A 93,594-nucleotide genomic window follows, 5' to 3' on the forward strand; every position below is an offset into this window, starting at 1 on the left:
CAGCCCGGTGTGAGCGGGGAGAAGTCACGGATCTGCCGGGCGCTGGTGTCGTACAGGCGAATAGTCACCCCTCCAGGGTAGTGGGCGTGTGGTAGTGCCCCGCGACCGATTGCGGCTCGCGGGGCGGGATTTTTCCGGCGGTACGTCAGGTGGAGCACGGACCGGAGGGGTCGGGCGGGGCGCTCGCGCGCGGCGGGCGGGGCGCTGCGCCGACGGCGTCCGGCGAGGTCCGGCACCGTCGGCCGGACGTCAGGCCCGGCGGTAGACCAGGGCCGTCGCCAGTGCGGCCAGGCCTTCGGCCCGGCCGGTGAGGCCGAGGCCGTCGGTCGTGGTGCCGGAGACGGAGACGGGGGCGCCGACGGCCGCGCTCAGCGCCTTCTGCGCCTCGTCGCGGCGCTTGCCGACCTTGGGGCGGACGCCGATGACCTGGACGGCGACGTTCCCGATCTCGTACCCCTCGGCGCGGACGATCCGGGCGGCCTCGGTGAGGAGGGTGACGCCGGAGGCACCGGACCACTCGGGGCGGGAGGTGCCGAAGTGGGCGCCGAGGTCGCCGATGCCGGCGGCGGAGAAGAGCGCGTCGCAGGCGGCGTGGGCGGCGACGTCACCGTCCGAGTGCCCGGCGAGGCCGTACCCGTCGCTGTCGGTGCCGTCCCACAGCAGACCGGCGCACCACAGCTCGCGGCCCTTCTCGAAGGCGTGGACGTCGGTGCCGATGCCGGTGCGCGGGATCGGCGGGAGGTCAGAAGCCATCGTTGGCCCTCCTGCGGGCGAGTACGGCCTCGGCCAGTACGAGGTCGAGGGGACGGGTCACCTTGAACGCCTCCTCGTGGCCGGGGACGACCACGACGGGCGCGCCGAGCCGCTCGACCATGCCGGCGTCGTCGGTGGCGCCGTCACCGGTGAGGGCGACGGTCGCGTGGGCGTTGACGAGGGTCTCGTAGTCGAAGCCCTGCGGGGTCTGGACGGCGCGCAGCCGGGCGCGCTCGGGCGTGGCGACGACGCTCTCGGGGTCGCCCTTCGTCTCCGCGGGCTCGACCTCCTTGACGGTGTCGGCGACCGGCAGGGCGGGGACGACGGCGACGGCCCCGTCCCGTACGGCCTCGATGACGGCGTCGACGGTGTCGACGGGCACGAGCGGGCGGGCCGCGTCGTGGACGAGGACGGTCGAGACGCCCTCGGGCAGCGCTTCGAGGCCGAGCCGTACGGATTCCTGGCGCGTGTCGCCGCCGGGGACGACGAGGTAGTCGGTGCGCTCGGGCAGCGCGTGGGCGTCGAGGAGGTTCTTGACCTCGGCGGCTCCGTCGGAGGGCGCGACCACGACGACGAGGGAGACGGCGCGGGAGGCCGCCATCGCCCGGACGGCGTGGATGAGCATGGGGGTGCCGTTCAGCGCGCGGAGCGCCTTGGGGGCGCCCGGGCCGAGGCGTACGCCCCGGCCCGCCGCGGGGATCACAGCGGCGGTGCGCGCGGGACGCGTTTCGTCTGTCATCGGTTGCACTCCGGCAGGTTTGTTTCCTCGGCCGACATGGGTATGGCCTGAGCGTGCTGGACGCGACGCCTTGACCGGGCCCCTTCCGTGACGACGGTCGGGGCGTTGCGAGTGGCACGAAGCGGTGGGACGCGAGGGGGGCAGGGGTACGGGAGTTTCGTGGACGGACGCGTCACGAGACGGACGTCACCCGGAGACCACCCGGACGTGAGATCACCCGGACGCGAGATCAACCGGGAGATCACCTGGAGCAGCCGGCGCGGCCGGAGCGTGTCGGGGGATCACCCGGATACGAAACATGCCGCAGCGCCCGGCGACAGCGCTGTGTGTGGGACACAGCACGTCATCGGGCACCGCGGCATCGCTTCGCTCAGGACGCGAGGACCTCGTCGAGGAGAGCCTCGGCCTTGTCCTCGTTCGTGTTCTCCGCGAGCGCCAGCTCGCTCACCAGGATCTGCCGAGCCTTGGCGAGCATGCGCTTCTCACCTGCGGAGAGACCGCGCTCGCGCTCCCGGCGCCACAGGTCGCGGACCACTTCGGCGACCTTGATGACATCGCCGGAGGCGAGCTTCTCGAGGTTCGCCTTGTAGCGTCGGGACCAGTTCGTGGGCTCCTCGGCGTACGGCGCGCGCAGCACCTCGAAGACCCGGTCAAGTCCGTCCTGACCAACTACATCGCGAACACCGACGAACTCCGCATTGTCCGCCGGCACACGAACCGTCAGGTCGCCCTGGGCGACCTTGAGCACCAAGTAGGTCTTGTCCACGCCTTTGATCTGGCGAGTTTCGATGGCCTCGATCAGCGCGGCCCCGTGATGGGGATAGACCACGGTGTCGCCAACCTTGAACGTCATGTGACAGGTACCCCTTCCGTGGCTATCCAGGGTAACACGGAAACTGCTTCTTCTGAATGGCGTTTTCGCAGGTCAGGGCATATCTCAGGGCTTGACAACAGCGACGCGAACGTGCTGCGCGGGGCTTCCGGAAGCCGGTATTCGCAGGTCGGAGCGGCTGTGCGGACGGAGAGAAACGTGCCCGCCACACCTGCCCGGAGCACCCCGGAGGAGGTGGGATGTCCCGTTTTGCCGGTTTCGAAGCCGAGATCTTCGCGTACTCCGTTCGAGGATCGGTCACTCGTGCGGATGCATCTCGGACCGAATCCCGAATTGATCACCCGACGGTGTGACGCGGGTTTTTCCGTGAGGTGCGCGAGGGAATGCGCGGACGGTCACCGAATTGATCAAGTCTGTTATGTGAACGGAGCGCCAATGCGGCGTGATCCGGCCACGGCGAAGGCGATCACGAAGGGAGTGGCGGCCGCGGCCCCGCGGCCCGGGGGCGCGAAGGGGCGGGTCGGGTGCGGGACGGAGAGGGCGGCTCGGTAACCTAAGCCCGCTGACGCACCTTTAGCTCTTCCTTAGCCGGTTGGTCCTGAGCTCGACTCCAGCCGTCTCGTCCCTGCCCGTCCGTACGTCCAAGGAGATGCCGCCGCCGTGAGCCGCAGCCTTCGACGCGGCGCCCTCGCCGCCACCGCCATCGTGATCTCGATCGCCTCGCTGACCGCCTGTGGAGCCGGCAACAACGCGCAGACGCTCGGCGTCCAGCCGGACAACGCCGCCGTCACCGTCGAGGACGTCAAGATCCAGAACGCCCTCGTGATCACCCAGCCGACCACCGGGGCCCCGGGTCCGGCCGTCGTCTCGGCCACGGTGTTCAACAACGGCAGCTCGCCGCAGACGCTCGACTCGATCACGCTCGGTGGCTCCTCCGCGCCGGTGACTCTCAAGGCCGCCACGGGCTCCGGCCCGATCACGATCCCCGCGGGCGGCTCGGTCGTCATCGGCGGCAAGGGCAACGCCTCCGCCACGATCGAGAACGGCCACGAGGCCGTGAAGGACGGCAACGAGCAGGAGATCGTCTTCAAGCTCAGCCGGACCGGGGACGTCTCCCTGGCGGCCTTCGTCGTCCCGGCGACCGGCTACTTCGCCGAGTACGGCCCGACCGAGATCCCGCAGCCCCCGGCCGCCAAGCCGACCGCCACCGCGACGCCGACCGGCGAAGCCGGCCACGGCGGCGAGGCCACCCCCTCGGGCACGGCGACCCCCTCGGGCACCGCCACGCCGACCGGCACCGCCACGCCCACGGGCGGCGCGAGCAGCTCGACCGGTCACTGACACACACGTCACACCCGTCACACCCGTACGCGGAAGGGGCGCCCCACCGGATCATTCCGGTGGGGCGCCCCTTCACGTACACGGGCCTACGGCGCCGCTCAGGACGGTCTACGGCTCGAACTTGTAGCCGAGACCACGCACCGTCACCAGGTACCGCGGCGCGCCCGGGTCGGGCTCGATCTTCGCCCGCAGACGCTTCACGTGGACGTCGAGGGTCTTGGTGTCACCGACGTAGTCGGCGCCCCAGACCCGGTCGATCAGCTGCATACGGGTCAGGACGCGGCCCGCGTTCCGCAGCAGCATCTCCAGGAGGTCGAACTCCTTCAGCGGGAGGTCGACCTTGCCGCCGGAGACCGTGACGACGTGGCGGTCCACGTCCATACGGACCGGGCCGGCCTCCAGGGCGGCGGGGGTGACCTCCTCCGGCTCACCGCGGCGGCGCAGGACCGCGCGGATGCGGGCGACCAGCTCCCGCGAGGAGAAGGGCTTCGTCACGTAGTCGTCGGCTCCTATTTCCAGCCCGACGACCTTGTCGATCTCGCTGTCCTTGGCGGTCACCATGATGACCGGGACGTTCGAGCGGCCGCGGAGCTGACGGCAGACCTCGGTGCCGGGCAGCCCCGGCAGCATGAGGTCGAGGAGGACGAGATCCGCCCCGTTGCGCTCGAACTCGTCGAGGCCGTCGGGCCCGGTCGCGGCGACCGCAACCTCGAAGCCTTCCTTGCGAAGCATGTACGACAGGGCGTCGCTGAAGGATTCCTCATCCTCGACGACAAGCACTCGGGTCACGGAAGGACCTCCGGGGCAGGGAGCGGTTCGGTCATGAGATCGGGGGTGGGGGAGGCGGGCGGGCGGCGGTCCCGTACGGCGCCCGCCTCGGGCAGCCGCAGGGTGAACGTGGAACCCTGGCCTTCGGTGCTCCAGACGGTGACCTCTCCGCCGTGCGAGGCGGCCACGTGCTTGACGATGGCCAGGCCGAGCCCCGTGCCTCCGGTGGCACGGGAGCGGGCCGGGTCGACGCGGTAGAAGCGCTCGAAGACCCGCTCGCGGTCCTTCTCGGAGATGCCGATGCCCTGGTCGGTCACCGCTATCTCGATCAGGTCGCCGCCGGGTGCCGAGACGCGGCGGGCCGCGATGCCCACCCGCGTACGGGCCGGTGAGTAGTTGACGGCGTTCTCGACGAGGTTGCCGAGGGCCGCGGCGAGCTGCCCACGGCTGCCCCATACGTGCAGGTCCGCGGTGCCACCCTCCCGTCGCCCACCACCACCCTGTTCGAGCCCTTCGGGCGGCCACACATTCGAAACCATGGTGATCTGCTTGGTGGAGGCGGCGTGCCGGGAGCGGTCGATGGCCTCGGCGACCAGCTCGTCCACCCGCACCGGCTCGGAGTCCTCCAGCGGGTCGTCGTTCTGCACCCGGGAGAGGTCGATGAGCTCCTGTACGAGATTGGTCAGACGGGTCGCCTCGATCTGCATGCGGCCGGCGAAGCGGGTGACCGCCTCGGGGTCGTCCGAGGCGTCCATGACGGCCTCGGAGAGCAGGGAGAGGGCGCCCGTCGGAGTCTTGAGTTCATGACTCACGTTGGCGACGAAGTCGCGCCGTACCGCTTCGATACGGCGGGCCTCGGTCAGGTCTTCGACCAGGAGCAGCACCAGGCGGGAGCCGAGCGGGGCGACGCGGGCGGAGACCGCGAGGGCCTCCCCGCGCCCCGTACCGCGCCGGGGCAGGTCGAGCTCGACCTGACGTATCTCCCCGTCGCGGCGGGTGTCGCGGGCCATGTTGAGCATGGGCTCGACGGCCAGCTTTCCGCCGCGGACCAGACCGAGGGCGTACGCCGCCGAGCTGGCCTTGACCACGGAGTCGCTCTCGTCGAGCACGACCGCGGAGGATCGCAGCACGGAGAGCACGGTGTCGACGCCGGGCGGGAGCACGGCGTCGGTGTGCAGGGAGGTCCGGGTGGGTCGCGCCTGGTCGCGCTCGCTCCAGCGGAACGCCAGCATGGCGATCACGCCGGTGCACACCCCGGCGATCGCTGCCAATGCGGCGACCGCCGCGTTCACGTCCATGGCATCCAGGTTATGCGGGCCGGTGGACACTCTCCCAGCCGTCCGTGTGGCTGCTCGAACAGTCGTCGCCCAGAGTTCACCGTAGGGACTGTGCTGGTTCATTTGGCCTGGCCGGAACGGCGGCGTACGTCGCTCAGAGTTCACCGAGGGGAAAGGGCTCATTCACTTGGGGTGGACGCGCCTGACTCCTACGGGGTCGAACGTGGGAGCGTGGGGGTCCGAGCACGACTGGACCCCGGACGACTGCGAGAGAGGGACATCGATGCGGGACGCGTATCACGAGGAACTTGACTCGATCGGCGAGGGCCTGGTCGAGATGGCCCGCCTGGTCGGGTCGGCGATCGGGCGCGCCACGACGGCCATGCTCGACGCCGACCTGAAGCTCGCGGAGAGCGTGATCGCCGCGGACCAGAAGGTCGACGACCTGCAGCACGACCTGGAGGCCCGGGCGATAGCGCTCCTGGCCCGCCAGCAGCCGGTGGCGACGGACCTGCGGATCGTGGTGACCTCGCTGCGCATGAGCGCGGACCTGGAGCGGTCGGGCGACCTGGCGCAGCACGTGGCGAAGCTGGCGCGGCTGCGGTTCCCGGACACGGCGGTGCCGCGCGACCTGCACGCGACGATCCTGGAGATGGGTCAGCTGGCGCAGCGCCTGATGGCGAAGGCGGCGGAGGTCATCATCACGAAGGACGTCGACCTGGCGCTCCAGCTGGAGCAGGACGACGACGAGATGGACCTGCTGCACCGGACGCTGTTCCAGCACCTGATGGACGACCGCTGGAAGCACGGCATCGAGACGGCGGTCGACGTGACGCTCCTGGGCCGCTACTACGAGCGGTTCGCGGACCACGCGGTGTCGGTGGCGAAGCGCGTGGTGTACCTGGTGACGGGCGAGCACGCGGACGAGCTCCAGCAGTCGGACGCCCCGGTCGAAGGCGCGTAGCCCCTGGGCAGGCGGGCGGGCGGCGGGCAGAGGCTCGCACTCCTGTGCGCCGTTGATGCGCCCGGTGGGGTGGGCATGCAATGGGGGGAGGCGATGTACGCCTTCGAGGAGGGACCCCCATGGCCGAATCCGCCACGACCACCGACCCCCAGCAGGAGGGGCCGCGCGACGCGGTCTTCCTGCCCGTTCTCGGCGCCTGCGGGTGCGGCGCGGGCTGCGGCTGCGGCTGCCAGTCCGGCGGGCCGTGCCAGTGCGGGGGCTGCTCGGGGTAGCCGTCGGAAGACCGAGAAGCCCCGCCCGGGATTCGCCCCCGGGCGGGGCTTCTCACCTCGCCGCCGCGCCGGCGTCACACGTCGAGTACGCCCACCGGCTGGCCCCCGGTGGTCTCGCCGGTCTCGCGGAAGCCCAGCTTGCGGTAGAAGTCGCCGGGGCCGTCCTCGTCCGCCTCCCACGACACGTACATCAGGCTGCCGCCCCGCCGCCGTATCTCCTCGCGTACCGCCTCGACGGCGAAGCGCCCGTACCCCTTGCCCTGGTGATCGGCGGAGATGTTGAGCCGCCAGAGGCCGCTGCGGTAGTCGTCGGGGTCCTTCTTCGGGGCCCACTGGATGTCGAGGAAGGCCATCAGGAAGCCGACGAGCTCGTCGCCGTCGAAGATGAGGCGGGGCCAGGCGGGCTCACCGAAGGCGTACGCCTCCGCCAGCGAGTTCGCGACGGGGGCGACGTTCTTCTCCTGGTGAGGATGCACGCGCAAGGCGATCGCGTCGTCGACGTTGTCGGGGGTGATCTTCTCGAGACGGAGCGCGGTAGACATGACGCGGAGGCTACCGACACCTCGGGGACCGTGCCCGTGAATATGCCAGGCGGAGGCCGAGAACCAGGCCGGCGAAGCGCCCTCCCCGGCCCGCACACGCCCCTGCCCCGCCGGAAGATCCGGCGGGGCAGGAGTCATACGGAGGGGGTCAGCGGTGCGCGCGGCGGCGACGGGCGGCGATCCAGGCCAGGCCGCCGAGCGCCACGAGGGCGGCGGCGACGTACAGCGGCATCGTGGAATCCGAACCGGTGTCGGCGAGCGAACCGTCGACGGCCCCGTTACGGGCCGCGGCCGGGGCCGCGGGCGAGGTGGGTGCCGAGGACGCGGAGGCGGAGGAGCTGGTGGTGGTGGGCGTGACCGTCGGGGAGGTGGAGGGCGTGACCGACGGGCTGGCGGACGGCGTGGGCGTCGCCTTCACCGGGCCGAGGACGATCTCCGTGCCGCCGGCGCCCCCGAAGGCCCAGCCGTTCTCGGCGTCCAGGCGGGGCTCGGTGTGCAGCATCATCCGCGTCAGGCGCGTCATCCCCGTGGAGTCGCCCAGCTTGACCCGCAGCGACAGGGTGCGCCGGCCGGAGTCCGCGCCGAGTCCCTTCGCGATCGCCGGGAGGTTCACGGTCCGGTCGTCACCCTTCATGACCTTCCAGCGGCCGTCGACCTTCGCCTGTACGACGAGGTCGGGGTTCTTGGCGTGGATGCCGGCGTAGCCGGCGAACACGAGACCCGGACAAGACGCGGACGGCCAGACGTTCGCGCAGGTCACAGCGTTGGACAACCCGGACAGATTTCGATGCGACCCGGACGGGTGCGTCCGGGTTAACCCCTGCGGTGTCCAGGTCCCGAGCCCTCCCAACCTCCCCGACGCGCCGCACGGCGCCCCCCGTTCACGCTCTAGCGGCCCCTGAAGGCCACTTCGCACTGTCGAATCACGCCCTCGCGATCGGCTGCCTGAGGCATGTCCGGCCTCAGGCGTCAGGCGATTTTGTCCCACGTGTAACCCGGGTTGTACACCGAGGATTGCTGAGCAGGGGCGAAGGGTGCGCGCCAGTCGCCGGTTGTCCGGTAGAGGTAGAGGGAGTCGTTGGCACCGGAGTACGGGCGGGCATTGATGCCGCCAAGGAGGTCGGGGCGGCCGTCTTTGTTGACGTCGCCGGCTCCGATGAGCCAGCCGTAGGTGTTCCAGCCGCCGCCGATCTTCGTGCGCGGGGCGAATGTGCCGTCACCCTTGCCCAGGTACTGCCAGAGCACGCCGGACTTGTCGCGGGCGACTAGGTCGCTGGCCGCGCCACCCGCGATGTTGCCGACGGCGGTCAACTCGTTGTAGATGCTCCAGCCCGTACCAATCTTCTTGCGGGCGGTGAAGGGGGTGCTGGCGTTCCCTGTGCCGGGGTAGAGCCAGAGACCGCCGGACTTGTCGGTGGCGATCAGATCCGCACGGCCGTCGTTCGTCAGATCGCTGCCCGCCGCGATCTTGTCGTAGATCTGCCAGCCGGCGCCAACCTTGATCCGGGTGGCGAAGCCGCCTCGCCCATTGCCCTGGTACAGCCAGAGCACGCCGGATCTGTCGCGGGCCAGGAGGTCGCCGACCGCCGCTCCACCGAGGTTGCCAGCCGCTTCGATCTGATCGTAGATCTCCCAGCCTCGGCCAATGAACTGGTGGGACTCCTGGTCCAGCGTGCCGCCGGCGTAAATGGTGGTGTCGGCCCGCCACAGCCCGCCGTGGTCGTCACGCCGGATGATGTCGAGCGAGCCGTTGTCGTTGAAGTCGTGTGGTGCGGTCTTGCGGACGAGCTTGAAGGAACCGGAGGCTTGGAAGTCGAGAGGGGTCCCGTTGAGGGTCTCGGCCGTGAGCGTCCACGTGTAGTCACCGTTCGGGACGTCACCGATGTTGCTGGCGTGGGCATCCCAGAAAAGGTAGAAGGTGCCAGGGCTGCCCGCGTCGCCGAGGAGGTGCTTGGTCGTGATCCCGGTCCGCGTGTGGCGTAGAACTACCGTGGCCCATCCGGCCCCTGTGAGCGTCCAGTCCATCTTGAAGTATGTCTTGGTGCTCAGATCGATGACGGACGGCACGGTGTGCCGGACAAGCGTGACGTCGTCCTCAGCGGAGGCGGGGCCCACGGCCGCCGCTATGTCCGTGCCGATGGGGGCTGCAAACGCCGGGGTGCTCACCACACTGGCGCTGAACGACACGGCAAGCACAGTGGTGATGGCGGCACAGAGCCGCCGTCGGGTCGCACGGGCATAGGACACGTTCAGTTCCCCCTCGAAGACACCAGAGGCACCACGCGCCTCACCCATGTGTGACGAGCGAGAGGGCAGAAGGTTGTACGGGACGTACCTGCCCTGTGGGAGCGGGCCAGGCATCCCGGTCTTCTTGGAATTCAATTCCGGGTAGCCTCGCCGGGATTCGAACCCGGGTTTCCGATTCCGGGCGAACCGGAGACCGGTGTCCTTGGCCACTAGACGACGAGGGATGCACGCAGCCTACGCGCTGACCCGGAGCGGGAAGCCTCCATTTCGGTGGGCGGAGATCCGGCCTTCCCCCGCGACGAGTTCAGCAGCGGCCAGGGCGCCAGGCGGGAGCGCGTCGCCCTCGGCCCTCCCCTCAGGAGCGTCTCGATGGGCGGGCCCTGAGGGGAGCTCTCCCCAAGTCCCGCCTGCAATCAGAGAGTGTGGGGTCAGCTTAGCGAAGGGGTTGCTTCTGACCGTTCCAGGCGCTCCGACTCGGCGGCCGCCATGAGGGTTCCCCGGCCGCGAAGAGCGTGCCCGATAGGAGTCGCTCAACCCGCCCTGAGGCCCGGCGACTCTCCGCGCTGAGGGCCCAGCGCTGGCCCAGGGCGCGAAAATGCCCCCGATCTGCGCCGTGTGCGCAGGCCAGGGGCATGATCACTATTCTTACTTCTTCTTGCCCTGGTTCTTCACGGCCTCGATCGCCGCGGCCGCCGCCTCCGGGTCGAGGTAGGTGCCGCCCGGGTTGAGGGGCTTGAAGTTCTCGTCCAGCTCGTAGGAGAGCGGGATGCCCGTCGGGATGTTCAGGCCCGCGATGGCCTCGTCCGAGATGCCGTCCAGGTGCTTGACCAGGGCGCGCAGGCTGTTGCCGTGGGCCGCGATCAGGACCGTCTTGCCGTCCAGGAGGTCCGGGACGATGCCGTCGTACCAGTACGGCAGCATGCGGTCGACGACGTCCTTCAGGCACTCCGTCCGCGGGCGCAGCTCCGGCGGGATCGTCGCGTAGCGCGGGTCGTCCGACTGGGAGAACTCCGTGCCGTCCTCGAGCGCCGGCGGCGGGGTGTCGTACGAGCGGCGCCAGAGCATGAACTGCTCCTCGCCGAACTCCGCGAGCGTCTGCGCCTTGTCCTTGCCCTGGAGCGCACCGTAGTGGCGCTCGTTCAGGCGCCAGGAGCGGTGGACCGGGATCCAGTGGCGGTCGGCGGACTCCAGGGCGAGCTGCGCCGTGCGGATGGCGCGCTTCTGGAGGGAGGTGTGCAGTACGTCGGGCAGCAGGCCGGCGTCCTTGAGCAGCTCACCGCCGCGGACCGCCTCCTTCTCGCCCTTCTCGGTGAGGTTGACGTCCACCCAGCCGGTGAACAGGTTCTTGGCGTTCCACTCGCTCTCGCCGTGGCGGAGGAGGATCAGCTTGTACGGTGCGTCGGCCATGCGCCCGAGCCTAATAGACGCCCGACGATTGACGTGCACCGTCAATTCGCTGGCGTCCGGCGTATGAGATGCGTAAGTTACGGGTGCCGTTAGAGGGACTTACACACACGGGGGCCGGCCACACATGTCCATCGACTCGCTCAGGCGATCAGCACGCGCGACGGTCTCCGGGCTTCCCGCCGGCTTCTGGTGGCTCTGGCTCTCCACCCTGGTGAACCGGACCGGCGCCTTCGTGCTCACCTTCCTCTCCCTCTATCTCACCCAGGAGCTCGGCCACTCCGCCTGGTTCGCCGGGCTCGTCCTCGCCCTCCACGGTCTCGGCGGCGTCGCCGGCTCCCCGCTCGGCGGCACGCTCACCGACAAGTGGGGCCGACGGCCCACGATGGTCACCATGCACCTGGTGACGGCCTCCTGTGCCGCCGCCCTCGCACTGGTCTCCACCGGCTGGGGCGTCGCCGCCGTCGTCCTGGTGATGGGCGTCTCCATGCAGGCCGTCCGGCCGTCCATCTCGGCGACCATCACCGACATGGTCCCCGAGCACGACCGCCGCCGGGCCTTCGCCCTCAACTACTGGGCCCTCAACCTCGGCTTCGCCGTCGCCGCCTTCGGCGGTGGCGCCGCGATCTTCCTCGGGTACCGCACCCTCTTCGTCATCGAGGCCGTCGCGGTCACGCTCTGCGCCCTGATCGTCTTCCTCCGCCTCCCCGAGACCCGCCCCGAGGCGCGCCGGAACCCGGCCGGAGAGATCGTCGAGAAGGACCGGGTCAGCGTCCTCGACGTCCTGCGCGACGCCCCCTTCCGTACGCTCGTCCTCCTCAACCTCCTCGTCTGCCTCGTCTTCACCGCCCCCTGGGTCGGCCTGCCCCTCTCCATGGCGGCGGCCGGACTGGAGCCGGGCGCGTACGGCGCCGTCATCGCCGTCAACGGTGTCGTGATCGTCGCCTTCCAGCTGCTGGTCAACAAGGTGACCGAGAAGCGCTCTCCGACCGTGCTGCTCACCGTCTCCTCGCTGCTCTTCGCCGTCGGCACCGGCGCCACGGCCCTGGCCGGCACCCCGCTCGTCTTCGCCGCCACCGTCGTCGTGTGGACCATCGGCGAGATGGTCCACGTCCCCACCAACGCCGCCGCCACCGCCAAGCTCGCCCCCGAGCACGCCCGCGGCCGCTACCAGGGCGTAATGGGCATGTCCTGGGCGCTGTCCGGCTTCCTCGCCCCGATCCTCGCGGGCTGGGTCGTCGACGGACCGGGGCCGGACTTCCTCTGGATGGGCACCGCCGTCCTCGGAGCCGTCGCCGCGATCGGCTACACGACCCGGCTCCGCAAGGCCCTCGCGGACGGCACCCCGGCGGACGCCCCGGCCGGCACCCCGGCAGACACCCCGGCCGACGCGTCGCCGACGCTCACCAAGCCCGTGGGGACCGCCCGCGAGCCCGAGCCTCAGGACGCGGTCTCGTAGCACTCCGGCTCTCACGTCCCCGAGCCCCCGGCGCCTCGGCGCCGGGGGCTCCGTCCGTGTCAGCGCCCGAGCGTCCGCTGGGCCTCGTACAGGTTCCGGGGGCGGACCGACCCGGGGTTGCCGTACGCCTCCACGCGCGCGTGCAGCTCCCCCGTGAAGTCGGGAACGTCGATCTGGTCGAACTCGGTGACCTCGCTGATGCCGACCGTCGCGCTGTACGGGGCGATCGTGTCGATCTTGACCAGGCCCGCCCGGCCGTTCGTGACCGTCACGTTCCAGTGCGCGAAGCGGGCGCCGTACAGCGGTCCCGCCGAGGCGTCGCCGCCGTGGCGGCCGTTGTTCTCGACCGTGATCTCCGTCCGTACGTTGGCGAACGGCATGCCCCGGTGGGTGTCGAAGGTGCCCATCTCCATCACCCCGCGCGACCAGACGTTGCAGCTGGAGAGCCCCTCGACGTTGATGCCGTGGAGCTGCGTCCCCGCCGGGGCCGGGACCGTACGGGCCGCGATGCGGAAGTCCTCGATCAGGTTGTCGTGCGCGCCCTCGCGGCAGAAGTACGGGTGGTGGGAGCCGCGCCCCTCCACCCGGGTGCGCCGCAGGGTGCAGGCGGAGGCGGCGACGAGACCGAAGCCGTTGTCCACGTGCCGTACGACGACGTCCTCGGCCCAGCAGTCGTACGCGCACTGGAACGTGACGCCGTTGTAGCCCTTGTCGAGGAGGTGCGGGGACTGGGGCGTCTCGACCGCCTCCAGCGTCAGGCCCTCCACGCCCGCGCCGGTGAGCGGCTGCGCGAGCGTCGTCAGGCGCGGGTCCCACTCCGGGCGGACGTCGAGCGGAAGGGGGCGCTCCAGCGTCACCTTCCGGCCCTGCACGGAGACCACCCGGACCGGCCACTCGTACGGCACGTACGACGTCAGCTTGGTCTTGTCGTCCCACTGGTACGACTCCGGCCCGGCGCCGCCGCCCGCCATGTGCTCCAGGAGTGTGTGGCCGGCGTCGTCGGCGAGGCGGAGCAGAACCAGTGCTCCCCGCCGTACGGCTGACGGGTCGTCCACTGTCACGGACCAGTCGCCGCGCCGCGCCGGGCGGACGGTGGTCAGGGTCTCCCACTCGTCGCGCCTGTTGCCCGTCCAGCCCTCGAAGGGCCAGGCCTTGGCGCGGATCGCCCCGACGAGAGAGGCGTGGCGGGCGCGCGGGGCGAGCCATATCAGGCCGCCGGCCCAGGACCAGGAGGACTTGTCGCCGCCGTAGCGCGAACCGTACGGGCCTATCAGCTCCGTGAGGTGCCTCGTCGCGCGGAGTGTCGTCCGGCCCGAGCCCGCGCCGCGCAGCACGACGCCGCTGTCGCCGATGTGGATGAGGTCGTCGATGCGGTACGTGCCGGGCGGGACGAGCACCGTGCCGCCGCCGCGCTCCCCCGCCGCGGCGATGGCCCGGTTGATGGCGGCGGCCGAGTCGGCGGAGCCGTCGGGGGTGGCGCCGTGGGCGAGGACGTTCGCGACGACGGGCGGCCGGCTCGGCCGGGCGGCGCCGCCGCGTGCGCCGGCGCGGCCGACGTAGGGGATCTGGGGGTGGGTGTACGGGGAGTCCGCGTACTCCTTCCAGAGAGCGGAGGACTCCGCCCGCGCCCCCGGCCGGAATCCGGTCGTGGCGGCCGCCCCTACCGCCACCGCACCGCCCACGAACTGTCTTCTGCTGATTCCCATGAGCCCACACCTTTCATGGATGTGAACGACATTCATATCTGCGACGGCGGTGAGCATGGCACGGCCACGGCGGGTACGGAAGGGGTCGTGCAGTCAACCGGCGAGAGCCGGAAGAGCGGCCGTCAGGCCGTCAGTTCGCGGGCTTCTGGGTCAGGTGGGTGAACGCGTCCAGGTTGCGCGTCGACTCGCCGCGCGAGACCCGCCACTCGTACTCACGCCGGATCGCGCTCGCGAAGCCCAGCTCCAGGAGCGTGTTGAAGGAGCCGTCCGCCGCTTCGAGGACCGAGCCGAGGAGCCGGTCCAGCTCGTCCGGGGTGACGGCGGCCAGCGGCAGCTTGCCGGTCAGATAGATGTCGCCCAGGCCGTCGACCGCGTAACTCACGCCGTACAGCTTGAGGTTGCGCTCGAGGAGCCAGCGGTGGACGCCCGGCTCGTTCTCGTCGGGGTGGCGGATGACGAACGCGTTGAGGGAGAGGGAGTGGCGGCCGACGCGCAGCGACAGGGTGGTGAAGAGCTTGCGCGTGCCGGGGAGTTTCACCACGTACGAGCCGGGCTCGGGTGACTCCCACTCCAGTTCGGCGTCCTTGAAGGTGTCCTCGACGACCCGCCGTACGTCCTCAGCTTGCTCAGCCATGGTGCGAGCGTACGCGACGGCGATGATCGTGCATCGCCGCCGTGTAGACGTCCGCCGTGCCCGAGGCCGCCGTGTCCCAGCCGAAGGACTCCGCGTGCCGGGCCGCCGCCGCGCCCATCCGGACGGAGAGCGCCGGCTCGGCCACGAACCGCCCGAGCGCGCGTGCGTAGTCGACCGGGTCGTGGCCCGGCACGAGGAAGCCGGTGGCACCGTCCCGCACCGCGACCGGAAGGCCGCCCACGGAGGCCGCGACGACCGGGGTCCCGGCCGCCTGCGCCTCGATGGCGACCAGGCCGAACGACTCGCTGTACGAGGGCATGACCAGCACCGACGCCGCCCGGAACCAGTCCGCGAGCCGGTCCTGGCCGACCGGCGGGTGGAAGCGGACGATGTCCGCGATGCCCAGCCGCGCGGCGAGCTTCTGCAGCCCCTCGGGCTTGGCGAGACCGCTCCCGCTCGGCCCGCCGACGATCGGCACGACCATGCGCGAGCGCAGCGACGGATCCCGGTCCAGGAGCACGGCCGCGGCCCGCAGCAGGATGTCGGGGGCCTTCAGCGGCTGGATACGGCCCGCGAAGACCGGGATGAAGGCGTCGGCGGGCAGCCCGAGGCGGGCGCGGGCGGCGGCGCGGCCGTCGGCCGGGCGGAAGTGGTCCAGGTTCACGCCCGGGTGGACGACGGCGACCTTCGCCCGCTCGGCCTCGTAGAAGCGGACGAGCTCGTCGGCCTCCTCGGCGGTGTTGGCGATCAGCCGGTCGGCGGCGCAGACGATCTGCGTCTCGCCGATCACGCGCGCCGCGGGCTCGGGGGTGTCGCCCTCGGCGAGCGCCGCGTTCTTGACCTTGGCCATGGTGTGCATGGCGTGGACGAGCGGGACGCCCCAGCGCTCGGCGGCGAGCCAGCCGACGTGCCCGGAGAGCCAGTAGTGGGAGTGGACCAGGTCGTAGTAGCCGGGGCGGTGGCCCGCCCAGGCCCGCATCACGCCGTGCGTGAAGGCGCAGAGCTGTGCGGGCAGCTCCTCCTTGGCCAGGCCCTCGTACGGCCCGGCGTCCACATGCCGTACGAGAACGCCCGGGGCGAGCTCGACGGCCGGGGCGAGGCCGCCGGTGGTGGCCCGGGTGAAGATCTCGACCTCGATGTCGATGGCGGCCAGGCGTTTGGCCAGCTCGACGATGTAGACGTTCATGCCGCCCGCGTCGCCGGTGCCCGGCTGGTGGAGGGGCGAGGTGTGGACGCTGAGCATGGCCACCCGGCGCGGGGTCCGGTGGCGTCCGGGGAGCCGGAGCCGGGGCGGCGTCGCCAGGGAGCCGGCGAGCCGGGACACGTACTGGCTCACGTCGACGGTCCTTCCGCTGAGGGGATGGCGGGCCTTGCGGGGCGGTGCGGTCGTGCAGGTGGTGCGGTCGTGCAGGTGGAGCGGTCGTGCAGGTGGAGCAGACCCGCGGGTGGTGCGGGCACGGCAAAAGGGACGCGCAGTGCGCCCTTCACGCCGCACAACACCGGAATGTCGCCATCCATTTCCGTTTTGCCAATTCATTGCCGTGTCCCCACGGCGTGGCGCGCCCCGTACCCTCGTTCCATGGCCCCGCGCACCACGCTCCGCACCCCGAGCCGCCCCGTCGGCACGGCCACCCGCGGGACCACCAACCCCAACCGGCTGCGCCGCATGGACCGCTGGATCGCCGCCGTCCACGGCGCGGCGCTGCGCCGCTCCGCCGAGCCGCCCGTCGCCGTCGACCTGGGGTACGGGGCCGCCCCCTGGACCGCCGTGGAGCTCCTGGCCCGGCTGCGGACCGCCGACCCCCGTACCGAGGTCGTCGGCATCGAGATCGAGCCGGCCCGGGTCGCCGCCGCCCGCCCGTACGAGACCGAGGGGCTCACCTTCCTGCACGGCGGCTTCGAGGTCCCCGTCCCGGGCGAGGTCGCGCTGATCCGGGCCGCGAACGTGCTGCGGCAGTACGACGAGGACGAGGTGGCCGCGGTCTGGGCGCGACTGTGCGCACGGCTCGCGCCGGCGGGGCTGCTCGTCGAGGGGACCTGCGACGAGATCGGGCGGCGCCACGTGTGGGTGGCGCTCGACCGCACCGGCCCGCGGACGGTGACGTTCGCGACCCGCCTCGGCTCGCTCGACCGGCCCTCGGACCTCGCGGAGCGGCTCCCGAAGGCGCTGATCCACCGCAACGTGCCGGGCGAGCCGGTGCACGCGTTCCTGCGCGACTTCGACCGGGCCTGGGCGGCGGCCGCTCCGTTCGCCTCGCTCGGCGCGCGGCAGCGCTGGATCCGGGCCGTACGCGATCTGGCGGCGGACTGGCCCCTGACGGACGGACACCGGCGGTGGCGTCAGGGCGAAGTGACGGTCCGCTGGGAAGCACTGGCCCCCCGCTGACGATCGGCCCTTCCCCTCCCCCGTGCCTGTGGCCCAGAGGGTGCCCCGTCCCCCCTCATAGGGATGACGGCCGACTGGAACGGCCTGCCGGCTGGTCCGGCCAGCCCCGTGACAGGGCGAGACGGCCGGTCCGGAGCGCGGCGCGCTGCCCGGTCACCCATAGTTCCACCCCGGCTCGGCCGGCTCGGCCGGCTCGGCCGAGGGGCGGACGCGCGGCTTCCGAAGGGCCGTCCGGACGCCAACTGCCGGTGAATTCGCGGCACGTCGGGAACGCAACACCCACCTCACTCGTCCCCTGTGGGGGAAAGTGACCCGACAGGGCCCGGTATCCCCTGTTGCTTTCGCGTTCCGCGTGGCACCATCACCAAGGTCACGACGAAGTTACTGACGGTAAATCAGATACCGGTGCGGGCCGTACGAGGGGGAGCTTGTGAACCGACGCCGCTGTGTCAACGCCGCGATCACCGTGGTCTGCGCCCTGACGGTGCTGGCCTCGCCCGCGCTGACGCTTCAGGCCTCGGCGGCCCCGGCCGCTCCGAAGGCGGCGCCCGCGGCACCCGCAGCGCCCGCGGCCCCGCTCCCGCCCACCGCGCCGAAGAAGACCCTCGAAGAGGTGCGCAAGGAGATCGACGGCCTGTACCGGAAGGCGGCCGCCGCCACCGACGCGTACAACCTCGCCGAGGAGCAGACCAAGGAGCAGTCCGCCGAGATCGTCCGGCTGGCCAAGATGATCGTCGCCGGACGCGAGAAGATCGACGCGCTCAAGGCGCAGGCGGGCGCGGCAGCCCGCGCCCAGTACCGCAACGGCGGGCTTCCCGAGGGCGCGCAGTTCGTCCTCACCGACGACCCGCAGCTCTTCCTGGACAACGCCGGGCGCCTCAAGGAGGGTCAGAAGGCCACCAAGGACCTGCTGGCCGAAATGACGAGGACCCAGGCCCAGTTGACCGTCTATGCCAAGGACGCGGGCACCAACTGGACCAAGCTGGAGGCCAACCGCGTCAAGCAGGCCGAGGCGAAGAAGGACATCGAGGAGAAGATAGCCGCCGCCAAGAAGCTCGAGTCCGAGCTGGCGGCCGAGGAGCGCGCGCGGCTGCTGCGCCTGGAGGAGCAGGAGCAGTACCGGGCGCAGACCGCCTGGCTGGACACCGGCGTGCTCAAGGGCCTGAACAACACGGCGACGCCCCAGGGCAAGCGGGCGGTGGAGTTCGCGACGGCGCAGATCGGCAAGCCGTACGTCTGGGGCGCCGAGGGCCCGGACTCGTACGACTGCTCGGGACTGACCCAGCGGGCCTGGGGCAAGGCGGGCCGGAACATCCCGCGCACCTCGCAGGAGCAGTGGCGCCTCCTGCCCAGGGTGGACATCAAGGACATGCGGCCGGGCGATCTGATCGTCTACTACAAGGACGCCAGCCATATCGGGATGTACGTCGGAAACGGGGCGATGGTCCACGCGCCGCGTCCAGGGCGGAACGTGACCCTCGCGGGTGCGGGTTCGATGGAGATCCTGGGAGTGGTCCGCCCGGAGTGACCCACGCCACCGGAGGGATCCCTTCCGGTGGCCGTCCGGCGTGATGTTCGTCATGGCTCCGCGGGCAACAACCTCCCCATGCGCGGCATATGCCAAGGGCCCATCGATGCTCGTACCGTGATCGCCATTCCGCTCCCCGGTGCGGTACCGCTATGGTCCCCGTCTGGCGGGACGTCGTTCGTCGCCCCGCCGCGCCCTCGGGGGGAGGGAAGGAAACCACGACCGATGCCCGTACCCGTACCGCGCCAGAGAATCGTCACTGCTGAGGCGCCCGGCGCTGTGCCCGCTGCGACAGGCACCGATCTCACGCTGCTCGTCGTCGAGGACGACCCGGCGGGTGCGCTCGCCGTCCCCGAGATGCTCGACGACGTCGACGGGACCCGCGTCCGCATCCGTACCGCCCGGAACCTCACCGAGGCCGAGCGGCTGCTCACCGACGACGTGCACTGCGTCCTGGTCGACCTGGCGCTCCCCGGGCCCCGCGCCGCCGGCGACGACACACTCGCGCCCCTGCGCCACATCCTGCGGCTCGCGCCGCGCCACGCCGTCCTGGCGCTCGCGGCCTCGGCCGACGCGGAGCTGGCGGCGGAGGCGGTACGGGTCGGGGCCCAGGACCACCTCTTCCGCGAGGAGCTCGACGGCCGGCTGCTGAGCCGGGCCATCCGGTACGCGGTCGAGCGCAAGCGGGCCGACGCGGTGCAGGTGAAGCTCACCGAGTCGCGGCTGCGGGCCCAGGAGAACGCCCGGCTGGAGCGCGGGCTGCTCCCCACCCCGCTCCTGGAGGGCTCCGACCTGCGGTTCGCCGCCCGCTACCGGCCCGGCCGCTCCCGCGCCCTGCTCGGCGGCGACTTCTACGACACCGTCCGCACCCCCGACGGCACGGTCCACGCCATGATCGGCGACGTCTGCGGGCACGGCCCGGACGAGGCGGCGCTCGGCGTGGAGCTGCGCATCGCGTGGCGCGCGCTCACCTTCGCGGGCCTCTGCGGCGACGAGCTGCTCTCCACGCTCCAGCGCGTCCTGGAGCACGAGCGGGAGAGCGAGGAGATCTTCGCGACGCTCTGCACGGTCGACATCGCCCCCGACGGGCGCCGGGCGGGCCTCTGCCTGGCCGGACACCCCGCACCGCTGATCGCCCGCAAGGACCGGCCCGCGCGGCTGCTCCCGTACGAGGACGGCGGCCCGGCCCTCGGCCTGCTGCCGCGCGCCCGCTGGCCCCGGCGCCAGGTGGAGCTGGGCGGGGCGTGGAGCCTGCTGATGTACACGGACGGCCTGATCGAGGGCCGCTCGGCGGGCCCGGGCTCGCCGCGGCTCGGCCAGGACGGGATGGTCGAGATGATCAACCGGCAGCTGGCGGAGGGCCTGCGGGGCGAGGAGCTCCTGGAGGCGGCGGTGGCGGAGGTGCGCTCGCTGAACGGCGGGGAGCTGACGGACGACGTGGCGGTCCTGGCACTGGAAAGGGCCCGGGGCTGACCCCGGGCCCCTTGGGTCCCACGAACGTCGTACGGGCCTTCCGGCCCTGCGGCCGTACCGGCTCTCCGTCCGCTCCTACCGGCCGCCGTTGTAGGGACCGTACGGACCGTCGCTGCTCGACCCGCCGCGCCGGCCGCCGCCCCCGCCGGAGACCTGCTTGAGGGCGGGCCGCACGTCGACCATGAAGACGATGGCGGCGATGACCCCGGCGATCTGCAGGAAGAACATGTCCAGAACCAGGTTCAGGACGAGGTTGATACCGAGGATGATCAGCCAGAACTTCTTGCTCTGCTTCTCGGCCGCGCGATACGCGTCCTCGCGTGCCATGGCGGCGAAGACGAACGAGACGACGGCGAAGCCGAGGAAGACCAGGTCCGTCACCAGGGAGAGACCGAGGTCGAATCCGTCGCGCAACATGTCTGAACCGCCTAGTCAGTGATGTGGAGCCCTCGCGGCCAAGGTACCCGGTAGAACGCACCGGACACCCTGATTGGTGCCCGGGGGTTACTTCTCCGTGGCGGAGACCGGCTTCTTGGCCGGCGCCTTGCGGGCGGTGGGCTTCCGGGCGGGCTTGGGCGCCTCGGCCGTCTTGGCGGCAGGCACCTGGGGCTTCGGCTCGGCCTTCTTCGCCTCGGGGGTGCTCGCCGACTCCGGCTCGACGACCACTGCGATCTCGGTGATCTCCTCGGCCACCTCACCGCGCCACGCCCGGACGGCCTCCTCGCCGTGGGCGGCGACCTCCTCGTACTTCTCGCGCGCCTTGACCGCGTACTCGGCGGCCACGCCGACGCTCCGCAGGGCCAGGTCCTGAGCGGTCTCGCCGAGCTTCTTCAGGTCGGTGTCGAGGGTGCCGACGACCTCGGCGAGCTTCGACTGCACGGTGGCCTGGGCCTCCTTGGCCCGGTCCGTGACCTTCTCCTGAACGGCCTTGGGGTCGGTGTTGCGGACGGCGTCGATGCGGGCCGGCGCCTCGGCGGCGATCTGCTCGATCAGGCCGGGGACCTTCTTGGCCTGCTGGACGGCGAGGTCGGCGGTGCCGGCGGCGAAGTAGAGGGGGGTACGCAGTTCTTCGATGATGGCCATGGTGGTGGTCCTCCCGGATGTGTACGTACTAGCTCGGGCTGGGTTCGGCTGTGGCGCCGGCGGCATCGGCGGTACCGGCGGTGTCGGTCACCTGGACCGCCTGGACCGCCTCGGCCGCCTCGGCGGCGTTCTCCTTGCGGAAGGAGTCGTAGATCTGGAGCAGTACCTGCTTCTGCCGCTCGTTTATGGAGGGGTCGGCCAGGATGACGGCGCGCGTCTCCAGCTCGTCCCGCTCCTTCTCGTCGAGGATTCCGGCCCGCACGTACAGCGTCTCGGCGGAGATCCGCAGGGCCTTGGCGACCTGCTGCAGCACCTCGGCGCTGGGCTTGCGCAGACCGCGCTCGATCTGGCTCAGATACGGATTGGACACCCCCGCGGCCTCCGCGAGCTGCCGCAACGACAGCTGCGCGGTGCGCCGCTGCTCACGGAGATACTCGCCAAGATTGCCGACGTTGAGTGATGCCATGCCCGTGACGATGACATCCAGCGCTAACTTTTGCAAGCAGGCGCTAGCAAGAGTGTCACGCCTCACCGCATGGCGGACTGTGGGTGCTCGCGCACCGCTGGAGGCGGGTCGCGGTCCGGACAAGGTCGGCGACGGCCCTGGACCGGCTGTGCGGTGGCCAGGCGATCACGGTGGTGACGGTCGGGGCGTCCAGCACGGGCACTGCCGCGAGGTCATCATGCAGTTGGGCTCGGCACGATTCCGGTGAGACCGCGCAGGCGCGGCCGAGTGCGACGAGCTGCAACAGCTGTGCGTGGTCGCGGACCTGCGGGCCAGGGCCGGGCGGGTAGGTGCCGTCGGGGTCGGGCCAGCGTGGCAGGGGCAGGCCCGGCAGCCCGGTGATGTCGGCCATGTGCACATGGGCCCGGCCGGTGAGCGGATGCCCGGCCGGCAGCACCACGACCTGGCCTTCCGTGCTGAGTTCTTCGGTGTCGAACCCGGACGTCGAGTCGAACGGGCGGTGCAGCAGCGCCACGTCGGCCCGGCCCTCGCGCAGGAGTCGTTCCTGCTCGGCCGGCCCGCACAGGATGACCTCGACCGGGACCGCCCCGGGTTCGGCGGCGTACGCGTCGAGCAGGTTCGCCAGCAGTTCTCTGGACGCGCTGGCCTTCGTGACCAGGACCAGGCCAGGACGGCCGGTGGTGGCAAGCGCGGCGCGGCGGGTCCGGCGTTCAGCGGCGTCGACCGCATCGAGGGCCGCGCGGCCCTCCGCCAGCAGCACCGAACCGGCCTCGGTCAGTGCGACGGTGCGGCTGGTCCGATCCAGCAGCACTACCCCGAGCCTGCGTTCGAGCTGCTGGATCGCCCGCGACAGAGGCGGCTGCGCGATGCCGAGCCGCCGCGCGGCGGCCCCGAAGTGCAACTCCTCGGCGACCGCGACGAAGTAGCGCAGTTCCCGGGTCTCCATACGGCCACGCTACCCGGATCAATACCCGCACGGTATCGCCGCCCACCCGATCGGTCTTGGACCCCAGCCGGCGTCCGAGGACAGCATGGTCCCCATGAGTGAACGAACGATTGCGCTGGTCACCGGCGCGAACAAGGGAATCGGCTACGAGATCGCCGCGGGCCTTGGCGCCCTCGGCTGGACCGTCGGAGTCGGCGCACGCGACGATCAGCGCCGCAAGGCCGCGGTGGAACGACTGCGCGCGTTCGGCGTCGACGCGTTCGGCGTACCACTGGACGTGACCGACGACGCGAGCGCGACCGCCGCAGCACGGCTGATCGAGCAACGGGCGGGGCGCCTCGACGTGCTCGTCAACAACGCCGGCATCGCCGGCGACGCACCGCAGGAGCCCACCCGGGTCGATCCCGTCACCGTCCGGACGGTCGTGGAGACCAACGTGATCGGCGTCATCCGCGTCACCAACGCGATGATGCCGCTGCTGCGCCGCTCCGCCGCACCGCGGATCGTCAACATGTCCAGCAGTGTCGGCTCCCTCACCCGGCAGTCAGGAACCGCTGCCGGGCTGACGGCGGGTCCGGTGGCCGTGGCGTACTCGCCGTCGAAGACGTTCCTGAACGCGGTCACCCTCCAGTACGCCCGAGAGCTGAGCGGCACGAACATCCTGATCAACGCCGGCTGCCCCGGCTACGTCGCGACCGACCTCAACGGCTTCCGCGGCGTGCGCACCCCCGAACAGGGCGCGGCGATCGCCATCAGGCTCGCGACCCTGCCCGACGACGGCCCGACCGGCCAGTTCTTCGAAGACGCCGGCATCGTGCCCTGGTGACGCGCGCGGAAGGACGGGGCCTGACGGCCGCCAGGGCCCGTCGTCCACCCGGGCCTGCCGTCTGCCCGGGTCTGCCGTCTGCCCGGGCCTGCCGTCTGCCCGGGCCTGAGCGCCGCCCGCCCTGTCGCGCGCCCGGGCCTGTCGTCCGCTTTTCGATAATCCGCTACGGATCGAGTGGCCTTACCCTGGCTGGCATGACAGCGATGGCACCCGCGCGCACCGAACCGGATCTCTCCTTCCTCCTGGACCACACCAGCCACGTCCTGCGGACGCAGATGACCGCCGAACTCGGGGAGATCGGGCTCACCCCCCGTATGCACTGCGTCCTCGTGCACGCCCTGGAGGAGGAGCGCACCCAGGCGCAGCTCGCCGAGATCGGGGACATGGACAAGACCACGATGGTCGTCACCGTCGACGCCCTGGAGAAGGCCGGCCTCGCCGAGCGCCGGCCCTCCAGCACCGACCGGCGCGCCCGGATCATCGCGGTGACGGAGAAGGGGGCGGAGATCGCGGCGGAGAGCCAGGAGATCGTCGACCGGGTCCACCAGAGCGCCCTGACCTCACTCCCCGGCGAGGAGCGCGACGTGCTGCTGCGTGCGCTGAACCGCCTGGTCACCGGCCATCTGGAGACTCCGGTCGAAGGCGCGCGGCCGGCCCGTCGGGCGCGACAGAAGGGCTGACCCGGCCCTCACAACCTCGTTCTCGATCCGTAAAAGATAGTCTGCAACGGAACTATCTGCTACGGTCTTTCCTGTTGCCTCCGTCGAACAGGAGAGACCCCATGCCCGCCACACCCGCCCCCTCCCGCTCCCGCTCGCTCGCGCTCGGCGTCCTGGCCACCGGGATGCTGATGACGGTCCTCGACGGCAGCATCGTCACCGTCGCCATGCCGGCCATCCAGAGCGACCTCGGCTTCACCCCGGCCGGGCTCAGCTGGACCGTCAACGCGTACCTGATCGCCTTCGGCTCGCTGCTCCTCCTCGCCGGCCGCCTCGGCGACCTGATCGGCCGCAGGCGGATGTTCCTCGCGGGCACGGCCGTCTTCACCGCCGCCTCGCTGCTCGCCGGCGTCGCCGCCTCCCCCGGCGTCCTGATCGCGGCGCGCTTCCTCCAGGGCGTCGGCAGCGCGATGGCCTCGGCCGTGAGCCTCGGCATCCTCGTCACGCTCTTCACCGAGGCCCGCGAACGCGCCAGGGCCATCGCCGTGTTCAGCTTCACCGGCGCGGCCGGCGCCTCCATCGGACAGGTCCTCGGCGGGGTGCTGACCGACGCGCTCACCTGGAACTGGATCTTCTTCATCAACCTGCCCATCGGCGTCGCGACCCTCCTCGTCGCCCTCCGTGCCCTGCCCGCCGACCACGGCCCGGGCCTCAGGGCCGGCGGCGGCGCGGACGTGCTCGGCGCGCTGCTCGTCACCGCCGGTCTGATGGCCGGCATCTACGCGGTCGTCAAGATCGAGGAGTACGGCGCGGCCTCGGCCCACACCCTCGGCCTCGGCGCGCTCTCGCTCGCCCTCCTCGCCGGCTTCGCCGTCCGTCAGGCCAGGATCGCGAACCCGCTGATGCCGCTCCGCATCCTCCGTTCGCGCAGCGTCTCGGGCGCCAACCTGGTCCAGATGCTGATGGTCGCCGCCCTCTTCTCCTTCCAGGTCCTCGTCGCGCTCCACCTGCAGAAGGTCCTCGCGTACGGCGCCGCCGAGACCGGTCTCGCGATGCTGCCGGCCGCCGCCGTCATCGGCGCGGTGTCCCTGGGCGTCTCGGCCCGCCTCAACGCCCGCTTCGGCGAGCGCGCCGTCCTGCTCACCGGGCTCGCCCTGCTCGTGGTGATGCTCGGCCTGCTCACCCGCCTCCCGGTGCACGCCTCGTACGTCACCGATCTGCTGCCCGTGATGCTGCTGGCGGCCGGGTTCGGCCTCGCGCTGCCCGCCCTGACCTCGCTGGGCATGTCCGGCGCGAAGGAGGAGGACGCGGGCCTCGCCTCGGGCCTGTTCAACACCACCCAGCAGATCGGCATGGCCCTCGGGATCGCCGTCCTCTCCACCCTGGCCGCCGCCCGCACCGAATCCCTGACCGAGGCGGGCCGCCCCCTCGCCGAGGCCATGACCGCCGGTCACCACCTGGCGTTCGCCGTCGCCACCGGGCTCCTCGCCGCCGCCTTCGCGGTCGCCGTCACGGTGCTGCGCCGGCCGAAGAGCGGTCGGCCGGCGCAGCAGGAGGAGGAGCGGGGAGAGAAGCTCGGACAGGAGCAGGTGCAGGGGCGGAAGCGGGAGCGGGTCGCGGCGCCCGCCGCGTAAGCGCCACACCGGCGAGTACGACCGCCACCCCCGCCACGACCCGTACCGTCAGCGGTTCGTCGAGCACGAGGGCCCCGAGCGCCACCGAGACCACCGGCAGCAGGTAGCCGACCGTCGCGGCGCTCGTCGGGCCCTCCTCGGCGATCATCCGGTAGTTGAGGTGGAAGGTCAGACCGGTCGCGAAGACCCCGAGGACGACGACCGCACCCACCCCCGCCCAGGTCACCGCCCCCGCGCCCGGCGCCAGGGCCAGCGGCGCCGGCGCGCTCAGCGCGGTCGCCGCCAGGAGCTGGGCCGCGGAGAGCGCCATGGGCGCGGTGCCCCGGCCGGTGAGCCTGCGGGCCATGTACGCGAAGGCCACCGCGTAGCTCGCCGAAGCGCCGAGCAGGGCCAGGGCGCCCCAGCTCAGCAGCCCGGAGTCCCCGCTCCAGGGCGCGAAGATCAGCAGCACCCCGGCGAAGCCGAGGACGAGCCCGCCGGCCTTCGCCGCACCGAGGCCGCGCTCCGTGCCGAGCGCCGCCCCGATGAGCAGGGACCAGAGCGGGGTGGTGGCGTTCAGGACGCCCGCGACACCGCTGCCGACCGACTGCTCGCCGATGCCGAACAGCAGGAACGGCAGGGCGTTGCAGAAGAACGCCGCGACCGCCAGCCGCCCCCATGTCGTGCGGTCCCGCGGCAGCTTCTGCCCGGCCGCGCACGCGAGCGCGAGCAGCACGCCGGCCCCGAGCAGGCACCGTACGAAGGTGATCCACCCGGGAGTGAGGCCGTGGTCGAGAGCCAGCTTGATCCAGAGGAAGCCCGAGCCCCAGAGCAGGGCCAGGACGCCCATGCGCGTCGCCGAAGTCATGCTGACCACGGTCCCCGCCGCAACTCGACAGGACAAGCGCAGAATCATGCACCCATCGTTAAGCTGTCCTACATGCTCGATGTGAGACGCATGCAGGTCCTCCGGGCCGTCGTCACCAGCGGCTCGGTCACCGCCGCCGCCGCGAACCTCGGCTACACGCCCTCCGCCGTGAGCCAGCAGATCAACGTCCTGGAGAAGGAGGCCGGCATCGCGCTGCTCGAACGCTCCGGGCGGGGCGTCCGGCCCACCGCCGCCGGGCTGCTGCTCACGGAACACGCGGCCCTGATCGGCCGCCAGGTCGCCGAGGCCGAGACCGCGCTCGCGGACCTGCGGGCCGGACGCACCGGTCAGGTGACCGTCCGGTACTTCGCCACCGCGGGCACCGACCTCGTCGCCCCCGCCCTGGCCCGCTTCCGGTCCGAACACCCGGGTGTACGGGTGGACCTGAGGATCGCCGAGGGCGCGGCGCCCGACCCGGAGGCGGACCTCACGCTCGTGGTCCGGCCACGGGGCACGCCGTCCGCCGACGGACTCCGCCTCGTCCACCTCCTCGACGACCCGTACCGGGCCGTCCTCCCCCGGGACCACCGGTTCGCCGACCGCGAGCACCTCGACCTCGCCGACCTCGCGGGCGAGCCCTGGGTCGGCAGCGAGCGCCCCGGCCCCTGCCTGGACGCGGTCCTGGAGGCCTGCGCGGCGGCCGGTTTCACACCGGACATCGCGGTGGAGTGCGAGGAGTACGCCACCGCGCAGGGGTTCGTCGCCGCCGGCCTCGGCATCAGCCTGGTCCCCTTGACGGGCCTGGGCAGCCGCCACCCGAACGTGGTCGTCCGGAAGGTCAGTGGCCCCGAGCCGGTCCGCTCGATCCACGCGGCGGTACGGGAGTCCTCCCTGGCGCTGCCCGCCGTACGGGACCTCCTGACGGCACTTCAGGAGGCGTGAGCCCGCTCCGCCGTTCCGGTCGTCGTGTTGCCCCGGCCGGGTCCCGGGCCGTGCGCGGCCCGGCGAGGCGTAGTGGAGTGGGACGGATCCCCGGGGACGGACCCCCGGGGGCCGGCCCGCCGACCGGCCCACGACACCGACAGGGAGCAATCGACGTGAGCCGAGACCACGCTCCCCCGCCACAGGAACCGCAGGAACCGCAGCCACCTCACGACCCACAGGGACCGCACGGTCCGCAGCTGCAGGAGCCCGAGCCCGTCGGCGAGGCCCGCTGGCCGATGGCCGTCGCCGTCGTCACCGCGATGGCGCTCACCGTGCTGGTCCCCGACTCGTTGCGGATCGCGCCCAAGTGGGTGCTGCCCTCCGTCGAAGGGCTGCTCCTGCTGACGCTGATCGCGGGCGATCCGGGCCGGATCGACCGCCGCTCCTCCGCCCTGCGTGCCGTGGCGATCGCCCTCGTCGGCGTGCTCGCCCTCAGCGCCGTCTGGTCGACCCTCCAGCTGATCGACGACATCATCCACAACGGCAAGGAGACCGCCTCCGCGACGAGCCTGCTGCAGACCGGGGGCACCGTCTGGGCGGGTACGGTCCTCGCGTTCTCCCTGCTGTACTTCGAGCTCGACGGCGGCGGAGCGGCGGCCCGCGCCCACCGGATGCCGGCCACCCCGGCGCTCGCCTTCCCCCAGCAGCTCAGCCCCGAGCTCGCCCCGCCCGACTGGCGCCCCCGCTACGTCGACTACCTCTACCTCGGACTCACCAACGCCACCGCCTTCAGCCCCACGGACGTCATGCCACTGGCGCCCTGGGCCAAGATCACCATGGCGGTCCAGTCCCTCGTCTCCCTGGTCATCCTCGGACTGGTCGTCGCCCGCGCCGTCAACGTGCTCACCTAGGTACTGACATATCGCCCGATTCATGAAGACAAGGGCGAATTCTCCCCTGGAGGGATACAGTCGGCTCGTGGCGGGAGCGAAGGTGCACTCCGAGGGAGCGGGACCGTTCACGACCCGGGTCACCTGGCGGCCCGAGGCGGGCGTCACCGCCGTCTGGGAATCGCGCCTGGCGCGCAAGCGGGCCCTGCTGACCGTCCATGCCGCGGGCGAGGCGGAGCCCCGCACACGGACGGCGGACAGCGTCTCGGTCGGACGGATGCGCAGGCTGAACGCCGTCGCCGCGTGCGCGTTCACCGTCGGGGGCGCGCTGTTCGCGCTCGGGGCCGGGCTGGCCCAGTTCGGTCCGGGCGACATGACGAGCGCCTGGATCTACTTCACCGGCGGCCTCTTCTTCAACACCGGCGGATACGCCTCACTGCTCCAGGTGATCAACACCCCCGACCGCGACCACGAGGCCGGGACGCTGGCCGCGCGGCGCTGGAGGTGGTGGAGCTACGAACCGGGCCGGATCGACTGGCTCAGCACCTTCGTGCTGTTCGCGGGCACCCTCGTGTTCGGCGTCAACCTGGTGGACTCCCTGCTGCACGGGCTCTCGGTGCAGCAGGTGAACAGGATCGTCTGGGCCCCGGACATGGTCGGCTGCGTCCTGTTCCTGATCTCGGGACACCTCGCACTGGTCGAGGTCTGCCACGGCCGGCCACGGCTCCTCCCGCACGACCTCGCCTGGTGGATCGTGGCGGTCAACCAGCTCGGGTCGTTCCTCTTCATGGCCTCGGCGGTCACCGCCTTCACCCGGCCCTCGTCCGGGGACATGGTGAGCGCCGCCGTCGCGAACTGGGGCACGCTCACGGGAGCGGCGTGCTTCAGCGTCGGCGGCGTGCTGCAGTTCTACGAGCGCCCGGCCCCCTCCACCAGCAGCGCGACCCCGTCGAGGATCCGGTCCAGGCCGAAGCGGAACTCGTAGTCCGGCTCGTCGGCCTGCTCCATCACCCCCGAGTCCAGCATCCGCGCGACCGCCGGATAGCGGTCCGGGTCGGCGAGGCGCCGCAGGGTGTGGCCGTAACGGGAGAGGACTTCCTCCGGGCTCTGCCCGCTCGCGCTGATGACGGCGGCGAGGTCGGCCATCATCAGCGCCTCGTTGCGGACGAAGCCGCCGAGGAGCATGACGACCGAGACCTTGCTCCCCTCGTCGAGACCGGTGCCCGCCAGGGCGACCATGGCCCGCTCCCACCAGGCGACGGTGTTCGGCGTCGCGGGCGGGCCGGAGAGCGGGATGCGGAGCATCCAGAGGTTGCGGTGGTAGACCTCGCGCATCGCCCGGGCCCAGTGCTCGATCCCCTCGCGCCAGCCGGTGCCGGCCGGGGGCGGGGCGGGCGGGGCACCCGTGGCGACGTCCTGCATCAGGACGTACAGCTCGCTCTTCGCGCCGACGTAGCGGTAGAGGGACATGGGCGAGACGCCGAGTTCCTTGGCGATCCGGCCCATGGAGACCGCGTCGAGGCCCTCCGCCGACGCGACGGCGACGGCCGTCGTCACGATCCGGTCGAGGGTGAGCCCCGGCTTGGGGCCCTTGGAGGGGCGCTCGCGCAGCCCCCAGGCGGCCTCGATGCTCGCGGGCAGGAAGCCTCCGCCGCCCTCGCTCTTGTCGTCCGCCACCGCATCCGCCCTTCTTCGCTTGACGGCCATCCTAGTAATGCGTAACCCTTACACAGTAACGCGTAAGGCATACGCAGTACCGATCCCAGGGGGACCCATGCCACCCGCCGTCGCGCCCGCACCACGCGCCCTCCCGGCCGCACCACCCGCCGTCGAAGCCACCGGCCTGCGCAAGGCCTACGGGACCGTCCCCGTGCTCGACTCCCTCGACCTCCGGGTCGAACAGGGCACCGTCTTCGCCCTCCTCGGGCCCAACGGCGCCGGCAAGACGACCACGGTCCGCATCCTCGCCACCCTCACCGCGCCGGACTCCGGCCGGGCGCGCGTGGCCGGGTACGACATCGCCCGCGAGCGGTCCCGGGTGCGGCGCGCCATCAGCCTCACCGGACAGTTCGCCGCCGTCGACGAGATGCAGACCGGCGCGGAGAACCTGCGCATGATGGCCCGGCTCTCCGGCCTCTCCCGCCCGGCCGCCGCCCGCCGCGCCACCGAACTCCTGGAGCGGTTCGGCCTCTCCGAGGCGGGCGAGCGCCTCGCCAGGACGTACTCGGGCGGCATGCGCCGCCGCCTCGACCTCGCCGCCGGCCTGGTCCGCGACGCCGGCGAGACCTCGGTGATCTTCCTCGACGAGCCGACCACCGGACTCGACCCGCGCAGCCGCAGGGAACTCTGGGACGTGGTCCGCGCCCTCTCCGACAGTGGTACGACCGTCTTCCTCACCACCCAGTACCTGGAGGAGGCCGACCGGCTCGCCGACCGCATCGCCGTCATGGACGCCGGCCGTGTCGTCGCCGAAGGCACCGCGCAGCAGCTCAAGTCCCGGTTCGCCGACCACCGCCTCGACCTCGTCCTGCGCGACCGGGAGAGCTACCTCCGGCTCGCCGACCGGGCCGTCCACCACGAGCCCGAGACCCTCACCCTCGGTGTCCCCACCGACGGCAGCGCCACCCAGGTCCGGGCGCTCCTCGACGAACTCGACCCCGGCCGCACCGACATCGTCCGCTTCGCCCTGCGCACCGCGACGCTCGACGACGTCTTCCTGACACTCACGGAGAAGGAGCCCCTCCATGTCTGACGCCCTCACCATGACCGGCCGCGGGCTCCGCCTCGGCCGCCGCAACGTCGACGCCGTCATCACCTCGATGATGCTGCCGATCATGCTGATGCTGGTCTTCGTCTACTTCTTCGGCGGAGCCATCGACACCGGCACGCGGTACGTGACCTACGTCGTCCCCGGCGTCCTCATCCTCTGCTCAGGCTTCGGCTCCGCGGGGACCGCCGTCGGCGTCAGCGAGGACATGAAGGGCGGGATCATCGACCGCTTCCGCTCGCTCGACATCGGCGGTACGCCGATCCTCGCCGGCCATGTCGGCGCCAGCGTCGCCCGCAACCTCGTCGCCACCGCACTCGTCCTCGGCGTCGCCTTCGCGATCGGCTTCCGGCCCACCGCAACCCCGCTCGGCTGGCTCGCCGCGCTCGGACTGCTCGTCGCCTTCATCACCGCGATCTCCTGGCTCGCCGCGGCGCTCGGGCTGCTCACCCGCACACCCGAAGCGGCGGGCGGGGTCACGTTCTTCATGATGTTCCTGCCCTACCCGAGCAGCGCGTTCGTCCCGATCGAGACCATGCCGGGCTGGCTGCACGGCTTCGCCGAGCACCAGCCCGTCACCCCTCTCATCGAGTCGATGCGCGGGCTGCTGCTCGACCGGCCGGTGGGCGACACGCCCTGGATCGCGCTGGCCTGGTGCGCAGGGATCATGGCCACGGGCATCGCCGCCTCGGGAGCGCTGTTCCGCCTCCGTACGAGGTGAGGGAAGCCGGTCAGAATATGTCGGGGCACCACGGCCGGCGCGCGGACCGCAGCAGCACGTCCGCGCGGGCGGCCGCACCCGACGTCAGCTCCTCGACCCGGCCCAGCGCCACGAGCCGTGCCACCGACTCGTCACCGAGCGAGAGCGTCCCCAACTCGGCGATGTCGAGGGCGAGATCGGCGGAAGCGGTCGTACGGGAGCACTCCGCGCCCTCCGGGGAGGCGTCGAGCCGGTAGCGCCCGCCGGCCAGTCCGTCCGCGTCCCGCAGCTCCAGGACGAGGGAGCCGGAAGCCGCGTACGTACGGCCCTCCAGCACCTTGGCCACGTCCAGGACCCGCACCCACAGCATGTCGGCGTGGCTCAGGACCCTCGCCGCACGCGGGTCGGGCAGGAGCTGCGGCAGAAGGTCGTCGGGGGCGCGGTAGCCGGAGCGGACCGAGGTCACCCAGTCGATCGAGCAGAGGTACTGCCACAGCGCCCGCTCGGCGGCCGGGGTGCAGGCGATCAGGTCCCGGACGGTGACGGTGTTCACCGGCTGCTTGCCGTCGTCCCACTTGTCGTCCGAGCGGTAGGCGGCATAGCCCTCGACCTCGCCGGACTCCGAGCGGTAGACGGCGTAGAAGGGTTCGGTCCAGGGCTCGGGCTGGAAACCGAGACCCGTACCGCGCTCCCAGTCCCGCGCTTCCCGGTTCGGGACACCGGCCCGGACGCGGGCCAGCCGGCGGTGGACCTCGGGGCCGGTCTTGCGGATCTCGGCGCCGTCGGACAGCTCGATGGAGCCGCCGCACTCGGGCCGGCCGGTGCGGCGGGGGTCGAGTCCCGCGCGCGTCAGGTCGACGACCCACTCGGTGGTCCAGGCGGCGGGACCGAAGCCGTACCGGCCGTAGATCGGATACTCGGCGGCGATGAGGGTGGCCACGGCGTCGCCCCGCTCCTTCGCCGAGGCGAGGTCCGCGGTCATCGCGCCCCTGAGCACCCCGCGGCGGCGGTGCGTCGGCGAGACGGTCACCTGGCTGATGGCGTCCGCGACGAGCGAGCCGCCCCCGACGGTGGACAGCTCCTGCGTGAACGTACGGAAGGTGCCGACGATCCTGCCCCGGTCGAACACGCCGAGCGTGCGGGAGAGGTCGAAGTTCGGCAGCCGCGCCGCGGCCTCGTCGTCCCCGATGACCGGTGGCCGCATGAACCCCGTCTTCAAGGCGCGCAGCCACTCGCCGAACTCGGACTCGCCCACGGGGCGTACCTCAAGGCTCATGACGGCGAGACTATGCACGCCACCGGCCCCACGCACGCGAGTTTTCCCGCCGGACCGGCGCGGGCGCTCCCACGCTCCGGCCTCGGGCGCTCAGGACTCAGTCGTCTCGCGCTCACGTGCTCACGCACTCACGCGCTCAGGCCAGGAGGTCGTCCACCTGGGCCTCGCCCTCGCGGTAGCGGCGGGTGATCTCCGCGCTGCAGTCGTCGGCCGTCCGCTGGAGGTCCTGCCGCCGCCGCGAGATCTGCTGCTCGTACCCCGCGAGCCGGCCCATCGCCGTGTGCAGCTCGTCGTCCGTCCGCGCCCCGAGGTCCGAGAGCTCGACCTCCGAGAGCATCTCCGCCGCCAGCCGCCGGTACTCCTCGCTCCGCGGCGTCGACAGCGTCACGTGCCGCGCCGACGAGCCCCGCCGCGACGGCACGTCCGCGAGGATCTCCGACAGCCGGTCCAGGACCGGCGACTCCGGATCCGTACGCCGCGCCAGCTCGGCCCTGAGGATGTCGATACGGCCCTGCAGCATCCTCCGTACGTAGCTGAGGTCGGCCTCGTCGCCCTGCGCGTCACGGCGGAGCGCGCGCAGCTCCGGCAGTCTCAGAGCGGCGATGTCCGGCTGCCGCCGCTCCGGCAGTGCGGGCTCCGACGTCCGCTGCACGGGCGGCCTTACGCCCACTCCGAAACGGGCCGGCGTCTGCCCGGCGCCAGGTGCACTCATGTGAATCGTCCCCTCGACCGGTGCGGAACCGCACCGCCTGACACGCATGGTGCCACTCCCGCCCCTGCGCGTGCAGGCGCTCTGCACCCGTTCAGCCCCTATGCGGAGGTCTGTAGGTTGGCCTGTATGCGTGCAGTGGTACAGCGAGTGGACGGCGCGAGCGTCGTCGTGGCGGGCGAGACCGTCGGCGAGATCGTCGGCGAGGGGCTGTGTGTGCTGGTGGGAGTCACCCACGAGGACACTCCGGAGAAAGCGGCACAGTTGGCCAGAAAACTGTGGTCCGTCCGGATTCTGGAGGGAGAGAAATCCTGTTCGGACATTAATGCCCCCTTGCTGGTGATTTCTCAGTTCACCCTCTACGGGGACGCCCGCAAGGGGCGCCGTCCCACCTGGAACGCCGCCGCGCCCGGCCCGGTCGCCGAACCCCTCGTCGACGAGGTCGTGACACGGCTGCGCGAGCTGGGCGCGCACGTGGAGACGGGCCGGTTCGGAGCGGACATGCGCGTCTCGCTCACGAATCACGGCCCGTTCACGGTGCTCCTGGAGGTCTGAGGACCCGGGCCTACGGCTCGACGACGGTCTCCTGCGCGGCGGCCGTGTCCCCGGCCATCAGCTCCGCGTCGACCGGCACGTTCCGCTTCACCATCGCCAGCGCGATCGGCCCCAGCTCGTGGTGGCGGCCGGAGGTGGTCACGAAGCCCAGCTGGCGGCCCTCGGCTCCGTCCGACGCGAGCCGGATCGGGGTGCCGTGGCCCGGCAGGTGGACCTCGCTGCCGTCCAGGTGCAGGAAGACGAGACGGCGCGGCGGCTTCCCCAGGTTGTGGACGCGCGCGACGGTCTCCTGCCCGCGGTAGCAGCCCTTCTGCAGGTGCACCGCGCTGCCGATCCAGCCCAGCTCGTGCGGGATGGTCCGGTGGTCGGTCTCGAAGCCGAGCCGCGGCCGGTGCGCCTCGATCCGCAGCGCCTCGTACGCGAGCATCCCGGCTGCCGGACCATGAGCGGCCGCGAAGGACTCCAGGTCGGCGCGGGGCAGGAACAGGTCACGGCCGTGCGGGGTCTCCCGTACGACGACGCCCGGCGGCACCTCGGCGATGGAGCCGGCCGGCAGGTGGACGACGGCGACCTCGTCCGTACGGTCGGCGACCTCGACCCGGTAGAAGAACTTCATCGACTCCAGATAGGCGATGAGCTCGTCCTGCGTGCCGGGCTCGACGTGCGCCCAGACGGTCTCGCCGTCGTCGACGAGATAGAGCGCGTGCTCGATGTGACCGTTGGCGGAGAGGATCAGAGCCTCGGTGGCGCGGCCGACCGGGAGCTCGCTGACGTGCTGGGTGAGCAGCAGATGCAGCCAGCTCAGGCGGTCGTCGCCGGAGACGGCGACGACACCGCGGTGCGAGAGGTCGACGAAGCCGTCACCCGCGGCGAGGGCACGCTGCTCGCGGAACAGGTCGCCGTAGTGCGCGGCGACACCTTCGTCACGGCCTTCGGCGGGGACGGCGCCGGGCAGGGACAGCAGAGGGCTGTGCGCTGAATGTTGCTGCATGGGGCAAGCCTACGACTGCGTACCGGTGTCCTTGTTCGAACAGTCCCGGCACCGGCCGAAGATCGCGAAGTGCTTCATGTCCGTCTCGAAGCCGAAGGTCTCGCGCAGCTTGCCGGTGAACTCGGCGGCCACCTCGACATCCGCCTCGATGACCTCCGTACAGTCCCGGCAGACCAGGTGGAGGTGGTGGTGCCGGTCGGCGAGGTGGTACGTCGGCGCCCCGTGCCCGAGATGGGCGTGGGAGACCAGCCCGAGCTCCTCCAGGAGCTCCAGGGTCCGGTACACGGTGGAGATGTTCACACCGGAGGCCGTCCTGCGGACCTCGCTCAGGATGTCGTCGGGCGTCGCGTGCTCCAGCGTGTCCACGGCCTCCAGGACAAGCTGGCGCTGAGGCGTCAGCCGGTAGCCGCGCTGCCGCAGGTCGCTCTTCCAGTCGGTGCTCACCACGCCCCCCAGTGTAGGAGGGCGTGGGCGCACACGGCTGGGTCTCGTGGGGCCTGATCGAAAGAAGGCCCGCGGAGAAGCCCTACTTGAAGAAGGCGATGCCGTCGTCCGGCAGGTCGCCGAGGTTGCGCGCCATCTCCGCGACCTCCTCGGGCGTCACGACCTTCTTCAGGTGCGCGGACATGTACGGGCGGAGCGGGACCTCGGGGGTCGCCTTCTCGCCCACCCACATCAGGTCGCCCTTGACGTAGCCGTAGAGCCGCTTGCCACCGCTGTAGGCGCCGGCCGCCGCCGTACGGGCCACGGCGTCGGTGACCAGGTCGATCTGCGGCTTCTTGTCGGCCAGCTCGCCGTACCAGATCTCCACGATGCCCTGGTCGCGGACCATGACGGTCTCGACCTTGCGGTCCTTGTCGATCCGCCAGTAGCCGCTCTCGCTCTCCAGCGGGCGGACCTGGTTGCCCTCGCTGTCCAGGACCCACGAGTGCGAGTGGTACTCGATGAAGTCACGGCCGTCGTGGCTGAAGGTCACGGACTGACCGAAGTTGCACTTCTCGGCGCCGGGGAAGTCGGCCACGCCCACGCCTTCCCACGTTCCGAGGAGGAACGCGAGGGGGACGAGGTCCGGGTTGAGGTCGGACGGGATCTCGATCATGAGCAGCTCTGTCGTTCCGTAGAGGTGATTACCGCTGGCCCTGGTACAGCTTCTTCACGGCCAGACCGGTGAACGCGAGCACGGCGACGCAGACCAGGGCCAGGAGGACTTCGAAGAAGATGATCACGGGTGCTCCTCGGATGAGCGTGAAGGCAGAACGGGCCGGACCCCAGCTTAGTCTGCGGGGGCCCGGCCCTCTCTGTGAGGTCGGCCGGTGCGCGACGGGTCAGCCCAGGAGCTGGTTCTGGAGGGCCACGGTCTGCTGGAACGGGACCGTCAGCGCCTCCCCCTCACGGGACTGGGTCACCAACGCCAGGGTGTCGCCGGCCTGGATGTAGGCCCAGCGGGTCTGGTCGTCGTTCTGCGGCAGCTCGACGTGCGTGTACAGGACCGTGTACGGGACGCTGACGGCCGTCGGGAAGTCGCCGTCGACCTGAACCCCCTCGACCCCGTCGAGGAGCGGACCGGTGGTCGCTCCGGCCTGCACGGCATCGTCCTTGAAGGCCTCGGCGAAGGCCACCGAGTTGAACCGGAGCAGGTGGATCCGGGTCGTCGTACCGTCCGGCATGGTCCAGCCCCGGGCCGCGATGTGCCGCAGCGCGGACTCCTTCAGCGCCTCCGCCAGCTCGGGCCGTTCGTCCGTCCGGTACTGGGACAGGAACTGGTCCACGCCGACCCAGCCGCCGTTCAGCTTCGGGTCCGGCGTGGCGCCCTCCGGCGCGGGAAGGAGGAGTCTGCGCAGGTCGGCGTGGTGGATCTCGCCGTCGTTGCCCTCGGTGAAGGGCCGCGGCGCGTCCGCCGGGAGCGCGGGGAGGCCGAGCTTCGGGTAGACCCAGCGGCCGTCGCTCTCGGTCGCGAGACCGGGCACCTCGGTGCGCTCCATGGAGGTGATCCCGAGCGCGGTCCCGGTTCCGACGCCGCCGAGGACGAGCACGGCGGCGGTCCAGCGGGCGACGGCCCGCAGGAGCGGCTTGCGGGACGCCTTGACCGCGGGCGCTTCCGCGACCGGATCGGCTTCCGTCGCGGGAGCCTCGGTCGTCACCGCATCCTCGACGGGTGCCTCGGACACCGCTTCCGCTGCCGGGGCAGGAGCCTGTCCCGGGAGCTTCGCGTCCGTGTCCGTCGTCTGCTCGGTCATACGTACTCCCCCGGGGACGCGATGTGGTCCAGCTGCTTCTGCACCAGCTTGGCGGCAGCCGCCCTGTCGAACGGCTTGGCGCCCGCGACGGTGACCGTGACCTCGACCTCGGAGTCGTACGCCGTGCAGTGCATCTCCTCCAGCTGCTGCGACTTCTCCGACTTCTTCAGGCCCTTCTCCTCGGGAACCATGAAGCAGACGGAGTTCTTGTGCCCGCTGATCTTCGGCCCCTTGGGGAACTCGAAGAGCTGGAAGAGCTCCTTCTTGATCTCGAACATCTCGCGGATCCGCTTCTTGTCCTTCATCTGCGTGATGCGGACGGTCACCACGGTCTCGCTGTTCTCGGCGGCGAAGGACCGGACGGCGATGCCCTTGATGCCGACCTTCTCGACCCGCTTCTCGTAGGCGCGCCGCTTCTTGCCGGAGAGACCCTTGCCCTCCTGCTTCAGCAGCGCGAGGGCCTCCTTGTCGCCCAGCTCGCCGTCGTTCCCGTACGACTCGATGTCGGGGCCGAGGACGTATCCCTCCGGCACCGGCAGGAGCAGCTTGCTGAGCGGTGTCGACGCCCTGCCGCGCGAGGCGCCCGCGGCAGGGTCCTTGTCCCACTGGGTCGCCTCGGGCTCCTCCCAGGCGACGGTCGGCGCGCTGCGGTCGGCGTTGTCGACGGTGACGGCGGTGTACGTGACGCCGCCGCCGATCGCGCCGAGGACGAGTACGGCCGGCAGGACGACCGTCAGCAGCGGGCGCCCGCGGCCGGGCTTCGTCGGCTCGGTCACGGTGTTCAGGTCCTCGCTCACAGGCGCCCCAGCTGCTGCTCGGCGATCGATCCGATCTCCTTCGCGGAGATCTTTTTGGTGTCGACGACGAAGATCTCGGCCATGATGTCGCCGCGGTGGAAGTACGCCCGGGCCTCGTAGAGGTCCAGGTATCCGGCCTTCCGCTCCACCGGGAACAGGTAGTAGCGGCCGTTGGCGGAGCCCTTGATCGCCTCCCCCTCGGAGGAGGCGAAGTCCTCGTCGGACATGTACTCCATCTGGCCCTCGGCGTGCTCCTGCGCGCCGAGGGTGTCGTTCGAGCGGTACTGGACCAGCCGGATCTCGGTGAACCGGTACGTGCCCTGCTGCCACGTCGTGCGCGCCACGCGCCTGATACCGCTGCTCAGCTGGAAGTCCAGGGCGCCACGCGGGTTCCTGAACTCACGGGCGTAGGCGGACACCCGCATCCAGCCGTCGCCGAGGTCCGAGAACTCCGTCTTCTTCGCGCCCGCCGGTCGCGGCAGCAGCAGCTTGCGCAGATCGCCGTCCGTCTTGAGCCTGCGGTCCTCGGAGACCGGCAGGGGCGCGGCCTTCTGCCCCGCCGGGAGCGGCTTCGGGTAGGCGAGACCGGGCTGGTTCAGGGCGGGCAGAGCCGTCGGCTCCCGCTCGGCCTGGACGCCGTAGCCCACGGCGGTGCCGCCGACGAGGCCGAGGACGGCAGCGACGGCGACGAGGCCGACCGTCCGTCCTGTCCTGCGCCGCCGCGGCGCGGCGGCGCTTTCTTCTGTGCTTTCCAAGAGGGTCCCCCCACGAGACCAGAAGCGAGGATTCCGTTATCCGCGCACAGCGCTGACTCGTGAGTGGTGCATGAGGTTGCAGAGGTCCGCATTACAGTTCGGTATATGGCGAAGAAGCTCGTGATCAAGGTGACCGCCGGGGCCGACGCCCCCGAACGCTGCTCCCAGGCCTTCACCGTGGCGGCCGTCGCCGTGGCCAGTGGGGTCGAGGTCTCGCTCTGGCTGACGGGCGAGTCGTCGTGGTTCGCGCTCCCGGGCCGCGCGGCAGAGTTCGAACTCCCGCACGCGGCGCCGCTCCCGGACCTGGTCGACTCGATCCTGGCGGCGGGGCGGATCACGCTCTGCACCCAGTGCGCGGCCCGCCGCGAGATCACGGAGAAGGACGTCCTGGAGGGCGTCCGCATCGCCGGAGCGCAGGTCTTCGTCCAGGAGGCCATGACGGACGGCACGCAGGCGCTGGTGTACTGACCGCCCTGGTCTGGTACTGACCGCCCTGGTCTGCCGGCCGTCCGCCGACCGGGCTACTGGTCCTCGCGGCGCTTCTTGCCGTCCAGCTCGTCCCACCACTCGTCGGACTGCGGGTCCCCGGACGGATCGTCCCACCAGCGGTCCTCCGGGCCCCGCCGGTTCGCGATCATCGCGGCGACCGGCGGGATGAGCATGGCGACCACGCACATCCCGATGGCGACGGGCATCGAGAACAGCCGCACGACGGCCCAGGCGCCCACGAAGAGCAGCACACAGCCGCCCATCAGCCAGAAGTAGACGTGCCGACGACGCGCGTACATATCTTCAGAGTAAGACCGAAGGGCCGTGCCTCAAGTCCGGGAAAGCGTCCAACCCCCCAGGAGGCACGGCCCTGCGGCCGGTAGTGGGGGCTTCGTACCCGAAGCCCTCGATGCGGTGATCAGACCGCGATCGCGACCTCGGCGAGGCCGCCGTGCTGCGCCACGACCTGGCGGTCGGCGGTGCCGCCGGGGACCAGGGCGCGGACGGTCCAGGTGCCCTCGGCCGCGTAGAAGCGGAACTGGCCGGTGGCGGAGGTCGGGACCTCGGCCGTGAACTCGCCGGTCGAGTCCAGGAGGCGGACGTAACCGGTGACGGGCTCGCCGTCCCTGGTCACGAAGCCCTGGATGGTGGTCTCACCGGGCTTGATCGTCGAGGCGTCGGGGCCGCCGGGCTGTGCTCCACACATGTCTTTCGTCCTGTCCTTGGGTCCGTGCGTCCGGTGGTGTTACTTGTTGGCGCCGAGCTCGATCGGCACGCCGACGAGGGAGCCGTACTCGGTCCACGAGCCGTCGTAGTTCTTGACGTTCTCGACGCCGAGCAGCTCGTGCAGCACGAACCAGGTCAGCGCGGAGCGCTCACCGATGCGGCAGTAGGCGATGGTGTCCTTCGCCAGGTCGACCTGCTCGTCCTCGTAGAGGGCCTTGAGCTCGTCGTCCGACTTGAAGGTGCCGTCGTCGTTGGCGTTCTTGGACCACGGGATGTTGCGGGCGCTCGGCACGTGGCCGGGGCGCTGCGACTGCTCCTGCGGGAGGTGGGCCGGCGCGAGCAGCTTGCCGGAGAACTCGTCGGGCGACCGCACGTCGACGAGGTTCTGGGCGCCGATGGCGGCCACGACGTCGTCGCGGAAGGCACGGATGGAGGTGTCCTGCGCCTTGGCCTTGTACTCGGTGGCCGGGCGGACCGGGACCTCGGCGACGAGGTCGCGGGAGTCGAGCTCCCACTTCTTGCGGCCGCCGTCGAGGAGCTTCACGTCCTGGTGGCCGTAGAGCTTGAAGTACCAGTAGGCGTAAGAGGCGAACCAGTTGTTGTTGCCGCCGTAGAGGACGACCGTGGTGTCGTTCGCGATGCCCTTCGCCGAGAGGAGCTTCTCGAAGCCCTCCTGGTCGATGAAGTCACGGCGGACCGGGTCCTGCAGGTCCTGGGTCCAGTCGATCCGGATCGCGTTGCGGATGTGGTTCTTCTCGTACGCGGAGGTGTCCTCGTCGACCTCGACGACGGCCACCTGCGGGTTGTCGAGGTTCGCCTCGACCCAGTCGGCGTCTACCAGGACGTCGCTGCGGCTCATGCTGTTTCTCCTCCGGGGCAGTGTTCGGCGGTGTGGTGCGGTGTTGCGGTGCTGTGCGGTGTCACGCGGGGGTTTGCGGGTACGCGTCAGCGCCACGTACGGGCTGCACGGGGGTGGCCCCGACCGAGGGTCGGAAAGGCCTGAGGAATACGGGACTGCGGCGTCCCGCTCAGACGGAGCGACAGAGCATGGCGGCGATGCGGCACAGGTCTACTGCCCGCCGCTTCGTGAGATCCGCCTGTCGCTTCATGCCCACGATCGTAGGGACGGACAGGCGGCCGTGTCACCGGTGTGTCGTATTTTGAGACGCGATCGTCCGAGATGTGGGACGAGATCGCGGAGAAACCGGACGCCGCCGGGGTTGGAGGCGCGGCGGAGAGGTGATTTTTCTACGGGTCGGACGAAGCCGTCTCACCATGTGGCCGAGCCCGGGTCCAGACGACCCGAGCCGGGGTTCACACGGTCCTAACGGCCCGAGCCGGATCCAAACCGGCCCGAGCCGGGACGTCGCTGCCCGTCCGACGGGGGGCTGCCCGGGCGGCGCGCCGCCCGTCCGACGGAGGGCTGCCCGGGCGGCGCGTGGCCCGTCCGCCGGGCCGCGGCTCCGGCTTCAGCCGGCCAGCGTCACGTCCGTGCCCGTCACGGCGATCGCCACGCCGTCCTCGCGGGCCTCGACCTTCTCCAGCTTCATGCCCTGCGGCAGACCGCCGATCTCGCGGTCGAAGTCGGTGCGCTTGCGGATCAGGGACTCCAGGCCCGGGATGCCCTCGCCCGGCACCTTGTCGGCACGGACCCGGATGGTGTTCCCGTCGACCAGGGTCACCGAGGAGACGACGCTGCGGGTGACCGTACGGCCCAGGATCTCGACCCCGCCGGTGACCTTCAGCTTGCCGTCGCCGCCGTAGGCGACCGTCACGTCACGGTCGGCGGCGGCCGTCAGGTCGGCGTACGAGATCAGGGCGGTACCGGTCGCGCTGCGCGCGCGGGCGCCCGCGAAGTCGTCCTGGACCGTCACGTCCCGGAGCGCGGCGGTCATCTCGGTGATCCGGATCTTCCGGCTGCCGGCCGTGGCCTCGACGCCGGTCAGGGCCACGTCGACCTCGTCGAACCGCTTGTCCATGGCCTGGGTCAGGAACGGGAAGCCCTTGATGTCGACGTCCGTCGAGTCGGCCCGCGCGGGGCCGAGCCGCACGCGGTCGGCGGCCTCGGACTCGGCGTAGGAGACCGCGATCCGGTCGACGCCGACGAAGATCCCGCCGAGCACGACGGCGACGATCAGCAATACGCGCAGTGCTCGCATGACGTGCCCGCCCCCAAAAACTTGTCCGGCCCCCGACATCAAGATCGACGCGTCGCGGGGCCGGATGGTTCCCCCGGGTCAGGCGAGGGCGCGTCCCAGCAGGTAGACGGCGGGGGCGGCGGCGGTCAGCGGGAGCGCGACACCGGCGGTCATGTGCACGAACCGCGAGGGGTAGTCGTAGCTCGCGGCATGCAGTCCGACGAGCGCGCAGACCCCGGCGGCGAGGCCGAGCAGCGCCCCGGAGGTCCCCAGGCCGGTGAATCCGCCGGCCGCGATCCCCGCGCCCGCCGCGGCCAGGAGCGCCACGACGACGGAGGCGGGGCCGGGCAGCGGGAGGGCGCGGGCGACGGTGGCGGCGGCGACCGCGAGGCCGCCGACGACCACGGCGTCGGGCGCCGCACCCAGGTGCCCGGTGGCGACGATCGTCAGCGCGGCCGAGGCGACGGTGGCCATCAGGCCGTACATGCGCTCGTCGGGGTCGGCGTGGCTGCGCAGCTGGAGGACGAGGGTGAGGAGCACCCAGACGCCGAGGGTGCCGATGATCGCGGCGGGCGCGTTCTCGCGGCCGGCGGCGAGCAGGGCGCCGTCGGCGGCCAGGCCGCCGGCGAAGGCGAGGGCGATGCCCTGGCGGGCCGGCCACATGCCGTTGAGCCGGAACCAGCCTGCGGCGGTGACGGCCTGGAGCAGGACGAGCGGGACGAGCAGTCCGTACGGGCCGAGTGCGGCGCCGCCCGCGAGCAGGACGCCGAGGACCGCGGTGAGGGCGGCGGGCTGGATCCCCGGCGCGATGATCGGCGAGCGTCCCTCGGCCCTGGCGCGCTGGGCGTCGGTGAGACGGGTGTGGCCGGAGGTGGTGGGCGCGGAGTACGCGGCCGTGGCGCCGCCCTGGGCGGGCGCGGCGGCCGGCGTCTCGTCCGGCAGCGGGTGGGCCGCGGTCGCGGGCTGCGGGGGCAGATAGGCGGGGGCGTCGTACGCCGTCGGCTGCTGCTGCGCATGTTGCGGCTGCGGGGGCTGCTGCGGCTGCTGCTGCGGCTGGACCACCGGCTGGTACTGCGTGTCCCAGGTCTGGCCCTGCCACGTCTGGGTCACGTGCGGGTCCTGGACGCCGTACGGCTGCTGACCCGCGTACGGGTCGTGGCCCGGGTCGTGACCCTGGGGGTGTCCCTGGTGGTAGCCCTGGTCGTACGGCTGCTGCTGATCGCTGCTCATGCTGTGCGGTTCACCCTCCTGCGAACGGCGGGAGCACCTCGACCGTGCCGCCCTCGGCAAGGCGTACGGTCTCATGGCCGCGGGTCCCGACGGGGTCACCGTCGACGAGGAACGAACACCTCTGGAGTACGCGGACCAGCTCGCCCGGGTGCTTCGCGCGGGCGGCGTCCAGCGCCTCGGCCAGGTTCTCGGCGGTGTACGGCTCCTCGGCGACACCGGCGGCGGCCTTGGCCGCGGCCCAGTAGCGGATGGTTCCCGCTGCCATAGCGGCGCTCCCTTCGTTCGTGTGCGCGCCGGTGTCCATGATGGGCTATCGGCGGGTGAGCCAGTCCCCCAGACGGCGCAGCAGGTCCTCGTCGGCCGCGTTCTCGGCGTGGCCCATGCCGCGCTCCAGCCACAGCTCGCCCGCGCCCGCCTCCGCCAGCATCCGCGGGTGGTCGACGGGGAAGTACGGGTCGCGGTCGCCGTGCACGATCAGCAGCGGGGTCGGCGCGATCAGCGGGACCGCCTCCACGGGCGACAGCGGTACCGGGTTCCAGTCCTCGTTGTGGATCCGCGTCCGCAGTCCGTAGCGGCCGACCAGACGGCCCACGGGGCGGGTGATCACCCAGTGGACGCGGCGCATCGAGGGCGTCCCCCGGTAGTACCAGCGGGCGGGCGCGCTGACGGCCGCGACCGCGTCGGTGTGGCCGCCGGTGTCCCGTTCCAGGGCCGCGTGGCGCAGGACGACCGAGCCGCCCATGGAGAAGCCGACGGTCACCACGCGCGCGTGGCCGAGCTTCCTGGCCCAGCGCACCGCCGCCGAGAGGTCGAGGACCTCGCGGTCGCCGACGGTGGAGCGACCACCCGAACGGCCGTGTCCGCGGAAGGAGAAAGTGACGACGGCCGCGCGCTCGGCGAGCGCCTCGGCGGCACGGCGGACGGCGGGCCGGTCGGCCGACCCGGTGAACCCGTGGGCCAGGACGACGGCCGTATCGGTGACGCCCCGCGTACACGGTTCGTAAACAGCCTCGATACGGACACCGTCCGTGGTGAGCAAAGTGGCACGCTGGGGACGGGACGTGATCGAGGAGACATCCACGATGTGGAATCGCCCCTCTGCCTCGGAACTCATGTGGGCTATTCTCCTAGGCAGAGGATCCGGGCAACGCAGCCCCCGGGTCCTTTTGCGTTTTCCGACCGTTGTTACGGACGGATGAACAAAAGCTCTCAGGGCGCGAGAGCCGCATGTGAGACACGCAGACGTCCTCGCAGGGACCGAGGAGGAACCGACGTCATGGACGAGCGAACCGAGCACGACCGGCAGGACACCCGGCCGGCCACTCCGGCAGGAGGCGGCCGATGAGTTCACTGCTGCTGCTGACCAACGCACTCCAGCCCTCGACCGAGGTGCTTCCCGCCCTCGGCCTGCTGCTGCACAACGTACGGGTGGCCCCCGCCGAGGGCCCCGCCCTGGTGGACACCCCCGGAGCCGACGTCATCCTCGTCGACGGCCGCCGTGACCTCCCACAGGTGCGCAGCCTCTGTCAGCTCCTCCGCTCGACCGGGCCCGGCTGCCCGCTGATCCTCGTCGTCACGGAGGGCGGTCTCGCGGCCGTCACCGCCGACTGGGGCATCGACGACGTGCTCCTCGACACCGCGGGTCCGGCCGAGGTCGAGGCCCGGCTGCGGCTGGCGACGGGCCGGCAGCAGATCGTGGCCGACGACTCCCCGATGGAGATCCGCAACGGCGATCTCTCGGTCGACGAGGCGACGTACAGCGCCAAGCTCAAGGGCCGGGTCCTGGACCTGACCTTCAAGGAGTTCGAGCTCCTCAAGTACCTCGCGCAGCACCCGGGCCGGGTCTTCACGCGCGCCCAGCTCCTCCAGGAGGTCTGGGGGTACGACTACTTCGGTGGCACCCGAACGGTCGATGTCCACGTACGGCGACTTCGCGCCAAGCTCGGCCCGGAACACGAGTCGCTGATCGGCACCGTCCGTAACGTCGGATACCGCTTCGTCACGCCGGAGAAGGTGGAGCGGGCGGCCGAGGAGGCGCGGGCGAAGGAAGAGGCCCGGGTCAAGGGTGGCGCGCGCGATGTCACCCCCTCGGAGGACAGGAACGTGGCGGAAGCCACAGTGCGACCTGCCGGTAGGTAGGTCACCCCGCGTAGACTGCCGCGCGTGGCCAAGGTGACGCGGGATGACGTAGCGCGACTGGCGGGTACTTCGACCGCGGTCGTGAGTTACGTCATCAACAACGGACCCCGGCCGGTCGCCCCGGCCACGCGCGAGCGTGTACTCGCCGCCATCAAGGAGCTGGGCTACCGACCCGACCGGGTGGCGCAGGCGATGGCATCGCGGCGCACGGACCTCATAGGCATGATCGTCCCGGACGCGCGGCAGCCGTTCTTCGGCGAGATGGCGCACGCCGTCGAACAGGCCGCCGCCGAGCGCGGCAAGATGGTCCTCGTCGGCAATTCGGACTACCGCGACGAGCGCGAGGTCCACTACCTCCGTGCGTTCCTCGGGATGCGCGTCTCCGGTCTGATCCTGGTCAGCCAGGGCATGAGCGAGCGGGCCGCGAGCGAGATCGAGGCCTGGGACGCGCGCGTGGTGCTGCTGCACGAGCGGCCCGAGGCGCTGGACGACGTGGCCGTCGTCACGGACGACATCGGCGGTGCGCAGCTCGCCACCCGGCACCTTCTGGAGCACGGGCACCCGTATGTGGCGTGCCTCGGCGGTGTCCCGAACACCCCGGCGGTCGGCGACCCGGTCGCGGACCACGAGGAGGGCTGGCGGCGGGCCATGCTGGAGGCCGGCCACTCGATCGAGGGACGGCTCTTCCAGGCCCCGTACAACCGCTACGACGCGTACCAGGTCGCGCTGAAGCTGCTCTCCGGCCCGGACCGGCCGCCGGCGATCTTCTGCTCCACCGACGACCAGGCCTTCGGTGTGCTGCGTGCGGCGCGCGAGCTGCGGATCGACGTGCCGACGGAGCTGGCGGTGGCGGGCTTCGACGACGTGAAGGAAGCGGCGCTGACCGATCCGCCGCTGACGACGATCTCCTCGGACCGTCCGGCGATGGCCCGGGCGGCGGTGGATCTGGTCCTGGACGACTCGCTGCGGGTGGTGGGATCGAAGCGCGAACGGGTGAAGCAGTTCCCGTCCGCCCTGGTGGTCCGCCGCTCCTGCGGCTGCGACGGCGGCTGACCCCGCCGTACCCGGCCACCCCTGATCTTTATATGGGGCATACAGGGTTCTGTCGGGCTTCTCAGGCCGTCCTCAGAGTGCTCTCATGAACGGCTCCGAGAGTCTCTTCCATGACGGACCACCAGCAGCCGCAGCAGCCGTACTACCCGCCGCAGCCCCCGAGGCCGCCGTACGACCCGACGCAGCCCGTCACCACGGAGCCGGGCACGACGGTCTGGCCGTCCGGGGGCCACGTCCCTCCGACGGTCACTCCCCCGGTCCCGCCCGCGCCCGCCGCGGCGGCCCCGCTCCCGCGCCGGCGCGCCAGGCGGGGCGTCGGTCTCCTCGTCGCCGTGGCGATCGCCGCCGCGGCGGTCGGCGGCGGCACCGCGACCCTGGTGCAGCAGCTCACGGCGGACGACGCCCCGACGGCGTCGGGCGTCAGCGGTACGAACGTCTCCGCGAGCAGCAAGGGCACGGTCGCCGGGGTGGCCCAGGCCGTCTCGCCGTCGATCGTGGAGATCTCCGCGTCCTCGGCGTCCGGCAAGTCCACCGGCTCCGGCGTGATCATCACCGGCGACGGCGAGATCGTCACCAACAACCACGTGATCTCCGGCGCCTCCTCGATCGGCGTCCAGCTGTCGAACGGCAGGACGTACGAGGCGAAGGTCGTCGGGACCGACCCCGGCAAGGACCTCGCGCTGATCAAGCTGGAGGGCGCCTCCGGCCTCAAGGCGGCCACCCTCGGGAACTCCGACAACGTGAAGGTCGGCGACGAGGTCGTGGCGATCGGCTCCCCCGAGGGCCTGACCGGCACGGTCACCAGCGGCATCGTCTCCGCGCTCGACCGTGATGTGACGGTGGCCAAGGACGACGGCCAGGACCAGCAGCAGCGGCAGCAGTACGACCCGCGGCAGGGGTGGCCGTTCGAGTTCGGCGGGCAGGAGTTCAACGGCGACACCGGTTCGTCGAAGACGACGTACAAGGCGATCCAGACGGACGCCTCGCTCAATCCGGGGAATTCCGGCGGCGCGCTGATCAATATGAACGGCGAGATCATCGGAATCAATTCGGCGATGTACTCGCCGAGTTCTTCGAGCGGATCTTCGGCCGGCAGCGTCGGTCTCGGATTCGCCATCCCGGTGAACACGCTCAAGGCCGACCTGGACGAGCTCCGGGACGGCGGCGCGAACTGAACGCGTGCGAGGCTGGCCCCATGACTGGCCCGGTGAATGAAGGCGACCGCATCCTCATCGTCGACGACGAGCCCGCCGTACGGGAGGCGCTGCGGCGCAGTCTCGCCTTCGAGGGGTACGGGACCGAGGAGGCCGTCGACGGGGTCGACGCGCTCGCCCGGATGGAGTCGTACGCCCCCGATCTCGTCGTGCTCGACGTGCAGATGCCCCGGATGGACGGGCTGACGGCGGCGCGCCGGATCAGGGCGTCCGGCTCGACCGTGCCGATCCTGATGCTCACGGCCCGGGACACCGTCGGCGACCGGGTGACGGGGCTCGACGCGGGCGCCGACGACTATCTGGTGAAGCCGTTCGAGCTGGACGAGCTCTTCGCCCGGATCCGTGCGCTGCTGCGGCGCAGCTCGTACGCGAGCGCCGCCGGGGCGCCGCCGGAGGGCGAGGCCTTGAGCTTCGGGGATCTGCGAATGGACCTGGCGACCCGCGAGGTGACGCGGGCCGGCCGGGCGGTGGAGCTCACGCGGACGGAGTTCACGCTCCTGGAGATGTTCCTGGCCCATCCCCGCCAGGTGCTGACGCGCGAGCAGATCCTGAAGGCGGTCTGGGGCTTCGACTTCGAGCCGAGTTCGAACTCGCTCGACGTGTACGTGATGTATCTGCGGCGGAAGACGGAGGCGGGCGGCGAGCCGCGCCTCGTGCACACGGTGCGGGGCGTGGGATACGTACTGCGCGGCGGAGGCCCGGAGTGAGCGGTCCTGTCGTCTGGTTCCGGTCGCGGCCGCTGCGGTCCCGGCTCGCGCTGCTGACCGCGACGGCGGTCGCGGTGGCGGTGGCGGCCGTCTCGCTCGCCTGCTGGTTCGTGACGCGGGCGCAGCTGGAGGCGGAGCTCGACTCCTCGCTGCGCGGCAGCCGTCTCACGGACGAGCAGGCGCGGATGCTGCTGGCCTCCTGCGCCCCGGGGGCGCGGGACCGCCCGGTGCCGTCCGGGCCGGCGCAGACCCTGCAGATCGTCACCGTCACCGGTGACCTCTGCACGCTCGGCACCTCCCCGATCCCCGCCCGGAACGAGGACCTCGCGGTCGCGCGGGGCGAGCAGCCGTTCGCCCTGCACACGACGGACGCCGAGAACGGCACGGAGATGCGGGTCTACTCGTATCCCGTGTCGATCGCCGACCAGCCGGTCGCGGTCTCGGTCGCACGTCCGCTGTACGAGATCGACCGCTCGATGTCCACGCTCGGCTGGGTGCTGCTGCTCGTCTCCGGGATCGGTGTCGTGGGCGCGGGCGCGGCCGGGCTGTGGGTGGCGCGGACGGGCCTGGAACCGGTGAACCGGCTGACGGGCGCGGTGGAGCACGTGGCGGCGACGGAGGACCTGACCGTACGGATCCCGGTCGAGGGCGAGGACGAGATCGCCCGCCTCTCGCGCTCCTTCAACGCCATGACGGCGGCGCTCGCGGTCTCGCGGGACCGGCAGTCGCAGCTGATCGCGGACGCGGGCCACGAGCTGCGGACGCCGCTGACCTCGCTGCGTACCAACATCGAGCTGCTGGCCCGCAGCGAGGAGACGGGCCGAGCCCTGCCGCCCGAGGACCGGCGGGCGCTGATGGCGTCGGTGAAGGCGCAGATGACGGAGCTGGCGGCGCTGATCGGCGACCTCCAGGAGCTGGCCCGCCCGGACGCGAAGCAGCCGGGCCCGCTGGAGGTCGTCCCGCTGCACGCGCTCCTGAGGTCGGCTCTGGACCGGGCGCGGCTGCGGGGCCCCGAGCTGACGTTCGTCACGGATCTCGCGCCCTGGTACGTCCGGGCGGAGCCGGCTGCGCTGGAGCGCGCGCTGGTGAACGTCCTGGACAACGCGGTGAAGTTCTCGCCGGCGAGGGGCACGGTGGAGGTGACCCTGATGCGGGGCGAGCTGACCGTCCGCGACCACGGGCCGGGCGTCGCGGCGGAGGAACTCCCGCATGTCTTCGAACGCTTCTGGCGCTCGCCGTCGGCACGCAGCCTGCCCGGCTCGGGCCTGGGCCTGTCGATCGTGGCCCGTACGGTCCACCAGGCGGGCGGCACGGTGGCCCTGACGGCGGCCGAGGGCGGCGGCACGGCGGCGGTCCTGCGACTGCCGGGCGCGCCGACGCCCCCGCCGTCAGTTGTGGCGCACGAGGGACTCGACCAGGCCTGAGCGGGTGTTGGGGAAGTCCATGGCGACGATGCCCAGCCCCTTCCAGCCGTTCGCGGTTCCGTCCAGGAAGCCGTGGACGCGGGGGTTGAGGTTGTCGGAGTTCCAGCGCGGCGGCAGGGACGCGGACGTGCTGACGAAGTTGATGTACAGCTTGCCGGGCTGTTCGACGGCCGTGCGGAGGTGGGCCTCGATCTTGGGGTACTTCGCGTTCGGCAGGGCGTTCCAGTCGTCCTGGATCGCGAGGGCGCCGCCGTCCCACCATTTGAGGCCGGGCAGGCCCCCGTTGTCGGCGATGAGGACGACCTTGCCGCGGGCCTGGCCGAGGGTGGGGACGGTGTCGCCGATGCGGAAGAGGGAGCGCCAGCCCCGGTTGTCGAGGTAGTCGCCGAAGACGGCGCCGAAGGTGGCGTCGGACTCCGAGGAGTACTCCTGTTTGACGCGCATCAGGACGGTCTCGGAGGGGTGGGCGGCGAGGAAGTCACGGCAGGCGATGAGGACGTCGCCGAACATCATGTTCTGGTACGAGGGGCCGTGGTGGATGGCGAAGGAGCCGCCGGTGACGCGGCAGCGGATGTCGAAGAACCTGATTCCGGAAGCGAGCTGCTGCGCGAGGGTGGTGTTCTGGCACTGGGACCAGGGTCCGCCGAAGCGGGCGCCGGAGTCGTGGGTGCCGGGGATGGTGAGCTTCTGGAGCGGGGTGGGGTCGCCGTGGCCGGCCATCCAGTCCTGGGTGGTGAGCGCCCGCGCGGGCGGGGCTCCCACCAGGAGGACGGCACCGGCTGCCGCGGCTCCCGCGAGAAAGCGTCGTCGGTCCATGCGCGGAGTATGACGCGTACGCGTCAATATCCGCCAGGGTCCGGCATACGCGGAAGGGGGCGGCGGACCGTCGTAACGGCCCACCGCCCCCCGGGCGGAGCGGAGTTGCTCGCGGCGTTACTTGACGACCGTGATCCGGCCCGTCGCCGGCGGGGCCAGCGGCGCGCTCGCGGAGGAGTGGGCCGCCAGGTAGGCGGTGAACAGGTCCAGGTCGGACGCGCCGACCAGCTTGTTCTTGTGCTCCTTCAGGACGGCGAAGCCGTCACCGCCACCGGCCAGGAACTCGTTCATCGCGACCCGGTAGGTCTTCGACGGGTCGATCGCCTCGCCGTTCAGCTTCACCGAGGAGGTCACGATCCGGTCGGCGCCGGTCTTCGTCATGTCCAGGGTGTAGGTGAAGCCCTTCGAGACCTGAAGGATCTTCGGGGCGGCCTGGTTCGGGCCGCTCACCTGCTGCTGGAGCGTGGTGATGAGCTGGGCGCCGGTCAGGTCGACCGCCGTCATCATGTTGGTGAAGGGCTGGACCGTGTACGCCTCGCCGTAGGTCACGACCCCGTCGCCCTCGGCGCCGGACGCCTTGTGGACCAGCGGCGCGCGGACACCGCCCGGGTTCATCAGCGCGAGCTGCGCGCCGCCCTTGTCGGCCGGGGCCATGCCCTCCAGCTGCGCGTCGGCGATCAGGTTGCCGAGCGGCTTCTCGGCCGCGTCGGCCGGGTTGTCGACGTCACCGGCGATGTAGCCGACCGGACGGCTCGCGATCGGCGCGGCGAGCGTCTTCCAGCGGTCGATCAGCGTGGTCATGTCCTCCGCCTTCGCCACGTCACGGGTGACGACGTGGTTCGCGGAGGAGACGGCGGTACGGACGATGTCCTTGGACCGGCGGTCGTAGGTCAGCGTCGTGTCCGTGTAGAGCTTGCCGAAGGAGGCGGCCGAGGTGACCGTGCGCGGCTTGCCCGACGGGTCCGGAATCGTGCAGGCGTACGCCTGGTGGGTGTGGCCCGTGACCAGGGCGTCCACCTGCGGGCTGACCTTCTTCGCGATGTCGACGATCGGGCCCGAGATGCCGTCGCCGGGGCCCGGGCTGTCGCAGTTGTAGTTGTACGAACCCGAGGCCGGCGCCCCGCCCTCGTGCAGCAGGGCGACGATGGACTTGACGCCCTTGCGCTCCAGGACCTTGGTGTACTTGTTGATCGTCTCGATCTCGTCGCCGAACTTCAGGCCCTTGATGCCCTCGGCGGAGACGATGTCGGCCGTGCCCTCCAGGGTGACGCCGATGAAGCCGACCTTGACGCCGTTGCGCTCCCAGATGACGTACGGGTCGAGGATCGGACGGCCGGTCTTCTCGTTCGTCACATTGGCCGCGAGGTAGGGGAAGCGCGCCCCCTTGAACCGCTTGCCCTCCTCGAAACAGCCGGCGGTCGGGTGGCAGCCGCCGTTCTGCATCCGGGCCAGCTCGCGCGCGCCCTCGTCGAACTCGTGGTTGCCGACGGAGCTGACGTCGAGCTTCAGCCGGTTCAGCGCCTCGATGGTCGGCTCGTCGTGGAAGAGCCCGGAGACCAGCGGGGAGGCACCGATCATGTCGCCGGCGGCGGCGGTGACGGAGTACGGGTTGCCCTTGCGGGCCTCACGCAGGTGCGTGGCCAGGTACTCGACGCCACCGACACCGTCGATGGTCTTCGTCGTCCCGTCAGGCTGGATCTGGGTGACCCGCCCGGCCGAGCCCGTGGGGGGCTCCAGGTTCCCGTGCAGGTCGTTGAAGGAGAGGAGCTGCACGTCGACGTAACGCCCGTAGCCGTAGCCCTGGCCGCGCTCGTCGTCCCCGCCCTTCGTCCCCGAGGCGCCCGCGGGCAGCGCGGCGACGAGCGCGCCGACGGTGGCGAGCCCCGCGCCGACGGCGAGTATCCGCCCCGCTGTCCTCTTCTTCTTCGGTGTCGCTGCCATCGTTCCCCTTGTCCCCGCGCCCCTGCGAGAGGCGCCTGTCGACTGCTGACGTACCGGGCGCAGCCTAGAGTCAACGCGCGTAGCGCAACAGGGGGTACCGGGTTACAACTAGGTTGATTCCGTAGGCTCGGGACCATGACTCCTGACGCGGCACCGGCCCTCGAACCCGGCCGGCAGATCCACACTCTCGACGAGCTCTCCCCCGAGCAGGTGACGGACGTCCTCGACCTGCTGGAGGCGACCGACCGCGCCGACGGCGTCCACGCCGTGTCCGAGCAGGGGCGGCTGTATCTGCGCCACGGCCGGCGCGAGGGGGTGCGGCACTTCCTGCTCACCGTCGGCGCCCAGCTCTACGGCTACGCGCAGCTGGAGGACACCGACCCGGTGGAGGCCCCGGCCGCCGAGCTCGTCGTCCATCCGTCGCACCGCGGCCGCGGTCACGGCCGGGCGCTCGGCACCGCGCTCCTCGCCGCCTCGGGCAAGCGGCTGCGGGTCTGGGCGCACGGCGGGAAGGCCGCGGCCCGGCACCTGGCCCAGGTGCTCGGCCTGACCCTGTTCCGCGAACTGCGCCAGCTGCGCCGCCCCTTGGTGCCGCTCGACATCCCCGAGCCGGCGCTGCCCGAGGACGTCACGGTCCGCACCTTCGTCCCCGGCCAGGACGACGCCGCCTGGCTCGCGGTCAACGCGGCGGCCTTCGCCCACCACCCCGAGCAGGGCTCGCTCGCCCAGCGGGACCTCGACGACCGGTTCGCCGAGCCGTGGTTCGACCCCAAGGGCTTCTTCCTCGCGGAGAAGGAGGGGAAGCTGATCGGCTTCCACTGGACGAAGACGCACGCGGAGGAGCAGCTCGGCGAGGTGTACGTGATCGGCATCCTGCCGGAGGCGCAGGGCAGCGGCCTCGGCAAGGCGCTCACGGCGATCGGGCTGCGCCACCTGGCGGCGCAGGGGCTGCCGACCGCGATGCTGTACGTGGACGCGGACAACACGGCGGCGGTGACGGTGTACGAGCGGCTGGGCTTCGTCACGCACGAGGTGGACCTGATGTACCGCACGGAGTCCTGAGCTCCGGCCAACCCACCTGGAAGAAGGGGGCGGTTGACACCGCCCCCTCTCTTGCACCACCCTTTCACTACTTGATTAGTGAAAGGGTGGTGAGAAGGAACGTGCTCGAGTACCGCATCGACCGGCGCAGTGGCGTCGCCACCTACGTCCAGATCGTCCAGCAGACCAAACAGGCCCTGCGCATGGGCGTTCTGGAACCGGGGGACCGGCTGCCCACCGCGCGCGAGGTCGTCGAGGCGACGGCCATCAATCCGAACACGGTCCTCAAGGCCTACCGCGAGCTGGAGCGCGAAGGGCTCGTCGAGGCCCGCCGTGGCCTCGGCACCTTCGTCCGCGCGACGCTCGGCACCGGCCCCGCGGACTCGCCCCTGCGGGGCGAACTCGCCGACTGGGCACGCCGCGCGCGGGAGGAAGGACTGGAGCGCGAGGACGTGGCCGCGCTCTTCACATCCGTACTGAAGGAATTCTTCGAGGGGGACGCATGACCGACGGAACGGTCCTGAGCACCGAGGGCCTGGGCAAACGGTACGGAGGGCGGGGGGCGGCACGGCGCCCCGGCGGCGGCTGGGCGCTGAGAGGGTGCACCTTCGCGCTCCCCGCAGGCCGGGTCTGCGCGCTCGTCGGACCCAACGGCGCCGGCAAGTCGACGCTCCTCGCGCTGGCGGCCGGACTGCTGCCCCCCACCGAGGGCACGGTCCGGGCCCCCGCCCGCGAACACCTCGCGTACGTCGCCCAGGAGAAGCCGCTCTACCCGCAGCTCACCGTCGCCGAGACGCTGCGCATGGGCCGGGAACTCAACCCGGGCCGCTGGGACGGAGCCGCCGCCGAGCGGATCACGGCCGAGCTCGACCCGGCCGCGCGCGTCCGCGACCTCTCCGGCGGCCGGCGCACCCGCGTCGCCCTCGCCCTGGCCCTCGGCAAGCGGCCCGAACTGCTCCTCCTCGACGAGCCGATGGCCGACCTGGACCCCCTCGCCCGCCGGCAGCTCATGGGCGTCCTGATGGCGGACGCCGCCGAACGCGGCACGACGGTGGTCATGTCCTCGCACATCCTCACCGAGCTGGAGGGCGCCTGCGACCACCTGCTCCTCGTCGACGGCGGCCGCGTCCGCCTCGACGGCGCGATCGACGAACTCCTCGCCGCGCACGCCGTGCTGCGCGGCCCGGTCGCCGACCTCGCCCCGCACACGGTCGTCGAGTCCCGCACGACGGGCCGCCAGCTCACGGCCCTGGTCCGCCGGGAGGGCCGGGTCGAAGGCCCCTGGCAGACGAGCACCCCGACCCTGGAGGACCTCGTCCTCGCCCACCTGCGCCCCGAAGGAGCCTCCGCATGAGCACCCTCCCGCTGAAGGGCCCGCACTGGGTGGCGGTCCGCCAGCACCGTCGTACGCTCCAGGTCGCGGGAGCGGCGGTGGTCCTGGTCCTCGCCGGGGTCCTGGGGCTGCGGATCTGGGACGCCACGGTCCCGGACGTCCGCGTGGTGGACGGCTACGCGCTCCCCTCCGAGGACAACCGGGCGTACGGCCTCCTGCGCCTGGCCCTGGAGTACACCGCCACCGGCATGGTCCTCCTTCCCCTCCTCGTCGGCGCCTTCGTCGCGGGCCCGCTGATCGCCCGTGAGCTGGAGAGCGGCACGTACCGGCTCGCGCTCACCCAGTCCCTCACCCCGGTGGGGTGGCTTCGCGCGAAGCTCCTCACCGCGACCACCGCGGCGCTCGCGGTCACCCTCGCCCTGATGGCGATCTACCGGATCGGGTGGGGCCGGGTCTCGGGCACCTGGCAGCTGCACTGGTCGGACCGCGGCCCGTACGAGGCGACCGGCATCGTCCTCGTGGCGTACGTCCTGCTGGCCGTGGCCGTCGGCGCGCTCCTCGGACAGCTGATCCGCCGCACGGTGGTCGCGATGGCCGCGACCGGCCTGGTCACCGGCCTGGTCCTGGCCGTGCTCGGCGCGCTGCGCTGGGACTTCCTGCCGGTACGGACGGTCACGGGGCCGCCCGTGGCCGACGGCAGCATGGTCCTGGTGCCCGAGGACGGTCTGCTCATGGACCAGGGCCTGATGGACCCCACCGGCGGCCGGCTGCCCGGCTACTTCTGCGACCCCGAGGCCGTCCCGGCCGGCGGCTGCCGGGTCGACGTGCCGGTCGTCGCCGAGTACGCCGACTACCACCCCCAGTCGCACTTCTGGCCCACCCAGCTCGTCGAGACCGGCATCGTGCTCGCCCTCGCCGCCGTCACGCTCCTCGTGGCGTTCCGGGTCCTGAACAGGCGCCACCCGTCGTCGCCCGCCGGCAGCTGACGCGGCGGACGAGCCCGGACGGAGAAGCGGTGGAGCCGAACGAACGGAGATCTGTGCGAACTCTCTCGGCCAAGGGATGTGATTGAGCCATCCGACGGGGCCGTCGAAAGCGAGCCCCTCACTCCCCCAATGTCGTGGTTGATGGCGAGTTGCCTCGGAGAACGTGCCGCCGATGCCGGTGGCACGTTCGCCACTCCGCCGCCTATTGCCGGATATCCGGTGGAATGCAACCACGGCCGAGTGTCAGCTTTTGACCCCGCCCGGGGCCAACTAGCGTGCCTGTCATCCGCGTTCGCACCCTGCTCCACGCAGGTGCGTCGTCCACGGGTACACGGGGGAGGGATCTGCGTCATGCAGTGGTGCACCACGAGGGCTGTGCGAGGTCATGGGCCGTTCCAGGAGCATCCCGACACATCGAGGACCGTCTCCTGATCCACCGGTCAACGTTCCCCGTCGTCGACGCCCGGTCCTGGAGTGACAGCACATGCCCGAACCGACGCACCGCCTTGCCCTGCACCTGCTCGGCCCCCTCCGCATCTGGCGGGCAGGCCGGGAACTCACCGTGGGCCCGCCCAAACAGCGGGCCGTCATCGCGCTCCTCGCCGGCCGGCGCGGCACCGCGGTCAGCCGCGCGCAGATCGTGGACGCACTCTGGGGCACCGACGCCCCGGCCTCGGCCGCCAACGCCGTGCACACCTACGTCGCCGCGCTGCGCCGGACCCTCGAACCGGACCGGGGCAGCCGGGAGTCCGGCGCGTTCATCGTCTCCCGCGCCGGCGGCTACGAGCTGCGCGTACCCGCCGACGCGGTCGACTCCAGCGTCTTCGTCCGCCGCTACGAGGAGGCACGGCAGCTGGTGGCCTCGGGAGACGCCCCGGCCGCCTACGAGCGCTTCGAATCGGCGCTCGGGCTCTGGCACGGCGAGGCGCTCAGCGGCATCCCCGGACCGTACGCGGCACTCGAACGCACCCGGCTGCGCGAGCTGCGGTTCGCCGCGACCGAGGGCTGGATCGCCGGGCTGATCGCCACCGGCCACCTCGACGCCGCGATCGTCGCCTCCTCCGAGGCCATCGCCCAGGAACCGCTGCGCGAACGGCTCCGCCACCTCCACATGCTGGCCCTGTCCCGGTGCGGGCGGCAGGCCCACGCCATCCAGGCGTACGACGAGGCACGGACCCTCCTGCGGGAGGAACTGGGCATCGACCCGGGCCGGGAACTGCGCGAGCTGTACGAGCGGATACTCGCGGGCGAAGCCGCCGCCGAGAGCCCGCCCGCGACACCGGCCGCGCACCGGGCCGACTCGCCCTGGCCCTCCGTCACACCCCGGCCGCCCAGTCCGTCCGGTTCACCCTGGCCGGCCAGGCCGCCCCGGCCGGCCGTCTCTCCCCGGGCAACCCGGTCCGCCCCGTTCCGGACGTACGCGCTCAGGCCCTCCGCGCACCACCCCGCGCCGCTCCCGGCGACCCGGCCGGAGGCACCGGCCCCGGCCCCGGTCCCGCGGTCGAGCCCCCTCTCCCTCCTCTCCCCCCACGCCGGCCACTCCTTGCACCAGCTCCCCGCCACCGCCCGTGTCTTCATCGGCCGCGAACCGGAGCTCCAGCAGGCCAGGCAGAAACTCGGCCAGGACACCGCCGACTGCCGGAGCACGGCCCCGATCCTGACGGTCGACGGACCTGCGGGTGTCGGCAAGACCGCGTTCGCCCTGGAACTCGCCCACGAACACACGGACCTGTTCCCCGACGGCCAGCTGTACGTCGATCTGCGGGGCACGGGCGACGGCGGCGCCCGCTCCGCCTTCGACGCACTCGCCCGTCTCCTCCAGGGACTCGGCGTCGAACACGGCCGGCTCCCCCACGACCTCGAAGGACGCGTCACCCTCTACCGCACCCTCATGCACGGCAGGCGGATGCTGCTCCTCCTCGACGACGCGGCCGAAGCGGACCAGTTACGCCCGCTCGTCCCGCCCGGCCCCTCGGCCGTGATCGTCACCAGCCGCCGCCTCCAGCGGGGGCTCGTCGCCCGCGAGGGCGCCCAGCGCATCGGGCTGCGTCCACTGGACCGGCAGACCGCCGCCGACCTCTTCGTCGCCCTCCTCGGTCCCGAGCGGTGCGCCGGGCACCGCGCCACGGTGGAGCGCCTCGCCGAGTACTGCGGCCGGCTCCCCCTCGGCATCCGGATAGCCGCCGGAACCATGGCCGCCAACCCGCACCTGTGCCCGCGGGAACTGGCGGAGCGGTACGAGGACCCCTGGACGCGCCTCGACCACCTGAGCGTCGAGGGGGACGGCGAGGCCAGCGTCCGCCACGCGCTGGAGGCCAGCTACCTGTCCCTCTCCCCGGAGGCGGCCCGGCTCTTCCGGGCGCTGGGCAGGTCCGGCGCCGGGACCGGCGGGCCCGCCGACACCATCGGGCCCGCGGACGCGACCGCCTTCGCGGACGGCGACCCGGCGGCCGCCCGGCGCAGGCTCGACGCCCTGGCCGACGTGGGCCTGCTGGAGCGCAGCGGCTCCGACGCGTACCGCTTCGACGAACTCGTCGGCATCTACGCGTCCGAACGCGCGGCCGCCGCCGACCGGCCCACCGCCCGCTCGACGCTCATGATGACCCCGATCCACGACGACGGCTTCCCGGGCTGCTGTCTCCCGGACGCCCTCGCCCGCAGCTGAGAGGCCCGGCTCACCGGGACTGAAGAACGTGACCCTGACACTCTTCAGACCTTCTTCAGATGCCCCTGCGCACAATCGCCAGCGTCACGACGACTGTCGCTGTGCAGTAACGGAGGGGCACGACCACGATGACCACGAGCACCAGCCCGGAAAGCGCCTTCGGCAACCTGACCGAGGAGAGCGTCCGGTACAGCCGCTTCTCACAGTTCCGCTCGACCAGCGAAACGTTCATCAAGGACAACCCGTACCACCGCCCCCTGAACCCCGAGCGCATCGCCGGGATCGACTGGGGCACACCCCTCGTCGAGGAGACGTTCGCCTCCGACCGGAGCCTGCTCGCGAACCGTCTGCTGATGAACGTCTACGAGAGCGACGCGCTGTTCCTGCCCGCCGCCGGACTGCGCAGGTTCGAGGACGACTTCAACGCCTTCTACGACTCCGAGAGCCGGCTCTCCGGCGAGCGGATCCGCCCCGAGGCCGAACGCTTCGCCTTCGGCTTCCTCGACGACTCCGTCGGCATCACCGGGCAGTGGGACGAAGACACCCTCCGCGCCCACCTGCGCCGCTCCGTCGACCTGGCCAACAGCCCCGGCAACCGCCCGGTGTTCGACGCGATCCGTTCCGCCACCTCGCCCAAGAACGCCGCCGGCACCCAGATCGTCCAGATGGCACTCGACGGGCTGACCGAGGCCACCGCGATGTCGCAGAACCTGGGCGGCGCGTTCGGACCGGAGCAGAGCGAGCTCTTCAAGATCTTCGTCGACGAGTTCGGCTACGGCGTCTTCCCGGCGAAGCACAGCACGCTCTTCATGGAGCTCTGCTCCAGCGTCGGCATGGCCACCACCTCGCACCACTACTGGTTCTTCTACCTGCCCAGCTCGATCGCGATCAACAACTACTTCTACTGGGCGACCCGGAACCGCACCGGCTTCTTCCGCTACATCGGCGCCATGGCCTTCCTGGAGGCGACCTTCGCCGCCTGGTTCGGCGACCTCACCAAGGTCTTCCGTGACGTGTACGGCAAGGACGTCGACACCCGCTACTGCGACGAGCACGCGCACATCGACCAGCACCACGGCCGCATGGCCATCGACGACCTGCTCATCCCGCTCGCCCTCAAGCACGGCCCCGTCGCCGTCAAGGGCCTGCTCCAGGGCGTCGAGGAGATCCAGCTCCTCGACCGTCTCGCGGGCGCCGACCTGCTGGCCCAGCTCACCTGGGACCCGGCGCTCTCGGACGCACCGGCGAAGACCGACGCTCCGGCCGGCGAGGTCGTGGAGCTCGACAGCGACAGCCCCTTCGACACCCAGGTCGCCTCCGTCGCCACCCGGCTGCACGTCCGCGGCGGCGAGGCCCTGCTGTACACCTCCGCCACCGGCGACCCGCTGCGCGTGCCGCAGGGCAAGTCCGTCGTCGTCCCGGCCGGCCGTCTCTACGGCGTCCGGGCCGAGTCCCGCACCCAGATCGCCACCGGACCGGCCGCGTGAGCGCCCGTACGAAGGGGGCCGCGGCCGCACCCGCGAAGCCCCGCACACGGGCGGAGTTCGACCGCACCGAGCACAACGCGCTCGTCGCCGGCGACGAGATCTACTTCGTCATGGAACGCGACGACGCCGTGCACGTCCTGAGCAGCCGCTGCCCCCACCGCGGCGGCCCGCTCCACCTCGGCGAGGTCGAAGAGGGGAGGCTCGTCTGCCCCTGGCACGGCGGCCTGTTCCCGGTCGACCGGCTCTGTGACCGCTCGCACCCCGCCGTGCGCGTCGGACACACCGTCACCGTGTACCTCCCCGCCGGAGATGAGACGCCCGTCCCCATCCACACCATGGTCCGAGCAGGAGTGAACGCGGCATGACCCTCACCGCCACGGAAGACACCCCCCTCGACTTGCTCGCACCCCGCCGGCCCGCGGGCTCCGCCGACCCCTGCCAGACCCTGCTCGCACTCGGCGAGGAGGCCATGGCACAGCGCCAGTACGAGCGCGCCTACGACCTGTTCAGCGCCGCGGCCCGCTGTGACACCGCCGGCGACGGCGAGCGCTACCGGCGGGAGATCAACCGCGCCGTGCGCGCCCTCGTGCCGCGCTGGCACTTCGGCATGATGAACGACACCGAGCGCAACCAGGCGTACGCCAAGGCGATCCAGCAGGTCGTCGGCGACGGGCAGTTGGTGCTCGACATCGGCACCGGCGGCGGTCTCCTCGCGCTGCTCGCCGCCCGCTCCGGCGCGCAGCGGGTCGTCACGGTCGAGGCCGTCGACGTCGTCTCCGCGACCGCCCGCGAGATCGTGCGGCAGAACGGGTACGAGGACGTCGTCAGCGTCGTCTCCGGACTCTCCACGGACCTGCGCGTCGGCGTGGACCTGCCGCGGCGGGCCGACGTCCTGGTCACCGAGATCTTCGACTGCGCGCTGCTCGGCGAGTTCGCCGTACCCGCGCTGAAGCACGCCCGGCGGGAGCTGCTCACCCCCGACGCGACCGTCCTGCCCCGCTCCGGCCGTCTCTTCGCCCAGTTCGTGGAGAGCCCCGAGCTGCACTCGCTCAACCACGTCGGCGAGGTCGAGGGCTTCGACTTCAGCCCCTTCGCCTCGCTCACCTCGCTGGAGTACTTCTCCACCACGCTCACCAACTACCGGCACCGCCCGCTCACCGACCCGGTCGAGATCTTCCACTTCGACTTCGCCCAGGACATCGAGCCGACCTCCCGGCAGTTCGAGACCGCACCGCTGGAGAACGGAGCCGCCCACGCGGTCGTGATGTGGTTCGAACTCGACCTTGCCGAGGGCATCACGCTCTCCAACAGCCCTTCGGACACCGGCTCCCACTGGAAACAAGCCATTCAGACCCTTCCGGAGCCCTGGCGGCTGAAGAAGGACTCCCCACTCGGGTTCCGTGCCGCGCATGATGGCACGCGCGTGCTGGTCGGCCCCGCGAGCAAGGTCCCACACACCCAGGTGAGGTAATGGCAGTCACGAATGAGGGACAGACGTCCGAGGAGCGCAAGCCGAGCACCGGCCAACCCGGCTCCACGAAAACCACTGCGAAAACCACTCCGGAAGCGTCGAGTTCGGAACTCCACAAGACCCTGACCGTACCCAAGGGCGTCGGTGTCGCCACCGGAATGATCATCGGCAGCGGACTCCTCGTCCTGCCGGGCCTCGCCTACGACCAGGTCGGTTCCAGCGCCGTGTACGCCTGGCTCTCGGCGGCCGTCGTGGTCCTTCCGCTCCTCGTCGTCTTCGCGCGGCTCGGAGCCCGCTACCCGACCGCCGGCGGCGTCCAGGGCTTCGCCCAGGCCGCGTTCGGCTCGCCGGGCTCCACCGTCGCGTCGGTCATCCTCATCGGCGCCTGCGCGTTCGGCGGAGCGGCGATGGCGATCAGCGGCGGCAACTACGTCGCCGCGCTTCTCGGCAACAGCGGCATCGGCGGCTGGGTGGCCCTCGGCTACCTGGTGGTCATCGGTCTGCTCCAGGCGGCCGGTTCCCGGCTGGCCGGCGGCATCCAGTCGGCGGTCACCATCGGTCTGCTGCTGCTCCTCGCGCTGGTCGCCTTCGCCCCGGCAATGGTGGACTCCGGCTCCCTGCACGGCGACGTGGTCGCGCCGACCGAGTGGCTGGCCGCGCTGCCCGCCGTGGGCCTGGTGTTCTTCGCCTTCACCGGCTGGGAGCTGGTCTCGTCGACGGCCGAGGAGTACCGCAACCCGAAGCGGGACTTCCCGCTCGTCATCGGCATCACCTTCGTCATCGTCGTCGCGCTCTACCTGGGCATATCCCTCGCCGTGCAGCTCGTCGTCGCACCGGACGACCCGCTGCTCTCCGAGGCGCCGGTCGTCGCCGTCCTGGAACAGGTCCTCGGCGACGCCAGCGGCCGGATCGCGGCCGCCCTGGGCGCGGCGATCATCTTCGCGACCCTGATGGGCGGCACCTGGGCGACCTCCCGGATCGTGTTCGCCACCGCACGGGACGGCCTCCTGCCGGCCACGCTGGCCCGGGTCGACGCCCGCTCCGGCGCGCCCCGGCCCGCCGTGCTGCTGTCGGTGCTGATGTTCGGCGGGGTGGTGGTCGTCGAGGCGTTCGACCTGATCAGCCTGACGATGGTCTTCCAGCTCTCCACGGTGAACTTCGTCATCGGGTACGCGATCGCCGTGCTCAGCTACGCCAAGCTGTACACGCGGCCGTCGCAGCGGCTCCTCGCGCTGGTGGCCGGAGCCCCGGTCCTGGCGATGCTGGCCGGGTTCGGCTGGGTGCTGCTGTACCCGGCGGCCCTGCTGGCCTTCGCCGTACTGGTCCACAGGACCCGGCGGCGCAGGGCCCGGGTCGCGGCGGACGCCTGACGACGAGGCGGTACGGAGAAGGGCCGGGCTTTCGCCCGGCCCTTCTGCTTGCCACCGTCGCCCGGCACTCCTGCCTGCCACCGGCGCCCGGCACTCCTGCCCGCCACCGGCGCCCGGCCCTTCTGCCTGCCCCGTCGCCCGGCACTCCTGCCTGCCACCGGCGCCCGGCCCTTCTGCCTGCCACCGGCGCCCGGCGCTCCTGCCTGCCCCGGCGCCCGGCACTCCTGCTTGCCACCGGCCGTTCCGGCGTGTTAGCTCTCGGCCGTCCGCCCCCGGATTCCGTAGCGGCACCCGTTGCGCATGGATTCCCGCACGTCATGTCGTCGTTACCGGCCATTCAGACGCGCTTGCGACGCTCACGCAATGAAGCCCGTCGTGCACGCGACCCCCAACGCGCTCCCCAAAGGGAGACTCCCCGCGCCCACGGCCCGCTCCGACGCGCCCGACCACCCCTTCGCGCGGAAGAATGGGGCCATGAGCAAGCAGCCTGCCGAGGTCCCGGTCCAGCCGTCCGCGAAGAACGCCAAGACGGCCCCCAAGACGCCCGCGAAGCCGTCCGCGAAGGGGTCCGCGAAAAGCACCCGGAGCGACGAGCCCACCACGCGGCAGAACGCGCAGCCCACGGTCGGCTCCATAGCCGCGCACCGCCCGCACACCGTCAACCCGGAGCGGGGCTCCGACCTCGACCCGGACCTCGACGCCGATCTCGACGCGTACGAGGACGACAGCACGGACGGCGAACTTCCCCAGGGCCGCTTCCTCGACCGGGAGCGCAGCTGGCTCGCGTTCAACGAACGCGTCCTCGAACTGGCCGAGGACCCGAACACCCCCCTCCTCGAACGGGCTAACTTCCTCGCGATCTTCGCGTCGAACCTCGACGAGTTCTTCATGGTGCGCGTGGCCGGCCTCAAGCGCCGAATCGCCACCGGCGTCGCCACCCGCTCCGCCTCCGGTCTGCAGCCCCGCGAGGTCCTGGAGCTGATCTGGACCCGCTCGCGCGAGCTCATGGCCCGGCACGCCGCCTGCTACCAGCAGGACGTCGCCCCGGCCCTCGCCGACGAGGGCATCCACCTGATCCGCTGGCCCGAGCTGACCGAGAAGGAGCAGGCGCGCCTCTTCACCCTGTTCCGGCAGCAGATCTTCCCCGTCCTCACCCCCCTGGCCGTGGACCCCGCACACCCCTTCCCGTACATCTCCGGCCTCTCCCTGAACCTGGCCGTCGTCGTACGCAACCCGGTCAGCGGCCACCGCCACTTCGCCCGCGTCAAGGTGCCGCCGCTGCTCTCCCGCTTCCTCGAGGCCTCCCCCGAGCGGTACGTCCCGCTGGAGGACGTCATCGCGGCACACCTGGAAGAGCTCTTCCCCGGCATGGAGGTACTGGCCCACCACATGTTCCGGGTGACCCGGAACGAGGACCTCGAAGTCGAGGAGGACGACGCCGAGAACCTGCTCCAGGCCCTGGAGAAGGAGCTGCTGCGCCGCCGCTTCGGCCCGCCGGTCCGCCTGGAGGTCGAGGAGTCCATCGACCCGTACGTCCTCGACCTGCTCGTCCGCGAGCTGAAGGTCTCCGACGCCGAGGTCTACCCGCTGCCCGGCCCGCTCGACCTCACCGGCCTCTTCGGGATCGCCGGGCTCGACCGGCCCGAGCTGAAGTACCCGAAGTTCGTCGCCGGCACCCACCGGGACCTCGCCGAGGTCGAGTCCGCCTCCGCGCCCGACATCTTCATGGCGCTGCGGGAACGGGACGTGCTCCTGCACCACCCGTACGACTCCTTCTCCACCTCCGTCCAGGCCTTCCTGGAGCAGGCCGCGGCCGACCCGGACGTCCTCGCGATCAAGCAGACGCTGTACCGGACCTCCGGCAAGTCCCCGATCGTCGACGCGCTGATCGACGCCGCCGAGAGCGGCAAGCAGGTCCTCGTCCTCGTCGAGATCAAGGCCCGCTTCGACGAGCAGGCCAACATCAAGTGGGCGCGCAAGCTGGAGGAGGCCGGCTGCCACGTCGTCTACGGCCTCGTCGGCCTGAAGACGCACTGCAAGCTCTCCCTCGTGGTCCGGCAGGAGGGCGACGTCCTGCGCCGGTACTCGCACGTCGGCACCGGCAACTACCACCCCAAGACGGCCCGGCTCTACGAGGACCTCGGCCTGCTCACCGCCGACCCGCAGGTCGGCGCCGACCTCTCCGACCTGTTCAACCGGCTCTCCGGCTACTCCCGCCGGGAGACCTACCGCCGGCTGCTCACGGCCCCGAAGTCCCTGCGGGACGGACTGGTCTCCCGGATCCACCAGGAGATCGCCCACCACCGCGCGGGCCGCCCGGCCTACGTCCGTATCAAGGTCAACTCGATGGTCGACGAGGCGATCATCGACGCCTGCTACCGGGCCTCGCAGGCGGGCGTCACGGTCGACATCTGGGTCCGCGGCATCTGCGCGATCCGCCCGGGCGTCGCCGGCCTCTCCGAGAACATCCGGGTCCGCTCGATCCTCGGCCGCTTCCTGGAACACTCCCGGGTCTTCGCCTTCGGCAACGGCGGCGAGCCCGAGGTCTGGCTGGGCAGCGCCGACATGATGCACCGGAACCTCGACCGGCGCATCGAGGCGCTCGTCCGGGTCTCCGACCCGGCCCACCGGGCGGCCCTGAGCCGGCTCCTGGAGACCGGAATGTCCGACACCACCTCCTCCTGGCACCTCGGCCCGGACGGGAACTGGACGCGGCACGCGACCGACGCCGACGGCCAGCCCCTGCGGCACGTGCAGGAGATGCTCATCGACGCGCGGAGGCGCCGGCGTGCACAACCCTGACCACCTTTCCGCCACCGCGGGCGTCACGGCGGGAGAGGTCCTCTCCCCCTACCTCCGGGCGCGGGCCGGAGACTTCCTGCGCGCCCTGCGCCTGCACACGGAGAGCGGCGCGGACACCGCCGGCGCGGAGGAGGCCGCCCGGTCCCTGCGCGCCGCCGCCCGCCGCATCGGCGGAACGCTGCACACCTTCCGCCCGCTCCTCGACGCCCCCTGGGCCGACCAGCTCCGCACGGAGCTGGCCTGGCTCTCCGGGACGCTCGCCCTGGAGCACGCCTGCACCGCCCGGCTCATCCGACTGGTGGACGCGCTGTCCCGCCTGTCGAACGGGGGCCACGGCTCCGGCGGACCGGGCCCCGGGGGACCCGTGCCCGCCGCGCGCGGCGCCGAGAGCGCCGGCCTGACGGTCGGCGCCGCCCGGGCCGGCGCCCTGCTGGAACGCCAGCTCACGCTGGCCCGGACGCGCGCCCACTCGGCCGCCCTCCAGGCGCTGGGCTCCTCCCGCTTCCACGCGGTCGCGGACGCCGTCGCGCTCCTGGCCTCCGAGGTTCCGCTCGGGCCCGCGGGGGCGGCCCAGGCGATCGAGGTCCTCGACGCCCCGGCCGCGGTCGTCGAGCGCCGCCTCCTGGACGCGGTCTCCGTCCTGCCGCTGGCCCGCGCGGCCCACCCGTACAACGCCGACGCCCTCGGTCTCGCGGCGGGCGAGGCCCAGGACGCGCCCTGGCACCAGACCCGGCTGCTGCTGCGGCTGCACCGGTACGCCTGCGAGGTGCTGCACGGCGACGCAGCCCCCGACCCGGTCCTCGACGAGGCCGGCCGGGCGCTGAACCACCACCGCGACGCCTCCGAGGCGGCCGCCGCGGCCGCCGCCGCGGCCCGTACGCCCCGCATCGCCCCCGCCACCGCGTACGCCCTCGGCGTCCTCCACGCGGACCAGCGCCACGAGGTGGAAGCCTCCCGCTTCGCCTTCCAACGCGCCTGGCAGCCCGCCACGGCGCCCGTGTCATGACCTCACCAGCCCCGATCCTCGCAGCGGGGTGCGTGCTGTGGCGGCACGCACCTTCCGGGGGTGGCACGGAGATCGCCGTGATCTTCCGGCCGAAGTGGGGCGACTGGTCGCACCCGAAGGGGAAGTTGAAGCACGGGGAGGACTGGCGTACCGGGGCCCTACGAGAAGTGCTTGAGGAGACCGGCATGACGTGCGAACCGGGCGTCGAGCTGCCCAGCGTTCGTTACCGGGTGCAGGGCCGCCCCAAGGTGGTCCGCTACTGGGCGGCGGAGGCCACCGGCGGCTGGTTCGAACCGAACAGGGAGGTCACTCAGCTGCTCTGGCTCCCTCCGACGGCCGCACGGGCACGATTGACGCAGACCAGGGACAAGGAGCTGGTCGACGCCTTCCTCACGGAGTGGATGGGCGGGTAGGCGCCGTCAGACGCCACGAAGGCCTGAGAAGGCCGGGGTCGAACGGCGCCTTGTCACTGACGCTTTCCGGAACGGGCAGGACGAGTACCGACGCGAGCACCTGAGCGATCACCTTCCGCTTCTCACGCAAGGCCATGCCACCCCACTTCTCGGGGGACCACCCACGCAGGAGGTGCTCCGTCGCCTGCGCCTCGATGTGCTCCTGCCGCTCCGCCTCCAAACCTTCGATGTTCCGGTTGAGCCGCACGAGCAGATCGCGGACGTCGCCCCATGCTGCTTCCCCTGTGGCAACCGCCTCTTCGATACCGTGCCTCGTCGCGCGCAGGCCGGTCAGCTTCTCCTCACCACGCCATGCGACCGGCTCGGCCGTGGTGCCGGCGAAATGCTCATCGAGATGGCCGAGGAGCAGACCTTCGAGGAATTCGTCAACGGGCTGCACTCTCCGGCCGATGCCCTTGCAGTTGGGGTCTCCACATCGGTAGTAGTCGCCGTACTTGGCGTTCCTTCCGGTCGCCTTGTTGCCGCAGAGCTTGGAGCGGCAGACTTCGCCGAGGTCGTTGAGCCGGCCGCATCGGAGAACGCCGGAGAACAAGTACGTTCGACCGGCCGACGCGACAGCGGAGCGGGGCACTCCTTCACCGCGGTTCATGCCCCGGTGAAGGCGGGCCGCTCGCACGCCACCCATGATCCCTTTCCAGGTCTCATAGCCGACCCCGTCCTGCGTCTCGTCAGCGTGGTCCCACTCTCCGATGACCGGTTCACCAGTCGCGATGTCCGTCACCAGGACGCCGTCGAGGATGCGACCGCCCCACCACGCCGGATTGGCGACGAGGCCTTTCACTCCCTGTTCGGACCAGCGGCCTCCCCGCGCCGTCCCGACCCCTTGCCGGTTCAGGTCGCCAGCGATCCCCCGCCATGATCTTCCCGCCGCTCGCGCCGTGATCATGGCCAGCAAGTGCGGCCACTCCTCGTCGTTCCTGTGCTTGTTACCGATCCTGTAAGGGGTCTGAGAAGCTCCCAACCAGCCGAATCGGCGCGGCCCAGCGTAGACCCGACCTTCCTCCGCACGGTCTGCGCGGCTCCTGGCCGTGCGCGTGCGCACTCTGTCCAGTTCCGCTGTGCTCAGAGTCGGACCGTCGTCCTGAGTGAGGTCCACCACCGTGGCACCCTCGATGAAGACCCCGTCACCGACCATCACGAGAGCGTCCTGAAAGACGACGAAGTCGCGGGGAAGACGGTAGACCCTCTCCCTTTCGACACTGACACACCCCCTGACGGGAATCCCCGACTCCCGCTCACAACCATGGGTGATGTCCTGACACATGCGGCGGAACGCCGGCCGCGCGACCGACTCTTTCGCGGCCGTCAGGTTGTTGTCCTCGTAATGCATGACCACGGCACAGCCGAGGCCCTCCGCACTCCTGGTGTTGTTCCGATGCTGGCGGGTGACACCGACAGCATCGCCGCTCAGCCTGTCGGCGGAGATCCGGGCATACGAGATCAAGGGCACACGCCCACGCAGCCAGCCCTCCGCCGTGCCGCCGCCGTCGAGCCACGCCTGAAGCTCCGGGGCCACGTAACAGCGGGAGAACGTCCTCGCCGGCCGCTCCGGATTACGCGTGTCGATCATGTGGCCCCCTGCACCGTCGTCGTTACCATCACAACGAGCGGTATCACCGAAAGGGCACGCAGGCCGTGTCGGGGCTTCCTGAGAAACGGCCTCCCGCGCGATATGACTTCGTCACCGCGACAGGGGCCCCGACCAGCGCGTCCGACGGCGGAACGAGAGCGGGGCCCCCTTCCCCCTCCGGTCGTCCGGCCGCCCGCCCGACGGTCCCGCACCGCGCCTTACGGCACGGTTCACTTTCCGTTCACCCTCCCCCGTCGGCCGCTTCACCTGTTCTGCCTAATTTCGGTCGTACAAGGTGCAGAGGCACAGCGCTGCACCCACCACCCCGACACACACCGCCGTACAACGTTCAGGACACCCGGTCCGCGGCTGGCGGCTTCTGGAAGGAACACCCGAAAGTGAAGCTTTCGCGCATGAACGGGCTTCGCGCCTCCGCGATCGGTGCCCTCGTCGTCTCCGGCGCCCTCGTGCTGTCGGCGTGTGGCTCGGACAACAACAGCGGTACCCCGGCGAACGGCGACAAGACCTCGGCCGCCGCGTCGAACATCAAGTGCGACGGCGCCAAGGGCCAGCTCCTCGCCGCGGGCTCGTCCGCGCAGAAGAACGCCATGGACCTCTGGGTCAAGAACTTCCAGGCCGCCTGCTCCGGCGTCGAGGTCAACTACCAGGCCATCGGCTCCGGCGGCGGTATCACCAAGTTCAACCAGGGCCAGGTCGCCTTCGCGGGCTCCGACTCCGCCCTGAAGGACGAAGAGGTCGCCGAGTCGGCGAAGATCTGCAAGACCGGCAAGGGCATCAACCTGCCGATGGTCGGTGGCCCCATCGCCATCGGTTACAAGCTGGACGGCGTGGACAACCTGGTCCTGGACGCCTCCACGATCGCCAAGATCTTCAACACCGACATCAAGAAGTGGAACGACCCGGCGATCGCCAAGCTGAACCCGGGCGTCAAGCTGCCGGACACCAACATCCAGGCGTTCCACCGCTCCGACGAGTCGGGCACCACCCAGAACCTGGGCAAGTACCTCTCCACCGCCGCCCCGGCCGACTGGAAGCACGACCCGAAGACGAAGTCGTGGCCCGCCCCGGGTGGCCAGGCCGCCAACGGCTCCTCCGGTGTCGCCACCGCGGTCAAGGACGCCGAGGGCTCCATCGGCTACTTCGAGCTCTCCTACGCGACCGCCAACAAGATCTCCACCGTCAAGGTGAACACCGGCGCCTCCGCCCCGGTCGAGGCCACCACGGAGAACGCCTCCAAGGCCATCGCCGCCGCGAAGGTCAAGGGCACGGGCTCCGACATGGCCCTCTCCCTCGACTACGCCACCAAGGCCGAGGGCGCCTACCCGCTGATCCTCGTCACCTACGAGATCGCCTGCGACAAGGGCAACAAGGCGGAGACCCTGCCGACCCTGAAGGCGTTCCTCAACTACACCGTCAGCGAGGAGGGCCAGAAGGTCCTCTCCGAGGCCGGTTACGCCCCGCTCCCGGCCGACATCGCGACCAAGGTCCGCGAGATCGTCCCGACCCTGTCCTGATCCCCGGCCGGGCCGGTCCGTCGCCCCGCGTGACGGACCGGCCCGGCATCCGGTGCACCGCCGCCAGGAGCCGTACGCAGTACGTCTCCGCAGACCGGAGAGACCGATGGTTACGACAACCACACCACCCATACGAAACAGCCGACGCGCGAAGAGCGCGTCCCGCCCGGGCGACCGGGTCTTCCTCGGACTGTCCCGGGGATCCGGCATCACCCTCCTGGTGATCATGGCCGCCATCGCCGGCTTCCTCACCTACCGCGCGATCCTCGCGGTCTCCAAGGACTCCACGAACTTCTTCACCACCTTCGAGTGGAACCCCGCGGGCGACCCGCCGGTCTTCGGCATCGCGGTCCTCGCCTTCGGCACGATCGTCTCGTCGATCATCGCCATGGCCATCGCCGTGCCGGTCGCGATCGGCATCGCGCTGTTCATCTCGCACTACGCCCCGCGCAAGCTGGCCAAGCCGCTCGCGTACGTGGTCGACCTGCTCGCCGCCGTGCCCAGCATCATCTACGGCCTCTGGGGCGCGATCTTCCTGGTCCCGTACCTGGCCGGCCTGAACCTCTGGCTCGACCAGTACCTGGGCTGGACGTACATCTTCGACAAGTCCAGCGACGGCGTCGCCCGCTCCCTGTTCACCGTGGGCATCCTGCTGGCGATCATGATCCTCCCGATCATCACCAACGTGACCCGCGAGGTCTTCCTCCAGGTCCCGAAGATGCACGAAGAGGCCGCCCTCGCCCTCGGCGCCACGCGCTGGGAGGTCATCCGGATGTCGGTCCTCCCCTTCGGGCGTTCGGGCATCATCTCCGCCTCGATGCTGGGCCTCGGCCGCGCGCTCGGTGAGACGATGGCCGTGGCCGTCGTGCTCTCCCCCAGCTTCCTGATCTCGGGTCACCTGCTCGACCCGGGCGGCGGCACCTTCGCCCAGAACATCGCCGCCAAGTTCAACGAGGCCAACGAGTTCGGCCGCGACGCGCTGATCGCCTCCGGCCTCGTCCTCTTCGTCATCACCCTGCTGGTCAACGGCGCGGCCCGGTGGATCATCGCCCGCCGCAAGGAGTACTCGGGGGCCAACGCATGAGCCACCACGCCATACAGGACCGCCCGCCCGTGAAGAGCATCGTCAAGCACGACCCGCTCCAGCACGCCCGGCTCCCCCGCTGGACCCCGCTCGCCACCGCCATAGGGTCGATCGCCGCCGCCGTCGGCCTCGGTCTCGCGGCCGGCTGGCACAGCCGCATCCAGTGGGGCCTGATCGCCGCACTGTTCTTCGTCCTCGCGACGTACGCGATCACCACCAAGGTCGAAGGCAGCCGCCAGGCCAAGGACCGGGTCGCGACCAGCCTCGTCTGGGTCTGCTTCATCCTGGCCGTCATCCCGCTGCTCTCCCTCGCCTGGGTCACGATCAGCAAGGGCATGGCCGTCCTCGACCCGTACTTCCTCAGCCACTCGATGAACGGCGTCCTCGACGCCGAGGCCGGCGGCGGTGTCTACCACGCGCTGCTCGGCACGATCGAGCAGGTGCTGATCGCGACCCTGATCGCCGCGCCGATCGGCCTGCTGACCGCGGTCTACCTCGTCGAGTACGGCGGCGGGAAGCTCGCCCAGGCCGTCACCTTCTTCGTCGACGTCATGACGGGCATCCCGTCGATCGTCGCGGGCCTCTTCATCCTCGCCACCTGGAATCTGATGCTGGGCTTCGGGCCCTCCGGATTCGCCGGCGCGATGGCCCTCGCGATCCTGATGATGCCGGTCGTCGTCCGCTCCACCGAGGAGATGCTGAAGCTCGTCCCGAACGAGCTGCGCGAGGCCTCCCTCGCGCTCGGCATCCCCAAGTGGCGCACGATCCTGAAGGTGGTCCTCCCCACCGCGATCGGCGGCATCACCACGGGCGTCATGCTCGCGGTCGCCCGCATCACCGGTGAGACGGCCCCGATCCTGCTCCTCGTGTTCGGTACGAAGCTGATCAACCCGAACCCCTTCGAAGGCGCCCAGTCCTCGCTGCCGCTCTACGTGTACGAGCAGTACGCGGTCGGCACCGACGCCGCCGTGGCCCGCGCCTGGGCCGCCGCGCTCGTCCTGATCGCCTTCGTCATGATCCTCAACCTGGTGGCCCGCGGCATCGCCCGCTGGAAGGCCCCGAAGACCGGCCGCTGACCAGCGACCACCTCTGGAAGTGAATTGATATGGCCAAGCGAATCGACGTCAGCGGCCTCTCCGCGTACTACGGCGCCCACAAGGCGATCGACGACATCTCCATGACCGTCGAGCCCCGCTCGGTGACGGCCTTCATCGGCCCCTCCGGCTGCGGCAAGTCCACGTTCCTGCGCACCCTGAACCGTATGCACGAGGTCACCCCCGGTGGCCGCGTCGAGGGCAAGGTCCTCCTGGACGACCAGGACCTGTACGGCGCCGGGGTCGACCCGGTCGCCGTGCGCCGCACGGTCGGCATGGTGTTCCAGCGCCCGAACCCCTTCCCCACCATGTCGATCTTCGACAACGTGGCGGCGGGCCTGCGGCTGAACGGCTCGTACAAGAAGTCCCAGCTCAACGACATCGTCGAGCGCTCCCTCAAGGGCGCGAACCTCTGGAACGAGGTCAAGGACCGCCTGAACAAGCCGGGCTCCGGCCTCTCCGGCGGTCAGCAGCAGCGTCTCTGCATCGCCCGCGCCATCGCGGTCGAGCCCGACGTCCTGCTGATGGACGAGCCCTGCTCCGCCCTCGACCCGATCTCGACGCTGGCGATCGAGGACCTGATCGGCGAGCTGAAGGAGCGCTTCACGATCGTCATCGTGACGCACAACATGCAGCAGGCCGCCCGCGTCTCGGACCGTACGGCCTTCTTCAACCTGGCGGCCGTGGGCCAGCCGGGCAAGCTGATCGAGCTGGACGACACCGAGCGGATCTTCTCCAACCCGAGCGTCCAGGCGACCGAGGACTACATCTCCGGCCGCTTCGGATAGCCCACAGACCATGCGGCTCGTCCGCGTGGCGTCCTGCGGTGCTGCATGGCGGTGCCACCGCAGACGAAAGGGCCCGGCTCCCCTACAGGGGAGCCGGGCCCGACCATTTTGTGGGGGGGGTGGGGCTGCCGCCCCCGACCCCCGCGTCGTGGCGGAGGTCAGCCGAAGAGGAGCTGGACCACGTAGAAGCTGAGCGCCGCCACGATCGCCGCCGCCGGCATCGTGATGAACCAGCCGAGGATGATGTTCTTCGCGACACCCCACCGCACCGCGTTCACCCGCTTCGTCGCGCCCACGCCCATGATCGCGGACGTGATCACATGCGTCGTCGAGATCGGCGCGTGGAACAGGAACGCCGAGCCGAACATGATCGACGCACCCGTCGTCTCCGCCGCGAACCCCTGCGGCGGGTCCAGCTCGATGATCTTCCGGCCGAGCGTCCGCATGATCCGCCAGCCACCCGCGTACGTACCCAGCGACAGCATCACCGCACACGCGATCTTGACCCACACCGGGATGTCGTCCCCGGACTGCTGCACGTCGGCGATGACCAGGGCCATCACCACGATGCCCATCGTCTTCTGGGCGTCCTGCAGACCATGGCCCAGCGCCATGCCCGCCGCCGACACCGTCTGCGCGATACGGAAGCCGCGCTTCGCCTTGTGCGGGTTCGTCTTGCGGAACAGCCAAAGGATCAGGCACATCACCAGGTAGCCGCAGATCAGACCGACCACCGGCGAGACGAACATCGGGATGACGACCTTGTCGAGCACCCCTCCCCAGATGACCTCCGTACCGCCGGCCAGCGCCGCGCCCACCATGCCGCCGAACAGCGCGTGCGAGGACGAGGACGGCAGACCGAAGTACCAGGTGACCAGGTTCCAGATGATCGCGCCGACGAGCGCGGCGAAGAGGATGCCCATCCCCTTGTCGCCGTGCGGCGTCTCGATCAGGCCCTCACTGACGGTCTTGGCGACACCGCTGCCGAGGAACGCGCCGGCGAGGTTCATCACCGCCGCCATCGCGAGGGCGGCCCGCGGGGTCAGCGCCCGCGTCGACACCGAGGTGGCGATGGCGTTGGCCGAGTCGTGGAAACCGTTGGTATACGTGAAGCCGAGCGCGACACCGATGGTCACGATCAGCGCGAAGGTGTCCACGAAGCCTCAGGACTCCTTGACCGCGATGGTCTCCACCGTGTTGGCCACGTGCTCGAACGCGTCGGCCGCCTCCTCCAGCACATCCACGATCTGCTTGAGCTTGAGGACCTCGATGGCGTCGTACTTGCCGTTGAAGAGGTGGGCGAGAAGCTTGCGGTGGATCTGGTCGGCCTGGTTCTCGAGCCGGTTGACCTCGATCCAGTACTCGGTGAGGTTGGCCATCGTCCGCAGGTTCGGCATCGCCTCGGCGGTCAGCTCCGCCGCGCGGGACAGCACCTCGATCTGCTGCTCGACACCCTTGGGAAGCTCCTCGACGTTATAGAGGACGACCAGGTCGACGGCCTCCTCCATGAAGTCCATGATGTCGTCGAGGGAGGACGCGAGGGAGTAGATGTCCTCGCGGTCGAACGGCGTGATGAACGAGGAGTTCAGCTGGTGGAAAATGGCGTGGGTCGCGTCGTCACCGGCGTGTTCCGCTGCCCGCATCCGCTCCGCGATCTCGGCCCGGGCGGAAGGCTCCGCTCCGAGCAGTTCCATCAGGAGCTTCGAGCCCGTGACGATGTTGTCCGCGGACGCGGCGAACATGTCGTAGAAGCTCGTCTCCCTGGGGGTCAGACGAAATCGCACGTGGGGTCCTCGGGGTGCTGGGTTTCGGTCAGGCTGATGCTAGGCGCATCATCCGGCCACGGCTAACCGGCGTCCCTTCAGTGTCGCCCATCAGGCACAGTGATCTGCACGGGCCCCCGCCCGGATCGGCGGGGATCGGTACCATATACCCACGAGGGGTATACATACCCTTTCTGGACAACGGGAGGACGCGATGACGACCACCGAGGCGGCCGAGGTCACCCCCGACATTGCCGCACCCGGCACCGACCACGACCACGGCGTGCACGGCTACCACAAGCAGAAGGACGAGCACCTCAAGCGGCTGCGCCGGATCGAGGGCCAGATCCGCGGTCTGCAGCGGATGGTCGACGAGGACACGTACTGCATCGACATACTCACCCAGGTCTCCGCCTCCACCAAGGCCTTGCAGTCCTTCGCGCTCCAGCTCCTCGAGGAACACCTGCGGCACTGCGTCGCCGACGCCGCGACCAAGGGCGGCGACGAGATCGACGCCAAGGTCGAGGAGGCCACGAAGGCCATCGCGCGGATGATGCGTACCTGAGAACCCGGGGCCGCCGACGACGGCCCCGGTCGATCGGCCCCGGCCGGTCGGCGGCGGTCGGTCAGCCGCGGCCGGTCAGCAACCGCCGGCCCGCTCCGTCGCGACCCTCAGCACCTCGTCGATCCGGTCGGCACTGAGCCGTTCCCCGTCGGCCGCCGACGCCGCGATGATCAGTTCACCGCAGAGCTCGATCTCGGCGAGAGCGACGCAGTCCTGGTCGGTGGGGACTGTCGCGGTACTGGGCGGAGCCACGCGCATGCACCTCTTCCTGCCGGCGTCGGTCTCCCAGCGTAGGGAGCGCGCCACGCACCGCGCATGACTCGTCCGGACCATTTGGGAATGGCCTGCGGGTGGCTTCCCGCCGCTCCTACACCTTGATCTTTCCGGCGTAGATGTCCTTACGGTGCGGCAGCCGCACGTCGACGGGGGTGCCGAACCCGTACAGCAGGGTCGTCGACGCGACCGCGACCGTACGCCCCTGGTTGGTGAAGGTGAACTGGTGCCGCACCTTGCGCAGCCGGCCCTCCGCGTCCAGATACGCGTCGAACGGGACGGTGTCCTTGGCGAACCCTTTCGCCGCCGCGGCGAGCGCACCGCGCACCTGCGGAGAGGCGGCCCGCGCGGCCACCGCGATGTCCGCGACACCGCGGTAGTGGCTGACTTTCGCCCCTGCCAGATCGACCTCTCCGACGTACGTCACCCGCTGCGCACCGCGCAGCAGCTCGGCCGCGGCGGCCGGGTCGGTGGCCCCGCCGGTGATGAGGTTGCCGTCGTCGAGGGTGGTGGTGTCGACGCGGACCCACTTGTCGGCCGGGACGCCGGCGCCGCGGTTCTTCATGTAGAGCGCGCCGGGGGCGAGGAGTTCGGTGACGGGCCGGTGCTCGCTGGTCCCGGCGGCGTCCTTGGGCAGCACGACCTGGAGGCTGCCGGTGCGGCGCCGGAAGTCGTAACCGCCCTCGCCGCGGATGGTCACCCGCGTCCCGCCGGCCGCCATCTCCATGCTGGTGCTCGCCTTGGAGGTGCCGGCCCGGGTCAGCACCTCGGCCGCGCCCCGCACGGTCCGTGTCGGGTCTCCGCCGGGCTTGGCGTCCTGCGCCTCGGAGCATCCGCCCGCCATCAGCGCCGCGGCGACGGCCCACGCCGCACCCCGACGCCCGTACCGCTGCACCACCATCGCCTGCCTACCCCCAACGCCGTACCGCTGCCTGTCCGGGACCCGCCCCGATCCGCATAACGACGGCCTCGACGACCCGTCACGCGCAGTACGGTGGATCCGTGCACGAGCAGTCCCCGCATCACGCGACCACGACCGACCGAGGCTCCTTCGCGGTCGCCCACTGCAGCTGCGGCTGGAAGGGCCCGGCGCGACGATCCCGGGACAAGGCCCGCACGGACGCGGCGGTGCACACGGCGGACATGCGGAAGACGGCGTAGGCCTCTGCCTAGGCGGCGAGATCGTTCTCCCCAGTGCCCTGGCCGAGCCGGGGTTCGGGGATGTCCAGGGTCTCCGGCAGCGAGGACCGCTCGGAGGCGCGCCGCGAGCGGACGAGCCGGGCTCCGTGCTTCGAGCGGGCGATCGCCGAGACCAGCGGGGTCAGCAGGGCGTGGGCGAGAGGCGCGAGCAGCAGCACCACCGCCGTGCCGAGGGCGAAGCCGCCGATGACGTCGGTCGGGTAGTGGACGCCCATGTAGACCCGGCAGAAGCCTTCGGCGAAGGCGAGACCGATGGCGGCGAGGCCGAGCCTGCGGTGGGCGACGAAGAGCGCGACGGCGATGGCCATCGCCAGGGTGGCGTGGTCGGAGACGAACGAGAAGTCGGTCTTGCCGTCGACGAGGACCTCAAGGCCCTGGTGGTCGTTGAACGGCCGGGGCCGCTCGACGAAGCCCCGGATGGGGACGTTGACGAGCACGGCGACGCCGGCGGCCAGCGGCGCCCAGACGAGCGCGGCGACGGCCGAGACGGAGTCGGTGAGGGTGCCGCGGCGGCGGACGCTCCACCAGCACCAGAGCGCGACGAGGACGAGGGCGAGCATGATCCCGTACTCGCCGACGAAACCCATGACACGGTCGAGCCAGGGCGGGGCGTCCCGCGCCAGCCCGTTGATGTCGTAGAGCAGGCTGACATCGGGGTTCGAACCGTCCGATGCGAGTCCAGCCATCTGCTGCGGCCCCTTGCCTTGTCACGTGAGTCGACCGTGAGCGGTCGGATCAGGGAACGAACCGCCTGAGGCGTACGTTCCGCTCTTCCTCGACGATCACTCCGACGTTACCGAAGAGTGACGTGTCGTCGCTGCTCAGGGCCTGTGCTTAACGGAGAGTTCCGGCCATGGCCGCTGCCCGGCCGACACGGTGTCAGCTCTGCGGCAGATGCGTCGGCAGAGCCGCCGCGCCGTCCTTGGTCACCCGGGTCGCACCAAAATAGTCAGGCGTATCGATCTTGTCGAAACGGATGACGGCACCGGTTCGCGGCGCATCGATCATGTAGCCGCCGCCGACGTAGATGCCGACGTGCCTGATGGCGCGGGAGTTCGTCAGGTCGTCGGAGAAGAAGACCAGGTCCCCGGGGAGCAGTTCGTCGCGGGAGGGGTGCGGACCGGCGTTGTACTGGTCGTTGGCGACACGCGGCAGCTCGATCCCGACACTGAGGTACGCGGCCTGGGTCAGCCCGGAACAGTCGAATCGGCCGTTCTGGGCCGCGGTTCCGGTTCCGCCCCAGAGGTAGGGCGTCCCGAGCTTCTGCTGCGCGTAGTAGATCGCGCCGGCGGCCTGTCGTGACGGCTCGACACGGCCGACGGGACGGGCGAAGCTCTTCTCCAGCGACCGGATGATCCGTACGTAGTTCTGCGTCTCGGTGATCCGCGGCACACCGCCGGACTTGATGACCCGGTAGGCGCCCGCGTTGTACGCCGCGAGCATGTTGTTCGTGGCGTCGCCCGGCACGTCCTTCACATAGCCGGCGAGCTCGCAGTCGTACGAAGCGGCGGAGGGGATCGCGTCCTTGGGGTCCCACACGTCCCGGTCGCCGTCCCCGTCCCCGTCGATGCCGTGGCCCGCCCAGGTGCCGGGGATGAACTGGGCGATCCCCATGGCGTTCGCCGGCGAGACGACCCCCGGGTTCCAGCCGCTCTCCTGGTAGAGCTGCGCGGCGAGCAGGGCCGGGTTGATGGCGGGGCAGAGGTTCCCCCACTGCTGGACCAGCCCCTGGTACGCGGCGGGCACGGCGCCCTTGGCCAGCCCCACGGTGCCGTTCCTGGCGTCCCCGGCGCCCCCGAAGAGACCGGCGGCGGCGGCGTACGTCCCGACGACGAGCAGCGCGACGAAGCTCAGGCACACGCCGAAGACCCCACCGGCCACCAGCCACGCCTTGCGCGCCCTACGCACCGTCAACCACCCCTGGGGTCTTGGCAGTCCATCGAGCGACAAGTCTAGGTGCGCCACCCGCTCCAGGGGTGGGCGGGCTGTTACCCGTTTCGGACAAAGTCCTGCAACCCCGGCCGGTGGCGGGCGCGTCTCTCGTCGCGTCGAACAGCAGGAACCGGCCACACAGGGGGACGATCATGAGCCACGGCGCGAACCATCTGACACGGGTGACACGGCTGGCGGTCGCCGCCCTGACGGCGACGCTGACAGCAAGCCTGCTGACCGCCTGCGGCCCGGACGACGGCGCCGGGGCGGGCACACCGGGCGCGTCGGCGACGCCGAGCGCGAGGCCGACGGACAGCGCGCGGCCGACCGGAAGCGCGCGGCCGACGGAAGACGCGAAGCCGACGGAAGACGCGTCACCGACCCGAACCACGCCTCCCACCCGCACGGCATCGCCCGCGCCCTCGCGCCCCGCACGCGCCCTGACGTGCGATCAACTCCGCCACGCGCGCGTGCAGACCGCCCTCGTCACACTTCCCGACCACCCCCGCCCGGGGATGCGGCTCACCGACGGCCACTGGGAGGACGAGGACGGCGTCCAGGTCGACCTCCAGCCCCAGTGCGCGATCGGCCGGCTCGTGGGGGACGGCGCGGCTGACGCCGTGGGCGTCGTGAAGGTCACCACGCCGGGGACGGGCCGCTACTACACGCTCGTCGTCTGGCGGAACGACCACGGGACCCCGGTCCCCTTCGCCACCGAGTCGCTCGGCGACCGCACGCCGGTGGTCTCCCTCGCGGTGACCCCTCCGGCCGTGACCGTCGTCTACCGCACGCGCCGCGACGGCGAGCCCCTGGCGGTCAACACGCTGACCCGTACGGCTCTCTACCGCGTGGCGGGAGCCGGCCTCTACGAAGTCAGCCACGTCGACACCCCGTACGCGGGCGGCTGACGGCGGCACCTCGGGCCGCGTACGCGGCCTGAGGTGTAACAACGACAGTCATTGCCCGGAGTCACCCTCCGTGATACACAGAGTGACCATACGCTTCTTCGCATAGAAACCGGCCACACCGTCGCAGGTCAAGACGGCCGGATCGGTCACGTGTGCGGGGATCGGGTAAAGAGAGCCGTCAAGCCGTCACACGCGAGCGGTTTCATCAGCGAAGATAGGGCGATGACCCATGCCATCGGGCAGGGGCGACGAACTACCCAACAGGGGCGGTGAGTTACATGTACCTGGCGGCCGAAGAAGGCGACATCACCACCATCATCGGTGGAATCGCCCCGAACTGGGGGCCTTTCGGGAGCCTGGGCAACGAGGCCAAGGTGATGATCGAGGTCGTGATGGCCGTGGCCATCCTGCTCTGCCTCGGCATCGCCATCTGGGGAGCGGCGAAGCAGCGCATCGGCGCGACCGCACTCCGGGACACGTTCAGTGCCGAGCAGGGCAAGGGCCTGATCGTGGCCGGTCTCACCGGCGTCTTCATCATCGGGTCGCTGGGGACACTGTTCACGATCGTGTACGGAATGGCCGTCTAACCACCGAGGTCGGTTCTTTTCCTGATGTCCAGTCACCACACGGTTGAGAGGGCGTGCCTGCCATGAGCCTCGGCCACGACAACGACGGCTTCGGCGGCGGCTCGGGCCAGACCCGTACGCGCCTCCCGGAGGGCGGCAGCGGCGACCCCTACGACGGCACCCGCCGCCCCCCGGCCGCCCGCAGCTCGCGCTCGCTCATCACGGTGGTGGGCGTGGTGGTCCTTCTGATCGCCGCGATCGCCTTCGCGAACAGAGGGGACGGCGACCCGGAGAAGTCGGACGCCAACCCCTCGGCCGCCGGCAACCCGACCGCGGCGACGGGCGTCCGCCCGGTGACGGGCAAGAACGGCCCGATCCCCAAGGGCTTCGCCCACGACGAACAGGGCGCCCAGAGCGCGGCGTCGAACTTCGCGGCGGTGCTGGGTTCTGTCGACATGTTCCAGGCCGGAACGCGGCGGACCATCGTCGAGACCACGCACGACCCCGCCGTGGCGCCCAGCCTCGTGAAGAGGCTGGACGACTCCTACTCCCCCGGCTTCCTGGCGAACATCGGCCTCGGCGCCGACGGCACCGCGCCCAGCGGGCTGACCTTCGTGTCGCGCACGATCCCGGTAGGCGCGAAGGTACGGGACTTCACCAACGACACCGCCACCGTGGAGGTCTGGTGCACGGGACTCGTGGGCCTGGCAGGCGAGGGCTCCACGAAGCCGGTCACCTCGAACTGGTTCACGATCACCGAGAAGCTCAGGTGGGTCGGCAACGACTGGAAGATCGTCTCCTCGGAGCAGGCCGAAGGCCCGACGCCAGTCAACGGCGACAATCGCGCCTCCACCGCGGATGACATCGCCGAGGCAGTCCAGGAGTACGGAGGGTTCACCTATGCCCGCTGACCGACGCTCACTCGGCACTCTCTTCGCCGCTCTGCCCGCAGCGGTCGTGCTCCTCGCGTCGCGTGCCCACGCGGCACCCACGCCCACCCCGACGCCCACCGCCACACCAAGCCCCAGCAACAACCCGTGCGACCTGATCGTCGGTCAGGCGCGGGACTACTGCGAAAACGGCCAAAGCGGCGGCGGCTCCCGCGGCGGCCGTTCCGTGACCGATCCCACCGCCGCCCTCGACCCCCTCTCCTCCCTCGCCCGCGGCTGCGCCGACGCCGCCGTCTCGATCGTCGACGCGCTCTCCAAGGCCGTCAAAGAGACCGCCGACGTCGACTTCACCAACCTCGAGTTCCTCGGCCGCTACGCCATCGTCTTCGCCGCCGCCACCTTCCTCACCCTCCTCCTCTGGCTCCTCGCCGTCGCCAAGCGAGCCATCCGCGGCGTCCCCCTCACCACCGCCATCTCCGAGGCGATCGGCTTCCTCTGGCTGACCGTCCTCGCCTCCGCCTTCACCCCGCTCATCCTCTACACCGTCGTCAACGCCACCGACGCCGTCACCGAGGTCATCGCCTCCGGCACCGGGCAACAGACCGACGTCTTCTTCGGCAGCTTCAAGGAGGCCCTGCAGAAGGGCGACAGCATCGGCGGCGGGCCGATCATGCTGATCATCGTCTCGCTCGTCAGCATCCTCGCCGCCGGCGTCCTCTACCTCGAGCTCTTCCTCCGCGCCGTCATGCTCTACGTCGGCGCCCTCCTCGGCGTCGTCGTCTACTCCGGCCTCGTCGACAAGAACATGTGGGGCCACGTCCGCCGCTGGGCCGGCATCATGATCGCGATCATCCTCGTGAAGCCGGTCATCGTCATCGTCCTCGGCCTCGCCGGAGCGCTCTCCTCCGGCACCGGACCCGACTCCTTCTCCGCCGTCGTCTCCGGCCTCGCGATCATCCTGCTCGCCATCTTCGCCTCCGCGATGATCTACCGCTTCGTCCCCGGCTTCGGCGACGAGATCGTCGCCTCCCGCAACAACCGCATCCACCGCGCCGGCGAGAACGCCGCCGCCGCCGTGATCTCCTCCCCCGCCTCCCTCGTCTCCCAGGGCATCAAGACCCACAGCACCCGCGACAGCGGCGGCGGTGGAACCCAGAACAGCGGTGGCGCCCCGCGCCCCGCCAACCCGCTCTCCGGCGGCGTCGCCGCCCACAGCAGCCGTGGCACGGCCGCCAGCTCCGGGGGCGCCGGGGGCGGCGGCGGAACTGTCCCCTCCGCCGCACCCCCACCGCGTAGCAGCAGCCCCACGTCGGGCACCCCGCACAGCAGCCGCAACAACACAGGAAGCACTGGAGGTGGAGGGCGTTGACGACCCAGTCCCAGCCGGTCACGCCCCGCCGTACGTATCTCATCGGCCGTGCCCGGCCGAACGCGATCGTCGGCAAGAACCGCGAGACCGGCGAGATCGCCCTGATCATCGCCGGCGCGTTCCTCGGCATGATGAGCGGACTCCTCGTCTCCGCCCTCACTCTGCGGATCGTGCTGCTCGTCGGCTTCCCCGTCCTGGCGCTCGCCGCCGTGTACGTCCCGTACAAGCACCGCACCTTCTACAAGTGGTTCGAGATCAACCGAAGTTACAAGCGGTCCCTGAAGCGCGGCACCGCCTACCGCTCCGCCGCCACCGAGGCCGGCACCCGGATCGACGGCCGTGAGGTCGAGATCGGCCCGCCGCCCGGCATCGGCCGGATCAGCTGGCTCGCCGCGCCCTTCGGCCCCGACGAGATCGCCGTCCTCCTCCACGCCGACCGCCGCACCGTCACCGCCGCCATCGAGATCGAGGGCCCCGGCGTCGGCCTGCGCGACAGCGAGGACCAGGAAGCCCTGGTGGACCGTTTCGGCACCCTCCTCAAGCACGTCGCCAACGGAGACGGCTTCGTCACCCGCCTCCAGATGCTCGCCCGCACCCTCCCCGCCGACCCCGACGCCCACGCCAAGGACGTCGCCCAGCGCGGCGACACCCAGGCCCCCGGCTGGCTCCAGGAGTCGTACGAGCAGCTCCAGTCGATGGTCTCCACCTCCAGCGAGCAGCACCGCGCCTACCTCGTGGCGTGCATGCACTACACCCGCGAACTCGCCGCCGAGGCCAACGCCATGGCCCGCGCGGCCCGCCACACCTCCGGCGCCCGCAAGCTCGACCGCGACGCCGGCCTCGCCGTCGTCATGGCCCGCGAGCTCACCGACATCTGCGCCCGCCTCGCCGAGGCCGACATCCGCGTACGGCAGCCCCTCGGCCAGTCCCGGCTCGCCTCTCTCGTGCACTCCATGTACGACCCGGACCACCCCATCGACCACATCCAGGCCATGACGAAACGAAACGCTTGGCCCGCCGAACTCGACGCCATGGAGCCCACCTACCTCCAGGCCAAGACCCGCGAGTCCTCCACCCGCGCCCCCTGGTGCCACGCCACCGCCTGGGTGAAGGAGTGGCCGATGACCCCCGTCGGCGTCAACTTCCTCGCCCCGCTCCTCGTCCACACCCCCGACGTGATCCGCACGGTCGCCGTGACCATGGACCTCGAACCCACCGAGGTCGCCATCGAGCGCATGCTCACCGAGAAGACCAACGACGAGGCCGAGGCCTCCCGCCAGGCCAAGATGAACCGCACGGTCGACCCCCGCGACATCGCCGCGCACGGCCGGCTCGACCAGCGGGGTGAAGATCTCGCCAGTGGCGCGGCGGGCGTCAACCTCGTCGGGTACATCACAGTGTCGTCGCGCTCGCCCGAAGCCCTGGCCAGGGACAAGCGCACGATCAGGGCCTCCGCCGGCAAGTCGTATCTGAAGCTGGAGTGGTGCGACCGCGAGCACCACCGGGCCTTTGTGAACACCCTGCCGTTCGCGACCGGCATCCGCCGCTAGAGCCGCCAGCCGCCAGCCGCTAAGGGGCCCGCCCACATGCGAGATCCACTCTCCGCCCTCACAGAAACCTTCACCTCCTTCCTCTTCGGGAAGGTGGAGACGACCCGCCTGCCCGTCCGCACCTCGACCGGCCAGGCCCAGGCCGTCTACCTGCCCACCGCCGCACCCGGCCTCGGCGACTCCGGCGTGATCATCGGCCGCGAGGTCTACAGCGGCAAGGGCTACATCTACGACCCGTTCCAGCTGTACGGGCAGCAGCTCCCGGCCCCCCACTGGCTGGTCCTCGGCGAGTCCGGCAACGGCAAGTCCGCGCTGGAGAAGACCTACGTCCTGCGGCAGTTGCGGTTCCGCGACCGGCAGGTCGTGGTCCTCGACGCCCAGGGCGAGGACGGCGTCGGCGAATGGAACCTCATCGCGCAGGAGCTGGGGATAACTCCCATCCGCCTCGACCCGATGGTCGCCGTCGACGCCGGCATCCGGCTCAACCCGCTCGACCCGTCGATCACCACGACCGGGCAGCTCGCCCTGCTCCGTACGATCATCGAGGTCGCGATGGGCCACGGCCTCGACGAGCGCGCCGGCTTCGCGCTCAAGGTCGCCCACGCGTACGTCAACGAGCACATCACCGACCGCCAGCCCATCCTGACCGACATCGTCGAGCAGCTCCGCCACCCCAAGGCGGAGTCGGCGGAGGCGATGAACGTCGACATAGACGACGTACGCGCCTGGGGCCTGGACGTCGCGCTCGTCCTGGACCGGCTCGTCGACGGCGACCTGCGGGGCATGTTCGACGGCCCGACCACGGTCGGCATCGACCTCGACGCGCCGCTGATCGTCTTCGACCTGTCCCACATCGACCGCAACTCCATCGCCATGCCGATCCTCATGGCGATCGTCGGCGTGTGGCTGGAGCACACCTGGATCCGCCCCGACCGGAAGAAGCGCATCTTCCTGGTCGAGGAGGCCTGGCACATCATCAACAGCCCGTTCGTGGCGCAGCTGTTCCAGAGGCTGCTCAAGTTCGGCCGTCGGCTCGGCCTGTCCTTCGTCGCCGTCGTGCACCACCTCTCCGACGTCGTCGACGGCGCGGCGGCCCGCGAGGCCGCGGCGATCCTCAAGATGGCGTCCACCCGGACCATTTATGCCCAGAAAGCCGACGAGGCCAGAGCGACGGGACGGGTACTCGGCCTGCCACGGTGGGCGGTCGAGATCATCCCGACGCTCACACCCGGCATCGCGGTCTGGGACGTCAACGGCAACGTGCAGGTGGTCAAGCACCTCATCACCGAGAAGGAACGGCCGCTCGTCTACACCGACCGCGCCATGACGGAGTCGTCGGCCGACCACGCCGTCGACCCGGAGCTGGAGTGGGAGACGGAGCAGCGCGCCTCCCTCATGGAGCGGCAGCTCGACGATCCCTCCCGGTCGACGGTGGCGTGAGGATGGCGAAGGGGCCGCAGGAGCGGCAGCAGGGCGGGGTCCCGGACGGGCTGGTACTGGCCCTCGTCGGCGTCCCCGTCGGCCTGACGGTGCTGGCGTGGACGGCGACCGGCCTGGCGGCCCTGCTGTCGAAGGGCGCCTGGCCGGAAGGGGTCACGTTCACCCGGACCCCGATGGCCGTCCGCTCCCTGCTCGGCAGCCCGCAGGACCTGCCGGCCGCGTGGCCGGACACCCCGGCGGGCGAGCTGTCGGGGTACGGCCTGTTCTGGGGCCTGCTCATCGGCGAGCTGATGGTGCTGGTGGTCCTCACGGTGTTCGTGGTGGGGACGCTGGCACGCTGGAGAACGGTACGGGCAGGCCGCCGCGTCGGCGCGTACGCTACGGGCGCGCGTATGAGACGTACGAGCGGTACGGCCGCCGAGGACCTCGCGGAGGCCGCGCCGAAGGCGGTCACACAACAGCCGCCCGCACCCAGGAAGCCCCGGGACGAGCACCCTCCCGCCGAGCACGCTCCCGCCCAGCACCCGGAGCCGGCACCCGCCCCGCCCCCGTCCCCTTCCCCTTCCCCGTCGGCCGCGACCTCCCTCGGCATCGTGTACGGCAGCCCCGACGTCCGCCGCCCCGCGGCCGTCCAGGCGATCCAGGACGCCGAGGGACCCCTCCTCGTCGTCACCTCCGACCCGACGCTCTGGGCCGACACCAAGGACGCCCGCGGCAAGCTCGGCCCCGTCCTTCTCTACGACCCCGGCCACCTCTGCGACACGCCCGCCCGCCTCCACTGGTCCCCGTCCGCCGGCTGCGTGGACCCGGCGACGGCACAGGAGCGGGCGGGCGCCCTCCTCGCCCCCGTACGCCCGCCGTCCCGTCTGGACGCCGCGGTGGCCGACACCGCCGAAACGCTTCTGCGCTGCTGGCTGCACGCCGCCGCCCTGGACGACCGCCCCTTCAAGCAGGTCCATCGCTGGGCCCAGGGCTTGGCCGCCCACGAGCCCGTACGCATCCTCCGCACCCACCCCAAGGCCGCCTCGGGACACGCCGGCCTCCTGGAGTCCGCGCTCACCGCCCACCCGGAACGGCGCGAGATCGCCCAGGAGTTGACGGCCCGGGCGCTCTCCTCCCTCTCCTCGATCCACATCAGGGACGCCTGCACCCCGAATCGAACGGATTCGCTGACGCTGGAATCATTCGTCGCCGAAGGGGGCACCCTCTATGTGGTCGGTGAAACCATCGAGGACCCGCGCACCCGCCCCGGCGGGATGCCCCTGCTCACCGCCCTCGCCGCAAGCGTGGTCGAGCACGGCCGCCGCATGGCCGCACGGTCAACCGACGGTCGGCTCGACCCACCAATGGCCCTGGTCCTCGACGACGTCGCCGCCGTGGCTCCCCTTCCCCGGCTGCCGGAGCTGCTGGCAGACGGCAAGGACCAGGGCCTGCCGACCCTGGTCCTGCTCCGCTCACGGGAACAGGCCCGCGCCCGCTGGCCGGAACCCCTGCCACAGCCCTAGCTGTTCTGTCCCGGGACGTTGTGGACGGGTGAGCCAGGTCTCGGCTGAGGGATCTTGGCGATGACGGTCGGCCATGCCCTCGACATCTCAGTCTCCAAGATCCCCGACCTCGTCACCCGCGATCAGCTCCGCGTCTCCTCGCGGCGTCCAAGAGCGGCCGCATCGGGTACGACGAGCAGCTTGCCGGTGGTACGCCGAGCCTCCAGATCGCTGTGGGCCTGGGCGGCCTCGGACAATGCGTAGCGGCCCGTCACGGTGACCTCAAGCGCCTTGGAGCGCACCCACTCGAACACATCGGCGGCCCGTCGGAGCAGTTCGGACCGATCGGCGATGAAGTCCCCGAGGCTGGGCCGGATCAGGGTCAGCGAACCGCCGTGGGCGAGCCGAATCGGATCAAACGGCGGCACGGCACCACTTGCCGCGCCGAAGAGCACGAGATGGCCGCGGGTTCGCAGGCTGGCGAGGCTCGCATCGAAGGTGTGCGCGCCGACGCCGTCGAAGACAACCGGCAGTCCCTGACCGCCGTTGAGCCGCCTCACCTCGGCTGCGAGATCGTCGACTGCGGAGGAAAGGATCACCTCAGCGGCCCCGGCACGCTTCGCCAGCTCGGCCTTCGCCGTGGTCGACGTCGTGCCGATCACCCTGCCGCCGAGATGGGTGATGAGCTGGGTCAAAAGCAGCCCCATGCCACCGGCAGCCGCATGCACGAGCACCGTGTCGCCCCCCTGAACCGGGTAGGCGTCCTTGACGAGATAGTGCGCGGTCATGCCTTGGAGGAGCACGGCGGCGGCTGTCTCGAAGCCGATGTCGTCGGGCAGCGGCACCAGCCGGGAGGAGTCCACGACGGCCCGCTCGGCATACGTGCCGGGTATCTCCACCCAACCGACCCGGTCCCCGACTGCGACGTCAGCGACGCCGGGTCCGACTTCGACGACCGTGCCGGCGCCCTCGGCGCCCGGGGTGAAGGGCAGCGGGAGGCTGTACCGGCCCTCGCGGTGGTAGACGTCGAGGAAGTTGACCCCGGATGCGGCGACCTCCACGACCGCCTCGCCCGGACCCGGCCGCGGCTGGTCCACCTCGGCCTCCCGCAGCACCTCGGGACCGCCCACTTCGTACACCTGAATCGCTCGCATGACCCTCCAATTAACGGCTCATCCCCCACCAACCCCGTTGACGGCGAACCGATTCCCGGCTCGGCGTCAGTCCCCCGGCCGCCGGACCTCGTACTCCACCTCGTGCGCGGAGTCGTCCCCCGGCATCGCCACCCGGACCCCCGTCGCCACGAACCCGAACCGTCGGTAGAAGGCGGCGGCCCGCGCGTTGTCCTCGTGCACGTACAGCCGCACCCTCTGCACCGTCGGCTCCGGCAGCGCCCAGGACCACTCCACGCCCGCCCGGAACAGCGCGTCGATCACACCCGTCCCGCGCGCCTCCGGCCGTACGTACACGCCCACGATGTGCGTCTGGTCGACCTTCGCCGCCTCACCGAGCCGCACGTCGTCCGACGGCCGCTCCACCAGCAGCGAGATCGTGCCCGCCCAGCTCCCGTCCGGCGCCTCGGCCACGAACTGGCGGACCTTCGTCCCGCTCTCGGACGCGCCCTCCGCCCGCTCCTTCCAGAACGAGTCGGGCCGCTCGACGGCCTCCTCGTAGGTGTCCAGGAAGGCGATGTTCGCCACCGGGTCCTGCAGGGCGGCGAGCCGGATCTCCCGGGTCCGCTCCCACTCGTCGGCGCGGATGACACGTATCGAATAGTCCATGTCCTTGATCCTCGCCGCGGCCCACCGCCCCCGACAAGCAATTTCTCCCCGTCGTACCCCGGTACTACGCCACACGCCGCGCTCCCGCCCACGGTCGGACGACCCGCCGCCGCCCGCTCCGTAGCGTCGTGGACATGATCCGAGCAGAAGAACTCACCAAGCGCTACGGCGACAGGACCGTCGTCCAGGACCTCAGCTTCACCGTCCGACCCGGCACGATCACCGGCTTCCTCGGCCCCAACGGCGCCGGCAAGTCCACCACCCTGCGGATGCTCCTCGGCCTGGACGCCCCCACCCGCGGCCGCGCCACCATCGCCGGCCGCGCCTACGCCGCGCACCCCGCACCCCTCACCCAGGTCGGCGCGCTCCTCGAAGCCCGCTCGATCCACCCCGGACGCTCCGCCCACCACCACCTCATGGCGCTCGCCCACACCCACGGCATCCCGCGCTCCCGCGTCGAGCACGTCCTCGGACTCACCGGCCTCACCGAGGTCGCCCGGCGCCGCGTCAAGGGCTTCTCGCTCGGCATGGGCCAGCGACTCGGCATCGCCGCCGCGCTCCTCGGCGACCCCGAGACGGTCGTCCTCGACGAACCCGTCAACGGCCTCGACCCCGAGGGCGTGCTGTGGATCCGTACGCTCCTCAAGTCCCTCGCCGCCGAAGGCCGTACGGTCCTGGTCTCCTCCCACCTCATGAGCGAGATGGCCCTGACCGCCGACCACCTCGTCGTCATCGGCAAGGGCCGGCTCCTCGCGGACACCACGGTCGACGCGCTCGTACGGGAATCGGGCGGCGCCTCGGTCAAGGTCGTCACCCCCGACGCTGCCCGCCTCAGCGCCCTCCTGTCGCAGGCCCGGATCGTCAGCGAGGCCGCCGACACCCTCCGCGTCACCGGCGTCGAAGCCGCGGACATCGGCCGCGCGGCCGCCGCACACGGCGTGCCGCTCTTCGAACTCACCCCCGAGACCGCCTCCCTGGAGCAGGCGTTCATGGACCTCACCCAGGACTCGGTCGAATACCAGGGAGCAGCAGCATGACCACCACGGCAACCACCCCCGCGTACCGCGTCACCCCCGCCCGCGTCCTGCGCTCGGAATGGCACAAGCTGTGGACGGTCCGCTCCAGCTGGATCACCGTCCTCACCTCCGTCGCCTTCCTCCTCGGCGTCGGCATCCTCATGGGCGCCACCTACACCTCCGACGGCGGCGACTCCGACGTCGACACCGTCGTCCTCACCCTCTACGGCTCCCAGCTCGGCGCGATCTGCCTCGCCGTCCTCGGCATCCTGGTCACGGCGGGCGAGTACGCGACCGGCATGATCAGAGCCTCGCTCACCGCCGTCCCCCGCCGGACGCCCGTCCTGTGGGCGAAGGCCGCCGTCTTCACGGCGACCGTCTTCACCGTCTCCTTCGTGACCGCCCTGGTCACCTTCCTCACCGCGCAGCTCTTCCTCTCCGACACCGACCAGGCCGCCTCCCTGGCCGACGACGGAGTCCTGGCCGCCGTCGCGGGCAACGCCGCAGGCGTCACCCTCCTCGGCCTCATCGCCCTCGGACTCGGTGCCGCACTGCGCTCGGTGCCGGGCGGCATCGGAGCCTTCGTCGGCGGGGTGCTGATCCTGCCGGAGGTCCTCGGAATGCTCCCGTACGACGCGGTGGAGACCGCCGTCAGGTACTTCCCCACCCAGGCCGCCGGCGCCCTCGGCTCCGCCGACCCGATGCCCCAAGCGGCCTCTCCGGGCGGCGCGTTCCTCGCCCTGTGCCTGTGGGCGGCCGCGGCCCTGATCGTCCCGGCGATGTTGCTGAAGCGCCGAGACGTCTAGCCGCCGGCGTACGAGGATGAACACGTGATCACGGAGAAGCAGCCCGGCACGGACCTTGGCACGGACCTTGGCACGGAGCCCGGCACGGAGCCCGGCACGGACCCTGGCGCGGAGCCCGGCACGGACCCTGGCACCGGCGAGGAACCCCTCAGCCGGTACATCCAGCGCCTGACCCGACGCGTACGAGCCTTCGACACGCGCCGCCCCGGGGTCTGGGACGGGCTGCTCACCGCCTTCTGGACGGCGGCCGCCCTGATCGACGCGATGGGCGGCTGGCGGAACACCGCCCCCAACCCCTCCGTACCCACCTGGCTCGTCGTGGCCATGAGCCTGGCCTTCGCGCTCCCGCTCCTGTGGCGGCGGCGCCGCCCGGTGGCGGTCCTCGCGGTGATGGCGTGCGTGGCCCTCGTCAACCAAGGGACCGGCGCCTTCCTCCAGGCCGGGCTCCTCCAGCTGCTCGTCGTCTTCCACATCGCGCTACGACGACCCCTGCGCACCCTCCCGTGGACACTCGCCCTGCTCACCCCGCCCCTGGTCATGGGCGCGATCCGGTACCCCCAGGGCAGCTGGGACCAACAGGTCGTCCCCGCCCTGTGGGCGTACGCGATGGGCGCCCTGCTCGGCATCGCGGTCCGCTCCCGCCAGGACCACACCGCCGCCCTCGTCGACCGTGCCCGCCGCCTCGAAGTCGAACGCGACCAGCAGGCCCAGCTGGCGGCTGCCGCCGAACGCACCCGGATCGCCCGCGAGATGCACGACATCATCGGCCACAACCTCGCGGTCATCACCGGCCTCGCGGACGGCGGCAGGTACGCGGCCGCCAAGAACCCCGAACGAGCCGCCGAAGCCCTCGACGCCATCGGCACGACGAGCCGCCAGGCCCTCGCCGAACTCCGCCGCCTGCTGCGCGGCGAGCCGGTACGCGACCCACAGCCCACCCTGGACGACCTGGACGACCTCATCGCCGGCGTACGGACCGCGGGCCTCCCGGTACGGCTGGACACCCACGGCGACCCCCCGAAGCTCGCGACGGGCGCGCAACTGACGGTCTACCGCGTCGTCCAGGAGGCCCTGACGAACACCCTCAAGCACGCGGGCCCCGGCGCCGAGGCGACCGTGCTCCTCTCGTACGGGCCGCAGGCGTCGACCGTCGAGATCACGGACACCGGCCGGACCCACGGCACCGGAACCACGGGCACGGGCCAGGGCGTTACGGGTATGCGCGAACGCGCCGTGCTCTACGACGGCACGCTCGAAGCGGGCCCGCTGCCGGACGGCGGCTGGCGCGTACGGCTCCGACTCCCCCTGGAGGACTCCCCCTCGTGACGACGGTGCTGATCGCGGACGACCAGGCGATGCAACGCTTCGGCTTCCGCATGCTGCTGGAGAGCCAGGACGACATGACGGTCGTCGGCGAGGCGCCGAACGGCACCGAGGCGATCCGCCTCGTGGACCGGCACCGCCCCGACGTCGTCCTCATGGACATCCGGATGCCGGGCCTCGACGGCATCGAGGCGACCCGCCGCATCGTCGCCGCGGGCGCCCGCACCCGCGTCCTGATCGTCACGACCTTCGACCTCGACGAGTACGCCTACGAGGGCCTGCGCGCCGGCGCCAGCGGCTTCCTGGTCAAGGACGCCCAGCCGGAGGAGCTCCTCTCCGGCATCCGCGCCGTCGCGAGCGGCGACGCGGTGGTGGCCCCGAGCCTGACGCGCCGTCTCCTTGACGCGTACATCCACCACCTCCCGCCCACCCCGGGCCCACCCCGCGCGGACCCGCGCCTCGCGGCCCTCACGGACCGCGAACGCGAGATCCTCACGGTCATCGCCCAGGGCTGGACGAACACGGAGATCGCCGAACGCCTCCACCTGGCGGAGTCGACGGTGAAGACCCACGTGAGCCGCATCCTCGCCAAAACGGGCGCGAGGGACCGCGTCCAGGCGGTCATCCTGGCCTACGACACCCACCTGGTGACACCGGGTCAGTAAACGCAGAAAAGCCCCGCACCATAAGGTGCGGGGCTTTCCCACAATGATTGTTCGGCGGCGTCCTACTCTCCCACAGGGTCCCCCCTGCAGTACC

General features: G+C 71.2%; 94 protein-coding genes, 1 tRNA gene and 2 pseudogenes (1 of these 97 cut by a window edge). 51 read left to right on the plus strand and 46 right to left on the minus strand.

What is annotated here, in order from left to right; genetic code table 11:
• The 4 genes from cysS to ACFVGW_RS16240 form a co-directional block, all read right to left on the minus strand.
• A protein-coding gene (gene cysS, locus ACFVGW_RS16225) for a cysteine--tRNA ligase (RefSeq protein WP_385852420.1) crosses the window boundary here: on the minus strand, window positions 1–68 show its beginning. The gene continues 1,330 nt to the left of window position 1, outside the view; only the first 68 of its 1,398 coding nucleotides appear in the window; it begins with the start codon at window positions 66–68; its stop codon lies off the left edge, out of view.
• 181 nt (window positions 69–249) lie between these two features.
• Window positions 250–753: a 2-C-methyl-D-erythritol 2,4-cyclodiphosphate synthase gene (gene ispF / locus ACFVGW_RS16230; protein ID WP_383226011.1), complete on the minus strand. Its 504-nt coding sequence runs from the start codon at window positions 751–753 to the stop codon at window positions 250–252.
• Window positions 743–1,492 (minus strand): 2-C-methyl-D-erythritol 4-phosphate cytidylyltransferase, encoded by a 750-nt coding sequence (gene ispD / locus ACFVGW_RS16235; RefSeq protein ID WP_385852421.1) that lies wholly within the window; start codon window positions 1,490–1,492, stop codon window positions 743–745. The genes ispF and ispD overlap by 11 nt, the downstream gene beginning before the upstream one ends.
• Window positions 1,493–1,862: 370 nt before the next feature.
• The gene (locus tag ACFVGW_RS16240; protein WP_003953493.1) at window positions 1,863–2,345 is read right to left on the minus strand and encodes a CarD family transcriptional regulator; all 483 of its coding nucleotides are present in this window, start codon (window positions 2,343–2,345) and stop codon (window positions 1,863–1,865) included.
• Between the two features lie 639 nt (window positions 2,346–2,984).
• Here ACFVGW_RS16240 and ACFVGW_RS16245 point away from each other — a divergent pair.
• On the plus strand, window positions 2,985–3,665 hold the full coding sequence (locus tag ACFVGW_RS16245) for a DUF461 domain-containing protein (RefSeq protein ID WP_385852422.1): 681 nt from the start codon (window positions 2,985–2,987) through the stop codon (window positions 3,663–3,665).
• 108 nt (window positions 3,666–3,773) lie between these two features.
• On the opposite strand, the gene ACFVGW_RS16250 is transcribed toward ACFVGW_RS16245, so the two are convergent.
• The gene (locus ACFVGW_RS16250) at window positions 3,774–4,454 is read right to left on the minus strand and encodes a response regulator transcription factor (RefSeq protein WP_017242433.1); all 681 of its coding nucleotides are present in this window, start codon (window positions 4,452–4,454) and stop codon (window positions 3,774–3,776) included.
• Entirely contained in the window at window positions 4,451–5,731 is a 1,281-nt protein-coding gene (locus tag ACFVGW_RS16255; RefSeq protein WP_385852423.1) for a sensor histidine kinase, read from the minus strand. Before ACFVGW_RS16255 ends, ACFVGW_RS16250 begins: the two co-directional genes overlap by 4 nt.
• 262 nt (window positions 5,732–5,993) lie before the next feature.
• Between ACFVGW_RS16255 and phoU the strand changes: the two genes are divergently transcribed.
• Both phoU and ACFVGW_RS16265 read left to right on the plus strand, forming a co-directional pair.
• A complete protein-coding gene (gene phoU, locus ACFVGW_RS16260) occupies window positions 5,994–6,674 on the plus strand; it encodes a phosphate signaling complex protein PhoU (protein WP_352190219.1) in 681 nt (226 codons plus the stop codon).
• 119 nt (window positions 6,675–6,793) lie between these two features.
• Window positions 6,794–6,946, plus strand: coding sequence for a hypothetical protein (locus ACFVGW_RS16265; RefSeq protein ID WP_385852424.1), 153 nt, complete (start codon window positions 6,794–6,796; stop codon window positions 6,944–6,946).
• A 74-nt stretch (window positions 6,947–7,020) separates the two neighbouring features.
• On the opposite strand, the gene ACFVGW_RS16270 is transcribed toward ACFVGW_RS16265, so the two are convergent.
• The 5 genes from ACFVGW_RS16270 to ACFVGW_RS16290 form a co-directional block, all read right to left on the minus strand.
• Entirely contained in the window at window positions 7,021–7,488 is a 468-nt protein-coding gene (locus ACFVGW_RS16270) for a GNAT family N-acetyltransferase (RefSeq protein WP_385852425.1), read from the minus strand.
• A gap of 148 nt (window positions 7,489–7,636) precedes the next feature.
• On the minus strand, window positions 7,637–8,203 hold the full coding sequence (locus ACFVGW_RS16275; RefSeq protein WP_385852426.1) for an LPXTG cell wall anchor domain-containing protein: 567 nt from the start codon (window positions 8,201–8,203) through the stop codon (window positions 7,637–7,639).
• Window positions 8,204–8,457: 254 nt separating this feature from the next.
• Window positions 8,458–9,783, minus strand: coding sequence for an FG-GAP repeat domain-containing protein (locus ACFVGW_RS16280; RefSeq protein ID WP_385852427.1), 1,326 nt, complete (start codon window positions 9,781–9,783; stop codon window positions 8,458–8,460).
• A 94-nt stretch (window positions 9,784–9,877) separates the two neighbouring features.
• Window positions 9,878–9,960 (minus strand) — tRNA-OTHER (locus ACFVGW_RS16285).
• A gap of 420 nt (window positions 9,961–10,380) precedes the next feature.
• A complete protein-coding gene (locus ACFVGW_RS16290) occupies window positions 10,381–11,142 on the minus strand; it encodes a phosphoglyceromutase (RefSeq protein WP_385852428.1) in 762 nt (253 codons plus the stop codon).
• 124 nt (window positions 11,143–11,266) lie between these two features.
• Between ACFVGW_RS16290 and ACFVGW_RS16295 the strand changes: the two genes are divergently transcribed.
• On the plus strand, window positions 11,267–12,598 hold the full coding sequence (locus ACFVGW_RS16295) for an MDR family MFS transporter (protein ID WP_385852429.1): 1,332 nt from the start codon (window positions 11,267–11,269) through the stop codon (window positions 12,596–12,598).
• A gap of 59 nt (window positions 12,599–12,657) precedes the next feature.
• On the opposite strand, the gene ACFVGW_RS16300 is transcribed toward ACFVGW_RS16295, so the two are convergent.
• The 3 genes from ACFVGW_RS16300 to mshA form a co-directional block, all read right to left on the minus strand.
• Window positions 12,658–14,304, minus strand: a complete 1,647-nt coding sequence (locus ACFVGW_RS16300) for a glycosyl hydrolase family 28-related protein (RefSeq protein ID WP_385852430.1) — start codon at window positions 14,302–14,304, stop codon at window positions 12,658–12,660.
• 130 nt (window positions 14,305–14,434) lie between these two features.
• On the minus strand, window positions 14,435–14,938 hold the full coding sequence (locus tag ACFVGW_RS16305; RefSeq protein ID WP_385852431.1) for a YbjN domain-containing protein: 504 nt from the start codon (window positions 14,936–14,938) through the stop codon (window positions 14,435–14,437).
• Window positions 14,931–16,274, minus strand: coding sequence for a D-inositol-3-phosphate glycosyltransferase (mshA, locus tag ACFVGW_RS16310; protein ID WP_383226026.1), 1,344 nt, complete (start codon window positions 16,272–16,274; stop codon window positions 14,931–14,933). Before mshA ends, ACFVGW_RS16305 begins: the two co-directional genes overlap by 8 nt.
• Before the next feature lie 243 nt (window positions 16,275–16,517).
• Here mshA and ACFVGW_RS16315 point away from each other — a divergent pair, with 243 nt between their 5' ends.
• From ACFVGW_RS16315 to ACFVGW_RS16325, 3 genes are all read left to right on the plus strand, one after another.
• Window positions 16,518–17,324, plus strand: coding sequence for a class I SAM-dependent methyltransferase (locus ACFVGW_RS16315; RefSeq protein WP_383288946.1), 807 nt, complete (start codon window positions 16,518–16,520; stop codon window positions 17,322–17,324).
• A gap of 430 nt (window positions 17,325–17,754) precedes the next feature.
• Window positions 17,755–18,852: an NlpC/P60 family protein gene (locus ACFVGW_RS16320; RefSeq protein ID WP_385852432.1), complete on the plus strand. Its 1,098-nt coding sequence runs from the start codon at window positions 17,755–17,757 to the stop codon at window positions 18,850–18,852.
• 225 nt (window positions 18,853–19,077) lie between these two features.
• A complete protein-coding gene (locus tag ACFVGW_RS16325) occupies window positions 19,078–20,325 on the plus strand; it encodes a PP2C family protein-serine/threonine phosphatase (protein WP_383226031.1) in 1,248 nt (415 codons plus the stop codon).
• A gap of 75 nt (window positions 20,326–20,400) precedes the next feature.
• On the opposite strand, the gene ACFVGW_RS16330 is transcribed toward ACFVGW_RS16325, so the two are convergent.
• From ACFVGW_RS16330 to ACFVGW_RS16345, 4 genes are all read right to left on the minus strand, one after another.
• Entirely contained in the window at window positions 20,401–20,742 is a 342-nt protein-coding gene (locus ACFVGW_RS16330; RefSeq protein ID WP_352190231.1) for a DUF2516 family protein, read from the minus strand.
• Window positions 20,743–20,829: 87 nt separating this feature from the next.
• Complete coding sequence (locus ACFVGW_RS16335) at window positions 20,830–21,408, minus strand: hypothetical protein (RefSeq protein ID WP_385852433.1); 579 nt, start codon at window positions 21,406–21,408, stop codon at window positions 20,830–20,832.
• Between the two features lie 28 nt (window positions 21,409–21,436).
• On the minus strand, window positions 21,437–21,874 hold the full coding sequence (locus tag ACFVGW_RS16340; RefSeq protein ID WP_385852434.1) for a helix-turn-helix domain-containing protein: 438 nt from the start codon (window positions 21,872–21,874) through the stop codon (window positions 21,437–21,439).
• A 55-nt stretch (window positions 21,875–21,929) separates the two neighbouring features.
• Complete coding sequence (locus tag ACFVGW_RS16345) at window positions 21,930–22,820, minus strand: LysR family transcriptional regulator (protein ID WP_385852435.1); 891 nt, start codon at window positions 22,818–22,820, stop codon at window positions 21,930–21,932.
• A gap of 94 nt (window positions 22,821–22,914) precedes the next feature.
• Here ACFVGW_RS16345 and ACFVGW_RS16350 point away from each other — a divergent pair, with 94 nt between their 5' ends.
• The 3 genes from ACFVGW_RS16350 (at window position 22,915) to ACFVGW_RS16360 (ending at window position 25,939) form a co-directional block, all read left to right on the plus strand.
• Window positions 22,915–23,646: an SDR family oxidoreductase gene (locus ACFVGW_RS16350; RefSeq protein ID WP_385852436.1), complete on the plus strand. Its 732-nt coding sequence runs from the start codon at window positions 22,915–22,917 to the stop codon at window positions 23,644–23,646.
• Between the two features lie 194 nt (window positions 23,647–23,840).
• Window positions 23,841–24,326, plus strand: coding sequence for a MarR family winged helix-turn-helix transcriptional regulator (locus ACFVGW_RS16355; RefSeq protein WP_385852437.1), 486 nt, complete (start codon window positions 23,841–23,843; stop codon window positions 24,324–24,326).
• 101 nt (window positions 24,327–24,427) lie between these two features.
• The gene (locus ACFVGW_RS16360) at window positions 24,428–25,939 is read left to right on the plus strand and encodes an MFS transporter (RefSeq protein WP_385852438.1); all 1,512 of its coding nucleotides are present in this window, start codon (window positions 24,428–24,430) and stop codon (window positions 25,937–25,939) included.
• Here the strand turns inward: ACFVGW_RS16360 and ACFVGW_RS16365 are convergent.
• A pseudogene (locus ACFVGW_RS16365) lies at window positions 25,857–26,786 on the minus strand (DMT family transporter); the annotation flags it as partial. The gene ACFVGW_RS16360 and the pseudogene ACFVGW_RS16365 overlap by 83 nt on opposite strands.
• Window positions 26,787–26,858: 72 nt before the next feature.
• Between ACFVGW_RS16365 and ACFVGW_RS16370 the strand changes: the two are divergent.
• The 3 genes from ACFVGW_RS16370 (at window position 26,859) to ACFVGW_RS16380 (ending at window position 29,585) form a co-directional block, all read left to right on the plus strand.
• Window positions 26,859–27,728 (plus strand): LysR family transcriptional regulator, encoded by an 870-nt coding sequence (locus ACFVGW_RS16370; RefSeq protein WP_385852439.1) that lies wholly within the window; start codon window positions 26,859–26,861, stop codon window positions 27,726–27,728.
• Window positions 27,729–27,883: 155 nt separating this feature from the next.
• Window positions 27,884–28,621, plus strand: a complete 738-nt coding sequence (locus tag ACFVGW_RS16375; RefSeq protein WP_385852440.1) for a hypothetical protein — start codon at window positions 27,884–27,886, stop codon at window positions 28,619–28,621.
• A gap of 67 nt (window positions 28,622–28,688) precedes the next feature.
• Window positions 28,689–29,585, plus strand: a complete 897-nt coding sequence (locus ACFVGW_RS16380) for a hypothetical protein (RefSeq protein ID WP_385852441.1) — start codon at window positions 28,689–28,691, stop codon at window positions 29,583–29,585.
• Here ACFVGW_RS16380 and ACFVGW_RS16385 read toward each other — a convergent pair.
• A complete protein-coding gene (locus tag ACFVGW_RS16385; RefSeq protein ID WP_385852442.1) occupies window positions 29,510–30,307 on the minus strand; it encodes a TetR/AcrR family transcriptional regulator in 798 nt (265 codons plus the stop codon). The genes ACFVGW_RS16380 and ACFVGW_RS16385 overlap by 76 nt on opposite strands.
• Before the next feature lie 67 nt (window positions 30,308–30,374).
• On the opposite strand from ACFVGW_RS16385, the gene ACFVGW_RS16390 reads away from it, so the two are divergent.
• A complete protein-coding gene (locus tag ACFVGW_RS16390) occupies window positions 30,375–31,352 on the plus strand; it encodes an ATP-binding cassette domain-containing protein (RefSeq protein WP_385852443.1) in 978 nt (325 codons plus the stop codon).
• Window positions 31,345–32,088: an ABC transporter permease gene (locus ACFVGW_RS16395; RefSeq protein ID WP_352191379.1), complete on the plus strand. Its 744-nt coding sequence runs from the start codon at window positions 31,345–31,347 to the stop codon at window positions 32,086–32,088. The genes ACFVGW_RS16390 and ACFVGW_RS16395 overlap by 8 nt, the downstream gene beginning before the upstream one ends.
• A 10-nt stretch (window positions 32,089–32,098) precedes the next feature.
• Here ACFVGW_RS16395 and ACFVGW_RS16400 read toward each other — a convergent pair whose 3' ends face one another.
• Together ACFVGW_RS16400 and ACFVGW_RS16405 are read right to left on the minus strand one after the other, a co-directional pair.
• Window positions 32,099–33,343 carry a GNAT family N-acetyltransferase gene (locus tag ACFVGW_RS16400; RefSeq protein WP_385852444.1) on the minus strand — a complete coding sequence of 415 codons (1,245 nt, stop codon included), beginning with the start codon at window positions 33,341–33,343 and terminating at the stop codon, window positions 32,099–32,101.
• A 136-nt stretch (window positions 33,344–33,479) separates the two neighbouring features.
• On the minus strand, window positions 33,480–34,055 hold the full coding sequence (locus ACFVGW_RS16405; protein WP_352191377.1) for an ABC transporter substrate-binding protein: 576 nt from the start codon (window positions 34,053–34,055) through the stop codon (window positions 33,480–33,482).
• Between the two features lie 126 nt (window positions 34,056–34,181).
• Between ACFVGW_RS16405 and dtd the strand changes: the two genes are divergently transcribed.
• Window positions 34,182–34,607 carry a D-aminoacyl-tRNA deacylase gene (dtd, locus tag ACFVGW_RS16410; protein WP_352191376.1) on the plus strand — a complete coding sequence of 142 codons (426 nt, stop codon included), beginning with the start codon at window positions 34,182–34,184 and terminating at the stop codon, window positions 34,605–34,607.
• A 10-nt stretch (window positions 34,608–34,617) separates the two neighbouring features.
• On the opposite strand, the gene ACFVGW_RS16415 is transcribed toward dtd, so the two are convergent.
• The 6 genes from ACFVGW_RS16415 to ACFVGW_RS16440 form a co-directional block, all read right to left on the minus strand.
• On the minus strand, window positions 34,618–35,598 hold the full coding sequence (locus tag ACFVGW_RS16415) for a YgfZ/GcvT domain-containing protein (protein ID WP_383226061.1): 981 nt from the start codon (window positions 35,596–35,598) through the stop codon (window positions 34,618–34,620).
• A gap of 9 nt (window positions 35,599–35,607) precedes the next feature.
• Complete coding sequence (locus ACFVGW_RS16420) at window positions 35,608–36,045, minus strand: Fur family transcriptional regulator (RefSeq protein WP_385852445.1); 438 nt, start codon at window positions 36,043–36,045, stop codon at window positions 35,608–35,610.
• 79 nt (window positions 36,046–36,124) lie between these two features.
• Window positions 36,125–36,697: an FABP family protein gene (locus tag ACFVGW_RS16425; RefSeq protein ID WP_383226063.1), complete on the minus strand. Its 573-nt coding sequence runs from the start codon at window positions 36,695–36,697 to the stop codon at window positions 36,125–36,127.
• Window positions 36,698–36,923: 226 nt separating this feature from the next.
• Entirely contained in the window at window positions 36,924–37,835 is a 912-nt protein-coding gene (locus tag ACFVGW_RS16430) for a hypothetical protein (protein ID WP_385852446.1), read from the minus strand.
• Complete coding sequence (locus tag ACFVGW_RS16435; RefSeq protein ID WP_385852447.1) at window positions 37,832–38,611, minus strand: hypothetical protein; 780 nt, start codon at window positions 38,609–38,611, stop codon at window positions 37,832–37,834. The genes ACFVGW_RS16430 and ACFVGW_RS16435 overlap by 4 nt, the downstream gene beginning before the upstream one ends.
• 17 nt (window positions 38,612–38,628) lie before the next feature.
• The gene (locus tag ACFVGW_RS16440) at window positions 38,629–39,387 is read right to left on the minus strand and encodes a hypothetical protein (protein ID WP_385852448.1); all 759 of its coding nucleotides are present in this window, start codon (window positions 39,385–39,387) and stop codon (window positions 38,629–38,631) included.
• A gap of 105 nt (window positions 39,388–39,492) precedes the next feature.
• On the opposite strand from ACFVGW_RS16440, the gene ACFVGW_RS16445 reads away from it, so the two are divergent.
• Entirely contained in the window at window positions 39,493–39,855 is a 363-nt protein-coding gene (locus tag ACFVGW_RS16445) for a DsrE family protein (RefSeq protein WP_352191369.1), read from the plus strand.
• A 53-nt stretch (window positions 39,856–39,908) separates the two neighbouring features.
• Here ACFVGW_RS16445 and ACFVGW_RS16450 read toward each other — a convergent pair.
• The 7 genes and pseudogenes from ACFVGW_RS16450 to ACFVGW_RS16480 form a co-directional block, all read right to left on the minus strand.
• A pseudogene (locus ACFVGW_RS16450) lies at window positions 39,909–40,187 on the minus strand (DUF3099 domain-containing protein); the annotation flags it as partial.
• A 107-nt stretch (window positions 40,188–40,294) separates the two neighbouring features.
• A complete protein-coding gene (locus ACFVGW_RS16455) occupies window positions 40,295–40,582 on the minus strand; it encodes a DUF1416 domain-containing protein (RefSeq protein ID WP_352191368.1) in 288 nt (95 codons plus the stop codon).
• A gap of 39 nt (window positions 40,583–40,621) precedes the next feature.
• Window positions 40,622–41,461: a sulfurtransferase gene (locus tag ACFVGW_RS16460; RefSeq protein WP_385852449.1), complete on the minus strand. Its 840-nt coding sequence runs from the start codon at window positions 41,459–41,461 to the stop codon at window positions 40,622–40,624.
• A gap of 610 nt (window positions 41,462–42,071) precedes the next feature.
• A complete protein-coding gene (locus ACFVGW_RS16465) occupies window positions 42,072–42,761 on the minus strand; it encodes a DUF2993 domain-containing protein (protein ID WP_352191366.1) in 690 nt (229 codons plus the stop codon).
• Window positions 42,762–42,839: 78 nt separating this feature from the next.
• Window positions 42,840–43,970 carry a hypothetical protein gene (locus ACFVGW_RS16470; RefSeq protein WP_385852450.1) on the minus strand — a complete coding sequence of 377 codons (1,131 nt, stop codon included), beginning with the start codon at window positions 43,968–43,970 and terminating at the stop codon, window positions 42,840–42,842.
• A gap of 10 nt (window positions 43,971–43,980) precedes the next feature.
• Window positions 43,981–44,235 (minus strand): MoaD/ThiS family protein, encoded by a 255-nt coding sequence (locus ACFVGW_RS16475; protein ID WP_352191364.1) that lies wholly within the window; start codon window positions 44,233–44,235, stop codon window positions 43,981–43,983.
• A 45-nt stretch (window positions 44,236–44,280) separates the two neighbouring features.
• Window positions 44,281–45,084 (minus strand): alpha/beta hydrolase, encoded by an 804-nt coding sequence (locus tag ACFVGW_RS16480; RefSeq protein ID WP_385852451.1) that lies wholly within the window; start codon window positions 45,082–45,084, stop codon window positions 44,281–44,283.
• 227 nt (window positions 45,085–45,311) lie between these two features.
• On the opposite strand from ACFVGW_RS16480, the gene ACFVGW_RS16485 reads away from it, so the two are divergent.
• From ACFVGW_RS16485 to ACFVGW_RS16505, 5 genes are all read left to right on the plus strand, one after another.
• Complete coding sequence (locus ACFVGW_RS16485; protein WP_383289012.1) at window positions 45,312–46,109, plus strand: response regulator transcription factor; 798 nt, start codon at window positions 45,312–45,314, stop codon at window positions 46,107–46,109.
• Window positions 46,110–46,133: 24 nt separating this feature from the next.
• Window positions 46,134–47,162 carry a LacI family DNA-binding transcriptional regulator gene (locus ACFVGW_RS16490; RefSeq protein ID WP_383226081.1) on the plus strand — a complete coding sequence of 343 codons (1,029 nt, stop codon included), beginning with the start codon at window positions 46,134–46,136 and terminating at the stop codon, window positions 47,160–47,162.
• 110 nt (window positions 47,163–47,272) lie between these two features.
• Entirely contained in the window at window positions 47,273–48,337 is a 1,065-nt protein-coding gene (locus ACFVGW_RS16495; RefSeq protein WP_385852452.1) for a S1C family serine protease, read from the plus strand.
• Window positions 48,338–48,357: 20 nt separating this feature from the next.
• Window positions 48,358–49,083 (plus strand): response regulator transcription factor, encoded by a 726-nt coding sequence (locus ACFVGW_RS16500; protein ID WP_352191359.1) that lies wholly within the window; start codon window positions 48,358–48,360, stop codon window positions 49,081–49,083.
• Entirely contained in the window at window positions 49,080–50,507 is a 1,428-nt protein-coding gene (locus ACFVGW_RS16505) for a sensor histidine kinase (protein ID WP_385852453.1), read from the plus strand. The genes ACFVGW_RS16500 and ACFVGW_RS16505 overlap by 4 nt, the downstream gene beginning before the upstream one ends.
• On the opposite strand, the gene ACFVGW_RS16510 is transcribed toward ACFVGW_RS16505, so the two are convergent.
• Both ACFVGW_RS16510 and ACFVGW_RS16515 read right to left on the minus strand, forming a co-directional pair.
• Window positions 50,472–51,323, minus strand: coding sequence for a phosphatidylinositol-specific phospholipase C (locus tag ACFVGW_RS16510; RefSeq protein WP_385852454.1), 852 nt, complete (start codon window positions 51,321–51,323; stop codon window positions 50,472–50,474). The genes ACFVGW_RS16505 and ACFVGW_RS16510 overlap by 36 nt on opposite strands.
• Before the next feature lie 117 nt (window positions 51,324–51,440).
• On the minus strand, window positions 51,441–53,264 hold the full coding sequence (locus ACFVGW_RS16515; protein ID WP_385852455.1) for a bifunctional metallophosphatase/5'-nucleotidase: 1,824 nt from the start codon (window positions 53,262–53,264) through the stop codon (window positions 51,441–51,443).
• 135 nt (window positions 53,265–53,399) lie between these two features.
• On the opposite strand from ACFVGW_RS16515, the gene mshD reads away from it, so the two are divergent.
• The 12 genes from mshD to ACFVGW_RS16575 all read left to right on the plus strand — a co-directional run bounded on the left by mshD (window position 53,400) and on the right by ACFVGW_RS16575 (window position 67,838).
• On the plus strand, window positions 53,400–54,326 hold the full coding sequence (gene mshD / locus ACFVGW_RS16520; RefSeq protein WP_385852456.1) for a mycothiol synthase: 927 nt from the start codon (window positions 53,400–53,402) through the stop codon (window positions 54,324–54,326).
• A 101-nt stretch (window positions 54,327–54,427) separates the two neighbouring features.
• Entirely contained in the window at window positions 54,428–54,811 is a 384-nt protein-coding gene (locus ACFVGW_RS16525) for a GntR family transcriptional regulator (RefSeq protein ID WP_352191354.1), read from the plus strand.
• Entirely contained in the window at window positions 54,808–55,659 is an 852-nt protein-coding gene (locus tag ACFVGW_RS16530) for an ABC transporter ATP-binding protein (RefSeq protein WP_385852457.1), read from the plus strand. Before ACFVGW_RS16525 ends, ACFVGW_RS16530 begins: the two co-directional genes overlap by 4 nt.
• Window positions 55,656–56,624, plus strand: a complete 969-nt coding sequence (locus ACFVGW_RS16535) for an ABC transporter permease (protein WP_385852458.1) — start codon at window positions 55,656–55,658, stop codon at window positions 56,622–56,624. Before ACFVGW_RS16530 ends, ACFVGW_RS16535 begins: the two co-directional genes overlap by 4 nt.
• Window positions 56,625–57,108: 484 nt before the next feature.
• A complete protein-coding gene (locus ACFVGW_RS16540; RefSeq protein WP_385852459.1) occupies window positions 57,109–59,289 on the plus strand; it encodes a BTAD domain-containing putative transcriptional regulator in 2,181 nt (726 codons plus the stop codon).
• A 128-nt stretch (window positions 59,290–59,417) separates the two neighbouring features.
• A complete protein-coding gene (locus ACFVGW_RS16545) occupies window positions 59,418–60,776 on the plus strand; it encodes an iron-containing redox enzyme family protein (RefSeq protein ID WP_385852460.1) in 1,359 nt (452 codons plus the stop codon).
• Window positions 60,773–61,141 (plus strand): Rieske 2Fe-2S domain-containing protein, encoded by a 369-nt coding sequence (locus ACFVGW_RS16550; protein WP_352191349.1) that lies wholly within the window; start codon window positions 60,773–60,775, stop codon window positions 61,139–61,141. The genes ACFVGW_RS16545 and ACFVGW_RS16550 overlap by 4 nt, the downstream gene beginning before the upstream one ends.
• Complete coding sequence (locus tag ACFVGW_RS16555) at window positions 61,138–62,247, plus strand: 50S ribosomal protein L11 methyltransferase (RefSeq protein WP_385852461.1); 1,110 nt, start codon at window positions 61,138–61,140, stop codon at window positions 62,245–62,247. Before ACFVGW_RS16550 ends, ACFVGW_RS16555 begins: the two co-directional genes overlap by 4 nt.
• Entirely contained in the window at window positions 62,247–63,617 is a 1,371-nt protein-coding gene (locus ACFVGW_RS16560) for an APC family permease (RefSeq protein WP_385852462.1), read from the plus strand. Before ACFVGW_RS16555 ends, ACFVGW_RS16560 begins: the two co-directional genes overlap by 1 nt.
• A gap of 474 nt (window positions 63,618–64,091) precedes the next feature.
• Window positions 64,092–66,419, plus strand: coding sequence for an RNA degradosome polyphosphate kinase (locus ACFVGW_RS16565; RefSeq protein ID WP_352191346.1), 2,328 nt, complete (start codon window positions 64,092–64,094; stop codon window positions 66,417–66,419).
• Window positions 66,406–67,425 carry a CHAD domain-containing protein gene (locus tag ACFVGW_RS16570; protein WP_385852463.1) on the plus strand — a complete coding sequence of 340 codons (1,020 nt, stop codon included), beginning with the start codon at window positions 66,406–66,408 and terminating at the stop codon, window positions 67,423–67,425. The genes ACFVGW_RS16565 and ACFVGW_RS16570 overlap by 14 nt, the downstream gene beginning before the upstream one ends.
• Window positions 67,422–67,838, plus strand: coding sequence for an NUDIX hydrolase (locus ACFVGW_RS16575; RefSeq protein WP_385852464.1), 417 nt, complete (start codon window positions 67,422–67,424; stop codon window positions 67,836–67,838). Before ACFVGW_RS16570 ends, ACFVGW_RS16575 begins: the two co-directional genes overlap by 4 nt.
• On the opposite strand, the gene ACFVGW_RS16580 is transcribed toward ACFVGW_RS16575, so the two are convergent.
• Window positions 67,816–69,468 (minus strand): recombinase family protein, encoded by a 1,653-nt coding sequence (locus ACFVGW_RS16580; protein WP_385852465.1) that lies wholly within the window; start codon window positions 69,466–69,468, stop codon window positions 67,816–67,818. The two genes, ACFVGW_RS16575 and ACFVGW_RS16580, sit on opposite strands and share 23 nt — an antisense overlap.
• A 398-nt stretch (window positions 69,469–69,866) precedes the next feature.
• Here ACFVGW_RS16580 and pstS point away from each other — a divergent pair, with 398 nt between their 5' ends.
• The 4 genes from pstS (at window position 69,867) to pstB (ending at window position 73,969) form a co-directional block, all read left to right on the plus strand.
• A complete protein-coding gene (gene pstS, locus ACFVGW_RS16585) occupies window positions 69,867–71,003 on the plus strand; it encodes a phosphate ABC transporter substrate-binding protein PstS (protein WP_383226114.1) in 1,137 nt (378 codons plus the stop codon).
• A 106-nt stretch (window positions 71,004–71,109) separates the two neighbouring features.
• A complete protein-coding gene (pstC, locus tag ACFVGW_RS16590) occupies window positions 71,110–72,087 on the plus strand; it encodes a phosphate ABC transporter permease subunit PstC (protein ID WP_385852466.1) in 978 nt (325 codons plus the stop codon).
• Window positions 72,084–73,163, plus strand: a complete 1,080-nt coding sequence (gene pstA, locus ACFVGW_RS16595) for a phosphate ABC transporter permease PstA (protein WP_352191342.1) — start codon at window positions 72,084–72,086, stop codon at window positions 73,161–73,163. Before pstC ends, pstA begins: the two co-directional genes overlap by 4 nt.
• A gap of 29 nt (window positions 73,164–73,192) precedes the next feature.
• A complete protein-coding gene (gene pstB / locus ACFVGW_RS16600; RefSeq protein ID WP_352191341.1) occupies window positions 73,193–73,969 on the plus strand; it encodes a phosphate ABC transporter ATP-binding protein PstB in 777 nt (258 codons plus the stop codon).
• 158 nt (window positions 73,970–74,127) lie between these two features.
• On the opposite strand, the gene ACFVGW_RS16605 is transcribed toward pstB, so the two are convergent.
• Together ACFVGW_RS16605 and ACFVGW_RS16610 are read right to left on the minus strand one after the other, a co-directional pair.
• On the minus strand, window positions 74,128–75,126 hold the full coding sequence (locus ACFVGW_RS16605; protein ID WP_383226120.1) for an anion permease: 999 nt from the start codon (window positions 75,124–75,126) through the stop codon (window positions 74,128–74,130).
• Window positions 75,127–75,132: 6 nt separating this feature from the next.
• On the minus strand, window positions 75,133–75,753 hold the full coding sequence (locus tag ACFVGW_RS16610) for a DUF47 family protein (protein WP_352192557.1): 621 nt from the start codon (window positions 75,751–75,753) through the stop codon (window positions 75,133–75,135).
• A 193-nt stretch (window positions 75,754–75,946) separates the two neighbouring features.
• Here ACFVGW_RS16610 and ACFVGW_RS16615 point away from each other — a divergent pair, with 193 nt between their 5' ends.
• A complete protein-coding gene (locus ACFVGW_RS16615; protein ID WP_352192556.1) occupies window positions 75,947–76,297 on the plus strand; it encodes a metal-sensitive transcriptional regulator in 351 nt (116 codons plus the stop codon).
• A 75-nt stretch (window positions 76,298–76,372) separates the two neighbouring features.
• Here the strand turns inward: ACFVGW_RS16615 and ACFVGW_RS16620 are convergent, their stop codons facing one another.
• Window positions 76,373–76,555: a hypothetical protein gene (locus ACFVGW_RS16620; RefSeq protein ID WP_352192555.1), complete on the minus strand. Its 183-nt coding sequence runs from the start codon at window positions 76,553–76,555 to the stop codon at window positions 76,373–76,375.
• 109 nt (window positions 76,556–76,664) lie between these two features.
• On the minus strand, window positions 76,665–77,471 hold the full coding sequence (locus ACFVGW_RS16625; protein WP_385852467.1) for a hypothetical protein: 807 nt from the start codon (window positions 77,469–77,471) through the stop codon (window positions 76,665–76,667).
• A 101-nt stretch (window positions 77,472–77,572) separates the two neighbouring features.
• Between ACFVGW_RS16625 and ACFVGW_RS16630 the strand changes: the two genes are divergently transcribed.
• A complete protein-coding gene (locus ACFVGW_RS16630; RefSeq protein WP_383226126.1) occupies window positions 77,573–77,731 on the plus strand; it encodes a hypothetical protein in 159 nt (52 codons plus the stop codon).
• A gap of 8 nt (window positions 77,732–77,739) precedes the next feature.
• Here ACFVGW_RS16630 and ACFVGW_RS16635 read toward each other — a convergent pair whose 3' ends face one another.
• On the minus strand, window positions 77,740–78,456 hold the full coding sequence (locus ACFVGW_RS16635; protein ID WP_385852468.1) for a phosphatase PAP2 family protein: 717 nt from the start codon (window positions 78,454–78,456) through the stop codon (window positions 77,740–77,742).
• A 193-nt stretch (window positions 78,457–78,649) separates the two neighbouring features.
• Entirely contained in the window at window positions 78,650–79,678 is a 1,029-nt protein-coding gene (locus ACFVGW_RS16640; protein ID WP_385852469.1) for an NlpC/P60 family protein, read from the minus strand.
• Window positions 79,679–79,854: 176 nt separating this feature from the next.
• Between ACFVGW_RS16640 and ACFVGW_RS16645 the strand changes: the two genes are divergently transcribed.
• The 7 genes from ACFVGW_RS16645 to ACFVGW_RS16675 all read left to right on the plus strand — a co-directional run bounded on the left by ACFVGW_RS16645 (window position 79,855) and on the right by ACFVGW_RS16675 (window position 87,930).
• Window positions 79,855–80,610 (plus strand): hypothetical protein, encoded by a 756-nt coding sequence (locus ACFVGW_RS16645; protein WP_385852470.1) that lies wholly within the window; start codon window positions 79,855–79,857, stop codon window positions 80,608–80,610.
• Between the two features lie 278 nt (window positions 80,611–80,888).
• Window positions 80,889–81,197 (plus strand): hypothetical protein, encoded by a 309-nt coding sequence (locus ACFVGW_RS16650; protein ID WP_260230621.1) that lies wholly within the window; start codon window positions 80,889–80,891, stop codon window positions 81,195–81,197.
• Window positions 81,198–81,259: 62 nt separating this feature from the next.
• Window positions 81,260–82,087 (plus strand): hypothetical protein, encoded by an 828-nt coding sequence (locus tag ACFVGW_RS16655; RefSeq protein WP_385852490.1) that lies wholly within the window; start codon window positions 81,260–81,262, stop codon window positions 82,085–82,087.
• A complete protein-coding gene (locus ACFVGW_RS16660; protein WP_385852471.1) occupies window positions 82,077–83,435 on the plus strand; it encodes a hypothetical protein in 1,359 nt (452 codons plus the stop codon). Before ACFVGW_RS16655 ends, ACFVGW_RS16660 begins: the two co-directional genes overlap by 11 nt.
• Window positions 83,432–84,985 (plus strand): SCO6880 family protein, encoded by a 1,554-nt coding sequence (locus tag ACFVGW_RS16665; protein WP_385852472.1) that lies wholly within the window; start codon window positions 83,432–83,434, stop codon window positions 84,983–84,985. Before ACFVGW_RS16660 ends, ACFVGW_RS16665 begins: the two co-directional genes overlap by 4 nt.
• Before the next feature lie 36 nt (window positions 84,986–85,021).
• Window positions 85,022–86,425, plus strand: a complete 1,404-nt coding sequence (locus ACFVGW_RS16670) for an ATP-binding protein (RefSeq protein WP_385852473.1) — start codon at window positions 85,022–85,024, stop codon at window positions 86,423–86,425.
• Window positions 86,426–86,427: 2 nt separating this feature from the next.
• The gene (locus tag ACFVGW_RS16675; RefSeq protein WP_385852474.1) at window positions 86,428–87,930 is read left to right on the plus strand and encodes a type IV secretory system conjugative DNA transfer family protein; all 1,503 of its coding nucleotides are present in this window, start codon (window positions 86,428–86,430) and stop codon (window positions 87,928–87,930) included.
• A 122-nt stretch (window positions 87,931–88,052) separates the two neighbouring features.
• Here ACFVGW_RS16675 and ACFVGW_RS16680 read toward each other — a convergent pair whose 3' ends face one another.
• Entirely contained in the window at window positions 88,053–89,063 is a 1,011-nt protein-coding gene (locus ACFVGW_RS16680; RefSeq protein ID WP_385852475.1) for a quinone oxidoreductase family protein, read from the minus strand.
• 66 nt (window positions 89,064–89,129) lie between these two features.
• Window positions 89,130–89,690: a GNAT family N-acetyltransferase gene (locus ACFVGW_RS16685; RefSeq protein ID WP_385852476.1), complete on the minus strand. Its 561-nt coding sequence runs from the start codon at window positions 89,688–89,690 to the stop codon at window positions 89,130–89,132.
• 134 nt (window positions 89,691–89,824) lie between these two features.
• Here ACFVGW_RS16685 and ACFVGW_RS16690 point away from each other — a divergent pair, with 134 nt between their 5' ends.
• From ACFVGW_RS16690 to ACFVGW_RS16705, 4 genes are read left to right on the plus strand one after another with little or no spacing between them, the layout of a single operon-like run.
• Window positions 89,825–90,727, plus strand: a complete 903-nt coding sequence (locus ACFVGW_RS16690) for an ABC transporter ATP-binding protein (RefSeq protein ID WP_385852477.1) — start codon at window positions 89,825–89,827, stop codon at window positions 90,725–90,727.
• Window positions 90,724–91,512, plus strand: a complete 789-nt coding sequence (locus ACFVGW_RS16695) for an ABC transporter permease (RefSeq protein WP_385852478.1) — start codon at window positions 90,724–90,726, stop codon at window positions 91,510–91,512. Before ACFVGW_RS16690 ends, ACFVGW_RS16695 begins: the two co-directional genes overlap by 4 nt.
• A 24-nt stretch (window positions 91,513–91,536) precedes the next feature.
• A complete protein-coding gene (locus ACFVGW_RS16700) occupies window positions 91,537–92,838 on the plus strand; it encodes a sensor histidine kinase (RefSeq protein WP_385852479.1) in 1,302 nt (433 codons plus the stop codon).
• Complete coding sequence (locus ACFVGW_RS16705; RefSeq protein WP_383226146.1) at window positions 92,835–93,500, plus strand: response regulator; 666 nt, start codon at window positions 92,835–92,837, stop codon at window positions 93,498–93,500. Before ACFVGW_RS16700 ends, ACFVGW_RS16705 begins: the two co-directional genes overlap by 4 nt.
• The last annotated feature ends 94 nt before the right edge of the window (window positions 93,501–93,594 follow it).

Origin of the sequence: Streptomyces sp. NPDC127129 (assembly GCF_042671585.1) — a bacterium.
Classification (GTDB): Bacteria; Actinomycetota; Actinomycetes; order Streptomycetales; family Streptomycetaceae; genus Streptomyces.

Coding starts and splice junctions, on each gene's coding strand:
- ACFVGW_RS16695 (WP_385852478.1), top strand. CDS start 90,724: ATGACCACCACGGCAACCACCCCCGCGTACCGCGTCACCCCCGCCCGC.
- mshD (WP_385852456.1), top strand. CDS start 53,400: ATGACTCCTGACGCGGCACCGGCCCTCGAACCCGGCCGGCAGATCCAC.
- ACFVGW_RS16675 (WP_385852474.1), top strand. CDS start 86,428: ATGGCGAAGGGGCCGCAGGAGCGGCAGCAGGGCGGGGTCCCGGACGGG.
- ACFVGW_RS16255 (WP_385852423.1), bottom strand. CDS start 5,731: ATGGACGTGAACGCGGCGGTCGCCGCATTGGCAGCGATCGCCGGGGTG.
- ACFVGW_RS16345 (WP_385852435.1), bottom strand. CDS start 22,820: ATGGAGACCCGGGAACTGCGCTACTTCGTCGCGGTCGCCGAGGAGTTG.
- dtd (WP_352191376.1), top strand. CDS start 34,182: ATGCGTGCAGTGGTACAGCGAGTGGACGGCGCGAGCGTCGTCGTGGCG.
- ACFVGW_RS16530 (WP_385852457.1), top strand. CDS start 54,808: ATGACCGACGGAACGGTCCTGAGCACCGAGGGCCTGGGCAAACGGTAC.
- ACFVGW_RS16485 (WP_383289012.1), top strand. CDS start 45,312: ATGAGTTCACTGCTGCTGCTGACCAACGCACTCCAGCCCTCGACCGAG.
- ACFVGW_RS16270 (WP_385852425.1), bottom strand. CDS start 7,488: ATGTCTACCGCGCTCCGTCTCGAGAAGATCACCCCCGACAACGTCGAC.
- ispD (WP_385852421.1), bottom strand. CDS start 1,492: ATGACAGACGAAACGCGTCCCGCGCGCACCGCCGCTGTGATCCCCGCG.
- ACFVGW_RS16685 (WP_385852476.1), bottom strand. CDS start 89,690: ATGGACTATTCGATACGTGTCATCCGCGCCGACGAGTGGGAGCGGACC.
- ACFVGW_RS16335 (WP_385852433.1), bottom strand. CDS start 21,408: ATGGCCATCATCGAAGAACTGCGTACCCCCCTCTACTTCGCCGCCGGC.
- ACFVGW_RS16240 (WP_003953493.1), bottom strand. CDS start 2,345: ATGACGTTCAAGGTTGGCGACACCGTGGTCTATCCCCATCACGGGGCC.
- ACFVGW_RS16650 (WP_260230621.1), top strand. CDS start 80,889: ATGTACCTGGCGGCCGAAGAAGGCGACATCACCACCATCATCGGTGGA.
- ACFVGW_RS16360 (WP_385852438.1), top strand. CDS start 24,428: ATGCCCGCCACACCCGCCCCCTCCCGCTCCCGCTCGCTCGCGCTCGGC.
- pstB (WP_352191341.1), top strand. CDS start 73,193: ATGGCCAAGCGAATCGACGTCAGCGGCCTCTCCGCGTACTACGGCGCC.
- ACFVGW_RS16580 (WP_385852465.1), bottom strand. CDS start 69,468: ATGATCGACACGCGTAATCCGGAGCGGCCGGCGAGGACGTTCTCCCGC.
- ACFVGW_RS16395 (WP_352191379.1), top strand. CDS start 31,345: ATGTCTGACGCCCTCACCATGACCGGCCGCGGGCTCCGCCTCGGCCGC.
- ACFVGW_RS16545 (WP_385852460.1), top strand. CDS start 59,418: ATGACCACGAGCACCAGCCCGGAAAGCGCCTTCGGCAACCTGACCGAG.
- pstC (WP_385852466.1), top strand. CDS start 71,110: ATGGTTACGACAACCACACCACCCATACGAAACAGCCGACGCGCGAAG.
- ACFVGW_RS16475 (WP_352191364.1), bottom strand. CDS start 44,235: ATGGCAGCGGGAACCATCCGCTACTGGGCCGCGGCCAAGGCCGCCGCC.
- ACFVGW_RS16425 (WP_383226063.1), bottom strand. CDS start 36,697: ATGATCGAGATCCCGTCCGACCTCAACCCGGACCTCGTCCCCCTCGCG.
- ACFVGW_RS16510 (WP_385852454.1), bottom strand. CDS start 51,323: ATGGACCGACGACGCTTTCTCGCGGGAGCCGCGGCAGCCGGTGCCGTC.
- ACFVGW_RS16405 (WP_352191377.1), bottom strand. CDS start 34,055: ATGAGTGCACCTGGCGCCGGGCAGACGCCGGCCCGTTTCGGAGTGGGC.
- ACFVGW_RS16415 (WP_383226061.1), bottom strand. CDS start 35,598: ATGCAGCAACATTCAGCGCACAGCCCTCTGCTGTCCCTGCCCGGCGCC.
- ACFVGW_RS16315 (WP_383288946.1), top strand. CDS start 16,518: ATGGCCCCGCGCACCACGCTCCGCACCCCGAGCCGCCCCGTCGGCACG.
- ACFVGW_RS16500 (WP_352191359.1), top strand. CDS start 48,358: ATGACTGGCCCGGTGAATGAAGGCGACCGCATCCTCATCGTCGACGAC.
- ACFVGW_RS16660 (WP_385852471.1), top strand. CDS start 82,077: ATGCCCGCTGACCGACGCTCACTCGGCACTCTCTTCGCCGCTCTGCCC.
- ACFVGW_RS16565 (WP_352191346.1), top strand. CDS start 64,092: ATGAGCAAGCAGCCTGCCGAGGTCCCGGTCCAGCCGTCCGCGAAGAAC.
- ispF (WP_383226011.1), bottom strand. CDS start 753: ATGGCTTCTGACCTCCCGCCGATCCCGCGCACCGGCATCGGCACCGAC.
- ACFVGW_RS16265 (WP_385852424.1), top strand. CDS start 6,794: ATGGCCGAATCCGCCACGACCACCGACCCCCAGCAGGAGGGGCCGCGC.
- ACFVGW_RS16325 (WP_383226031.1), top strand. CDS start 19,078: ATGCCCGTACCCGTACCGCGCCAGAGAATCGTCACTGCTGAGGCGCCC.
- ACFVGW_RS16535 (WP_385852458.1), top strand. CDS start 55,656: ATGAGCACCCTCCCGCTGAAGGGCCCGCACTGGGTGGCGGTCCGCCAG.
- ACFVGW_RS16645 (WP_385852470.1), top strand. CDS start 79,855: ATGAGCCACGGCGCGAACCATCTGACACGGGTGACACGGCTGGCGGTC.
- ACFVGW_RS16680 (WP_385852475.1), bottom strand. CDS start 89,063: ATGCGAGCGATTCAGGTGTACGAAGTGGGCGGTCCCGAGGTGCTGCGG.
- ACFVGW_RS16350 (WP_385852436.1), top strand. CDS start 22,915: ATGAGTGAACGAACGATTGCGCTGGTCACCGGCGCGAACAAGGGAATC.
- ACFVGW_RS16290 (WP_385852428.1), bottom strand. CDS start 11,142: ATGGCCGACGCACCGTACAAGCTGATCCTCCTCCGCCACGGCGAGAGC.
- ACFVGW_RS16690 (WP_385852477.1), top strand. CDS start 89,825: ATGATCCGAGCAGAAGAACTCACCAAGCGCTACGGCGACAGGACCGTC.
- ACFVGW_RS16625 (WP_385852467.1), bottom strand. CDS start 77,471: ATGGTGGTGCAGCGGTACGGGCGTCGGGGTGCGGCGTGGGCCGTCGCC.
- ACFVGW_RS16385 (WP_385852442.1), bottom strand. CDS start 30,307: ATGGCCGTCAAGCGAAGAAGGGCGGATGCGGTGGCGGACGACAAGAGC.
- ACFVGW_RS16480 (WP_385852451.1), bottom strand. CDS start 45,084: ATGAGTTCCGAGGCAGAGGGGCGATTCCACATCGTGGATGTCTCCTCG.
- ACFVGW_RS16555 (WP_385852461.1), top strand. CDS start 61,138: ATGACCCTCACCGCCACGGAAGACACCCCCCTCGACTTGCTCGCACCC.
- ACFVGW_RS16670 (WP_385852473.1), top strand. CDS start 85,022: ATGCGAGATCCACTCTCCGCCCTCACAGAAACCTTCACCTCCTTCCTC.
- ACFVGW_RS16445 (WP_352191369.1), top strand. CDS start 39,493: ATGGCGAAGAAGCTCGTGATCAAGGTGACCGCCGGGGCCGACGCCCCC.
- ACFVGW_RS16340 (WP_385852434.1), bottom strand. CDS start 21,874: ATGGCATCACTCAACGTCGGCAATCTTGGCGAGTATCTCCGTGAGCAG.
- ACFVGW_RS16515 (WP_385852455.1), bottom strand. CDS start 53,264: ATGGCAGCGACACCGAAGAAGAAGAGGACAGCGGGGCGGATACTCGCC.
- ACFVGW_RS16430 (WP_385852446.1), bottom strand. CDS start 37,835: ATGACCGAGCAGACGACGGACACGGACGCGAAGCTCCCGGGACAGGCT.
- ACFVGW_RS16540 (WP_385852459.1), top strand. CDS start 57,109: ATGCCCGAACCGACGCACCGCCTTGCCCTGCACCTGCTCGGCCCCCTC.
- ACFVGW_RS16575 (WP_385852464.1), top strand. CDS start 67,422: ATGACCTCACCAGCCCCGATCCTCGCAGCGGGGTGCGTGCTGTGGCGG.
- pstA (WP_352191342.1), top strand. CDS start 72,084: ATGAGCCACCACGCCATACAGGACCGCCCGCCCGTGAAGAGCATCGTC.
- phoU (WP_352190219.1), top strand. CDS start 5,994: ATGCGGGACGCGTATCACGAGGAACTTGACTCGATCGGCGAGGGCCTG.
- ACFVGW_RS16280 (WP_385852427.1), bottom strand. CDS start 9,783: ATGGGTGAGGCGCGTGGTGCCTCTGGTGTCTTCGAGGGGGAACTGAAC.
- ACFVGW_RS16560 (WP_385852462.1), top strand. CDS start 62,247: ATGGCAGTCACGAATGAGGGACAGACGTCCGAGGAGCGCAAGCCGAGC.
- ACFVGW_RS16620 (WP_352192555.1), bottom strand. CDS start 76,555: ATGCGCGTGGCTCCGCCCAGTACCGCGACAGTCCCCACCGACCAGGAC.
- ACFVGW_RS16400 (WP_385852444.1), bottom strand. CDS start 33,343: ATGAGCCTTGAGGTACGCCCCGTGGGCGAGTCCGAGTTCGGCGAGTGG.
- ACFVGW_RS16390 (WP_385852443.1), top strand. CDS start 30,375: ATGCCACCCGCCGTCGCGCCCGCACCACGCGCCCTCCCGGCCGCACCA.
- ACFVGW_RS16615 (WP_352192556.1), top strand. CDS start 75,947: ATGACGACCACCGAGGCGGCCGAGGTCACCCCCGACATTGCCGCACCC.
- ACFVGW_RS16465 (WP_352191366.1), bottom strand. CDS start 42,761: ATGCGAGCACTGCGCGTATTGCTGATCGTCGCCGTCGTGCTCGGCGGG.
- ACFVGW_RS16300 (WP_385852430.1), bottom strand. CDS start 14,304: ATGGGAATCAGCAGAAGACAGTTCGTGGGCGGTGCGGTGGCGGTAGGG.
- ACFVGW_RS16655 (WP_385852490.1), top strand. CDS start 81,260: ATGAGCCTCGGCCACGACAACGACGGCTTCGGCGGCGGCTCGGGCCAG.
- ACFVGW_RS16470 (WP_385852450.1), bottom strand. CDS start 43,970: ATGAGCAGCGATCAGCAGCAGCCGTACGACCAGGGCTACCACCAGGGA.
- ACFVGW_RS16635 (WP_385852468.1), bottom strand. CDS start 78,456: ATGGCTGGACTCGCATCGGACGGTTCGAACCCCGATGTCAGCCTGCTC.
- ACFVGW_RS16330 (WP_352190231.1), bottom strand. CDS start 20,742: ATGTTGCGCGACGGATTCGACCTCGGTCTCTCCCTGGTGACGGACCTG.
- ACFVGW_RS16370 (WP_385852439.1), top strand. CDS start 26,859: ATGCTCGATGTGAGACGCATGCAGGTCCTCCGGGCCGTCGTCACCAGC.
- ACFVGW_RS16305 (WP_385852431.1), bottom strand. CDS start 14,938: ATGGCTGAGCAAGCTGAGGACGTACGGCGGGTCGTCGAGGACACCTTC.
- ACFVGW_RS16355 (WP_385852437.1), top strand. CDS start 23,841: ATGACAGCGATGGCACCCGCGCGCACCGAACCGGATCTCTCCTTCCTC.
- ACFVGW_RS16460 (WP_385852449.1), bottom strand. CDS start 41,461: ATGAGCCGCAGCGACGTCCTGGTAGACGCCGACTGGGTCGAGGCGAAC.
- ACFVGW_RS16495 (WP_385852452.1), top strand. CDS start 47,273: ATGACGGACCACCAGCAGCCGCAGCAGCCGTACTACCCGCCGCAGCCC.
- ACFVGW_RS16455 (WP_352191368.1), bottom strand. CDS start 40,582: ATGTGTGGAGCACAGCCCGGCGGCCCCGACGCCTCGACGATCAAGCCC.
- ACFVGW_RS16295 (WP_385852429.1), top strand. CDS start 11,267: ATGTCCATCGACTCGCTCAGGCGATCAGCACGCGCGACGGTCTCCGGG.